The organism is Collinsella sp. CLA-AP-H1 (assembly GCF_040092945.1).
Classification (GTDB): Bacteria; Actinomycetota; Coriobacteriia; order Coriobacteriales; family Coriobacteriaceae; genus Collinsella.
In genome coordinates this window covers 1-85,531 of the sequence record NZ_JBBNKO010000009.1, presented here as the reverse complement: position 1 = coordinate 85,531, position 85,531 = coordinate 1, and the positions used below count along the sequence as shown (strand labels likewise).

Below are 85,531 nucleotides of genomic sequence, written 5' to 3'. Positions count from 1 at the left end.
CGGGAAGGAGGAGGGCGCCTAGGCGCCGAAAGCGGCACATCCGCGTTGGCGAATCCGGCGTATCCGCGTTGGCGCGATTGGCGAAAATGCGTTGGTGGAAATGGTGAAAATTATATTGACGCTAACAAGGGGAAGGACTGCACGACCCTGTAGCGGCGCTTGATCTCGCGGTTGGCGCGCTCCTGGACGTTGTTGGTTCGGAGCTTGGCCCAGTGCGCCCTGGGGAAGGCCGTGAACGCCAGCGCGGAGTCCTCGGCCTGCTCGAAGACCTCGCCGGCCCTGGCGGACACCGACGCCACCCAGGGCGCCGCCTCGGCCCACACGCAGCGCGCGAGGTCGGGGTCGTCCTGGTAGACCGCGGCGTGCACGAGGTCCCTGACGGCCGCCTTGGAGTCCTCGGGCCTGCCCGAGCAGGCGCTCTGGAGGTTGCGCTGCAGATGCGTCACGCAGCGCTGCCAGGCGCAGCCCTGGAACAGGCGCGAGACGGCGGCCACGAGCCCGGCGTGGCTGTCGGAGACCACGAGGCGAACTCCGGCCAGCCCGCGCTCGCGCAGCCCGCCGAGGAACGCCGCCCAGGAGTCCTCGCTCTCGGTGTCTACCACGTCGCAGCCCAGGAAGTGCTTGCGCCCGTCGGCGCCCAGCCCGATCGCGGTCACGACGCCCTGCGAGACGACCGACGAGCCGACCCTGCAGCTCATGTAGGTGGCGTCGAGCCACAGGTAGCAGCACGGCGTGGCCGACAGGTCGCGGCGGCGGAACTCCGCCACCTCGGCGTCGAGGTCGGAGCAGAGGCTCGAGACCTCCGAGCTCGACAGCGAGGATATGCCCAGCCTGGACGCCACGCGCTCGACCTTGCGGGTGGACACGCCGCACACGTACATCTCCTGCACGAGGGCGGCCACCGAGGTGTCGACGCGCGACCATCGCGCGAGCATGCCCTCGGGGTAGTAGGTGCCGTGCCTGAGCTTGGGTATCTCGAGCTCCACGTCGCCCACGGCGGTCTTGAGCGACCTGGGGCGGTAGCCGTTGCGGCTGTTCTCCCTGCCGTCGCTGCGCTCGTTGCGGCCCGCGCCGCACATCTGCTGGGCCTCGGAGTCCATCAGCGCGTTCATCACGCCGCCCAGCACCCTGCACGCGAACTCGCGCGCGTCGCCGCACTCCTGCCAAAGCCTCGCCGCCTCGAGGGCCTCGTCGCGGCCGAGGCGCAGTACACTCTCTTCTTGGGGCATCGCCTTTCCTTCCATTCGTCACCTTCATTACTCCAACGACGAATTCTAGGCGGTGTCCCCTCCCTTTCAAGAAAGGGAAGAGGCGGGTCATGCCCCGCCTCTTACACCACATCTCTGCGCGCTACCCGGAGCGGCCTGGAATTCATCCGTAGAGGTCTTCATTGGCTGCGCCAGGAGTGTCCCTAACTGCCGGAGGGGGTGTCTGCCGTGGCAGACACCCCCTCCGGATGTGGGAAGTTTGCGCTGCAGGTTACTTGTCGGTGCCCAGCTTGTGCGGCTTGAGAGCGAGCGCATTGACGAGTGCGTCGGTGGCAGACTTGACGGCTGCCGGCTGCGGATCGTTGACGTGATCCTCGGGGTGTACGGGCAGGTCCTTCTTGACGGCATCGTGGATCAAGTTGAGGTACTCAGTCACGCCGGTGGTCGATAGGTGCGTGCCATCGCCATCGAACAGGTCGTTGCGGTTGGCACTGTATCCGTACCAATCGATAACGCGTACGTTCTTGTAGCGCGTAGCGGCGTTGGCGATGGCTTGGTTGGTAGAGCCAACCCACGGCTGCGGGCTGCGCGTGTTCACAAACACCACAATACGCTTATCTCCTGCATCGGCCATGATGGCGTCGATCTGGTCGTCGGTTACCAAGCCGTTGGTGCCCAGAGCAAAGACCACGATCTTGCCGGCAAGGTTCTGCTGGATATAGCCCTCAAATGTCGCGCGGCCCGCATCGAACTGGCGGCCCTTTTCGGCATCGATATGGCTGTGCGGGAACACGCCGTCAAAGGTGTCCACGGCACGCAGCGACACGGAGTCGCCGATCATAAGCAGATCGTAGGAGCCATCGGGGAAGCCGTCGTTGTCCTTGTCGGTGTCGTCGGCCGCCTGCTGGTCGGTGGGCGCGGTGTTCTTGGTTTCCTTGTTCAGAACTTCGGCGCCCTCGCCGCTCAGCGCAGACGTCTCGGGCACAAAGATCAGGCCGCCCAGTGCAACGACCAACACGACAGCGCAGGCTGCGCAGACAGGGACGTGCGCGCGTGCCCAGTTGGCGGGCGCGGTGGTGCCGTCGCGGAACTCGGATACGGTGCGCCCAAAGGCGCCCTTTCTAAACGGCGTCTCGATAAAGCGATAGCAGCACTCTGCCACGGCGACCACCAACAGCACCTGCAAAATGTACTGCCACCACGGTGTATCGTTGATGTTGGCGACCGGGTTCATGAGCAACAGCAGCGGATAGTGCCACAGGTAGATGCTGTATGAGCGCTTGCCAACCCACACGAGCGGCTCGGCGGACAGCGCGCGGGCAACCATTCCCTGGGGCTGCACGCAGGCCGCGATGACCATGAGCGTGAGGATCGAGCACAGCAGCGTGCCGCCGCGATACTGGAACGCGGTGTAGCCGTTGGTGAGCGCGACCATGGCGGCAAGGCCAACCAGACCCGCGATGCCCAACACATCGATGGATGCGGGCGAGGACCAAAAGCGCGCGAGGGCGCTCGGCTGAGCCGGGGTGGTCTCGGCTGCTTCGTCGGCCTTCTCGCCAGGCTTGCCCTCGGCGTTCTTGCCGTGCTTGGCGGCCCCGACCAAGCGGTCGAGCCCCAAACGACGAGCGAGACGCACCGGCGCCAGGTCGCGATCGGGGATAAAGGCCATCCAGGCACCCAGCAGCAGCGAGAACACACGGGTGTCGGTGCCGTAGTACACGCGGCTGGGGTCGGCGGCGGGGTTATAGAGCACCATCATGGCGATGGCGGAGACAGCAGCCAAGCCCAGAACCACGCGGCGCGTGTTGGGCTTGCTCATGTGCATGGATACCATAGCGAGCAGCAGCGGGGGCCAAACCAGGTAGAACTGTTCCTCGATGGCGAGCGACCAAAAGTGCGTAAGCGGCGAGGGATCGCCCAGGGCGTTGAAGTACGAGACGTTTTGGGCAATCTGCCACCAGTTGTTGAAGAACAGCAGCGACGGCAGGATATCGGGGCGCATCTTGGTGAGCATCACGTGGTTAAAGAGAGTGCACAGCGCGCAGGTTACCACTACGACGGTCACCACGGCGGGGACCAGGCGACGGATGCGGCGGATCCAGAAGCTTTTGAGGTCGATGCGGCCGGTCTTAGCGACTTCGTTGAGTAGCAGGCGCGTGATCAGATAGCCCGAAAGCACAAAGAAGATCGTGACGCCAAGCAGGCCACCCTGCGCCCACGTGAGGTTAAGGTGATAGAGCACCACTGCGACAACGGCAAGCGTACGCAGGCCGTCAAGGGCAGGGATGTAGCGGGATTTGGGCCGAGCAGGCGTCTGCTCCGCGGCGGGAGTGCTGGCGCGGCCCGCGTTGTTGGCAGAAGCGCGATGGGGGCTCGCGGTGCGTCGCGGTTCGTTGGCACGGCGTTCGCCCTTCACGCGTTCGTGCGGCGCTGGCTCGTTGCCCGTGCGGCGTCGACCGCGCGAGCCCGATTGCGAGAGTTGTTCCATAAAACATCATCCAATGACGAGAATAATCAGCACGCCTTCATTGTAGCTGCCTGCTCCTGTGAATGCTTGCTGCTGGCGCAAGCTCAAGCGCGCGTTCACATCAAAGTGAACTAAAGTTATAGAGGTGCGAGAGCACACGATTGACGGCCGACAGCGGGTGCAAAGCCCGCGGACGAGGAGGTTTCCATGGCAGATCGCGGCATCGTTGCGGTGTTCGGCAGCATGAACATGGACCTTTCGGTGGCGTGCGAGCGCATACCGCGTGCGGGCGAGACCGTCGGCGGCAGCGGGTTTATCACCAACGCCGGCGGCAAGGGCGCCAATCAGGCCGTAGCTGCCGCGCGTATGGGCGCGTGCACGCACATGATCGGCGCGGTCGGTCGCGATGCGTTCGGCGCGTCGCTCGTGGCGGGGCTCCAAGGCGCCGGCGTGGACTGTGACTTTGTAGTGCATCGCGATGACGTGGAGACGGGAACGGCGACCATCATTCGCTGCGAGGGCGACAACCGCATCATACTGTCACCGGGCGCCAACCATGCGCTTGCGGGCGCGGACGTTGCCTGCGCGCTGAGGCGTCTGGTGGCCCATGAGCTCGACGGCGGCGCCAGCGAGATTGCCCCGGCTGCCGGAAGCGTCTTTATCGCCCAGGGCGAATGCGACCTTGCGGCGACGGCCGAGGCGCTTGTTTGCGCTCACGAGCTGGGGTTCTATACGGTCTTTAATCCAGCGCCCGCCTGCGAGCTGCCTGCGGAGGTCTGGCCTGCGGTCGACCTGGTCTGTCCCAACGAGACCGAGTGCCAGGTGCTGACGGGCATTCTGCCCACGGATGACGCGAGTTGCGTCACCGCGCTCAATGCGCTGCTCGACAAGGGTGCCGGGGCTGCGGTCATCACGTTGGGCGGTGCCGGCTCGGTTTCGCTCGGCGATGGCGGTGAGCTGCTGCGCATGCCGGCACTTTCGAGTACGGTAGTCGATACCACGGCCGCCGGCGATACGTTTATCGGCGCGTTGGCGGCGGCTCACCTAGAGGGCTTGCCGCTCTTTGAGTGCATGGCCGCGGGTGCTCGCGCCTCGGCAGTGACGGTGTCGCGCCTGGGCGCTCAGCAATCGATTCCCATGCGCACCGAAGTTGAACATTGGTTTGGTTAAACGATAAAGACGGAGAAGCGGAGTAGAACAATGGCAATCAAGAAGCTGATCCTTGATCTGGATATGGGTGTGGACGATGCGATGGCGCTGGCCTATGCCATCGCGAGCCCCGAGGTGGAGCTCGTGGGCATCACCACGTGCTTTGGTAACGTGCGCGTCGAGCAATCGGCGCACAATTGCCTGGCGGTGCTCGATCTGCTGGGTCGTCCCGAGGTGCCGGTGTACCTGGGCGCCGACCGTCCTCTGCAGGCGACTGAGCCCTATACGCCGCCGGCGTCCACCGCGCTCATTCACGGCAAGAACGGCATCGGCGGCGCGAGCGTGCCCGCGTCGCCCTACGAGCCGCTGGGGGCGACCTCGGCCGACGGCAACGCTGCGGTCGATTATCTGATCGATGCCGCGCGCACCTATGGTCCCGATCTGGTCTACGTAGCGACTGGCCCGCTCTCCAACCTGGCGCTCGCCCTGGAGCGCGATGCGGCGGCGATGATGTCCATCGGCCGCGTGGTCGTGATGGGCGGCGCCCTTACCGTGCCCGGCAACGTGAGCGCGGGCGCCGAGGCCAATATGGCGAGCGACCCCGAGGCAGCCGACGCGGTGCTGCGCTCGGGCCGTAAGCTCACCATGGTGGGTCTGGACGTGACGCATCGCGTGGTGCTCACACGCCGCGACATTGCCGGCTGGACGGGCTCGGGCACCATGGCGGGCTGCGCATTTGCGAGCATGGTCGAGCACTACATTGGCTCGTACGAGATGAACGCACCCTACCTGGGTGGTTGTGCGCTGCACGATCCGCTGGCCGTTGCCGTGGCGATCGACCCCACGCTCGTAGGTGCGCTCGGCTGCAACCTGCGTGTTGATCTGCTGGGCGAGTACCGCGGTCGCACCATCTGCGATGAGCGCCGCCTGTCCGATCCGGACAAGAGCGCGCTTGTGGCACTGACCGTGGATGCTCCGCGCTTCCTGTCCGAGTTCAAGACGCGTATGGCCCGTGTCCTTGGCTAAGTTGTCTTTTTGGGACGGGGCTTTTTTGACTGGTATGATTGGTACGACCATTCGAACCAGCTAAAAGAGCCCCGTCCCAATTTGACTATCGAGAGGATCTGCCATGGAGCGCATCGCCAGCTTTTCCGTTGATCATCTGCTGCTTGAGCCCGGCGTGTATGTGAGCCGCATCGACCGCGATCCGGCGACCGGTGCTGCCGTCACCACGTTTGACCTGCGCCTGACCACGCCCAACAAGGAGCCGGTCATGAACACCGCCGAGTGCCACACCATCGAGCACCTGGGTGCAACGTTCTTGCGCAATCATGCCGAGTGGTCGGGCCGCATTGTCTACTTTGGCCCCATGGGCTGCCGCACGGGCTTTTACCTCGTTGTGTTTGGCGAGGTGACGAGTGAGGAGATCCTGCCGCTCGTGCGTGAGCTGTTCGAGTTTGTCGCCGACTTTGAGGGCGATGTCCCCGGTGCCGCTCCCGAGGAGTGCGGCAACTACCTGGACCAGAACCTTCCCATGGCTAACTGGCTCGCGCGCCGTTACCTCGACCGCGACCTGGCCGATATCGACGAGAAACACCTGCACTATCAGCAGGCATAAGGGCTTTATCGCCCAAAACGCGCGCATTGGGCGCCTTCGCTTGTGCGGGGGTGCCTTTTTGCTGAGTGGTCGGGACGAGTGTTTAAAATCGCTTATGTTTGTTCTATAATGTTCATACTGTCACATAAACGAACAGGAGCGAACATGCATATCTACTCTGTCAACGATCCCGAGTTCAAGTCCTATGGCAACGTTTGGGATAACGTTCCGTCCGAGCTTACGTCGCCCGTGCTCGAGGCGCTCTCTGCCACGCCCATTCCCGAGGGCAGCAAGTACGTTGCAAGTGCGCCGGAGCTCGAGGACGTCAAGGATGCCGACAAGCTTGGCTTTCTCATGTTTGGTGGCCGTCCCTTCCAGCTCGGCTGGTGCAACGGCCACAATACACGACTCAACTGCCTGGAGTATCACCGCGCGAGCGAATTCAACCTGGGCGCTCGCGACTTTATCCTGCTCGTGGCGCATCGCTGGGAGATCGAGGACGGCAAGCTCGACACCGCGTGCGTCAAGGCGTTTCGCGTGCCGGCGGGTACGGTCGTCGAAGTCTACAACACCACGCTCCACTACACGCCGTGCATGGTCGACGACGGTGGCTTCCAGGTGATGGTGGCGCTGCCCGCCGGCACCAACGGCCCGCGCCCCGAGGTCGCGGCCGACATGCCTGCGGCCGGCGACAGCTACTGCTACTGGAAGGCCGACAAGTGGGTCCTCTGCCATGCTGACAGCCCCAAGGCAGCCGAAGGCGGCTACGTAGGCCTCATCGGCAAAAATCTCGACATCACCGTGGACTAGCGCATCGCCCCAAACCACCACAAAGGTGCCTGTCTCCTTTGCGGTGGTTTGGGGCGGGCGGATATCGGGAAGTGCCAGACGGGGGAGGCTGCCGGGCGCCTTGCCGTCTGCGGATTTTGAGACATGTGGCCCGCTTTTTGAGCCTGCCTGTCGGTACACTAAAAGCACTATGGGTACCCGCGCACGACATATTGGCAACGCGGCCGCTCGATCCGCACCCGTGGCGGATCCCAGGGGCGGCAGGCTCTTCGCCATGCCGCGATTCCTTGTTGGCACAACACATCAGGTGTACCGTCACCGCGTCTTCGCTATCGCCGGCGCCATCACCGCGCTGTTCCTCATGCTTTTGGCAGTCTTGCCGGCACTGTTCGCCTTCGACCCCAAACTTTCTAACGCCGTGCCAGCCTATGGCGAGGTGTCCGAAGAGGTCGTGGATGCGCTCGTCCATTCGAGCTCTCTCCCGCTGCTTGTCGCTGCAATTGTATTTTCAATTTGGGGCGTATCGGTCTATCTGCGCTGTTTGGACTATGTGCTGCGCCGCCGCCTTGTTGCCATTGCCACCACCTGCGCCCTGTGGATGATCGAAGTCATTCTCAAGTACAAGTCGTTCACGCCGTTCTATGCCACCGTGCTGTGGTACCTGTACTACGTGCCCATGACGCTCATTCCGCTGCTCTACCAGTTGTGTGGTCTGCGCCTTGTGGGCCTGGAGCAACACCGCCTGGGTCGCCGCTACTGCGCTGCGCTGTGGATTATGGCTATCCTGCTTATCGGATTTGTGCTCACCAACGATTTTCACCAGCAGGTCTTCCACTTTGACCGTACAAGCGACACCTGGAGTAACGATTACACGTACGGCTGGGGTTATTTCGCCGTCCTCGTGTGGACGGCCTTTAACTTTGTGGCCTTTTTTATCCTGGTGGGCCGGTCCTCGTCCTTTCGCATCCAACGTTTCTCGGGCACGGCGGCGCTCGTGCTGCTGGGCGGCGCGTTCTTTGCCATCTCATATGCGTTGCGCGTGCCCTGGGCATGGAGGCTCAACTTCTCGCTCGTCTATTGCGTCTTGTGCGTGGTGGCGATGGAAATCTGTCTCGATTGCGGTGTCGTTCCGTCATATCACGACATCGCCGGCATTTTCGACACCTTGCCGCTTGACCTCAAAGTTCTAACGCGCGACCTGCAGGAAGTCTATGCCACGCCAGTGTCAAAGCCAATGCCGGTAGGCGTGCGCGAGGAGTTGCGGACCCAGGCGCACAGCCGCGCCCATGCCTTTGCCGTGGCGTCCGATCCCGATGTGATGTACCGTGCCTTTCCACTGCTGGGCGGATCGGCCCTGCTTGCCCAAGACGTGTCGGATCTCAACGAGCTTAACCGTGAACTGGCACATCGTCGTATGGAGCTGCAGCGTCAAAATGAGCTGCTCGCCGCCGACTACGACCTTAAGACGCACCTGGCAGACCAAGAGGCCGAGACCTTGCTGGTCCAAGACGTGGACCAGGCGCTTGCCCGCGCGCTCGAAGGGATGTACGACCTGCTGAGCTCGCTGCCGCCGTTGACCGATGAATCGTCTTCGCACGAGCGTTACCGCATGCTGCAGCGCGCCAAGATGCTCGTCGCCTATTGCAAGCGCAAGGGGTCGCTCACGTTGGCACAGCACGGGGAGAGCGGTTTTGATCGCGACCGCATTCAGCTCATTGCCAACGAGCTCGCAAGCGACCTGCGCACCATCGATATCGATTGCGCCTCGATTATCGCCATACGGCGCCCGTTGCACGCCAGTACGGTAAGCGCCCTGTACGACTGCGTGTATGACTTTGCGTTTTTTGCCTACACCACCGACCATCCGGCGCTTATGTATCACTTGGGCGACCATGACCGATGCAGTGTCGAGCTACGCGCCACGCTTTTTTCCAACGATGATGCAGATCTTTCGCAGACGCCCGCTGCGCAAGAGCTCGATAGCGCTCTGCAAGGGCGCAACGTGGCATGCCGCCTTGAGGGCGAGCCCGGCCAGCTGCGCATGATCGTCTTGATGCCGAGGGCGGGTGAGTGACGATGCAGATTTCGCTCATTCTTCCCCAAATCGTTGCGCTCGATGTTGTCTTTGCCCTGGCTGCGTGTCTGCAGACGATCCACGTCCCGCTCATCGCATCGCGCCGCTCGTCCTATAACCGTAAGGTGATTTGTGCCTACGAGGCGAGCCTTGTGCTTCACCTAGTTATTTCGGCGCTCATCTTGTTCGCGTCGTCTGGCTCATATCTGGTGGCGCCGCTTGACGTTTGCGCCAGGGCAATGGGCGGAGCGTTGTGGCTCAATGCCGTGATCTTTGCCTACGGCGTGGTGCTTATGGTGCGCTATCGTCGCCCCGTCATGCTGGTCGAGCTGCTGCTTGTTGTCACCGTTACACCGCCGGTGGTTTTTGCCATGGGCTCGGCGTGGACCGTTGTCCTTATCGCAGAGGGAGCGTTCTTCCTGTTCCGTTCCATCGCGGCGCTCTTGATGGATGTCCGCAACCGCCAGGAGGATATCACCATGTTCTCGACGATCGAGACCATCAACGTGATTCCCGTGGGCATCCTGTATCTGGACCCGAGGGGCCGTCCGCTGCTCATGAACCGTTGCATGCGCAAAAACCTGGTGGAGCTTCATATGCCCACCGACCTAGGCGATATGAGCGGTACATGGAACGACCTGCGCAAACTCAGCATGCAAATGCCCGAAAGCAGCAGGAACCGTGTGCGGATTAATCTGGACCGCTTTGGTGAGGCGCGCGTTGTGGTCGAGGTTTCTCCCGCCGAGATTCGCTTGTTCGTGCACGATGACGTTATGGTTTCGGGCCGCCTCTTCGAGCGCATTATCGGTCTGGATGTAACAGAGTATGCGCATGCCCATGATCGCCTAGCGCAAGCCAACCACCTGCTTGAGCTTGCGGGCCAAGAGCTCCAAGCCCAGATCGAAGAAGTCAAAAAAGTTGCTGACAATGCGGCCTATCTGCGTATGCGCGCTCGCGTGCACGACGTGATCGGGCAGCGCCTGTCCATCCTCCATCGTTATCTGGAGGAGGGGCGCCTGGACGATGAGTCACTCGAGCAGATCGACCCGCTGCTGCGCTCAATCGCTGCCGATCTGCGCAGCGGAGGCGACACCGAACCGGCAGAGCAACTGGGCGATATCGTCCATGCCTTTGGCCTGGTGAGCGTGCAGATCGATGTGGAGGGCGAGCTGCCAAACGACGCGCGTGTCGCCGCAGCATTTTTGCAGATTATCCGCGAAGCCTCGACCAATGCCACCAAGCATGCACAGGCGCATCGGGTCCATGTGCGCCTGTGGCAGGAGGGGACGGAAGACGGCGCTGTCGCGCGGATGGTCGTTTCTAACGACGGCGCGCCTGCACCCGTATCGTATCGCGAGGGAACGGGTATCCCAGGTATGAGGCATGTCGCACAGAATCTGGGCGGCAGCCTGGAAGTCCACACCGCCCCGCCCTTCACGCTTACGGTGTCCATCCCGCTCGCCTCCAGCGCCACGGTCCAAAGGAGAAGTTCATGATTCGCGTGTTAATCGTCGAAGACCAGGCTATCTTGCGCGAGAGCCTCGCGCGCTCCGTCGGCGACCAGCCCGATATGACCGTTGTTTCCGCCATTGCCGATGCTTCCGAGGCCTTGGGTGTCGCGCTCAAGGGGCGCCCGGACATGATACTGATGGACGTATGCACCGAGCATGATTCCAACGGCATCGTGGCGGCGGCGCGCATTAAAGAACAACTGCCCGAGTGCCGCGTCATTATCATGACGGGTATGCCCGAAATCACCTTTGTGGACCAGGCGCGCGAGGCGGGCGTCGACAGCTTTGTGTACAAGAACGTCGGTATCGACGAGCTATTCGCCGTGATGCGCTCCACGCTGGCGGGTTACTACACGTTTCCCAAGCCGCCCGAGAGCATCTTCTCGGGCACGGCGGCCCTCGACGATGTCGAGCTGTCGATCTTGCGCCTTGCCTGCGAGGGTAAAAGCCGCCGCGAGATCGCGGCCGAGCTGTTTATGAGCGAGGGCACCATCAAACGCCGCATCTCGGAGATTCTCAATAAGACCGGCTACGACAACATCATGCGCTTGGCCGTGCGCGCAGTAACGGAGGGCAGCATCGTTCCCAACATGGAGCGCTAGCGCTCGTTACGCATCGGCATAAAGCGGCGGGGCCGCAGGATCAACTCCTGCGGCCCCGTCTGGCATGTGCGCGGATGTGTCCGCCAATCCGCGGCTATCGGTGTCTGCCGTTACGCGATGGTTGCGCTGTAGGAGGCGACGTCCTCGTAGGAATCGGTCAGGTAGGCATCGATGCCGATGGTCGTGTTGACGAGGTCGTCAAGGCTATCGAGTGTGCCGTTCGAGAAGGTGAACTCTTCGGTGGCGTTGGTGCCGGGCATCAGGTGAGCCGAGAACCAGGCTTCCTTCATGGTGCCGTTGACGTTGGTCTTGCCGGTGGGGGCGTAGAAGGTCAGGTCCTTGTCGCTCTTGTTGGTGATGTTGACGACAAAGCCGATGTCGCCCCAGTCGTCCTTGAACTTCTCGGTGATGGTGATGGTGCACAGATCGTCATCGGCGACGGTGACGGCGGGGGAGATTTCGACGCTCTGGACATCTTCGTCTTCGACGGCCTCATCGATCTCTTCTTCCTTCTCGGCCGCCTCGCGATCCTTCTTCACCGTACCGGACAGGTCCTTGTCGGACTTGGTAAAGACAAGATTGCCGTCATCTTCTTCGAGGATGAGTTTGCCGTCCTTGAGCTTCATGTCATGCGACTCGTCTTCGGCGGTGATGGTTACGGTGGTGACGTCCTTTGCCTCCCATTTAAGGTCCATGACTTCAAGGAACAGGTCGAGGGCACCTGTACCGTCCTCATCGAGAATCAGAACACAGTGGACACCCCAATCCTCGAGCATCTTCATGTACTCATCGGTCAGCTCTTCGCCATCCACGGTTCCACCCGAGAGTTCCCAGCTGCCAACGAAGTTGGCCTTGGGGTCTTTGCCGCCGCCGCTGCAGCCCGTCAGGGCAAAGGCGAGCGCCAGGACGCATGTCAGGAATGCGAGTACGGACTTTTTGAACGTTGTCTTCATGGTGTCCTCCTTTATCGAACGAAACCCATAGAAGCAAATGCGGGGGTGGCGGATCCCCCGCCAATTACCAGATAGAGGGGCTAGGGCCTGGGCGTTCCGCAGTTGCTGCAGAACTTGCCGCCGTTTTCACTGCCGCAGTTGGGGCAGAACCACTTGGCCGGTGCCGGGGCGGGTGCGGGACTGCCACACTCGGGGCAGAACTTGCCGGTGTTGGTGGCGCCGCAGCTGCAGGTCCATGCGCCAGCCGCAGGCGCGGCGGCAGGAGCCGGGGCGGGTGCCGTAGCCGGCTGCGGGGCGGCCTGCTGCTGTGCCTGGCCGGCGGCGAACAGCTGGCTGGCGTTCATGCCGCCCATGCCACCTGCCATGCCCATGCCCATAAAGCCTGCCATCGCGCCGTTGGGGTTGGCGGCTGCCGCGCGCATTGCGTCGCTCTGGGCGCTGGCGATGTTGGCTGCCGCCATGGTGGGATCGCGCATAACCGCGGCTTTCTGCAGGTCCTTGATCATCTGCTCGTCTTCTTGCGAGGCGGCGATGGAGTTGACGCCAAAGCTCACGATCTCGACACCACGCAGGTCGCGCCAGTCGGCAGAGAGGACCTCGTTGAGCGCGCGGGCGAGCTCGGTGGTGTGGCCGGGGATGGCGCTGTAGCGGATGCCCATCTCCGAGATCTTGGCAAAGGCGGGCTGCAGGGCGGTGAGCAGCTCGGACTTAAGCTGGCTGTCGATCTTGTCGCGCGTGTAACTATCGGTCACGTTGCCGCATACGTTGGTGTAGAACAGCAGCGGGTTGGTGATGCGGTACGAATATTCGCCGTTGCAGCGCACGGAGATGTCGACGTCCAGGCCAATGTTGTTATCGACCACGCGGAAGGGCACGGGCGAGGCGGTGCCGTACTTGTTGCCGATGATCTCCTTGGTGTTGATGAAGTAGACACGCTGGTCCTTGCCCGCGTCGCCGCCAAAGGTAAAGCGGCTGCCGATATTGGCGAAGGTCTCCTTGATGGAATCGCCCAGGTTGCCGCTAAAGACGCTCGGCTCGCTGCCGGTATCGAAGACGAACTCACCGGGCTCCAGCGCGACTTCGATGATCTTGCCGTTTTGCACCACGAGCATGCCCTGGCCGTCGTTGACGGCGATGACCGAGCCGTTGGAGATGACGTTGTCCTCGCCGCGCGTGTTGGAGCTGCGGCCACCGGTGCGTTTGCTGCCCTTGCAGGCCAAGACGTCAGCAGGCATCGATTCGCAGTAGATAAATTCCTTCCACTGGTCGGCCATGACGCCGCCGGCAGCTCCCAATCCAGCTTTCAAGAGTCCCATGGTGATCTTCCTTTCTCGTCAAAGGCCGGGTGGTATTGGTTGGATTGCTTAGTCGTCCTTGTCGTCTTTCATGACAACGGTGGTCTCGGTGTGGCTGATGGTGTCGTGCTTCTCGGTCAGGTCGAGCTCGCCACAGTAGCAATCGGCGTGGGTGGCCTCGTTGGCCGTCTTGAGCTGGCCCACCAGCAGCACGTCTGCGATGACCACGATGATCAGCGGCGCGACGATGTTGATGAGGATGCCCTCGATATCAAAGGTGAGGTAATCCGGATCGAAGGCGTATTCCCCCATAAAGAGAATCTGGGAGAGGACAAATCCGATCACAAAGAACAGCACCGAGGCGATAGCGAGCTTGGGCTTGGAGCAAGGAAGCTCGCCGACCAAGCGGCCGGTCTGGCCGTTCATGGCAAACAGGTAGCTCTTGCCGTTCCACGAGGTGGAGAGCATCCAGACGGGGAACAGGGCGTAGTCGCTGTCTTCCCAGGTGTAGTCGAGCTGCTTGCTTTCGACCGTAGCATCGTCGTATTCGTCGACGACGGTCTCGCGCAGGGCCGAGATCGTGCTTTCTTCCATACGGCGCTCGGCGCGCGCCTTGCAGGTCTCGCAGTCCTCGTCGTAACGGTTGGCGATGTAGCCGGGCATATAGGCGACCGAGAACGGACGCAGCGCGTCGTAGTCAAACGGCTCGATGGCATCCATGTGGCCGTCAGGCATCTTGGATGATCCGTCGACGGGCACGCGCTTAAACGAGATATTGCCCTTGCGATAGGCATCGTAGTGGTCGGTGGTCGTGACGGTGCGGTCGGATTCCTCGGTCACGGTCTCGTTGGTCGCGTCGAAGTGCACTTCGCCGTCAACGCGGGCGCCGTAGAGCCAAAACGGTACGTAGACACCTTGGACCTCGTCGATGTGGTTGCCGGTGACAAAGCTCTTGGGCAGCAAGATCTTGCCCTTGTAGTGTTCCTTGAGTGCGGCTGTGACGTCGTCGCGCCCGAGCTTAAACGGAATCACCAGGTCGGGCGAGAAGTCGCCCGAGAGCTGGCCGGGCGCCACGGCGGAGTTGCCGCAGTACGGGCAGGTGGTGACGGCGACGGTGCCGTCGGACACGAGCTCGGCGCCGCACGACGAGCAGATGTAGCCGGCGTTTTGGGCGAGCTCCTGCACCGCGTCGTCGGCGACGGGCTTTGGCGTTGCGGCTGCGGCATCGGCTTTGGCGTCTGCCTTGTCCTGGCGCTCGCGATAGAGGGCCTCGACTTCTTCGACTTCAAAGCGCGAGTCACAGTAGTCGCAGACGAGCTTTTGCTCGGCGCTTGCAAAATGCAAGGGGCCACCGCAGGCAGGGCACTGATAGTTAACGCTCTCGAAGGCCATGATCGGTCCTTTCCGTGCCGGGGGCTATGCGCCGATGGCGCCGCCGCAGTATTCGCAGCGCCCACTGGCATCGGGAATGGTGGTGGCTCCGCAGAAGGGGCAGGTCACCGCGGTCTTGGGGGCCTTGGCGGCCACGACGCTGTCGCGTGTCTTCTGACGCAGCTGCACCAGCGCATCGCGGACTTCGGTTGCCTGGCGCTTGGCCTCGCGATATTCGATGGAGCCGCGCTGATCGATGGTGGAGTCGTTCACGCGCAGGTTGATCTCGGTGAAGTACGGCGTGTTGACGTGGATGGTCAGATTAAAGTCGTAATCCAGGTCGTAGCGCGGCGGGTTGTAGCTCTCGCGCTCGCCGTCCTTGGTCTCGCGATAGATCTCGGTGCGATGCTCGTCGATATCCATATCGCAGCCGAGTACCTGCGAGAACTCGATGATGTCGGGATTGGCGTCGCGCCAGCGGCTCTGCGAAGTGATGATCAGCAGGCCCGCGTCCTCATCGAGCATAATATTGGTGCGCCCGGCAGAAAGCGTGCGCGTGGGGTTGAACGAAGACAGGCGTTCGGCGTTGGCCTCGCGGTAGGCGAGTTGCTCACGGATTTCGTCCGCGGTGCTGGAGCGATAGCCGTGAAAGTAGGGGGAGAGCTTGCCGGCGCACTCTTTGCACAGGTAGCCTTCATTGATTTTTGTCTTACCTAGAAGTCCCAGCTCGGTACCGCAAATCGCGCACTCTTTCTTCTCGAACATCTTGTCAAAGAAGCCCATGGCTGCCTCCCATCAACTGGTAGCGTGTGTCACTTTTGATGATGGGGGAGTGCGCGATCCTTCGCGATACCCAGACGGCTCAAGGAGTCTCCACAACTGGGACACATGGCCCATTTTTCATCCGACACATAGGGACACTCCTTGCTGCGGGTAGTCATTGGGCACTCATTGGGGACGTACTTAAATGAGTGGCAGTTGGGGACACTCCTGGCCGAGCTAGAGGCCGCGCGTGTCCCTTCTGGTCCATGAGGCTCAAAACCGCGGTGTGACGTGAACGGCTGGGGTCAAATTTGCAGCATTTCGAGCTCGGCTTCGATATTGAGACTGGTTCTTTATTATAATAGTTTTCCAGACAATTGAGCTGCTGGGGGTTAACCATGAGGGACATGGGAGACACAGCCGCATATCTGCGTCGGGGCATTCGGGAGATTATATGCCTGGCGCTGTTCTTCTTCACGTTTTTGGCGTGCGAGTATCTTTTTGATGCGCGCATGGCCGAGTTCGTGTCTCCGGACGAGGTTGTTATTTATGAGAGCCTTGTTATCGGCGCGAGCGTGATTGGCTTTTTTGTGCGTCCTATTCTGTACTATCGCCGTCCCCATGCCATTGACGCGACGAGTGACGTTACGGGCGTTTTGCTGGTGGCGGCATTGCTGCTGTTGATTATGGCGGTTCAGGTTGAGGTGGTAATTGCCGGCGGTTTGGTGGCGTGCTGCGCGCTGGGCTACTGCGGATCGACTGCCCACGCAAACTTTGCGCGGCGCTTTGCACGGACGCCCTGCTTGGCGCGTGCGGCTGCACTTTCCTACGCCATGGGCGTTCTGGTGCAGGTGCTCAACCACATGGTGATGCCTGCCGGCATTCCTCAGCAGGCTGTTCTGGTCGTCTGCGCGATCGCGCAGGTGGCGTTGCTCCACGGTGCCCGACGCGCCAAGCTGCGCGACGAGTCCAATCCCAACTTTGAACCCAGTGCTGCCGGGCTTTCGGTAGATGCTCTGGAATATGGCGCCAAGTGGCATGACGATCCCGAGGCAAAGGCGGCATTCCGTCGCGCCGTAGTTCGCCTGACCGTGGCGACGGCGTATCTTTCCGGCGTATTCGCCGCTCTCAACGCGGGCTTCACGACCCTGCATGCTGTCGGAGCCGTCGATTTGGGCGATTGGCCGCGCCTGCTGCTTGTCGTGAGCTCGTTGGTCGCTGGCGCACTATTTGACCTGCACGGCCGCTCGTATATGAATATCGGCATGACATGTGCCGCCATACTGTCCACGCTTTCGTTCTTTGTGCTCATCGTCGATGGCAATGGCGGCAACGAGCTTGCTGCCACGATCATCTTTTATCTGGGCTCGGGCTTTTTCGTGGTGTTCTTTACCACAAAATATGCCGCCGTCTCGCTCTATGCGCGCTGGTCATATTTTTGGCCGTGCATGGGTCGCGTCGTCAACAACGTGTGCTCGATGTTCGTGACGGCGCCGGCAGTGGCGATTATCTCGAGTCAAAATGTGCTGGCTGCGGTCGGTGCGGCGCTCGTGATGTTTGTGGGCATTGCGATTACGCTGCTGGGGCAGTTGGGGCAACGAGCCGATGATGCCGCGATGCGGGACGGACTGCCGCTTGCCACCGACGATCTTGGTGGGGATCTTGCGCCCACATGCTCCGACCCCGAGCCCGTGGAGACAGCGGAGCTCACGTCCGATGAACGCCTCGATGCCTTCGTCGCCACCTTTGGGCTTACAGAGCGCGAGCGCGATATTCTTGAGGTCTTGGTCGTTTCGGACCAGAGCGTTCAGGACATCGCCACAACGCTCTTTCTTTCGCGCTTCACGCTCTATCGCCACATTTCTTCGATCAACAAAAAGGCCGGTACCGCCTCGCGTGTGGCCCTTATCAACTTCTTCTGGTCCTGGACACCCAAGGACTAGCTAATCTCCCAATAAGTTGCGGTGGAATAGTCCCTAAGTTAAAGTCACGGGGCTTTAAACAGGAACTATTTCACCGCAACTGCTGGGGGGATAGACTGCGGCGGCGGCAGAGGCAACGGCAGCGGCGTTGGCAGCTGTGGTAGTGGCAACGGCAGCTGGCAGGGTGTTTTCCGTCTACTTGCTACAGCAGCTCGCCGTGGCGGGCAATGTAGCGGCGCTTCGCCAGCTGGGTGAGCGCGATATAGGCGGTAACGATGCCAATGAGCAGCCCAAAAAAGCTCGTGGGCAGCGGCATGAGGCCGAGCGCATCGGCGATGGGGCTTGCCGGCAGCCAGGTGACGAGCGCCAGGCCCAGCACGGTAAGAACGCACAATGCGGGCGCGGCGTGGTCGCGCGGGCTCGGCAGATGCGGGGAGCGCAACATGTGGACCACGAGTGTCTGCGACCACATGGACTCGACAAACCAGCCGCTCTGGAAGAGCGCAGCAAAGGTCGCCATACCCGCGACGTCGCCCGCGGCGGCAAGCTCGGACCAGCTTGCGTCCACGGCGGCGGGGCACACGACAAAGAAGAGCGCGGCGAAGGTCACGATGTCAAACAGCGAGCTCACGGGGCCCAGCTCGAGCATAAAGCCCTTGATGGACGCGGCGTCCCAGGCACGCGGGCGGGCAGTCCAGGCGTCATCGACGGTGTCCCACGGCAGTGCGATGCACACGATCTCGTAGACCAGCGATAGCAGTACCAGCTGCAGGGCGCTCATGGGCAAAAACGGCAAGAACAGGCTCGCGACGGTCACGGACAGCACATTGCCAAAGTTGGAGCTCACCGTGGTCTTGAGGTACTTGAGCAGGTTGCCGTAAGTGCGGCGGCCTTCGATGATGCCGCGCTCGAGCACGCCCAGGTCCTTCTGAAGCAAGATGATATCGGCGGATTCCTTGGCAATATCGACGGCCGAATCGACCGAGATGCCGCAATCGCTCGCACGCATGGCGGCGGCGTCGTTGATGCCGTCGCCCATAAAGCCCACGGTGTGGCCGAGCATCTCGCGCATGACACGTACCAGGCGCGCCTTCTGCAGCGGCGAGAGCTTGGCGAAGAGGTGGGTTTTCTCGGCGCGCTCGGCAAGTTCGGCGTCATCGAGCGCATCGATCTCGGAGCCGAGCAAGACGTTGCTCGCATCGATACCAATCTGCTCGCAGACGGTGGCGGCGACGCGGTCGTTGTCGCCGGTTAGGACCTTGACCGCCACGCCCTTGGCCTCGAGGGTGGCGACGGCGCCCGCGGCACTTGCTTTGGGCGGATCGAGGAAGGCCAAAAAGCCCATCAGCACCATGTCGCACTCGTCGGCGATGCCAAACTCGCCCACGCAGCGCGGATTGGTCTTCTGCGCCACGGCAATTACGCGTAGGCCCTCGGCGTTAAGTCCGGCGATCTGCTTGCGAATCTGGGCGAGCTTCTCGTCGGTGAGCGGCTGAGCGATGCCATCGATCTCGACAAAGGAGCAGATCTCGAGCATTTCCTCGGCGGCGCCCTTGGTAAGCATCTGGGTTTTGCCTTGGGCGTCGGCGACAACTACGCTCAGGCGACGGCGCGAGAAATCGAAGGGAACCTCGTCGACCTTGGTGTAGCGGTCGCGCAGGCTCTGGCCCAGCATGGAATCGGGTGCGACGGTCGAGGGTGTCACATCGGCACGGTCGATTACGGCCAGGTCGATAAGATTTTTGAGGCCGGTCTGGAAAAAGCTGTTCAAAAACGCATGGCGCAGCACGCGCGCGTCCTCGTTGCCATCGGTGTTGAGGTAGCGCTCGAGCACGATGCGGTCTTCGGTGAGGGTGCCGGTCTTGTCGCAGCACAGGACGTCCATCGCTCCGAGGTTTTGAATCGCCGGCAGCTCCTTGACGATAACCTGGCGACGGGCGAGGTCCTTGGCGCCCTGCGACAGGCTCGTGGTCACGATGACGGGAAGCATCTGCGGCGTGATGCCCACGGCCACGCTCGTGGCGAACAGCAGCGCGTCGATGACGTTGCCCTTGGTGGCGGCGTTGATGGCAAAGACGGCCGGCGCCATAACGAGCATCAGGCGCACCAGCAGCATGGAGACGCTCGAGACGCCGCGGTCAAACGCGCTCTTTTCGCCGCGCCCGTTGAGCATCTTGGCGATGCCGCCCAGGTAGGTGTCCGAGCCGGTGGCAACGACAAGCGCCATGGCGGCGCCGTTTTGCACGGAGGTGCCGGTAAAGACGATGTTCTTGCAGGCAGAGAGTGGCAGTGCGGAGCCGTCGGCGCCCTCGACGACGGTGACGGCGGTGGTCTTCTCGACGGCCTCGCTCTCGCCGGTGAGTGCGGACTCGATCACAAACAGGTCGCGCGCGGTGATGATGCGGGCATCTGCCGGCACCATATCGCCGGCAGAGAGACGGATTACATCGCCGGGGACGAGCTCGTCGAAGGGGATCTCGATGCGCTCGCCGTCGCGCAGGGCGGTGCAAGTGTTGGAGACCAGGTCCTTGAGGGCCTCGGCCGCATTGCCGCTGCAGGCTTCCTGGATAAACTTCATGCCGCCCGATACCAGCAGCATGGTGCCGATGACGATGACCGTGGAGGGGTCGCGCTGCGGTTCGGGCACGGCGAGCACGTCGATGTAGAGCGAGACCAGTGCGAGCGCGGCGAGGATGCCGGCGAAGGGATCGATGAACGCGTCGGCGATGCGGCGGGCGAGCGTTTTGGTCGTTGCCTCGATGGTGTTGGGGCCGACGGCGTTCAGGCGCTCAGTTGCCTGCTCGACGGTGAGGCCGTTTGCCGTGGCGTCAAGCAGTACGAGGGCGTCCTCGGCACTATGGGTGGCGGCGAATATGGTGTTCTTGGACAGGCCGGTATGAGCGGCAGGGCGCGCCGTGCGGCGGCGCTTGGAGATGGCTTCGAGTACCGTGACGGTTTTGAGCATCAGCATAGGGTCCTCCTTGTTGAGGGGAGTTAGCGTACGTGTCGTATTTGCTTCAAAAACCTAGATGTCGCTCACGTCAAGCTCTTGAGCCCACAAAGGGTGCAGCGCGCCTTTGCGGTGGTTTTGGCGATCTGCCGGTGGCGTTTATGCGTGTGCGGAGTCCTCGCGGCGTGCCGAGGGCGACATGCAGGTTTTTCGACTAGGACTGCCTTCCATGGCACACCTCCTAAAGGCTGAGCGCAGCGCGCTTTGGGTATCTCGTACCCCTTTTTAATCCGCCCGTATTCTTGATGAGGGGGTTTGACATGTCAACCCCATTGTTCGGAAAACCATTCCCCCTGACAAAGCCCTTACAGAATGCCGTGGCCCCAAAGCACGCCCGCATCTACGCTTCGCCTGCGCTAAACTGGAAGGCACGTACGCGATTACGAGAGGAGCCCGCATGGAGGCTTACAAGCAAGAGTTCATCAAGTTTATGGTCGAGTCCGACGTCCTTAAGTTCGGCAGCTTTACGCTCAAGAGCGGCCGTCAGTCCCCGTTCTTTATGAACGCCGGCGCTTACGTGACGGGCTATCAGCTCAAGAAGCTGGGCGAGTATTACGCCCAGGCCATCCACGATAACTTTGGCGACGACTTTGATGTGCTGTTTGGACCGGCCTACAAGGGTATTCCGCTGGCCGTCGTGACCGCAATTGCCTACCACGAGCTGTACGGCAAGGAGGTCAAGTACTGCTGCGACCGCAAGGAGGCCAAGGACCACGGTGCCGATAAGGGCAACCTGCTGGGTTATGAGCCCAAGGACGGCGACCGTGTGGTCATGGTCGAGGACGTTACCACCAGCGGCAAGTCCATCGACGAGACCTATCCCAAGGTCAAGGCTGCTGCCGATGTCGAGATCAAGGGCCTGATCGTGTCCCTCAACCGCATGGAGGTCGGCAAGGGCGGTGTGACCACCGCGCAGAAGGAGATCGAGGCCAAGTACGGTTTCCCCGTCGCGAGCATCGTCTCCATGGCTGAGGTCGTCGAGACCCTCTACAACCACGAGATCGACGGCAAGGTTGTCATCGACGACGAGCTCAAGACCGCCATCGACGCCTACTACGAGCAGTACGGAGCACGTTAGTTACGGCGTTTTACCAAACGCCGTAACTGCTCGACGCTGCGCGGGCCGCATTTGGACAATCTGACGTTCAACTTCAAGGGCGCGACCAGAAGGTCAGCGCCCTTTCGTTTCACGTCACCTTGTCTCAAATGCGACCCGCTCGCTGTCCGTTCTCTACCTGCGGCGTCGTCTTGCTCCGAATGCGGCTCGCTCGCTTTAATTTGCCTGGGTTGCGATGCCTATCTAATCGGCTCGGCGTCTTCCCTGAGAATCGAAAGATACTCTTCATACCCGTACTGCCGGTATCTCTGTCTTGACTCGTCGAGCGGACGGAGGATACCCAATTCTTCAAATGATTTGACGAGCGAGCTCGCGGTACTCCTGCCGATATCGAGTTGGGCAGCGATGAATGCGGTGTCGACGATGGGGTGCTCTTCAAGAATGCCCAACAGCCTTTGCCCGTTTGCAGCAGTCCTTCCGAGATTTTCGGTAATGGTTGCTGTGGAACGGTTATGGAGGTCAACAAGGTTTTTTAAAGACCCTACCGAGTCCTTCGCACTCTCGAGAAGACTGTTGCAGAAAAACTCTATCCATTCCTCGTAAGTGCCTCTCTCCCTTACGGATGTGAGTTGCCGGTAGTACTCGCTTCGGTTTTTCTTGAACTGGAACGATGGATAGAACAAGCAAGAATGAAGAACGCAATCATTGATGAGCATAAGTGTAATGAGAAGCCTGCCCAGGCGACCGTTTCCGTCTAGGAATGGATGGGCAGTTTCAAATTGGTAATGGACGAGCGCCGCCCGCACAATCGGATCCATTTCGACTTGAGGCTCATTGATAAAGCGTTCGAGGTCCTGGAGCGTGTTACTCAAATCTTCAATGTTTGGAGGGACAAACGATGCGGTTGCAATGGTGCAGCCTGAGGGGCCAATCCAGTTTTGTGAGGAGCGCAGCTCGCCTGGATTCTTCTCCGTTCCGCGCACTCCGTCCAGCAGGACCGCATGAACTTGCCTAAGAAGTCTCGTGCACAAGGGCATCTTTTTGAGCAGTTCTACGCCGCGGTCGACAGCACGGACGTAATTCACGACGTCTGCGACATCTTTATGATGGAGTTGTGTTTGCGATGGACTAAGTAGGTCGTCAAACGTGCACTGGGTTCCCTCAATTTGCGAAGAAAGGAGTGCTTCTTTGCGCACGTACATTGTCAGATACATATCGGCGTTGGGAACAAAGTAGAGCATGCCTTCAAGCTCTCCAAGCTTTCGTGAGCATGCGGAAAGCGTGCGATAGGTTTCCTCGGTGAGGTTTAGCTGCCTCAATGATTGCAAGGGCGTTGGAAAAAACGAATAGTAAGCCAATTTCCCCGATAGATTATTGCGGAGCGTTCCCTGGCCGTTCTCCTCGATTTGCATCGCGCCCTCCATATCTTTAGTGCCGGAAACTCGTTATTAGGCCAATCATATCAATTCTAATAACGAGTTTAATGATTAAATAGTTATTAGAATTGATGTAAACAATCTAATGATGAGAAGTCGTTATTACTTGACCATGGAGCTCGGCTTGGTACAAGGGGGGTTATCCAAAATGAGAGCGGATAATCTCCCGTTTTTGGCTCGGTGACGGCCTCAAAGTGGGAGATTATCCACGCTCGTTAGTTAAGCGTCCGAAAATCCACACTCGCCAAACCTACCAAAAAGGGACAGGTTTATTTTGGCACGTTTCGGTCGGTATCAGGAAGTGTCAGGGACGGGGCGGCGGCAGGACTCGAGAGCGAAAAGAAGTATCGGGTTTGGCGTGCCCGCTTCTGCCCGTCCCGCGCGTGGGCGATACTCGGCTTATCGAACCGCGATGCAAAGGAGATGCTCATCCCACGAGCACTACCGAGAAGGGCTTGCGATTCGAGTCCCCACCTTAGCATTTGAACCATTTGGTACTATAATTACCGTAGGCATACGCACAACGTTGCGCTTAATCAAGAGGAGAAAACGTATGGGTCTGTTTGATATGTTCAAGAAGAAGGCTGAGCCCGCGGCTGTCGCTGCTCCGGCCTCCATCTCTGCTTCTGCTGGCGCCGACGTGCTGTGCTCGCCCGTCAAGGGCAAGGTCATCAAGATGGCTGACGTGCCCGATCCCGTCTTTGGTGGCGAGGTTCTGGGCAAGGGCTGTGCTGTGTGGCCCGAGGACGATCTGGTCTACGCTCCCTGCGACGGTAAGGTGACCGTCACCATGGGTCACGCCGTGGGTCTGCAGTCCGATAGCGGCATCGAGGTTCTGGTGCACGTTGGTGTCGATACCGTCAACATGAACGGTGACGGCTTCGAGGGCTTCGTCAAGGCCGACGACGTCGTGAAGGCTGGCCAGCCCATACTCAAGATCGACCGCGCCAAGATCGCCGCTGCCGGTTACAAGGACTGCGTCGTCGTGGCCGTGTCCAACACCGCCGAGTTTGCCGATGTCGAGCTCACCGTCGAGGCAGAGTCCGCCGTCGCCGCCGGTGACGCCATCGTTAAGGTCGTTCGCAAGTAAACTGCGGCGTTCAAAGGATGTGCAAGGGTGGTCGGGTTTTCCGGCCACCTTTTTTATTGCACCGTGGGGAAGCGTTTTATTGCGCGTTGGGCGGGCTTGCAAACCGTTCGGACGCTAAAACGAACCGACCGCGCCTTCGCGTTGCCGAGGGTGTTCATAAGTGGATAGTATGGGCTTACTTATTACAACGTGCGCCGCGTCTGGGAAGCACGGTGCCGCTTATTGGGAGGAACAACATGAAAAAAAAGCTGCTGCTTGCGCCCCTCATGGCCGTCTTGGTTGCATGCGTGGTCTTGCTTTCCGGTTGCGGAGGCCCTTCGATTGAGGAACTCATTACCGAGGATCTTACGACTCAGTTTGACGAGGTCAAGAACGGTGGCGACGACTTCCTCTCTGGTCTGGAGGAGGCTTCGGGCGACGAGTTCGAGCAGCTGGGTATCGATCCCAAGGAGTATGCCAAGACCTATCTCGAGGGCTTTGACTACAAGATCGGCGACGTGACGGTCGACGAGGACAAGGGTGTCGCGACCGCCGAGGTCTCCATCACCTGCAAGTCCATGAACAAGATCGTCGAGGACTTCTCTACCCAGTATCAGAAGAAGGTCGCCGCGCTTGACACGGTTCCTTCCGATGACGAGCTGTACAAGATGGCCGGTCAGGTTATGGTCGATGTGACCAAGGCCACCGAGCCCAGGAAGACCACGGTTATCTTCAAGTACACCTGCAACGACGACGGCGAGTGGTCTGCCGACGACTCCGTCAACTCCGAGATGATGGATGCAATGCTGAGCTAGGGGGTTACGCGGTTCTACGAACCGCGTAACCAGTTGACGCTGCGCGCCGCCCAGGACGACAATTTGTCATTCAAAAGGCGAGGCATGACCAGAAGGTCTATGTCTTGCCTTTTTCATGCCAACTTGTTCGTCCTGTCATTGGGGACGTTCTTAAATGACCAGGCGGCAGTTGGGGACATTCCTTGTGCCAGCGTTGCATCGAGTGCTTGGGAAACCGCGACCCGGTTTTTGGCCGAATAGTGGGTCGCATTTTCCGGATGGGGTGGGTTACGGAAAGTGCGACCCGGAATATTACTCTGAAACGGGATGCGGTTTCCCTGATGCGCCTCAAACGGAAAGCGCATCCCATTCCGGAGCTCCAAAACGGGATGCGCTTTCCGCGCGGAAGAATTGCCGCAGCTGCGTTAAGCAGTGTCGCTCGTTACTCGCCCAGCACCAGCGCCGCGAGCTCTGCCTGGGTGTCCACCACGTAGTCGGCGCCGGTGGCTTCCAGCTCTGCGCGGCCGCGGAAACCCCAGCTGACGCCCGCACTCTTAAGGCCGGCGTTGTGGCCGGTCAGGATATCGACATTGGAATCGCCTACGTAGAGCGTGGTCGCCGGGTCGGCGCCTAGCTCTTCCATCACATGCAGCGTGACGGGTGCTTCGGGCTTGGGCGGAAACGCATCGACACGGCCCTGCACCAGCGCAAAGCGCTCGGAACCAAAATACTTTTCGATAAGCGGAGCCGCCGAGACGTGGTCCTTGTTAGTGAGCACGGCAAGCTGAACGCCCGCGGCGCGTAGGCGGTCGAGCATCTCGATCGTGCCGGCATAGGGGGCGGTGTGGTCCTCCTTGTGCTCGCCGTAGTAAGCCCTAAACTCGGCAAGCGTTTGCTCAAACATACGACTGTCGCCCGCATACTCGGCGGGCATAAAGCGTTCAACCAGCTTGAGCATGCCGTTTCCCACCTTGTAGCGGTACTCGTCTACGGCAAACGTAGGCCAGCCGTGCATCTCGCAGGTATGGTTGCCGGCGGCCGCCAGGTCCTCGAGCGTGTTGAGGATGGTGCCGTCCAGGTCAAAGATCACATGGGAAAAAGCTGCTGCCATGAAAGCTCCCGTCATTGGGTTTCAAAACGCACCCCATAATACTGGGCATGCTTGCCGGGCATGTTTGGAATCTGAATATCTTTAATAGCCCTGAGCCTTTGTCGTTAGCAAATCCTCGGCAGCTGCTCTCCCACGAGCATGTCGAGGATGCGGGTCGAGCCCCAGCCGGTGCGTACGCGCACGGCGGGACGGGCGCCCTTGGCAAGTGGCAGCACGCGACCGATGACGGCGGCATTCTCGCCGTAGCGGGCGGCGCGCATGGCGGCCAGCGCGGCATCGGCCTGCTCGGCCGGCACGACGGCGACCATCTTGCCCTCGTTTGCCACCTGCAACACATCGTAGCCGAGCATCTCGCAGGCTGCCTGCACGTCGGGGCGCGCGGGCACGGCATCCTCGTCGACCTCCATGGCAACATTGCTGGCCTGGGCAAACTCGTTGAGTGTGGACGCCAAGCCACCGCGCGTGGGGTCGCGGAAGCAGCGTGTGTCGGGTGCTGCGGAAAGCACATCGGCAATCAGGTGGTTGAGCGGCGCGGCGTCGCTTTCGATGGTGCTCGAAAACGCCAGACCCTCGCGTTGGCTCATGATAGCGATGCCGTGGTCGCCCAGTGTACCCGAGACCAGGATGACATCGCCGGGCTGGCAGTTTGCGCCGCTGAGCGCCACGCCCGCAGGCACCTCGCCCACGCCGGCGGTATTGATATAGACGCCGTCGGCCCCGCCGCGCTCGACCACCTTGGTGTCGCCCGTGATTATGGACACGCCCGCCTCGTGCGCCGTCTCGGCCATCGTCTGCACAATCTGGCGGAGCCTATCCATGGGATAGCCCTCTTCAAGGATAAAGCCGCACGACAGGTAGCGCACGTTGGCACCCGAGGTCGCGACGTCGTTGACGGTTCCGCACACGGCGAGGCGGCCGATGTTGCCACCGGGGAAGAACTGCGGCGAGACTACAAAGCTGTCGGTCGACATGGCGATGCGCCCGCTCGCGGGCAGCGCGGCGACGCCGGCGTCGTTGCCTTCGAGCAGCTCGGGCGACCCAAAGGCATCCAAAAAGACCTCATCGATGATGCGCTTCATCATCTGTCCGCCGGAGCCGTGGCCCAGCAGGACGGTGCTATCGGTAACGCTATGGGACATATCGAAAACTCCAATCGTGGGTGGAATTATATGGGTGAGGCGCAGCGTCGACTGGTCCGCCGTTCGTTAGAACGGCGGAACCTATTAGCCTCGGTAGCGGAAATATGCTGCGCAGCTGCCCTCGGAGCTCACCATGCAGGGGCCGACGGGATGCTCGGGCGTACAAGCGTGGCCGAACAGGGGGCAGTCGCTCGGCGTAATGGCCCCGCGCAGCACGTCGCCGCAGCGGCACCCGCGTGGCTCGACCGTCGGCTCGATGGACACGTCAAAGCGCATGCTGGCATCAAAGTGCGAAAACTCGGGACGAATGGCGAGTCCCGAAGCCGCAATCAGCCCCAGCCCGCGCCATGTGGTATCGCACGGCTCAAACACCTGCTCGACCAGCTGGCGCGCCACGGGATTGCCGTCTGCGTTGACGCCACGGCGGTAGGCGTTGTCAATCGCTGGCCTGTCCTCGACAACCATCTGGACCAGCACGCAGATGCCCTGCAGGATATCGACCGGTTCAAATCCCGTGACCACGCCCGGGGTATTGAATTCGTCGACCAAAAAGCTAAAGGGCGCCAAGCCCGTGATGGTGGCGACGTGGCCCGGCAGGATAAAGCCGTCGATGGTGGTCTCGGGGTCGTTGGCGATGGCGCGCAACGCCGGCGGCGTGGTCTTGTGGGCGCAATAGACCGAGAAGTTTAAAAGCCCGCGCGCCTCGGCCTCCAAGATGGCGGCGGCGATGGTGGGCGTCGTAGTCTCAAAGCCCACGCCCATAAAAATGACCGGGCGATCAGGGTTTTGCTCGGCAATGTCGAGCGCGTCGAGCGGGGAGTACACAATGCGAATATCGCGCCCCGCCGCCTTTTGCGCAGCGAGCGAGGTGGATGATCCGGGCACGCGCATCATGTCGCCAAAGGTGGTGATGATGGCGCCGTCTATGTTGGCGAGCGCGATTGCGTGGTCGATGTCGCGGTTGGCGGTGACGCAGACGGGGCAGCCCGGGCCGCTCAGCAGCTCGAGCCCTGCCGGCATAATGGAGCGAAAGCCATAGCGCCCGATGCTCACGGTATGCGTGCCGCAGACTTCCATAAGGTTGATGGTGCGGTCGCCGACAAGCTCATGAATGCGCTCGATGAGCTCGCGAGCCAGCTTGGGATCGCGGAATGCCGAGAAATCGATACCGGAGCGAGCCGGCTGCTCGGGCGCCACTAGTAAGCCTCCGCCGGGTTGGTGGCCAGCTGGTCTTCTTCGACCAGCTCGGACATGGCATTAACAAGCTCGAGCGTTTCCTGTGCTTCCTGCTCGTCGACAATCTGGATGCCAAAGCCGGCGTGTACGAGAATATAGTCGCCAACCTGCGCCGTCGGCACGAGTCTCAGCGAAACAGGGCGCTCGATGCCCATCATGTCGACGGTGGCCTTGAGGTCATCGTCGCGTTTGACTACTTTACCGGGAACGGCAAGGCACATAATGTTCCTCTTTTATACGCTTTGCGCTGGATGGGCGCTGGATAATCCATCGTTTGATGGTAGCGCTCGCGGGGGCTGCGGGCAAACGCGCTACACCTGTGAGACGGCGGCTTGCGGGTTGGCCAAACAGCTTATTGCGGTGCGACTTGTGCGAGGCGAGTGCGTGCGACTGCCGCCTGACCGTAGGCGATGCAGCCGTCGTTAACGGGCACGGTTTGGGGAATCAAGACAGTGAGACCCATGCTTTTGAGCTCGCGGGTGAGGAGCTGGAGCAAAAGTCGGTTCATGAACACGCCGCCCGAGAGCGCGACGGTATCGATGCCTTCGCGCGCGCAGATTTCGCGTGCGATTCGTGCCGAAGAGCGCGCGATGGCGATATGGAAGTCGAGCGCGAGCCTGTAGGCCGCAGTGCCGGCCCTGATTCCCTCCAAAAGCGCCTCAATAAGCGATCTGGAGTTTAGAACATGGCAGGCGTCCGGACGGGATGATTCGGTTACGGAAAAGCCGGCTATATTGCCGGCGGGGCAGGCACTTTCACTGCTGAGCGCGCGCCAGGCGGCGGCTTCGAGTTCTATGGCGGGTTCGCCCTCGTAGGTTGCCTTGTCGCAGATGTCCAGAATTGCTGCCGCGGCATCAAAGAGACGCCCCATGCTGCTGGTACGCGGGCTGTTGATGCCGCGCTCGATCATGGTGGCTGTCACGCTGCGCGTTTGCTCGTTGAGGCTGTCCAAAAGCCGAGCGGCACCTGGGTGCTCGAGCAGGCCGAGCTCACTGAGCAGGGCAAAGGCGTTGCGGCGGGCGTCGCGCACGGAGGCCGCCCCACCGGGGAGCGCCCAGGTGCGCAAATGCGCGGCGCGTTCAAAGCCGCCAAGGCTGGCAACAAGAAACTCGCCGCCCCAAATGGTCCCATCGGTGCCGGCGCCGGTGCCGTCAAAGGCGATGCCAAGGACGCGCGCGTCGGTTGTAAGCTGGCCCGCGGCGATGGCCTCGGCCATTACGCTCGCGATATGCGCATGATGGTGCTGCACCTCGACGAGCGGCAGATTGCATTTTCGCGCCTGCTCGCGCGCCCACTGGCCCGATAGATAGCTGGGGTGTACATCGCAGGCCAAGGCGGCGGGCGCCAAATCAAAGAGATCTTCCAAGCGCGTGCGCGCGGCGTTCCAGGCATCGAAGGTCCCGCCGTTTTCAACATCGCCGATATGCTGCGACACAAAACAGGGCGCCTCGCCGTTCGTCCCTTCACGTGTGAGCGCAATCGTGGCCTTTTGTTGTGGCCCGCAGGCGAGCACGCAGGACGGAGCGCCGTCGAGCGCCGGCAACGGCAGCGGCTGGGGTGCATATCCCCGAGCGCGGCGCACGGGCATAACGGCGCCGTCGACCACGCGCACCACGGAATCGTCATAGCGCGAGAGAATCGCGCGGTCGTTACCGAGCAACGCGTCGGCGATGCCGGCGGCAACGAGGTGTTCCCAGGCAGGGTCGTCGTCGGTCTCGATGGGTTCTTCGCTCAGGTTTCCGCTGGTCATGACGAGCGCGTGCATACCGCAGGCTTCTGCCGCGGCAAGCAACAGATGTTGAAGCGGCGTATAGGGGAGCATGACGCCGAGCTCAGGAAGGTCGTGTGCGACAGATGGCGCGAGGGCGAGGATGTCGGGGGAGCCGCCGTTGCCCTCGCCAACAGTGCGCCGGCGCAGCAGCACGATGGGGCGGATACTGCCAGCGAGCAGATCGCGTTCAGCATCGTCGATATGACACAGGCGCTCGGTATCAGCAAGACTGCGCACCATGACGGCAAGTGGTTTGTTGCTGCGGCGTTTGCGACGGCGCAACTCGGCCACCGCTTGCTCGTTGGCAGCGTCACAGGCTAGATGGAATCCGCCCAGGCCCTTGATGGCGACGATGCCACCGCTGGCCAGCAGCTCAACGCAGCGCTCGATGATAGCGTCGCTGGCCTCGCGTGTGGTGCCGACGGCCGGTGTCGCGGACGAATTCCCGCACGCATCGCCGTTTACAGCCTCGCGCCACGTAATATGCGGCCCGCAATCAAAGCAGGCATCGGGCTGCGCGTGAAAACGCCGGTCGAGTGGGTCGGCATACTCCGCGGCACACCTGGGACACATGGGAAAACAATCCATCGACGTGGCCGCTCGGTCATAAGGCAACGATCGGATGATGGTAAAGCGTGGCCCGCAGTTAGTGCAGTTGATAAAGGGGTAGTGATAGCGTCGGTCGGCGGGATCGAACAATTCGCGCAAGCAATCGTTGCAGGTGGCGATATCGGGCGAGACGAGCGTCGTGTGCGCGGTCTGGTCCTGCGATGCTACGATGCGAAAGCCCTGTTCGTTGGCGGCATCCCAACCGTTGGCTGCCAAGTCCACAACCTCGACATGCTCTACGCGGGCTGCCGCAGGCGCATGCTCAGAAAGCGCGGCAACAAAAGCATCGAGCGCATCGGCCGGAGCGTGCGCCTCGATATGCACGCCGTCGCCCGCATTGAGCACCCATCCACAAATGCCATGTGCCATGGCCTCGCGATACACAAACGGTCGCATGCCAACGCCCTGCACAATGCCCGTCACATGAATATGCACATGCCGCATGCGACACCCCTCATCAAAACCGACCAAAAAGGGACAGGTTTATTTTGGTAGGTAAAACTTCTAAACCTGCCAAAACAAACCTGTCCCTATTTGGCAGGTGCGCTGCGGGAAATCCCGCTACAGCCCCAGGCTCTGCTTGGTGGCGGCGCAGGTGAGCTCGCCGTGCTTAACGCCGCGCAGGCCCAGCAGACGGTCGGCTAGTTCGTAGACGCGCTCGCCGCGACCCTTGAGCGCCAGAATCTCCAAGCAGTTGTGGTGATCCAGATGCACGTGCATGGTCGATACGATCTCGTCGGTGTAGTCGTGCTGCACTTCGTCCAGACGGCGCGTCAGGTCGCCGGTGTGATGGTCGTAGATCATGGTGAGCGACCCGATAACGTGCTCATCGGGCGTGCGCATCTGCTCTTTGGCGATCGAGGCGCGAATCAAATCGCGCACGGCCTCGGAGCGGTTGGCCACGTCGCCGCGGCGCGCGATCTGCTCGTCAAAACGGCGCAGCAGGTCGTCGGGTGCGGTAACCGAAAAACGGACCAGCTCGGAGCCGGAGCCACTACAGTGGCAGCCTGCGTCACCGTCCGCCCCGTGCGGATGCTCGTGCTCGTACCCGCAGCAGTGCTCGTGTTCGGCCACCTTACACCAGCTTCACGGAGCCGACGGAGTTGTGGTCGGCCTCGATGGCTTCCTCGTAGCCCTCGAGCGCGTCATGCGCCTCGTGGAGCGCGGCCATGGCGGCCTCGAGCTTGGCGCCGATGCGCTCCATGTCAAAATTCTCGGTCGCATGCAGCAGCTGATGGCTCCACTCGTGAGCGAGCTCGATGGTGTCGTCGACCTGCTTGACGCTCATGGCAAGCTGGCTCATGTTCATTCCAACATCATGCATGGGAAATCTCCTTTTGTATGGGGCAGTTCAGTGGTTCAAATTTTACTACGCCCGCTCTGCGCGCAGCTGCATAAGAAAACGGGTGCGAGTCTGTGTGACCCGCACCCGTTCACTGGGGGCTGTTTGTGACTACCATACTATCCGTGGTCGCACACGGTGCACCCAGAAGTCCGGCGAGCGGCGTAAAAGCGCTCATGGACGGCAGGCAGACGGCAACATGTAACAAGCGTATTACAGATGCTTTTCCAGCAGCGCCTGCAGCCTCGCCTTGGGCAGAGCGCCAACCGAGCGGTCAATCTCCTCGCCGTTCTTAAACACAATCAGCGTGGGGATGCTCATGACGCCATACTTCATGGCCAGGTCCTGGTTGTCGTCGACGTTGCACTTGGCAACGGCGAGCTTGCCCGCCAGCTCATCGGCAACCTCGTCAACGATGGGCGAGAGGGATCGACAGGGCCCGCACCACGGTGCCCAAAAATCGACCAGCACGGGCAGGCTGTCGTTAACGATGGAATCGAAGTTCTCGGGGGTAATCTGATTAATGTCAGCCATGGTGACCTCCATAATGCGACGCGGCTCGGCCGCGTAAAACTCAGTACGACCGTGCTTATACCCAGCCGCCCGCAAAGCAACCACTCGCGGGCAGCTCTTTTATATAATGGTGGGCACGCAAACGATTGGAGAGCGCATGTCCACGTCACAAAGCCAGAAAAAAGAAGCCATCGCCCAGGCGGCCGAGCAGGAGCTCACATCGCTTGCGGTCCGTGGCGTGCGTATCGCGGGCAACGCGTGCTCGCCGATCGTGCTGGTCAAAGGCGATTTGGACGAGGCCGAGCGTTCGGGTGGCGAGCTTGCCGCCGGCCCGGATGGCGCGGCGTTGCGCAAGGCGCTTGGGGCCATCGGCTACGCGCCCGAGGATTTTTGCGTGCTGGCAAGCGTCGCCGGCGTGGGTGACGGAGTGGTCACGGTGGGCGAGACTCTGCCGTGCGAGCTGTTCCGCGAGGCGCTCGAGGCCTTGGACCCCGAGGCGGTCCTGCTGCTGGACGATCGCGCGGCCGATACCATGCGCGAGACCTACGCCGATATGCTCGTGGCGATCGATGACTTCGACACCGCCATGCTCAAGCCCGGCCTGGTCGCCCATGTGCAGGGCCGCCGCGTGCTCGCGCTCGACGGCTTTGAGGCGGCACTCACCGACAAGGCCGCTAAGCAGCGCATGTGGGCCTACATCAAGCAGCTGACTCCGGCGGCCGCTCCGCTGTAGCGGATTGGCACCGGCGAGCGATTGCCTGGCGGGCAAGGCACGCCTCGAGATCGGCGCCGCACTTCTACATCACAGCGCGCAGCTCAAACCGATCGCCGTTAATGCGGAACTGGCAGTTGCCGTTCATGCGTTCGACGGCAAGCTTAATGCTCTTGGTTCCAAAGCCGTGTCCGGTGTGCCCGGCTACGGGCATGCCGTCGACCATGCGCGGCGCGCGGTCAAACGTGTTGGAAACTAACAGCAGCAGCTGGCCGTCCTCTAATCGCAGGTCAAAGTCGACGAATCGCTTTCCTTGGGGTGCGGCGCTTGCGGCGGTGATAGCGTTTTCCAAGGCATTTGAGAGCACGCTAAACAGGTCGGCGTCACCTACGTGGATGGTTTCGGGTACGGCGGCGCGCAGGTTGGCGGTAATGCCGTTTCTATTGATATCCGAGTTAAATGACGAAAGCGCGATGTTTACGGTCTCGTTGGCGCAGAAGCGGCGTACGGCGGTGCGGTCGCCGGCTTCGCAGAGTTCGTCGATGCGATCGAGCGCCTCGTCGGTGTGACCCTCCTCAATTAAAGCGGCCAGGCCGCGTAGGAAGTGGCGCATGTCGTGGCGCAGAATCGACAGCTCGCGCCCAGATTGACGCCAAGCCTCGAGCTCTTTGATGGCGGCGCTGTCGCGGGTTTCGAGCATCCAGCGCTCTCGCTCGGCGGTTTCCTTTTCTTCGTATTCGCGCAGGTAAACGGCAAGAAACATAAGATAGAAGGCACAGAGCGCAAATGCCAAAAACTCAACCGTCACCACCGAGCCCGAGTGGAACAGCGTGGTGTAGACGTTGGTGGCATAGTCAAAGACGTAATAGACGAGCGGCAGGATTAAAAGGATGCCCAGCTCGGTGGTGCTTTTAATCGCCAAGCGTGGACCGATGTCGCCGGCCCAATGCAACAGGACGGCAAAGACGGCGAGTGTGGTCGCGATGCGCGCCAGATAGTACGCGATCTGCGAATCGGTTGCGGCAAATGCGGCGATGCCCATCCAATTGCTGAACTGGCAGCTCAGATAGGCACTCGTAATGCCGAGCACGGCAAGCAGCGGGCTCAGGCGGTAGCGCGCGCACAAATAGATGACGAGCGGCAGATGCACGACGAGCGGATATACCTGGCGGGCGAAAAGCTCGCCGCCGACGGCATTGGCGATCGAAAAGGCAGCGCCGGTTGCGACTCCGACCCCCACCAACTCGAGTGCATGGCGTCGATTGATTTCGATACCGCACAGCGCCGCCGAGGCAAAGACGCCAAAGAGCAACGTCGTGGCGTGGTGGATTGCCCAAAGGATCATTTCGACCGAGGAGACCATCAGTGTCTTCCACCCTCAAAGCGCACCGCAAAGTAGGCGTCTTGGAATCCCTGCTTGCAGCTGCGCGAAAGCGGGATGCACGCGCCCGAGCGCATGACGATGTCCGTGCGGTCAAAGTGATCGATATTGCGCAGGTTGACCTGGTAGCTGCGGTGGCATTTAAAGAAGACCGCGTTTTGCTCCAAGCGGTCCTCGACGCTGCGGAACGACTCGAGTGCCTCGATATCGCGTCCGTCGCGCAGGTGGAAGACCACGTGCTTGTTGCGCGCCTCGGCATATTCGATGTCGGACAGGCGCAGGGCGTGGTAGCCAAAGGAAGTTTTGATCACGAGCTCGTCGGTTGCCGCCGGGCGCATGCTCGAAAGCTCGTCGAGTAACTGCGCCAGGCGTTCGTAAGTCACAGGCTTGAGCAGATAGTCGAAGGCACGGACCTCGTAGGATTCCAGCGCGAACTCGGGCGACGAGGTGAGGAACACCAGGCGCACGGCGGTGTCGGCCTGGCGCAATTCGCGTGCGGTGTCCATGCCGTTGACGAGCGGCATGATCATGTCGAGCAGAATGATGTCGGCGCGCGATGCGGCATGGCGGGCCAGCAGGTCCTCGCCGCGCGTGACGAGCGCAACATCGACCGCCGTGCCCGTCTCGGTCGACCAACGGTCGATCATCCGGTGCAGTCTATCTAGAAAAGCGACATCATCGTCGCAGGCAATAATCTTGAGCATTCGGCCCCCTTAAGTAGTTCGATTTTGCCACATCGGGCACGCGCCGCTTGCGGGGGTGCGGACCGTTTGCGCCCCACGGCGTGCAACTCGCGCCAAGCGGTATTGCGGTGGCGAAAGATGCCTCCTGCGCCATCGAGAGCTCAGCTATCCTCAGCTTGCCAGTTCGAAAATGGACTTGCTACATGATTGAATCTTTATTTCAACTTTACACCTAGGTTTACAGCTGTCTTGTCAGCTGTAAACCTAGGTGTCATACTAAAGCCCCAAGATTCGCCAAAAGAGAGGGGCCTTGATGGCACAGAGCGCGAACATGGATGCGTCGGAGCTTGCACGCGATATCGCGGCCGGCCTGGCATCGGCAACGACGGCAACGGAGCGTGCGGCACTGGTGCCCGCAGAGCTCGTCGAGGCCATTCATCAACTAAAAACCCAACGTGACGCGGTGATCCTGGCGCACTATTACGTGGCGCCCGAGGTTCAAGCCGTTGCCGATTACGTCGGCGATAGCTTCTACCTGGCAAAGCTCGCCAAAAGCCTGCCGCAGCAGACCATCGTGTTGTGCGGCGTGGAGTTTATGGGCGAGAGCGCCAAGCTGCTCAATCCCACTAAGACCGTGCTGCTACCCGAGCCGGGCGCGGACTGTCCCATGGCGCACATGGTCAAGCGCGAGACGGTCGACGCGGCGCGCGCCGAGTACGGCGACGACCTGGCTGTCGTCTGCTACGTCAACTCCACGGTCGAGATCAAGAGCTGGAGCGACGTGTGCGTCACCAGCTCCAACGCCGTTAAGATCGTGTCCGAGCTGCCGCAGCAGCATATCCTGTTCATTCCCGACCAAAACCTGGGCCGCTTCGTAGCCGAGCAGGTGCCGCAAAAGCACGTCATCCTCAACAACGGCTACTGCCCGCGTCATCACATCATCACCGTCGAGCAGATCGTCGGCGCGCAGGAGGCGCACCCCGACGCGCTCGTGCTGGCGCACCCCGAGTGCAAGGCCGACGTCCTGGCCGAGGCCGACTACATCGGCTCTACTGCCGGCATCATCAAGTATGCCGAGGAGTCCGACGCGAGCGAGTTCATTATCGTGACGGTCCGCGGCGTGCTCTACGAGCTCGAGCGCCGCTGCCAGGGCACCGGCAAGAAGTTCTACTTCCCCGCGGTGCAGCCCACCTGCGTCAACATGGATCTCATCACGCTCGAGAAGCTCGTGCGCTGCCTGGAGACGGGCGAGGGCGAGGTGCGGATCGGCGTCTCGGACGAGGCTGCCGACCAGGCAAAACTTACGCTCGACCGTATGCTCGAGTACGCAGCACGTTAGAACGATGTGACATGAGGGGCAGTCCCTTATGCCACATTACAAGGGAGAGGATTCCTGTGGAAATCAAACAATACCCCGATATGGAGTGCGACGTCGTCATTGCCGGCTGCGGCGTGGCGGGTCTGTACGCGGCCCTCAATCTGCCGACGAGCACGCGCGTGATCATGCTCTCCAAGGGCGCGGTCGATGAGTGCGATTCGATGCTCGCGCAGGGCGGCATTTGCGTGCTGCCCGAAGGCTCGGACTACGATGCCTTCTTTGAGGACACCATGCACGCCGGCCACTACGAGAACCGCCGCGAGAGCGTCGACATCATGATTCGCTCGAGCCGCTCGGTCATCAACGACCTGCTAGCGATGGGCGTGGATTTTGAGCGCAAGGCCGACGGCAGCCTCAATTTTACCCGCGAGGGCGCGCACAGCCGTCCGCGCATTGCCTTCCATGCCGACATTACGGGCAAGGAGATCACGACCAAGCTGCTCCAGGCCGTTCGCAAGCTGGACAACGTGCAGATTTTGGAGCACGTGGCCATGACCGACATCCTGACGGGCGAGCGTGACGGCGCCACGGTGTGTGCCGGTGTCGTCGCCGTTCCCGTGGACGAGGACAACTCGGTTCGTCCCGCCGACGAGCTGACAAATGCCGCCGAGGGCGTGCATGCCGGCGAGCCGTTTAAGATCCATGCCCGCCACACGCTGTGGGCAACGGGCGGCATCGGCGGCGTATACGACCATTCGACCAACTACCCGCAGCTCACGGGCGATGCCTGCTACATTGCTCAGGAGCATGGCATTAAGATGGAGCACCTGGACTACGTGCAGATCCATCCCACGGGTCTGTTCTCGCCGCAGCCGGGTCGCACGTTCCTGATCAGCGAGAGCTGCCGCGGCGAGGGCGCGATTTTGCTCAACGCCGCCGGCGAGCGTTTTACCGACGAGCTTCAGCCGCGCGACGTGGTCGCCGCCGCTATTCGCGAGCAGATGAAGCAGGACGGCACCGAGCACGAGTGGCTGAGCTTTGCCCCCGTCGAGCGCGATGTGGTGACCGGGCACTTTGCCAATATCCGCGCGCGCTGCCTTGAGGACGGTCGCGACATCCTGGACGAGCCCATCCCCGTCACGCCCACGCAGCACTACTTTATGGGCGGCGTGTGGGTCGACAAGGACGGCCGCACCTCGATGCCCGAGCTCTACGCCGCGGGCGAGACGGCTTGCAACGGCGTTCACGGCAAGAACCGCCTTGCATCAAACAGCCTGCTCGAGGCGCTGGTCTGGGGTCGTCGCGCCGCGTGGTATATGCGTACCGGCGAGTCACTGGCCGTGGAGCAGGCAGGCGATCCCGCGCTCGATGGCCGTCATCGCGCCCTGAGTGCCGACACCCTGGCAATCGATGATTTGGCCCGTGCCGCCGGCACGCAGGCCGTGGAGGAGTAGACCATGAATCCCATTACCATGAAGCTCGTCGTCGATGATCTGATTCTGCAGGCTCTGCGCGAGGACATTACGTTTGAGGACGTGAGCACGGCGAGCGTGTGCCCCACGGCGCGCCCCGCCACGGTGGAGCTCATCGCCAAGGCCGACGGCATCATTGCGGGACTGGATGTGTTCGCTCGCACCTTTGAGCTGCTGGATTCGCAGAGCTCGGTGCTGTTTGATGTTGCCGATGGCGACGAGGTGCACGCCGGCGACCATGTGGGTCAGGTGCGCGGCGATGCGCGCGTGCTGCTTTCGGGTGAGCGCGTGGCACTCAACTACCTGCAGCGCATGAGCGGCATCGCTACCTACACGCACAGCATGGCCGCGGCGCTCGAGGGCACCAAGACCGTGCTCGTCGACACGCGCAAGACCACGCCGGGTATGCGTGTGTTTGAAAAGGCGGCGGTTGAGATTGGCGGCGGTAGCAACCACCGCTACAACCTGTCGACGGCCGTCATGCTCAAGGACAACCACATCGATGCCGCCGGTGGCGTGGCGCGCGCGATCGAGATGGCGCGCGCCCATGCATCGTTTACCACGACGGTCGAGATCGAGTGCGAGAACCTGGACATGGTGCGCGAGGCCATGGAGGCCGGCGCCGACATCATCATGTTCGACAACATGACCCACGACGATATGGCTGCCGCGATTGAGCTTATCGCCGGCCGTGCCAAGACCGAGTGTTCGGGCAACGTGGATGCCAGCAATATCCGCGCGCTTGCCGACCTGGGCGTTGACTTTATTAGCTCGGGCGCCCTGACGCACTCCGCGCCGATCCTCGACCTCTCGCTTAAGCACCTGCGTCTGCTGGACGGTAAATAATGAACGCCCGCGAGCGTCGCCGTGCCATCATGGCCGTGCTCGAGGGGGCCAAGGGGCCCGTATCGGGCAGCGCGCTTGCCCGCGAGGTGGGTGTGAGCCGCCAGATCGTGGTGCAGGACATCGCCCTGCTGCGCGCCGATGGGCACGATATCGTGGCGACCAACCGCGGCTACGTGCTGCAGGAGGCCCCCAGCAGCCCCGCCGTGCCTACGCGCTTGGTCAAGGTTCGCCACAGCGTGGAGCAGGCAGGCGATGAGCTCACGAGTATCGTCGACGCCGGCGGCGCCGTGCTCAACGTGATTGTCAATCACCGCGTGTACGGTAAGATTACGGCCGACCTGGACATCCGCAATCGTCGCGATGTCGAGCGCTATCTGCGCGATATCGAGAGCGGCAAGAGCTTTCCGCTGCTGACGGTGACCAGCGGCTACCACTTCCATCGCATTGCGGCGGAGGACGAACAGACCCTCGACGAGATCGAGGCGATGCTCAAGGAAAAAGGCTACCTAGCAGACCTGATGCCCTACGAAGACGATTTGTCCTAGTCGACGCCGCATCTATAAGTTGCGGTGAAATAGTTCCTAAAATCGGCATCCAAGACATAAAACAGGAACTATTCCACCGCAACTGCCAAGGGTCCCGCTCCAAATTAGCTGCCCACATATGCAAAAGGAGGCCTCCGCGGCGATGCGGAAGCCTCCTTTTTTGTGCACGGTGTACTTTTGAGTGTGCAAGTGGGGGAGTTGTTACTCCTCGACGATCTCGGTGATCGCGCCAGCGGGGCAAGCGTCCTGGCAAGCGCCACAGGCGACGCAGGAGTCCTCGTCAGCGACGGTAGCGACGTCCTGGAGCTCCAGAACGCCAGCGGGGCAGGAGTCGACGCAAACGCCACAAGCGATGCACTCGTCGGCATCAATTACGGGATGAGCCATGGTAGTTTCCTCTCTGTTGACCGACGCTACAGGCGATGCGCGCCGGTTTGATTCGGGCAAAAACATACCACGGGAGCGACCGTTTGCAATACCCTCTGGCCGGCATCTTCATACCGTTCGCCGAGTATGCCACGGCTTACTAAAAAACATGCAGGTGAGGCCGATGAGCTGCGTAAATGTTAGCTAAAGGTGACTTGAAATATAGGGCGATTGAGCGTGCTTGCGGAAACCGCATCCCATTATTTTGTCGAAAAACGGGTTGCAGTTTCCGGTTAGGCCCGCTAGCGGAAAATGCGAGCCGGTATCAGCTCTCAAAACGGGATACGGTTTCCGGTTGAGCCTTCAGACGGAAACTGCGACCCGGAATCCACGCTCAAACCGGGATGAGCTTTCCGCAAGACGGCCCCCAGGCACCCCCGGACGCAAACCTCAGCCATCTCTACATAGATCTCGATAGATTTGCCGAGAACTCAAACAGTGCGTCTACCTGCGCATTTAAGAACCTAAACTCTCAGCAATAAGAAATCTTATATGAATTGACTTAGATTTTGTATATTCCGGCCCATAAGGGGATACACTACATCCTGAAAGACAAGCCGAAGCGCCGCGCGACAGATCGTCGAGGCGGCGCGAACGCAAAAGAGAGAGGGAATTTCTAATGAGTAAGATTCTTGGTATCGACCTTGGTACTACTAACTCCGCTATGGCCGTCCTCGAGGGCGGTTCTCCGACCATTATCGTGAACGCCGAGGGCGACCGCACCACCCCGTCCGTCGTGGGCTTCCGTGCCGACGGCGACCGCGTCGTGGGTAAGGCCGCTAAGAACCAGGCTGTCACCAACCCCAAGAACACCGTGTTCTCCATCAAGCGCTTCATGGGCCGCAAGTACTCCGAGTGCACCTCCGAGATCAAGACCGTGCCGTATGAGGTCAAGGAGGGCCAGGGTGGCCGTGCCGTCGTCGACATCGAGGGCAAGGACTACACCGCCGAGCAGGTGAGCGCCATGGTGCTCGCCAAGATGAAGGCCGACGCCGAGAAGTATCTGGGCGAGACCGTCACCGACGCCGTCATCACCGTCCCGGCCTACTTCAACGACGCCCAGCGTCAGGCCACCAAGGATGCCGGTAAGATCGCCGGCCTCAACGTCAAGCGTATCGTCAACGAGCCGACCGCTGCTGCCCTGGCCTATGGTCTGGACAAGCAGGGCACCGACCAGCGCATCTTGGTCTTCGACCTGGGCGGCGGCACCTTCGACGTCTCCATCCTCGACCTCGCAGACGGCGTGTTTGAGGTTCTGTCCACCTCGGGCGACAACCACCTGGGCGGCGACGACTGGGATCAGCGCGTCATCGACTGGATGGCCGACAAGTTCCAGCAGGAGAACGGCGTCGATCTGCGTCAGGACCCCATGGCCCTGCAGCGTCTGAAGGAGGCCGCCGAGAACGCCAAGAAGGAGCTCTCCGCTGCCCAGCAGACCACCATCAACCTGCCGTTCATTACCATGAACCAGTCCGGCCCGCTGCACCTCAACTACACGCTGACCCGCGCCGAGTTCGAGAAGATTACCCGCGACCTGCTCGAGCGCTGCAAGCAGCCTGTCACCAATGCCCTGCGCGACGCCAAGCTTAAGCTCTCCGATCTGACCGAGGTCATCCTCGTCGGCGGCTCCACCCGTATGCCCGCCGTTCAGGAGCTCGTCAAGACCATGACCGGCAAGCAGCCCAACATGTCCGTGAACCCCGACGAGGTCGTTGCCGACGGCGCTGCCGTCCAGGGCGGCGTGCTCACCGGCGACGTCGAGGGCATCCTGCTGCTCGACGTTACCCCGCTGTCGCTGGGCGTCGAGACCATGGGCGGCATCATGACCAAGATGATCGACCGCAACACCACGATCCCGACCTCCAAGACCGAGGTCTACTCCACCGCTGCCGACAACCAGACCAGCGTCGAGATCAACGTGCTCCAGGGCGAGCGCGAGCTTGCCCGCGACAACAAGTCGCTCGGTAAGTTCCAGCTGACCGGTATCCCGGCTGCCCGCCGCGGCGTGCCGCAGATCGAGGTCACCTTCGACATCGACGCCAACGGTATCGTCAAGGTCTCCGCTAAGGACAAGGGCACCGGCAAGGAGCAGCAGATCACCATCTCCGGCTCCACTGCTCTGTCCGACGACGAAGTCGATCGTATGGTCAAGGACGCCGAGGCTCATGCCGAGGAGGACAAGAAGCAGAAGGAAGAGGTCGAGGTCCGCAACCAGACCGACAGCCTGTGCTACTCCACCGAGCAGACCCTCAACGAGCTGGGCGACAAGGTTTCCGCCGACGTGAAGTCCAAGGCCGAGGCCGCTATCGCCGACGCCAAGAAGGCGCTCGAGGGCTCTGATGTCGAGGCCATCAAGGCCGCCGGCGAGTCCCTGCAGTCTGTGGCCTACGAGCTGGCTCAGGTTGTCTACGCCGACGCTCAGCAGCAGACCGACGGTGCCGCCGGTGCCCAGCCTGCCGACGATGACGTCGTCGACGCCGACTACGAGGTTGTGGACGACGAGGACAAGTAATCATGTCCGCCCGTAAAGCTCGCACGGAGGCGGCTGCCGTTGGTGCCGCCCCCGTTGACTCTGAGGAGAAGGACGTGAAGATTCCCGTAGAGGCCGTCGACGATACCGAGGCCAACGAGGCCGAGGCCGCCGAGGCTGCCGAGAACCAGGTAGAGGATTCCAACAAGGAGGCGACGATGACCGAGGACGAGATGGTGGAAGCCGCTATCCGCGCCGGTGAGGAAGCCGCCGACAACGACTTTAAGCTTAAGTTCGAGCAGGCTCAGAAGGAGCTTACCGACGTGCGCAACGAGCTTGATGCTGCGGCAGAGGCTCAGAAGGCCGCCGAGGACAAGGCAAAGGACGCCACCGAGCGCACCGCCCGTCTGCAGGCCGACTGGGAGAACTTCCGTCGCCGCACCGCAAACGAGCGTATCGCCGAGCGCGAGCGCGCGACCGAGAAGCTTGTCACCGCGCTGTTGCCGGTGATCGACGATATCGAGCGCGCGATTGACCATGCCCGCAGCCAAGAGCTTTCCGACGACTTTAAGCAGTTCGTCGATGGCGTTGACGCGGTTCATGCCAAGCTGCTCGATGTGTTTGCGCACGAGGGCGTTGAGCCCATCGACCCCAAGGGCGAGGCGTTCGATCCGCTCGAGCACCAGGCTGTGGGTCGCGTCGAGGACGCATCGCAGTACGACGAGACCGTCAACGATGTGTACCAGAAGGGCTACCGCATGGCGGACCGTATCCTGCGTTCCGCGATGGTGACGGTGACCTACGGTGGCGAGAAGCGCCCCGCACCGGAGCCCGAAGCGGCGCCCGAGGATGCTGCGGCCGATACGGCCGAGAGCACCGAGGAGTAATTGAGAAGGGCCCCGGGGCAACACCCGGGGCCCTTTCTGGCCTAGTGCCATATGAAAACATGGGCCGTCGTCTGCATGGGCGGCGGACGTAACAGGAGAGGAGCTACGATGGCTGCAGGCAAAACCTTCTATGACATCCTGGGCGTATCCAAGAGCGCCTCCGACAAAGAGATCAAGAGCGCGTTTCGCAAGCTCGCGCAAAAATATCACCCCGATGCCGGCGGCGACGAGGCCAAGTTCAAGGAGATCAGCGAGGCCTACGAGACGCTTTCGGACGAGAAGAAGCGCAAAGAGTACGACCAGATGCTCATGTTTGGCGGCATGCCGGGCGCAGGCGGCGCGTATGGCGGAGGCTACGGTGCCGGCGCAGGTGCCAGCGGCTGGGGCGACATCTTCGACAGCATCTTTAGCGGCAACGGCGCCTGGGGCAGCGATTGGGGCTCGGGCTTTGCCGGGGCTGCGGGCGCTGCCGGTGCCGGCGCGGGTCGCAGCCGTGCTCGCAAGGGCGGCGACCTGTCGCTGACCGTCGATGTGACGGCCGAGGACGCGTTTCGCGGCGTGACGCACAAGGTCACCTATCGCATTCCCTCGACAGGCGAGCAGCAGACCATTACGGTCTCGGTGCCCGCGGGCGCGGTCGACGGCGGCAAGCTACGCTACAAGCGTCGCGGCGAGTATGGCGTTGCCGGCGGCGAGCGCGGCGACCTGGTCGTGACCACGCATGTGGAGGAGCACCCGCTGTTTAAGCGCAAGGGTGCCGATGTGACCATGGAGGTGCCGATCTCGGTCTACGAGGCGGCGCTCGGCTGCACGGTTGATGTGCCCACGCCCGGCGGCGCGACGGTTCGTCTGAAGGTGCCCGCTGGCACCCAGACGGGCAAGAAGTTCCGCTTTAAGGAGATGGGTGCGCCCGACGTTAAGCACCGTGGCCGCACAGGCGCGCTGCTCGTCGAAATCAAGGTACAGGTCCCCACGAACCTGTCCGATGACGAGCGCGATGCCATGACCAAGCTGCGCGAGGCCGACACGCGCGATTATCGCGAGAAGGTCAACCGTTACAAGGCGACGTACTAGGGCGGTCGTGGCGCACACCCGCGCCCGCGGGCTTATGATGGACGATAACGAGACGGAAAGGGGTCAGGTAGCATGGCCGAGGACAATAGGAATAAACCGCTGTACATGATCAGCGTGGCGGCCGAGTTGACCGGCATGCATCCGCAGACTCTGCGCGTCTACGAGTCCAAGGGCCTGGTGAACCCCCAGCGCTCGGGCGGCAACACGCGCCTGTATTCGCGCGCCGATATCGAGCGCCTGGAGCTCATCAACCAGCTGACCGACGAGGGCATCAACCTTGCCGGCGTGGTGCGCATCCTCGATATGAAGGAGCGTGCCGAGGAGCGCGAGCGCGAGAACGAGAAGCTCCGCGCCCGCGTACGCCAGCTCGAAGATGAGCTGCACGAGTACAAGATGCAGAAGAAGATTACCGCCCTGGCCCCGCGCGACGGCTCAGTCAACCCCGAGCAAGTCATGCGCAAGCTTTTGGGCGCGGGAACCGATCTTTAGTTACGGCGGCTCTACGACGCAAATCCTAACAATATGAGAGTGGATAATCTCCCACTTTTGGTCCGCTTGAGGGCTAGAAACGGGAGGTTATCCACTCCCATTTTTGGCTGGCACTTGGGGACGTTCCTTCTGTGCCGGCACTTTGGGACACTCCTTGTCAGGAGAGTGATGCAAGGTGCTCGTCCTATGCTTTACCGAGATAAAGTGAACGTGTAGATTCGCAACCCACTCGTAACCGTTCTATGGCACGATATTGAACGAATGTATGCTATGCGCCCAAATCTCTTGGGCAGAGTGGGAGACAGTATGGTCAAGCTGTACGAGGACGGCATCTACCTGCGCGGCGGCAGCGAGGTTGTGCCTGCGGCCGAGGCTGCCGAGCGCGGTATTAAGCAGACGCCCGAGGATGCCAAGCGCGGCACCATCGCGTATTCGATCCTTCAAGCACACAACACGTCCGGCGACCCCGAGGCGCTCAAGATTCGCTTCGACGCCATGGCGAGCCACGACATCACCTTTGTCGGCATCATCCAGACGGCGCGCGCCTCGGGCATGGAGCAGTTTCCGCTGCCTTACGTGCTTACCAACTGCCATAACTCGCTGTGTGCCGTGGGCGGCACCATCAACGAGGACGACCACGTCTTTGGTCTCTCGGCTGCCAAGAAGTACGGCGGCATCTTCGTCCCGCCGCACATCGCCGTCATCCACTCCTTTATGCGTGAGAATTTCGCCGGCTGTGGCAAGATGATCCTGGGCTCCGACTCGCACACCCGCTACGGCGCTCTGGGCACCATGGCCGTGGGCGAGGGCGGTGGCGAGCTGGCAAAGCAGCTGCTGCGCGACACCTACGATGTCGCCTATCCCGGCGTCGTTGCCATCTACCTCACGGGCGCCCCGCGCCCCGGCGTTGGCCCGCACGACGTGGCGCTCGCCATCATCCGTGCCGTCTTTGCCAAGGGTTACGTTAAGAACAAGGTTATGGAGTTCGTGGGCCCCGGTATCGCGAGCATGACGACCGACTACCGCAACGGCGTCGACGTCATGACCACCGAGACCACCTGCCTGTCGAGCATCTGGGCCACCGACGAGGACACGCACGCGTTTTTGACCATGCACGGTCGCGGCGAGGACTACCGCGAGCTCAAGCCCGCCGATGTTGCCTACTACGACGGCTGCGTCGAGGTCGATCTGTCGAGCATCAAGCCCATGATCGCGCTGCCGTTCCATCCTTCCAACGGCTTTGAGATCGATGAGCTCAACGAGAACCTCGAGGACATCCTGCACGAGGTTGAGCTCGAGGCTGCCAAGATCGGCGAGGGCAAGACGCACTTTAGCCTGCTCGACAAGATCGTCGACGGCAAGCTGCACGTGCAGCAGGGCGTTATCGCCGGCTGCTCGGGCGGCAACTACGACTCCGTGGTGCAGGCGGCCCGCGTGCTCAAGGGCGCCAACACCGGCTGCGGCGAGTTCTCGCTGTCGGTCTATCCCACGAGCCAGCCCGTGGCACTTGAGCTTACACGCCGCGGCTATATCTACGACCTTATGGAGGCTGGCGCGATTGTGCGCACGGCATTCTGCGGCCCGTGCTTCGGCGCCGGCGACACGCCCGCCAACAACGGCCTGTCCATCCGCCACACAACGCGCAACTTCCCCAATCGCGAGGGTTCCAAACCGGGCAACGGTCAGCTGAGCGCCGTGGCCCTGATGGACGCTCGCTCCATTGCGGCGACGGCTGCCAACGGCGGCGTCCTGACGCCGGCGACCGACCTGCCCGAGGAGACTTGGGACGAGGGCTGCGAGTACGCCTTTGACGACGCGCCGTACAAGAAGCGCGTGTACTGGGGCTTTGGCAAGGCTGAGCCGGCCGACGAGCTGGTCGAGGGCCCCAACATCAAGCCGTGGCCCGCGATGGAGCCTCTCGGCGACGACATCCTGCTCAAGGTGTGCTCCAAGATCATGGACCCGGTCACTACGACCGACGAGCTCATTCCCTCGGGCGAGACGAGCTCCTTCCGCTCCAACCCGCTGGGTCTGGCCGAGTTTACGCTCAGCCGTCGCGACCCTGCCTACGTGGGCCGCTCCAAGGAGGTCGACGCGGTGGAAAAGCGCCGCGTTGCCGGCGAGGCAGCGGGCGACCTGGTGGCACTCGATGCCGAGCTTGCCAGCGTGTTTGAGGCGCTGACCGGCGCGGGTGTCGCGGCCGATGCCAAGGCGACTGAGTACGGCTCCATGCTCTATGCCAAGAAGCCCGGTGACGGTTCTGCCCGCGAGCAGGCCGCGAGCTGCCAGCGCGTAATTGGCGGCCTGGCCAACATCGTCCACGAGTACGCCACCAAGCGCTATCGCTCCAACGTGATGAACTGGGGCATGGTGCCCTTCCAGATGGAGGCCGAGCCCAGCTTTGAGGTGGGCGACTACGTCTTTGTGCCGGGTATCCGCGCCGCGCTCGATGGCGACCTGAAGGGCATCGCCGCCTACGTGGTGCGCGCCGATGGTGCGGTCGAGCAGATTGAGCTCTACATTGCCGATATGACGGCAGAGGAGCGTGCCATCGTCAAGGCTGGCTGCCTGATCAACTACAACAAGTTCAAGGCCGCTGCCGAGTAACCCTGCTGTACGCCCCGGCCACACCTTTCCCTCGTGCTCACGCGCTTCGCGAGGGTCGCCCGAGGGAAAGGTGTGGCCGGGGCTACCGCGACGTTTTCGTTGGGTCTTGAGGGACGCTAATAAATAGACTTGCTTGATGCCGCCTCTGTTAATGGGGCGGCTTCTTTTTGTCGAAAACCACCACGAAGGGGCAGGCGCCTTTGTGGTGGTCCGCGGTTTGTCTCGTTCTGTAACAGGTAGACCCTTATTTGCCGAGTAGTTATTACAGATTTAGATAAACGGGAACTGCTGAACATTTCGTCTCGATCTGTAACATCTGAGGTCCAAAACGGCAGCTAGATGTTACAGATCGAGATGGTGAACGCCGGGGCCGAAGATCATCACAAAGGCTCCTGTCCCCTTTGTGGTGGTGGGGGCGAGCTCGATGTTGCCGTGCTCGTTGAACGACATTCTAATGAGCGTCTCTACAGAATTTCATCCGGGCTGGCGGGTTTGGTTGTTTTGGGGATGCCGAGTTTGGATGACGCGAAATCGTCAACATTGTCCTTAATTCCGTCTTTGGTGTAGACAGTGACCATATAGGTGCTGTGTCCGAATTCGCCCTTGTCGCGTGTTGCCCAGGCATCCCAGTAGGCGGCCCCGTTTCGCCCTTTGATTTTTCCGACACGGCGGAGTTCTGTTCGCTTTAATTTCTGGTTGCTATAGATGGTTCGACCGGTCTCCTCGGTGAGCCCGCACTGTCCAAGCATCTTGTCGAGGACTTGGTTCATGTGGCGCTCATCGGTGTTTGGTGCGTAGTCGTAGGCGAGGGTGATGGAGTCGAGTGGCTGGTCGTCGATTAGATAGTTTAGCGCCTGAGGTTCAAGGCAGAAATAGGGGGAGCATCCGTCGACCTTGCCGAGCAACGGTAACTTGGACTGCCAACTTCCGGTGGGAATTGCATATTCGTAGAACACGCCACGGCAGACAAAGGAGAGCGAGGTGGCACGCGAGCCGGCGTCGATCATCCCGCAAAGATCGAAGGGCGAGGCGATACCAAAAGAAAAGGGCGTGATGACGATAAGGAAGAGCATCACGATGGGTATGGCGAGAATGGCGATGAGGTTACGACCGGTGGAATGAGACGGCTTCACATGCGCTCCTCGAGACAAAGATCTGTTGAGGATAGGCAGAAATGGATATGTTCAGAGAACAATTCAAGTTTAATCTCATGGCGCGAGATGGTCGACCGTTAGCGTCGAAAACCACCACAAAGGTGCCTGTCCCCTTTGTGGTGGTGAGGAGCGCGCGGCTTCTTTTGGTAATAGTGTTAGCTGGCGGTATCATTAGTGCAGGTGGCGAAGGTTTGCATTGTGGGGTGTTTTGCCGTGAGCCGTTCTGCCCGTATTGGATTGATTGTCTTGGCGCTTGCGATCGCTGTGGTTGGCGCGGGCGCTGTCGGTATGGCATTTCTACCTGCTGCGGTGACGGAGCCGGTGGTCAAGCCTGTGACTCAATCTGTCGAACTTCTGACCGGCGACGACAAGCCCGAGACCATTACCGTTGATTTTGATGAGCAGCCGGCTGTGCTGGGTATTAGCAATTATCCGAGTATTCAGCTTGGGGCCATGCGCTATACCACGGATACAAGCCTGATCGATAGGGCGTCCGAGCTACTCAAGGGCAAAACATTTAAGCGTTGGTACGGATATGCGTCCTATCGGGCAAAAGCGAACGACATGGTTGGCGGATGCCACTCTTCCATCGAGCTGGACACTGCAAACGGCGCAAAGTTATGTGATGTCTCGTACGATCCGGGTTACGAGGGCAATGAGGGTCCGGGTATTTACATCATGGCCGGCGATGCAGCCTATGTCATGGAGGGCGACCAGGCCGAGCTCAACGATTTTATGGGTCAGTGTATCCAAGATGCCTATGAACAGACCTGCTTGCCCGACCCGCAGACTGCACGCGATAGTGGGTCTGCCCGTATATGGCTCTTCGAGGATGAGATGCCCTGGAGCGGCGAATCGGGAAGCACGGGTTCGGCAAGTAAATAGAGACTGCAACCACCACAAAGGTACCCGTCCCCTTTGTAGTAGTTCTCGGTTTGTCTCGATCTGTAACATCTTGGCCGCTAAAAGTGGGCCTGGTGTTACAGATTTAGATTTTCGATTCGGGTGTCTTCTGTTTGTCTCAATCTGTAACAGATAGGGCCCTATTTGCCGAGTAGTTGTTACAGATTTAGATAAACGGGCGCCGCTGAGCATTTCATCTCGATCTGTAACATCTAGGATCAAAAATGGCTGCTAGATGTTACAGATCGAGACGGTAGTGCGCCTGGGCAGCGGCGGGCTGACATCTCAGTACCCTATCCATCAATCACTCAGAAAATCTTATATATAGAGACTTAGATTTGTGTATAAGATTGTACAAAGCTGGCAACAATACTTCTCGAACAACGTGAAGCCGCCCCGTAGGGCGGCCACCCCAAGAGAGGTGATTCCATGAGAATCGATAAGCTAGCAATGACGTCGCGCGAGGCGCTGCAGACCGCCATGAGCACGGCTGCCGACGCGCAGGCCGGCGCGGTGGAGCCGATTCACCTGCTGTCCGCCCTGCTCGGTGCCGGCGAGCGCAATATCTCCGTGATCATCGAGCGCATCGGTGCCGACCCGGCTCAGCTTGCACGCTCCACGCAGGATGCCATTGACCACGCGCCCAAGGTTTCCGGCGAGGGTCAGCAGATGGGTCTTTCCAACGAGCTCGTCCGCGTTATCGAGAAGGCCGAGAAGAAGGCCACCAAGATGGGCGACAGCTTTGTGGTGACCGAGCATTTGCTGATGGCGCTTGCCGAGGACAAGGGCGAGGCCGGTCGTGTACTGCGCGACGCCGGCGTCACCAAGGAGCGCATCGAGCAGGTCTACGAGGAGCTGCGCGGCGATGACCGCGTGACGTCTGCCGAGGACAAGACCCAGTTTGAGGCGCTGGAGCAGTACGGTCGCAATATCTGCGACCTTGCCCGCGCCGGCAAGCTCGACCCGGTCATCGGCCGTACCGACGAGATCCGCCGTACCATTCAGGTCCTGTCCCGCCGCACCAAGAATAACCCCGTGCTTATCGGTGAGCCGGGCGTCGGCAAGACGGCCATCGTCGAGGGCATCGCTCAGCGTATCGTGGCCGGCGACGTGCCGAGCACCCTGCGCGACCGCGACCTCATCGAGCTCGACATGAGCGCGCTGGTCGCCGGCGCCAAGTACCGCGGCGAGTTCGAGGACCGCTTGAAGGCTGTACTCAAGGAAGTCCAAAAGTCCGAAGGCAAGGTCATCCTGTTCATCGATGAGCTCCATACCATCGTGGGCGCGGGTGCCACCGAGGGCTCCATGGACGCCGGCAACATCCTCAAACCGGCGCTCGCCCGTGGCGACCTGCACGCGATCGGCGCGACCACGCTCGACGAATACCGCAAGTACATCGAGAAGGACGCGGCGCTCGCCCGTCGTTTCCAGACCGTGATGGTCAGCGAGCCTACCGTCGAGGACACCATCTCGATCCTGCGTGGCCTGAAGGAGAAGTACGAGATCTTCCACGGCGTGCATATCACCGATAGCGCGCTCGTGGCAGCTGCCGACCTCTCCGATCGCTACATCGCCGACCGCTTCCTGCCCGACAAGGCCATCGACCTGGTCGATGAGGCGGCAAGCCGCCTGCGCATGGAGCTCGACAGCATGCCGGTCGAGATCGATGCCACCACGCGTCAGCTCACCCAGCTGCAGATCGAGGAGCAGGCGCTCATGAAAGAGACCGACGACGCCTCCAAGGAGCGTCTGGAGGCCCTGCGCCAAGAGATTGCCGAGGTCCAGGAAAAGCTCAATGTGCAAAAGGCCGGCTGGCTCAACCAAAAGAACGCCATCGACCACGTGCAGGAGCTCAAGGGGCAGCTCGACGAGGCCAAGAGCGAGGAGGAGCGTGCGACGCGCAACGGCGACCTGGGCCGTGCGTCCGAGCTGCGCTACTCCGTGATTCCGGGCCTGCAGCAGCAGATTCAGGATTCCGAGGCCGCGCTCGAGGCACAAAAGCAGCAGGACGGCGAGGGCCTCAACGAACAGGTGACCTCCGATGAGATCGCCGAGGTCGTGAGCGCCTGGACCGGCGTGCCCGTCTCCAAGATGATGCAGGGCGAGCTCGACAAGCTGAAGGGCTTGGAGGGCGAGCTGCATAAGCGCGTCATCGGCCAGGACGAGGCCGTCTCCGCCGTCGCCGCGGCCGTGCGCCGCAGCCGTGCGGGTCTCTCCGATCCAGACAAGCCCATCGGCAGCTTCTTCTTCCTGGGCCCCACCGGCGTGGGCAAGACCGAGCTCGCCAAGGCGCTGGCCGAGTGCCTGTTCGACGACGAGCGCGCGCTCGTGCGTATCGACATGTCCGAGTACATGGAGAAATTCAGCGTCCAGCGTCTGATCGGTGCGCCGCCGGGATACGTGGGCTACGACGAGGGCGGCCAGCTCACTGAGGCCGTTCGCCGTCGTCCGTACTCCGTGATCTTGCTCGACGAGATGGAGAAGGCCCATCCGGATGTCTTCAACGTGCTGCTGCAGGTGCTCGACGACGGCCGCCTGACCGATGGCCAGGGTCGCCAGGTGTCCTTCAAGAACACGATCATCATCATGACGTCTAACGTGGGCTCCAAGGCTATTGCCGAGCTTTCCGGCAAGGACGAGGAGGAGATGCGCCATCAGGTCGACGCGGCCATGGCTCAGACCTTCCGCCCCGAGTTCCTCAACCGTATCGATGATATCGTGGTGTTCCATCCGCTTGGCATGGCGCAGATCGAGAAGATCGTCGATATTCAGCTCGCCGACGTCCGTGCACGTCTGGCCAAGGAGCGCATGACGCTTGCCATCACCCCGGCGGCCAAGCAGATGCTCGCCGTGGGCGGCCTGGATCCGGTCTTTGGTGCCCGTCCGCTCAAGCGTCTGGTGCAGCGTGAGGTTGTCGATGCCATCGCAGCGGCCATCATCGACGGCACGGTGCGCGAGGGCGATCAGGTGACGGTCGATGTCGACAAGGACGGCGGCTTTACCGTCGTGTGCGATAACACGCCGGCGGCCACCTACGAGGTCCCCGACGCCGAGTAGATTTTGGGCCATGCCTTAAAATCTACCAGCCGTCTCTAAACGCCAAGGGCGGCGGATCCAATCGGGTCCGCCGCCCTTTTTCGTGCGACAATCGATGATGTTGAGCGGATGCGATGCAAGGAGCTATGCAGATGAAAGACGAGATCAAGACAAGCGCGCCGGCGCCCAGGCCCACGTCCAAACCGGCGCCCAAGCCGCGCGACCCCTACATCCGTGCCGAGAACGAGGACGATGACGGTTACGACCCCTACAGCGACCGACGCCCCGAGCGTGAGCCGATGTTCGAAGCCGATCCGTGGCGCTGAGTGCCATCCCAAAAAGTTTCCAATAAGTTGCGGTGAAATAGGGACTGTTTTGCGGTTTGAACAGCAAAAACAGTCCCTATTTCACCGCAACTGCGTTAGGGATTTTTCTACAGGGGGAGGGTAGTCATAAAAGCCCCGTCCCAAATTGACTGCTCGGGGAGTCGCATTCGAGCTCGGTTGTCCTCTTAGCCACTCGATATCCTTCGGAGCAATAACGGTGATAAAACTTGCTTAAGTGCTAATCAAACTACACACAATCTTGCTCTCTAGCTAATCAAGAATCAGTATAATTTTGATTAGCTAGAGAGCAAGATTGGAGAATCATGGCATTCAACGACTTGATCGCCCAGAAAATAAAGGACTTTGAACAGCAGGGGGTTCCGCAGGTCTTTGAGCGAGACCTTGATCTGGGAAACCCACAGGAGCCAAAGCGCGACAACATCGTAAATGTGGTTGTGGGGGCCCGCCGTTGTGGAAAGACGTATCGCCTGTATCAGGAGATGCAGCGGCTTCAGGGCCGGGGCGTCGAGCTTGACCGGATGCTTTACTTTAATTTTGAGGACGAGCGCTTGCGCCCGTATGAGTCATCGCTGCTGGCGGACGTGCTCGACACGTTCTATGCGCTGTATCCTGCTGCTCGAACCGAGGGCGCTTACATTTTCTTTGACGAGATCCAGGAAATTCCCGAATGGGGTGCGTTTCTGCGGCGTGTAGTCGATACGGAGAAAGCGACCGTCTATGTGACGGGATCTTCTTCTAAGATGCTGTCCTCAGAGCTTAAGAGCGAGTTCAGGGGTCGTTCTCTTATACGGGAGCTTTTTCCGTTGAGTTTTTCGGAATACGTTCGGTATAAGACGGGGAGCGTTTTCGAGCCAGATGCGACCTTTTCCCCAAGCGATGCAGCGCTGCTTCGACATCATCTGATCGGATATCTTGAACGAGGGGGATTCATCGCGACGCTTGAGCAGACGCCCGCAGACGCGATTCAGCTGCTACAGGAATATGCTTCGCGAACGGTCGCTATGGACGTCATTGAGCGTTACGACGTCAAGAACCCTCGCCTGGCATCGCTGTTCCTAACGCGGTGTATGGCATCTTCGGGACGAGAGCTGTCGGTGAACAAAGTGTACAACGAGTTCAAGAGCAGGCAGATACCCGTCAGTCGTAATTCGCTCAGCGACTTACTTGAGTATTATGAGGACGCCTACCTGCTGTTCTCCGTGCCGGAGTTCACGCGTTCACTGGCAAATAACATGCGGTCTGCGTCTAAGGTCTACGCTGTCGACCCTGCGATGTTTGGAGCATTCTCTCCCGCATCGGCATTGGACCAGGGCCAGAGGCTCGAGACCGCAGTGTTCAATGCGCTAAGAAGAAGGACTCCCGCGGTGAGGACCGGCTCGGTCTGCCGCCTGCTGATCAAAGAGAAGAGCAAAAGCCATGAGGTGGACTTTGTGGCTGGGGACGCACTTCTCATGCGGGCTTATAGCCTGATTCAGGTGAGTGTGGATATGGCAAGTGAGAAAACGCGCGAGCGCGAAATTGCCGCGCTTGATGCCTCGATGGCCCAGTTCGATCTTGGCGAGTCGGCAATCGTTACCATGGATGAGCAGGCCGATATTCCATGCGAACACGGTGTGGTACACGTTGTGCCCGCATGGAAGTGGCTCCTTGCCTAATCATCTACGGATCGTGGGGCCAGGACCTCCTGGTCCCTTCATCACGGTTGGGGAGCACCATGATGCGCCCGGCTAGTCCTGGGCTTTGATGCTCGGCAGGAGAATCTGGGCTAGGTAGTCGGTCTCGAGTTTGGTCGCGGCGTCAGCCTTGCCGTCTTTGCCGACCAGCACGTTCTTGATCTGGCTATAGGTGTAGCGGTTGCCGGTCGTAAGCTCGACAAGCTCAATGGCCGTGTCCATGGGGTAGGTCGACACGGGGTCTTGCGTGCGTCCGTTGATGGTCTGGGGCACCACGTACGGATAGACGGGGCCGCTGGCGTAGACGGTGTAGCCGTTGCCTAGGCCGACCGTGCCCAAAACCGTATCGCCGTCGTCGGGCGTAAAGGTCTCGCCATCGCGCACCGCGACGAGCGTCACGAGCGGTGTGTTGGTGTCGCCGTCCAGATAAATGCACAGCGTGTTGCCGTTCTGCCAGGTTGCGACCTTGCCATACCACTCAACCGGAATATCGAGCTGATACAGGTTCGTCGCCTTGTGCCGAGCGTCGGCATCGCGGGCGGACTGAGCCTCGCTTGCGCTTACGGCGTTGGCGGCGGCATCGCGGCGCGTAATTGCCGCCTGCTGGAGTATCTTTGCCGCGGCGGCAGAGCTCGCGCCGCCTTCTTCGGCGTACTTGGCGGCGGCATCGATCTGGTCGTCGGTCACCGTGTCGGCTGAGGGCACCTTAAGCTTAAAGGTGGCTTGAGCGCGCAGATCCTGCCCGTCATTCTTGACCGTAACCTGGGCCTTGGTGGTCGGGACGGTGTAGATGGTGCCGTCGGCCGCGATGGGGGAGGCGGCGATGGAGAACGTGTAATCGCCGGGCAGCAGCTTAATGCCGCGACCGTGCTCGTCAACGTAGAGCGTTTCGCTCACGGAAGAACCGTCAGAATCCTGACCGCTCACCTGCACGGGAATCTTGGAGCCAGTTGAGCAGTCGAGCCCCGCGGCATGTACGCCAATTTGCACCGACATCATGGTATGGGCGTTTGCGGCAACCACGGCGGCCTGCTCTTGCCGGTATCCATTCCAAGCGGCATAGCCTGCGCCGCCGGCGACAAGCGCGACGGCTACGACGCCTGCCACCATCAGGTTGCGGCGCTTGGGCGACATCTTACGGTGACGAACCTCGGCTTCGCGTGCCGAAGGAACGGACGGTAGGGGAATATCGCCCATGGCGATGGTCTCGTCCACGGCAGGCGCAGAGCCTAAGCCAGGGAGCTCGCGGGTCAGCGAATCTTCGGCCGGCAAGTTGTCGAGCAAGATGGTTTCCTCGCTCGTGTCGGATCCGGGCTGGTCGTCGGCCTCGCTTTCGGTGTCTTCGTGATCTGCCTCATCCTCGGCAGGCTCAACGTCGCCTGTATCCTGATCATCGGGCTGCGCCTCGATTTCCGGCTCATCCTGCACATCAACGCTCGAATCGTCAAACGCAACATCGTCAAGCGAAATCCGGTCTAGGCTCTCCAGGGCCTCGGCACACGCTTCTGCATCTTGGACCGCGTCCTCTTGGCCCGTCGTCTCATCTTTCATATATCCCCCAAGCTCAATATCGGGACAACACTGTACCCAAAAACAGGACCCTATAGAGCCGCCTCATGATTTGAAATCCGATTTTATATATGCGCATGTTTTTGAATAGATGAATAGAGACGCAACGACAAAAGCCCCCGAAAAGCGAGCGAAACGCTTTCCGGGGGCTCTGCGAGGCATTGGATGAAAAACCTGGCGGGCGGGCCTATGCCCAGGCGCCAACAGCGACCAACATGTTACTCGGCGTGAGCGTAATCGACCTTGGCGCGACGAGCGGTGGCCTTCTCCCAATCGCTGGTGCCCTCAAAGACATCCTGCTTGTAGGGATTGCGGCCGAGCTTCTTGGCGCGGTAGGCGATGTAGATGATCGCGGCGACGTTGGCGACCAGCGCGGCAATCGAGACCGCGGTGGCGGCGCCGGGGTCGAGCGTGGAGTGGGTCACAAAGATGGACTCCTCCTGGAAGTAGGGGAACACCTGGGCAAACATGCACCAAATGGCCAGCGTAAAGGCGCGGTTCTGGATCCAGCCGCCCTTGTTCCAGATAAAGGCGGCGACGGTGGGCGCCAGCAGCAGTGCAAAGCCGCAGAACCAGGAGTGGGTGGGCAGGCAGTTGTAGGTGTAGCAGAAGTTCCAGATATCGTAGGCGATGATGTAGACCCAGGTCATATCGGGCCACAGCATGTCGGTCTGATCCTCGGAGGCGTAGACGCTCCACCAACCGGTCATGCAGAAGATGTTGATGATACCGGCGATGCCGTTGAACACGTTGTTTCAGCCGGCCAGCTGCGTGGCACCTTCGGAGGTGACCCAGGTGGACTCGCCCAGGACAAAGAAGTGATAGGCGCTCTCGAAGTCGGACACGACGGCGATCATGATGTTGATGGCGACGATCACAAACGGCCATGCGCGGAACCAATGCGCCTTGCCGATCTTTCCCCACTGGTACTTAATGGCAATGAAGCCCCAGCAACCGGCGAGCGCCGCGTATACCTTGGCGTAGTGGAACCAGCTGTTCTGGTACACATGGGTGGGGTTGGTGAGCGCCCACTCGGCACCCTGCGAAACGCCCACGGCGATGGCGACGCAGTAGATGGTCATGGCCAGCGGAGCCACGCCAAAGATGATTGCCGCGCCGAGCTTGGTGCGGCGGCCGACCTCGTTGAGCACGATCAGGCCGATAAAGACCATGGCCCAGCCGGCCCAGTGGATAAGGGTATCGCTACCCCAAACATCGAACAGCATGCTGCTCTCCTTTCACACGCCCGCGGCCCCTCTTCTGATCGCGGGCAGTTTGGCCAAATGTCGTCAGTTCTGGGGCATGCGCTCCGGATACTTGGCGGTGTAGCCCTCGATGTGGAGCGTCGAGGCGATGATTTCCTTGACCGTCTCGTCGGGCACATCGGGGTGCGTGCGGATATACATCAACAACCCCATGATGAGGGTGTAGAACGTCTCGTAGACATGGTCGATGCGTAGCTCATGATGGGCGACAAAATCCACTACGGTGGTGTCGCAGATATACTGCGCCACGCGCTGGACCACGTTGTGCAAAAAGCCGCCGTAGAGCGCGCCGCTGCTCGAGGTAAGCGTGCTCGGCAGCTCGTGGCCGCTGGCGACCAGGCGCTTAAAGAGCGGGGCGACGGTGTCGAGCGCGCCCTCGATATCACCGACGGTGCGGTCGGCGTTCCACTGCTCGAGTTCGGAGATAAAGCCGTCGATCGCCTCGTCCATAACAGCGGTGACGGCGGCGTCCATGTCGGCGAAGTAGTGGTAGAACAATGAACGCGTACAGCCGGCTCGCTTGGTCACGGCCGATACCGATAGGTGGGATACGCCCAGCTCGGAGCTTACGGTGCGCACGGCATCGAGGATCTCGCGACGGCGTTCGTCGCCCGTCAGGCGCTTTGCCGCGCTATCGGATGCGGGGACGGCATCGACTACAGAGGTACCTGCTGTGTTGTTGCCCATGTTTTGCCGCCTTTCATCCTCTTTTGCCTGACCGTTCGCCTAACAGTCTTGAATATTGTTGACGGTTCGTCAATACTATTTTTGACACAATGTCAACAATGGCGGGTGAACGGCATGGGGCATGCCCGGCCTGCAAAAAAGAGGGGCGCTGCGGCCTCGTCGGGCTGCGGCAAGAGAAGGGACAACCATGATTCTCAACGGACCGGGGATTAGCTACACCGAGCCCGACATCGGTTCGGAGTTCGTGCCGCCGCTGCCGGAGCATCCGCGCGAGGCCATCGTCAAGCTGTGCGAGCACTGCACCAACCGCCTGCTGCATCGCGACGAGCTGCTGGGCTACGAGTACTGGTCGTTTGCCGAGGCCGCGACCGACGAGCAGGCCGAAGTGCTCTGCAAGATGAAGATGCGCCGTCCCTATACGCTGTCCGAGATGGTCAAGCTCACCGGCATGCCCGAAGCCGATATCGAGAAGATGCTCGACGATATGAGCTACACGGGCCTGCTCGAGTACAACTGGGAAAACCCCGAGCGCGCCAAGCAATGGGTGTTGCCCATGCTGGTGCCGGGTTCCGCCGAGTTCCTCAACATGCGCGTGAGCCAGCTCGAGGAGCACCCGGTCTATGCCAAGTTCTTTGAGCAGGCGTCCAAGGGACCGCTGTCCAAGGCCACGCCGATGGTGCCGCCCGGAGGCGCCGGTATCGGCATGCATGTCATTCCGGTCGAGAAGGCTATCGACGCCGCGAGCACCTCGGTGCCGATCGAGCATATCGAGCATTGGCTCGACAAATACGATGGCAAATATGCCGCTAGCACCTGCAGCTGCCGCGCGAGCCGTCGCGTGATGGGTGAGGGCTGCGCCGACGACCCCGCCGACTGGTGCATTGCCGTGGGCGATATGGCCGACTATGTGGTTGAGACCGACCGCGGCCATTACGTGACGCGCGACGAGGTCTACGACATCCTGCGCCAGGCCGAGGACAACGGCTTTGTGCACCAGATCACCAACATCGACGGCGAGAACAAGATCTTCGCCATCTGCAACTGCAACGTCAACGTGTGCTACGCCCTGCGCACCTCGCAGCTGTTCAACACGCCCAACCTGTCGCGCTCGGCCTATGTCGCCAAGGTCGAGAAGGACAAGTGCGTGGCCTGCGGTCGCTGCGTTGAGGTGTGTCCGGCCGGCGCCGCCAAGCTGGGCCAGAAGCTCTGCAGCAAAAAGGTGGGCGGACAGGTGCCCGAGTATCCGCGCCAGGAGCTGCCCGATGCCACCAAGTGGGACCACACCAAGTGGTCGCCCAACTACCGCAACGACAACCGCATCGAGACGCATGAGTCCGGCACCGCTCCCTGCAAGACGGCCTGCCCCGCGCACGTTGCCGTTCAGGGCTATTTGAAGCTCGCGGCTCAGGGTCGCTATGACGAGGCCCTAGCACTCATTAAGCGCGAGAACCCGCTGCCCGCTATCTGCGGCCGTGTGTGCAACCGCCGCTGTGAGGATGCCTGCACCCGCGGTCGTGTGGACGCCGCCGTGGCCATCGACGAGGTCAAGAAGTTCATCGCCCAGCGCGATCTGGATGCCGCGACCCGCTACGTCCCGCCCGTGGTTACGCCGACGCGCGCTGGCGGCTTTGATCAGAAGATCGCCATCATCGGTGCCGGTCCGGCCGGCCTGTCCTGCGCTTTCTACCTGGCCGAGAAGGGCTACAAGCCCGTCGTGTTCGAGAAGAACGAGCGCCCGGGTGGCATGCTCACCTATGGCATTCCCAGCTTTAAGCTGCAGAAGGATGTTATCGAGGCCGAGGTCGAGATCATTCGCCTGATGGGTGCCGAGTTCCGCTATGGCGTGGAGGTCGGTCGTGATGTGACACTCGACGAGCTGCGCGAGCAGGGCTTTAAGGCCTTCTACGTTGCCATTGGCTGCCAGGGCGGCCGCCTTGCCGGTATTCCGGGTGAGGATGCCGAGGACGTGACCGTGGCCGTCGACTTTTTGCTCGAGGTCAACAGTGGCAAGATCGACGCGTTGCCCGGCCGCACCATTGTGGTGGGCGGCGGCAACGTGGCTATCGATGTCGCGCGCAACGCCTGCCGTCTGGGTTCCGAGCACGTTGAGATGTTCTGCCTGGAGAGCGAGGCTCAGATGCCCGCCAGCGAGGAGGAGCGTCGCGAGGCCGTTGAGGACGGCGCTCACATCAGCTGCGGCTGGGGCCCCAAGGAGATTCACCTGGACGAGGCCGGTCGTGTGTGCGGTATCACCTTCAAGCGCTGCACGCGTGTCTTTGACGACGAGGGCCGTTTTGCGCCCGAGTACGACGAGAACGATCTGCGCCGTGTCGACGCCGACCGTGTCGTCATGTCGATTGGCCAGTCCATTGTGTGGGGCGACTTGCTGGCTGGCTCCAAGGTGGAGCTCGGCCGTGGCCAGGGCGCCCTTGCCGATCCCCAGACTTACCAGACCGCCGAACCCGACATCTTTGTGGGCGGTGACGTCTACACTGGTCCCAGCTTTGCCATCGATGCCATCGCCGCCGGTCACGAGGCCGCCGTGTCCATCCATCGCTTTGCGCAGCCGGGCTCCACGCTCACCATCGGCCGCAACCAGCGCCGCTACACCGCGCTCGACCGCAACGACGTTGTGCTCGAGAGCTACGACAACGCGAGCCGCGAGGTTGCCCACGTGGACCGCGAACGCGAGAAGGCTGCGCCGTTTAGCGAGTATGTTGAGACCTTTACCGAGGAGCAGGTGCGCGCCGAGACCGCCCGCTGCCTGGGCTGCGGCGCCTCGATCGTCGACCCCAACAAGTGTATCGGCTGCGGTCTGTGCACTACCAAGTGCGCGTTCGACGCCATCCATCTGGATCGCGACCGCCCCGAGTGCTCCACGATGGTCAAATACGAGCAAAAGCTCCCAAGCCTCGGCAAGTATGCTTTGAAGCGCGTCATCAAGATTAAGTTCGGTCGCAAGTAAGTAGTCATAACGGGAACGGCGGAAGGAAATAAATGCACGAGCTCGGAATCGTCTATCACATCATTCGTGATGTTGAGAATGTGGCGCGCGCCAATGGCGTGAGTCGCGTTTCGAGCGTCACGCTGCTGCTGGGCGAGGTCTCGGGCGTCGTTCCCGACTTGCTGCTCGACGCCTGGCGCTGGGCGGCAGATAAAAAGTCCATTACCGAGGGTGCGGAGCTTCTTGTGGAGCCTGTCGAGGCCGTGACGCATTGCGAGGCGTGCGGCCGCGACTATGCGACCGTCGAGCACGGCAAGACCTGCCCTCATTGCGGCAGCGGCGAAACATACCTGCTGCAGGGCCAGGAGGTCATGATCAAGCAGATCGAGACCCCCGACGAGGACCCGGCAGGCGCTGCCCCCGATGGCCCTTCCGACGCTCCCGACGCCGTCGACGCCGCCAACCCCCTCCACATCGTCTAGTCCTTAGTCGTTGGGGACGTTCTTACATGACTAGTCAAACAAGAACGTTCCCAACGACTACTTGCGCTAGAACATAAGTCACGAAAATAGTCAAGCCATGTCTGTTTAAACAAAATAGCAGCAGTACAAGTACATTCGCACTTGCTTAAAATCATTATTAATGAACAGCCTGCTTGTATCTGTAAAGTACATGGCTTGATGAGCAACGCTTTGGCGGGTAATGAGTCGAAAAGCAGCAACGTAACCAATTTGTAACAAACTTAGACGTTTAAACAAATAATCCAACCTTTTGCGAATTTAGCTAGAATTCCACAATCCAAACAGGTATACTCCTTTCATGTCGTGTAGGAAATACGTAGACAAAAAGGAGGTTATGTGATGGTAAGTATTGTTCTTGCTAGCCACGGGGACTTGGCAGCTGGAATCAAGCAGACGGGCTCGATGGTCTTTGGCGATCAGCCGTCTGTTGCCGTGGTCTCGCTCGAGCCGAGCATGGGCCCCGACGACTTCCGTGCCAAGGTCGAGGAAGCAGTCGCTTCCTTCGAGGACCAGGAGCAGGTGCTCTTCCTCGTTGATCTGTGGGGCGGCACGCCGTTCAACCAGATCAGCGGGCTCATCGAGGGCCACGATTCCTGGGCTATCGTCACCGGTGTCAACCTGCCTATGCTCATCGAGGCATATTCGCAGCGCTTTGACGCAAAGAACACTGCACATACGATCGCAAAACATCTCGTGACTGAGGCTAAGGCTGGCGTGCGCGTCAAGCCCGAGTCTCTGGAGCCCGAGGAGAAGAAGCCGGCTGCAGCCGCCGCTGCTCCTGCAGGCGCCATCCCTCCGGGAACGGTCATCGGCGATGGGCACATCAAGATCGCCCACGTCCGTATCGACACCCGTCTGCTTCATGGTCAGGTGGCCACCACGTGGACCAAGCAGATCAACCCCAACCGCATCATCGTGGTTTCCGACGGCGTTGCTCACGACGAGCTCCGCAAGACCATGATCGAGCAGGCTGCCCCTCCGGGAGTCCATGCCAACGTCGTGCCCATCAAGAAGATGGCCGAGGTCGTCAAGGACACGCGCTTTGGTGACACCAAGGCCATGCTGCTCTTCGAGAACCCGCAGGATCTGCTCAAGGCCATCGAGGCCGGCGTCGACATCAAGGAAGTCAACATCGGTTCCATGGCTCACTCCAAGGGCAAGGTCGTCGTCACCAACGCCGTCGCTATGGGCGATGACGACGTCAAGACTCTCGAGGCCCTCAAGGCCAAGGGCGTCAAGTTCGAGGTCCGCAAGGTTCCTTCGGATTCCTCCGAGGATCTCGACGCCATGTTGAAGAAAGCTAAGGCCGAACTGGCCGCTCAAGCATAGTAAAGGAGGGTCCGATACATGTCTGCAATCACTATTCTGCTTGTTGCGATTGTCGCGTTGCTTGCCGGTATGGAAGGCATTCTGGATGAGTTCCAGTTCCATCAGCCGCTCGTGGCATGCACGCTTATCGGTCTCGTAACCGGTCACCTTCAGGAGGGCATCCTCCTGGGCGGTTCGCTCCAGATGATGGCCCTTGGCTGGGCTAACGTCGGCGCCGCTGTCGCGCCTGACGCCGCTCTGGCCTCGGTCGCTTCTTCGATCATCATGGTGCTCGCCCTCAACGGTGGCGCCACCGATTCGGCCAAGGCCGTTACCACCGCTATCGCCGTCGCCGTCCCGCTGTCGGTCGCTGGTCTGTTCCTGACCATGATCTGCCGTACCATTGCTACCGCTATCGCTCACGCCATGGACGGTTGCGCCGAGAAGGGCGACTTCTCCGGCATCGAGCGCTGGCAGTATGCTGCCATCCTCATGCAGGGCCTTCGTATCGCCATCCCGGCAGTGCTTCTGTGCGTCATCCCGGCCGAGGCCGTTACCAACGCGCTTAACGCTATGCCCGACTGGCTGTCCGGCGGCATGGCTGTCGGCGGCGGCATGGTCGCTTCCGTCGGTTACGCCATGGTCATCAACATGATGGCCACCAAGGAGACCTGGCCGTTCTTCGTCCTCGGCTTTGTCCTTGCTGCCATCCCTCAGCTCACGCTGATCGCCCTTGGTCTCATCGGCATCTCCCTTGCCCTCATCTACCTTGGCCTTAAGGATCTGGCCAAGCAGGGTGGCGGCATGGGCGGTGGCTCCGGCGACCCGCTCGGCGACATTCTGAACGATTACGAGTAGGAGGGGAGTGATACATATGGCAGAGAACAAGATTCAGCTCACCAAGGCTGACCGCAAGAAGGTTTGCTTCCGTCATCAGTTCCTTCAGGGCTCGTGGAACTACGAGCGTATGCAGAACGGCGGCTGGTGCTTCGCAATGATCCCTGCGATCAAGAAGCTCTACATCAGCAAGGATGACCAGATTGCCGCTCTTAAGCGCCACCTGGAGTTCTATAACACCCACCCCTATGTTTCCGCCCCCGTCATTGGCGTTACCCTCGCTCTCGAGGAGGAGCGCGCCAACGGTGCTCCGATCGATGACGTCGCCATTCAGGGCGTCAAGGTCGGTATGATGGGCCCGCTCGCCGGCGTCGGCGACCCCGTCTTCTGGTTCACCCTTCGCCCGATTCTGGGCGCTCTGGGCGCTTCCCTGGCCATGTCCGGCAGCATCGTCGGTCCGCTGCTGTTCTTCTTCGCGTGGAACATCATCCGTTACGCTTTCCTGTGGTACACGCAGGAGTTTGGCTACAAGGTCGGCTCCTCCATCGCCAAGGACCTCTCCGGTGGTCTGATGGGCAAGGTCACCGAGGGCGCTTCCATCCTGGGTATGTTCATCATCGGCGCCCTGGTCGAGCGCTGGGTGTCCATTTCCTTCACCCCGATCGTCTCCACGGTCAAGCAGTCTGCTGGCGCCTTTATCGACTGGGCTAGCCTGCCCTCCGGTTCCGAGGGTATCAAGGAAGCGCTGACGATGTACAACTCCGTCGGTGCTACCGCCCTTGATCAGATGAAGGTCACCACGCTTCAGGCCAACCTCGATCAGCTCATCCCCGGCCTTGCCGCCGTGTGCCTGACCCTGCTGGTCTGCAAGCTCCTCAAGAAGAAGGTCAGCCCGATCGTCATCATCCTGGCTCTCTTCGCCGTCGGCATCATCGGTCGCTTCTGCGGCTTCATGTAAGCACGCTTCGGCTTAAGACCGAGAATTGCTAGGCAAGGGCTTTTGAGCCATTGAAACGGACCGCACCCGGTGGGTACACTGGATGCGGTCCGATTGTTTTATTTGGAGGGCGAGGCGCGCATGGCGCAATCTCAGAACAGCACGGTCGATCTGGCAACGCCGGCAACCTGCCTGATGGGGCTTACCAGCCACGGTAACGTGATGGTGGGCAATAAGGCGTTCGAGTATTACAACGAGCGCAATCCCGAGGATTATATTCAAATCCCGTGGGACGAGGTCGACTATATTGCCGCCGAGGTTTTACGCGGCACCAAGAAGATCACGCGTTTTGCCATCTTCACCAAGGACAACGGTCACTTTACGTTTTCGACGCGCGACGACAAAGAGACGCTTCGTGCTGTCCGCAAGTACGTCGACGAGGATAAGCTTGTGCGTTCGCCCGACTTTATCGATGTGACGGCCAAGGGCGCCAAGAGCATCCCCTCCGTTATCAAAAACCTCTTCCACAAAGGCAACTAGCTCTTCACAAGTTGCGGTGAAATAGTTCCTAAATACGGCTTTAGATGCTTCAGACAGGAACTATTCCACCGCAACTTCGAAGTCTAGTCATGCGACGTATTGCGATGCAGCAAATCTGCTACACTAGTACAACATGCCTCCGTAGCTCAGGGGATAGAGCACCGCTCTCCTAAAGCGGGTGTCGACGGTTCGAATCCGCCCGGGGGCACCAGAAGATTATGACGGCGTCGCGAGGGCGGCGCCGTTTCTGGTTTGTGGGGGCCGCCGGCGGATTCGGACCGTCGACACCCGCGTCACCAATTTCCCGCGGGGGGAGTTTTCGAATCCGCCCGGGGGCACCAGAGAAATATCGAGCCTGGTACCGCTACGGTGCCGGGCTCTTCTGGTTTAAGGCATGCCGGAGTATTCGCTGCTTCAGATAAAGAAAGCGCCCGCTTGCTGGGGAAGCAAGCGGGCGCCTGTGAGCGAATATGTTTGCGGCGAGAGCCGTGATGGGCGGTGGGGTGGCGACTAGTTGGTCGTACCGGAATCGTCACCCGTGCCCGAGCCAGAGCCCGAACCCGAGCCAGAAAGTGCGACCGTTAGCGTGATCGTGCTGTCGGTGGACTGCTTGCCGGTGGGGGAGACGCCCGTAACGGTGGCATCCTCGTTACCGCTCACGGGATTGCCGTTCTGGTCACAGAAGCCAATGTTATAGAAACCGGCGTTGTTGAGCGCGGTAACAGCGGCGGAAATGCTCTTACCGTACAGGTTGCCCGGGACAGTGGCCTTGCCGGACTTCTTGGCAATGACGACGGTAATCGTGGCGCCGGGCTTCTGCTTGCCGCTGGGGTTCCAGCTGATCACGGTGCCCTCGGTAACCGAGTCGTTCTCCTGGTAGCTAACGTCGACGCCAAAGCCTGCCATATCGAGGGCGTTGCGCGCCTGGGCCTCGGTCATGTCGGTCAGATCGGGGACGGACGTGGTATCCGGGCCGTTCGAGACCTTGTACGAGATGGTCGTGCCCTTCGCGACTTCCTTACCGGCTTCGGTGCTCTGCTCAAAGACCTGGCCCTCATCGGCCTCGTTGGCCTCCTCGGAGGCGTTGCCCTTCAGGCCAACGCTTGCCAGCGCGGCTTCTGCCTGGTCCTTGGTCAGGCCGACAAGCCGGGGAACCTCAACCTTCTCGGAGGGCTTGGGGCCCTTGGAGATTACCAGGTTCACCTTGGTGCCCTTGGCCTTCTTGGTGTTGCCGTTGGGCGTCTGCTCGGCGACCTTGCCCTCGTCGACATCGTCGTTGTAGCTTTGGTCGATGGTGCCGACCTCGAGGCCGGCTTCCTTGATCAGCTCGACGGCAGTCTGCTGGTCCTTGCCCAGCACATCGGGCACGGTGACCTGCTCGCCGCCAAAGAGTCCTGTGGCAAAGGCCACCACGATGCCGATGACGGCAACCGCTGCCACCACGGCGGCGATGATCTTGTTTTTGTTGGATTTGGGCTCTTCGACCTCGTAGGAGCCGGTGGAGCCCGAAACCGAGCTACGGGTGGTATTCTGCCCGCTCACGCCCGAGACGGGACGCACCATGGCGCGCGTCTGATCGGAAAGCTCGCGAGTCTTGGTGGCGCCCAGCTCGCCGGGGGCACCGATGATGCGCGTGGGCTCCGAGACGTTGACGGCACGGCCCGACAGGTAGCTGTTGAGCACCTGACGCAGCTCGTCGGCGGTCTGGAAGCGGTTTGCCGGGTCCTTCTCCATGCACTTGAGGATGATGCGCTCAAGGTCGGCGTCGACACCGGAGTTGATCTGGCTCGGCGGAATAGGCAGCTCGTTGACCTGCTTGAGTGCGACCGAGATAGCGTCGTCACCGTCAAAGGGCACGCGGCCGGTGGCGCATTCATACATCACGACGCCCAGCGAGTAGATATCCGAGGTGGGGCCGAGGTCCTGACCACGGGTCTGCTCGGGGCTGACGTAGTGGGCGGTTCCCAGCACGTTGTTGTCTTGCGTGAGGTGGCTGTTCTTGGCGCGCGCGATGCCAAAGTCCATCACCTTGATGTTGCCGTCGGGCAGCACCATGATGTTCTGCGGCTTAATGTCGCGGTGGATGATCTCGTGCTTGTGGGCGACCGAAAGCGCGGAGCTGATCTGCGAGCCGATCTGGGCGACCTTCTTGGGGTCGAGGGCGCCGTGGCTCTTGATGCCGCTCTTAAGGTCGGTACCGCGCAGGTACTCCATGACGATGTAATAGGTGTCGCCGTCCTTGCCCCAATCGTAGACGCCCACGATATAAGGGGAGGAGAGACCGGCTGCTGCCTGGGCCTCCTGCTTAAAGCGTGCGGCGAAGGTTGCGTCGCCAGCATACTGCGGCAGCATGATCTTGACGGCTACCGTGCGGTCGAGGACCTGGTCCTGTGCACGGTAGACGGTCGCCATGCCGCCTGTCCCCACCTTATCCTTGAGGAGGTATCTTCCCCCGAGGACCCTCTGTTCCATTCCTGCTCCTAACATAACTATTCGCTCAACGATGTGTGTAGTACCTACGATGTGGCCGCTGGGGCCGTGTGGCGCGTTGCCGCTAACTCTTCGGCCGCGGCGCGCCTCGGGTGTCCGATTCGATCATGGGCATCACGCTCCCTGTGCGGCAAGCGCCGCGGTCAGGACGATGCCGGCGATCTTGGCGGCCTTGACGTCATGCTTGTCGAAATCCTCCAAGGCCACCGAGATGGCGACCGTGGGTGAATCGTAAGGTGCAAAGCCAACGAACATCGAGTTGACGTTGGTGCCGCCAGTCTCGGCCGAGCCGGTCTTGCCGGCAACCTTGACGCCGGGGATTTGGGCATCGGTGCCGGTGCCGGACTGGACGACGGCAAGCATGGCCTGCTTGACCTGGTCGGCCGTGGCGGAGCTGACGGCCTGACCCAGCGAGCGGGACTGCGTGGTCTTGACCACGGTTCCGTCCGGGGCGAGTACCTGGGCTACAAAGTACGGGTCCATGACCACGCCGCTGTTAGCGATGGCGGCGGCAATCACGGCGTTTTGCATGACGGTGGTCTGCGGGCCGGGCGTGTGGTCCATGCCGACAGGCTGGCCGGCGCCGGCCCAGGCGGTCTCCCACTCGGTCATGAGCGACGGGTCGGCCATGATGGAGGCCGCGGAGGTCAGGTCCTGGCCGAGCTTTTGGCCGTAGCCAAAGGCGTTGGCAAACTGCACGAGCGTGTTTGCGCCAACTTCGTTTGCCACCTGGCCAAAGACGACGTTGGAGGACACGGCAAAGGCCTGCTGCAGGCTGATGGTGCCGTAGCTCTCGTTGGCATCGTTGGTGACCGGTGCGTTGCCGATATCCATGGAGCCGGGCGCCTGGTAGGTGCTAGTCAGGCTGGCGGTACCGGTCTCGAGTGCCGCGGAAAGCGTAACGACCTTAAACGTGGAGCCCGGCGTGTACAGCGCGTCCATGGCGCGATTGTACATGGAGCCGTCCTCGCCGCCGCCCGTCTGCAGCAGGGCATCGATGTTGGTGTTGTCGTAGGTGGGCGAGCTGGCACATGCGAGCACCGCGCCGGTACGCGGGTCGATGACCACTACAGCGCCCTTAAAGCCCTTGAGCGCCTGCTCAGCAGCCGTCTGGATGCGCGAGTCGATGGTGAGCTTGGCGGTGTTGCCCGGCTGGGTCTGGCCCGCGAGCGACGCGATGGCGTTGTTCCAGCTAGAGTAGTCCTTAGAACCGGTGAGCGTGTCGTTCATGACGCTCTCGATGGCGGTGGTGCCATACTGCTGGCTCACGTAGCCAACCACGTGCGCTGCCAGGTTACCGTTGGGGTAGGAGCGTACGTAGGTGCCGTCCTCCTGCTGCAGCGACTCGGCCAGCGTCACGCCGTCGGACGTGATGATGGAGCCGCGCTGGATGTACTTGGAGCGGGCGATGGTGTGGTTGTTGGTCGGCATGTCCTGATAGTCCTTGGCCTTAATGACCTGGACATAGGTGAGGTTGCCGATAAGGATGGCGAACAGCGCCGTAAAGGCGAGCACCGCACGGGTTAGACGGTTGGCGAGCGCCACGCGACCGAGCACACCGGATTCAGGCGTGTCGAGCAGGCGACGGCGCATGCGCGAGCCGACGGAATGGCTGCCGCTGCCGTAGGAAGACGAGGTGGCAAAGCGCGAGCCCGTCGGGGCGGCGGCAGATGCGACCTGATCATCGGTGATGGCGGCCATGGTGCCGGTGCCGGTAAGCTCGGCCTCGCGTCCGGTCGCCTCGTCACCGGCACGTAGCAGGAGTGCGACGATGATAAAGCTTGCCAGCAGCGAGGAGCCGCCCTGGCTCATAAAGGGCAGGGTGACGCCGGTCAGCGGGATCAGGCGGGTTACGCCGCCAACGATCAAGAAGGCCTGGAAGCTGATGGCTGCCGTAAGACCGGTGGCGCTAAAGGCGGCAAGGTCGGACTTTGCGCGGGCAGCTGTGGTCAGGCCACGCACGGCAAAGAGCATAAACAGGATGAGCACGGCGCCGCCGCCCAAAAGGCCCATCTCCTCGCCGATAGCCGAGAAGATAAAGTCGGACTCGACGACAGGGATGTTGTTGGCCATGCCGTTGCCGATGCCAACGCCGACCAGACCGCCATCGGCAAGCGAGAAGAGCGACTGGACGATCTGGTAGCCCTGACCCTGGGCGTCCTTAAACGGATCGACCCAAACCTGGAAACGCACCTGAACGTGCGACAGGAACTTGTAGGCGCCCACGGCTCCAACGGCCAAGAGCGCAAGACCGATAACGACATACGAGAATCGTCCCGTGGCAACGTAGAGCATCAGCAAGAAGATGGTGTAGAACAGCACGGCCGAACCCAGGTCGCGTTCGAAGACGACGACGAGCAGGCACACACCCCACACGGCAAACAGCGGCAGCAGCAGTCGCAGGCGAGGGATCTTAAAGCCCAGGATCTTGCGGTTGGAGATGGAGAGCAACTCGCGGTTCTCGGCCAAGTAGCCGGCCAGGAACAGGACGATAAAGACCTTGGCGAACTCGCCAGGCTGGATAGTAAAGCCCGCGATGCGAATCCACAGCTTGGAGCCCGAGATCGTGGTGCCGATAAAGATAGGCAGCATCAGCAGAATGATGCCGATAATGCCAAAGGTGTACTTGTAGCGCATGACCACGTCGAGGTTTTTGACTAGTGCAAGCGTTCCCACCATCAGGGCCACCGAGACAAACAGGATGATGAGCTGTGAGATGGCGAGAGCGGGGGCGAGACGCGTCACGAACGTGATGCCGATGCCCGAAAGTATAAATACGATGGGCAGGATGGCGGGGTCGGCACCGGGCGCCAAGATGCGCACGGCAATGTGGGCCGCGGCAAAGGCGGCAAAGAGACCGATCGGTACGGCGAGCGTCTCAAAGGAGATGGCAGCGCCCGCGGTGAGGACGTACATCGCATACAGCAGGATGACGGGGAACGCCGAGGCGATGAGCAAGAGCAGCTCGGTGTTGCGGCGACTCATAAGCGGCACTCCCTTTCTAATTCTTATCGGAGGCTTCGGCCTCGGCGGACTGTTCGGCGGTTTTCTCGGAATCTGATTCGGAGGTCGATCCCTGATTGGTGTTGTCGCGAATCGTTTGCGCGTCGATCACCTGGCGGGTCTGCTCCTCGTCGATCTGGTGGCGGTACTTGGATATCGTGTCCTGCGCATCGTCGACACTTGTTTGCGGAATACCCGCCTTGAGGCGGTTTTGCGTGTCTTCGGGCAGGTCGGATAGCTTGATGCTGGTTTCGCTTTCGAGCCAGTGGAGCTTGAGTCCGAGCGGCTTGCCGGGCAGGCCGCGCCAGACGGCGACATTGCCCTGGTAGGTACCCAGGTAGTACGAGCCGGTGACACCCGTGTAGGCCCAGATGCCAGCTGCCAGCACAAAGACGAGGGCCAGGATGGCGGCGATAGTAATGTTGCGGCGACGCACGCGCTGCGCCTCGCGCATAACGCCATCGTCAACCAGGTCAACGACTACTACGGTCACGTTGTCGTGGCCGCCGGCGGCAAGCGCCGCGTCCACTAGGTTGTCGACGCAGATTTGCGCGGTTGAGGACTGCGTGGCGATGTTCTCGATATCGCTATCGGGAATCATGCTCGAAAGGCCGTCGGAGCACAGGATCAGACGGTCGCCTTCCTCGATATGCAGAGTGAAGTGGTCGGCATACATAGCGGGGTCCGAGCCCAGCGCGCGGGTGATGACCGAACGGTTGGGGTGGACGCGAGCCTCATCTGCCGTGATCTCGCCGGCGTCCACGAGCTCCTCCACGTAGGAGTGGTCGCGGGTCACGCGGATGAGCGTGCCCTCGTGGAGCAGGTAGGCGCGAGAGTCACCCACGTGGGCGATGGCGAGCGTGTCGTTTTCGATATAGGCGCAAGTGGCTGTGCAGCCCATGCCGGGCTTGCCCAGGCCATTCAAGGCAGCCTCGATTACGGCGGCGTTGGCGGCCTCGACAGCTGCCGCCAGGCGTGCGGCGTCGGCAGACTGAGGAGCTGTCTTGGCGATGGTCTCGACAGCGATAGAAGAGGCCACCTCGCCGGCAGCGTGACCACCCATGCCGTCGCATACGCAAAAGAGCGGCGACTGCACCAGGTAGGAATCCTCGTTGTGCGGGCGCACGCAGCCAACGTCAGAGCGGGCGCCCCACATGAGTTGCGTGGTGGTGCCGGCATCATAGGCCGAGTCGGTCTCGATGCGTTCCTCGGTCAGGGGCTCAAAGCTCATGGTCGAGCCGGGGTCTTTGAGCTTGGCCTCAACGGCGGCAACGTCGATCTCGGCAGTGTCACCGGGAGAGACGGTGTCGGTCTCGGTGTTTGATTCGGAATTGTCGGTGTCCGGGGAGTCGGGCTCCTCGGACACGCGGGCGGTCGACTCGTCGTCTTGCGGGCTGACGTCTATAGGCTCGGGCGTCGCAAAGTGCGACGGCGCGGGCGTGTTTTGCGACTGGGCGGCGGGCTCGGCCACGGCATCGGACTCGCTTGCGGGCGCAGGCTGCGGGGTCTTGGGTGCAGGGCCGTCCTCGGGGGATGTCCCCGCCTCGGGCGCCGGCGTAGACGCGGGCGCAACCTCGGATGCCGGGGCTATGGGAAACGCCGGCGCGGCGGGCTCGGGTGCCGCAAACACCGCAGCGCTCTCGTTGATTGCCGCGGCGACGGGCTCTGCAAAGTGAGCCGGCGCTGGGGTTGTTTCGGGCGCTGTGGGCTGTTCCGCAGCATGTGCGCCGATGGGCGCCGCTACGGCATCCTCTTCGTCCTCGTTATCGGCGAGATCCGAAATATCATGCGTTACATGCGAAAGAGGCAGGGAGAACACGGTGTCCTCGGGCTCCACGGGTGCGGAGCCCGCCGGAGCGGCGTGGGCCGGCGCAGCTGTGGCGGCGGCCGGTGCCTCGGTCATAGTTGCGGACTTGTTCTCCTCGTCGATCATCGACGGTTCACCTTCATGACCACGTCGCCAATCTGGACTTCGTCGCCCTCACGCAGCGTCGCGGGCTCCACGAGCTGGCGGCCGTTGACGAGCGTGCCGTTAAGCGAGTTGAGGTCCTCGATGATGAGCGCCGGGCCCTGCAGCGAAAAGCGCGCATGCGAGGCCGAGACGAACGGTTCGTTGATGCAGATGTCCGAAGATGGCGAGCGACCGACGATGACGGGGCCGAGCATGTCTACGTGGATGCCGCGGATACCGCGCGGACCCTTGTCCACATCAATCGTCCAGATAGCCGAGTCGCGGCGCTGCCCGCGCACAAGTCCCACGCCGGTCTTCATGACGGCGAACAGGAAGATATAGAGCAGGGCGACCAAGACGATGCGGCCTGCAAAAAGGACGATATCGATGTTCATAAGCGACTATCCCCTAAATTCAAAGGTACTCAGGCCAAACGTCAGCAGATCGCCGTTGCGCAGTGGGCAGCGCGTAATGCGGCGGTTGTTGACGAGCGTGCCGTTGGTGGAATTGAGGTCCTCGATCGACCAATCCGAGCCCGTAAAGGTGAGCTGGGCGTGGCGGCGCGACACGTTGGGGTCGCGCAGGGCAATGTCGGAAACTGAGCGCTCGCGACCGATGGTCACCTGTGCGGAGGTGATGCTATGGCTCTCGCCGCTCACGACGTCGACGAGCTGGGCGAGCGGGCGCTGCGGGGCGCGAGTGCTCGCCATGTTGGAGGCGATGCCGGCTGCGGCGCCTAGGCCCACGGCGGCACCGGTCGCGGCGGCTCCGCCCATGCCGGCAAGCGCGTCGCGCGAGACGGTCTGCGGCACCGGGATGGGTGCTGCGGCGGGGTCGGGGACGCTAGGCGCGAAGGGGTCTGCCACGGCAAGCGGGTCGGGAGCGGCGGCGCGAGGCGTCGGCTGTTGCTGGGGCATGGCGGCGGGGCGCTGCTGCTGCGGGGCAGCAAACTGCTGCTGGCCGGCGCGCGGGGCGCTGGCGGCACGGCTTGCCGCGGAGTTGTTCTGGCCCAGGCCGTTTTGATAGGCGCGCTCTTCTTCGTACAGGCGGCCGAGCGTGGGGGCATCGACGTTCTCGGCAAAGACCGAGAACTTGCCGGCGCGCAGCTGCGGATCGATCATAAAGCGCACGAGGGGCTCGCCGACAAAGACATAGCGGCGCTTTTCGGCCTGCGCCTTCACAAACTCGCGGACCTCGCGCGAAAGCTCGGGGTAGAACGGGGCGAGCATGGGATCGTCGTCGGCGGCGATAAGGATGGTATAGAGTGCCGGCGCCGTGTTGACGCCGTTAATCACCAGAGTCTGATCCTCCATGTCGCGAGCGGCCTGCTTAGCAAGCTTCTTAAAGGAGAACGGGGCACGGGTGGCACCGAAGATGCCGGCCACGTGGTCCTCGAAGATGTTCAGGAAGTTCACGAAAGATCACTCTCCGTATAGGTTCTTTGGTATCCGAGCAAATATAGGCATATCCCAACGATTATAGAGGATAGGGTTCCCGCAACCGCCGCCTTGGCGACGACCGCGGCTGCAAGGCTGGCAATTTCCATATGGTGTGCAAGACAGGACGCCGCTGCGCAGCCGATGCCGGTGACAGCGATGGCGGCGATTGCGGCAAGGTTTGAGCCCTGATCGGCACGCTTGGCATGGGCATTGAGCAGCGCAGATGACGCCGCGGCAGTTGCCGCGACCAGCACAAAGGCAGCCCAAAGGAGCGGGTCTCCCAGCGCTGCGGCAACGTTACCGAGCCCCAGCACGCCTCCGGCTGAAAGCGCGACCGTGGCCAGACGGGCAAAAAGCGCGCCCATGCCCGTTGCCGCGGCGGCGCTTGCCGGGCCGAGCCAAAATGACGCGACGCCGGCGGCGATCCCAGCTGCCAGGAAGGTATTGCCGGTCAGACAGCCAAGCGCGAGTGCACAGGTGAGCGCGGCGCTCGCGGCAGCCTCGGTGCGACCCCAGGCGATCCACCAACCGGACATGGCGGCGGCAAAGATCACCGCGACGGGCAGCATCGACAGGATGCCCTGTGCCTGCATGGTGGCGTTGGCCATGAGCACCAAAAAGCCCACAGCCGAGATGGCCGAGCCAATCTGGGGGGCCAGGCCAGCCGCCGCGCCGATCGCGATGGCCGCAATGACCAGGCCGGGAAGCGCCGCGACCCCGGCCGTTTGCATCAGCAAAAAGCTAAAGGTGCCGCACGTTAGCGCCGAGATAGCGCGCATGGTGTAGTCGCGCGCATGGCTCCAGCGCGTGCCCGCCCAGCCGAGTGCGGGGTCGACCTCGATGGCGTCGTCCTCGCAGTGCGACGGCTCGATATCGTCGAGCTCCTGCTCGTCATCCGAAAGCTCGCCAACCATTTGCTCCAGGCTGCGACGGCCTTCGCGCACGCTGCCCAGACCGGCAAGGAGCTGGTCGCAAAATGCCTCGATGCTGTTGGGGCGGTCCTGCGGCATGGGGGAGAGCGCGCTCATGAGCGCGGCCTCGGCTCCCGGGGGAAAGTGTGGTATCAGCTCGCTGGGATAGGTGGCGCCGCCGATGATGCGGTCGAGCGAGTCGGCGGGCGTGGCCGCCATAAAGGGGGCGCTGCCGCACAGGCCCTCGTAGATCACACAGGCGAGAGCAAAGACATCGGCGCGCTCATCGACCGTGCCGGTCTCGATATCGAGCTGCTCGGGCGGCATGTAGCCGATGGTGCCGCCGCGCGAGCCGCCAAAGCCACCGGCGGACGACAGTCGCGCCATGCCAAAGTCGGTGAGCTTTACATTGCCCGAGTGGTCGATGAGCACGTTGGCGGGCTTAATGTCCAGGTGGAGTACGCCATTACTATGGGCGAAGGTGAGCGCCTGGCCCAGGGCATCGGCAATGGCCGCGGCCTCGTCAAAGGTAAGTGAGTGGCCGTCCACGCGGTGCAAAAACTCGGCCAGCGACATGCCATCGACATATTCCATAACTAGGTAGGCATAGGCTGTGTCGTGCGTAAAGTCGATGACCTGCACGATATTGGGATGTTGAAGCATGGCGGCGGTGTGCGCCTCGCGCAGGACATCCATGATGTCGCTGGCGGGCATGCCGGCGCCGTTGATAAGGGGGATGCGCTTAATGGCGACGCGGCGGCGCAGGTGCGTGTCGCGGCAGATCTCGATGGAGCCAAAACCGCCGGTCGCAAGTGTCTCGAGCGGCTGGTACCGCTTGAGCAGCTCGCGAGAGCTGGTGCCCTCCAAAGGAACGTCCGGCGAGAACCGGGCGGTATGTTGCGAGAAAAGCGGCATGGCCAACCCTCGTGCGTTTAAAGTTCGTTTGCGAGCGGCGGGCGCGGAGCCGAGCCGTTCGCGGTGGCATAGATGCTGCTAGTGTAGCACGCTCGGGTGCATGGGGAGGATAGCGGGATGCGAGGCTGCCTGTCTGACTTGGCCTTAGCGCTTCTTCTTGTTCTTCTTCTGCTTGCGCTGCTTGCCCTTGGTCTCCTGGGGCTTGTCGCCCTGTTTGGCTTCGGCAGCGGCCTTTTCTGCCTTCATCTTCTTGCGTTTGGTCTCGATGCGGAGTTTTTTGTTGATGCGTGCCTTGAGGAAGGGGCCGAACTGCTCGGCATCGCCACGCACAAAGGTGTCCTTGGGGATCGTCACGCCCTGGTCGGCGAACATGGCCACAAAGATGCGCTCGCCGTCGAGTACGTGGTCGAGCTTCTCAAACGGGAAGAACTGCGACTTGCCGCTCTTGCCCCAGACCATCAGGCCGTCCTCGTTGGCGGCGACGCGGCGGTAGCGGCCGCCCATGGACTCGTCTGCCTCGACGGCATCGATAAAGTCGCGGGCGAGCGTGTGGTGAAGGTTCTTGCTCCACCAGGCCAAAAAGGCGCCGAACACGATCAGGACGACGCCGAACTTGATCCAGTTGCCGCCGGCCACCAGCATGCCGATGCCGATGAGCGCGGCAATTGCCGCGGCGACATACAGCGAGCCACGGCGCCTGGGCGAGGCGACCAGACGGGCGAAGTCGGTGACCAGGTCGTTTTCGTACTGGTACTCGTTGAGGTACAGGATGCCGTCGTCGGCTGCGGCCTGCTTCTCGAGCGCGACCTCGACCTGGTCGGCTGCTTCGGAGGGAACGAGGTTGCTCTCTGCGTCTGCCATGCTCTTTGGACTCCTATCGCGGCGGGCTCGCCGTACGGGTTATTATGAATGCAGTATGCCGTGCGACCGCTTGGCCGTCGCGGCAACAAGACTCAGTATACCCGGGGGAGCACCCATGGAATCGTTGTACCGAAAGTATCGCCCGCTCACCTTCGACTCTGTGGTGGGCCAGCAGCATATCGTCTCGACGCTCGAGCACGCCATCACCGAGGGGCGCCTGTCCCACGCCTACCTGTTCTGCGGACCGCGCGGCACGGGCAAGACCACCATGGCGCGCATTCTGGCCAAGGCACTGCTGTGCCGCAATGCCGAGGCGGCGCGCGCCGAGGGTGCAAGCGGCTGCATGCCCGACGGCACTTGCGAGGAGTGCGAGCTCATCGCCGAGGGCAACCACCCGGATGTTTACGAGCTCGATGCTGCAAGCCGTACCGGCGTGGACAACGTGCGCGAGGAGATCATCAACTCCGTCAACTTTGCCCCGGTGCGCGGCAAGTACAAGATCTATATCATCGACGAGGTCCACATGCTCACGACGGCGGCGTTCAACGCGCTGCTCAAGACGCTTGAGGAGCCGCCGGCACACGTGATCTTTGTGCTGTGCACCACCGACCCGCAAAAGATTCTGGAGACCATCCTCTCGCGCTGCCAGCGTTTCGATTTCCATCGCATCGGCAACGAGGATATCGAGTATCGCCTGGCATACGTGTGCGAGCAGGAGGGCTTCGATTACGACGACGAGGCGCTGGCTATCGTGGCGCGCCATGCCAAGGGCGGCATGCGCGACGCGCTGTCCACGCTGGAGCAGCTGAGCGTCTTTGGCAACGGTTCTGTGCATGCGGACGACGCCCGCTCGCTTTTAGGCGAGGTTTCGGACCAGATTCTGGGCGAGTTTTCCCGTGCCATTGCCGATCGCGATGTTGCCGAGCTGTATGGGCTTATTCGCGCGCAGGTCGAGGAAGGTAACGATCTGCTGGAGCTGACGCGCGACCTGGTGGCGCACGTGCGCGACGTGTATGTTGCCTGCGTTGCCGGTGCCCGTGCCGAGTTGTTTGAGGGCGGCTCCGAGCAGGCCGAGGCGCTTGCTGCCGAGGCCGCTGCCTTTGGCGAGCATCCTGCCGACCGCCTGGCTCGTGTGCTGACAGTGCTCGACGATGCCGCACTGGAGATGAGGGGCGCGAGCGACGTGCGCCTGGTGCTCGAGATTGCCTGCACGCGTCTGGCGCGTCCCGAGGCTGATTTAACGATTGAGGCATTGGCCGAGCGCGTGGCACGCCTGGAGGCCATGGTTGCCAACGCCGCCGTGCCGGCGAGCGTGGCTGCTGCTCAGGCCGCCGCGCCTGCAGCATCCGTACCCGCTGCTGCCCAACAGCCGACGCTCATTTCGGGCGCCCGCGCTGCCGCCCCGGCGGCATCCGCTGCCCCCGCTGCTACGTCCGCGCGCCAGGGCGGTATGCCTTGGGACCGTGGTGCTGCTGTTCCGGCTGCCCAGCCTTCGCCCCGTTCTGCGTCCGTGTCAGCTTCCAAGCCTGCAGCGCCTGCGCCTCAGCCCGTTGCGGCCCCCGCGCCTGCCACCGCTCCGGCACCTAAGCCCCAGCCCAACAATGCCGCCCAGGTTGCCGCCGCCGGTGCTGCCGAGACGCCCGCGGTCGAGGATGCCGGAGAGCTGCAGCGCAAATGGGCCGAGGTCGTCGAGCGTGTCAAGGCGCGTCAGGCTTCCTACGCAGGGCTTTTGCTCAACGCCCGCGCCACGGCCGACGACGGCTCCAAGCTTACGGTCTCGTTCCCCGCGGGTTCGACTTTTGCCATTAAGATGCTCGGTCGCGCCGATACGCAGTCGGTGGTCCTGCCGACGGTCTGCGCGGTTTTCGGTCGTCGCACCGTCGACTATGTCCTGGATGGGGGTGGCACGCCGGCTCCTCAACATGAGGAGCATTCTCCATCTGCACGGGCTGCGGTATCTGCGGACCCGCAACCCGTGTCCTCGGTGCCCCCTGCATCCTCGAGCGCCAGCGCGACGCAGCCAAAAGCGGCGCCGGTAGCGGCACCGACCCCGTCGGCGCCTGAACCCGCTGCGCCCAAACCGGCTGCTCCGATCCCCGCGCCCAAGTCCGCTGCCGCGCCTGCGCCCAAGTCATCCGACCTGGCCAAGGCCCCTTGGCTGCGCTCCGACAACCCTGCCGGTGCTCCTGCCACGGGCAAGCTCCCGACCGAGCCCGCGCCCCGAGCGCCCGAGCGCGCGTCCGTCCCCATGGCTCAGCCGCCTGCGCAGGCTGCGCCATGGGAATCCGAGCAGGTGCCCTACGACGATGCTATGGTCGGTGGTTTTGCTGCCGATGCCGGCGGGGACGATCTGCCCCCGTTCGACGTGCCGGGTGCGGCGTCCGCGCCCAAGGCCGCTGCTGTGGCACCCGCAGCCTCTGCAAACGACGACGTCCCCGCCGCTCCCTGGGAATCCAATCCCGGTGCTGGCAGCCCCTTCGGCCATCAGGGCGCAGCCCCGAGCATCCCGCAGACCGAGGACGAGGCCAAGGCCCTCATCCGCAGCGTCTTTGGCCAGGCCACCATCTTCAAGCCGGTGGAGTAGCTGCGCAGGCGGGTATACTGCTCAAGAAGAGGACCCCTTGTCCGGGCGCATCTGTATTTCGGACATGTGTAGTGTGGTGCCGCGTATGTCGCATTTGAGCAGACAGGTGCGTGACGGTCGGCCTAGGATGCTGAGGTCGATACGATACGTCGCATGGCTGTCCGTGTACTCGACTTGCTCGGCGTTAATGGTTGCTCCGATTGCCAAATAAACGCCTAGCTCGGCATCGACAATCTTGAAGTCCTTTATCTTGACCTTGAACTCTTGGTAGAGGGACGGGCTGTTGTAGTAAATGGTTCGGGTTCCATCGGTGCACTCATCGGTCGCTTCCCATTTGACGGTGGGCTGGTCCGAGTTGGCTATCAGCAGTTCTGCTCCAAAGGCTATAGTATGGGTGATGACAACCAGCAATGCCCAGCCGACAAAGAGATAGAGAACCACATATGCGACGGGGTGTTTTGAGCGGATGTTTTGGAGCGCGTCGGGGGCATTCATGGGGCACCTCCAAATTGCTGTCTATGGCAATCAAATTATACCCTGCCGCCATGTGCGCCGCCTCGAGTAGTGGCTCGGCATTTAGCCATTTAGTGGTACGCATTAAATGTCGGATTCCGGCTCTACAAGATTTAGCTTTCAATATTATGCAGATGCGAATTATTCAACTTTGCATAATTTTTGGGTGCGGCTTGCACTCCAGGACATGTATATCGACTGAGGTAGCGTGACCGCCCCGCTCGCTAGCCGCGCGCCGTGGTACGATTTTTAAGTTTGAAAGTCCCGCCGTGCTCCGGCTGCCCTTGCAGCTCGGCGTGCGGCCGCACGTAAAGGAGCCATCATGGCCGGTATGAACATGCAGCAGATGATGAAGCAGGCTCGCAAGATGCAGGAGCAGCTTGCCGCCGCGCAGGAGAACCTCAAGTCCCAGACCGTCGACGCCTCTGCCGGCGGCGGCATGGTCAAGGTGACCGTTAACGGCGAGATGGAGCTCGTCAACCTCACCATCGATCCCGATGCCCTCGATCCCGAGGACGTCGATATGCTGCAGGATATGATCATGGCTGCCGTTAACGAGGCCGTCCGCGGCGTCAACGAGCTCGCCAACAAGCAGATGGGCGCCATCACCGGCGGCCTCAACATCCCGGGCATGCCGTTCTAAGACACGCATATATATGAGTGCAAATCACAGTCTGCAAAAACTGCTCGATGAGCTGGGCCGTCTGCCGGGCATTGGTCCCAAGTCGGCCCAGCGCATCGCCTATTACCTGTTGGAGGCCGACGCCGAGGAGGCGCGCCGCCTGGCCGAGGCCATCCTGGAGGTCAAGCAGGAGGTCCACTTTTGCAGCCGCTGCTTTAACTACGCCACGGCCGACGAGTGCTCCATCTGCCAGGACCCGATGCGCGATACCACTCGCATTTGCGTGGTGGGCGAGCCGCGCGATGTCCAGGCGATTGAGCGCACGGGCAGCTACCACGGCCTCTACCACGTATTGGGCGGCGTGATCAGCCCCATGGACAAGATTGGCCCTGAGCAGCTGCACATCCGCGAGCTGCTGGCGCGTCTGGGCCACGAGGATATCCATGAGGTCATCATCGCCACCAACCCCAACATCGAGGGCGAGACCACGGCGAGCTATCTGGCCCGTACCATCAAGCCGTTGGGCGTCGAGGTGTCGCGTCTGGCAAGCGGCCTTCCCGTGGGCGGCGACTTGGAGTATGCCGACGAGCTTACGCTTGGCCGCGCCATAGAGGCCCGTCGCGCGATTTAGGTGGCGAACCTGCTCCTGCTGTATGTTTTCCTCGCGACTCACGGGGTGGTCATAATTTCCCCGTGCGACTGTGAGTTTGTTGTGCAACAAAGATGCTTCGTATCCGCTTATCGCATGGATGCTTCCGCTCGCATCCTTAATTTGCCCATTCGTTGCGCAACCTTTTGGGTTCGCTGATACACTCAAATATGGATTTGAATGAATGCGCCGCTTCTGAGCGGCGTGTTTTTCTTGGAGGAGAACGCATGCGGCCCGGTGGCACTCAGACAAAGCGCGGCGCCGCGGTGCGCATGCGACGCCGACTGGGCTTGGCGCCGCGGGCGTACGCACTGCTATCGTGCTCGCTGGTGCTGGTCATAGCTGGCGTTTCTGCCTATGGCATGACCGTGCCGTCCATGATGCAGGCGCATGCCGCACGCGAACCGCGTGTGGGGCATGAGGTCAAAAGTGATCTGGGTACCACGACTGGATATGCTTGGGCAAGTGTGGTCGCGCATATTGTGTTTGGCACCGACGATGCGGACGGCGCCGAGGCCCCGGACAACGAAGTCACGCTTGCCAATGGCAAAACCATCGTGCTCACCAACACCAAGATCATCGATCGGTTGTCCAACAATAGCGTGGCGGCAACGGTGAATAAAGTCGAGCAGCAGAAGGAGCAGGACGCCCAGCAGTCCGGAAAGCCCGGTAGCTCGGATACTTCTGGCTCCGGCTCGGATTCATCGAGTTCGGGCGGCGGCTCTGGGTCGGGTTCCTCTACCGGAGGGTCTGGAAACGGCGGCTCGACGGGCGGCAACACTGACAACGATGCAAACTCCGGTGGCCTTTCCGCTGCTGAAGAAGAGAGCATTCACAGTTGGCTTGTGACCAAGTACAACATGCTCGACAGCTATGTTTCTCGTGCCAATGACGTGGTTTCGACCTATAACTCTACGGGAGATCCCAGACCGTGCGACAGCCTGGCGAATGACATGTTTGCCATCCGTGCTGAGTTCGGTCGACAAAGGTTCTCGACCGAATCTAAGTGGTATCAGCAGTATGCCAATCTGTGGGGCTGTTACACCAACCTATGTCAATGGGTCGGCCATTACGGCGATGATGACGTCGCGCTCGGTAACTTCAACAATAACGTGGCGGCGCTTGCCCTATGATGACCGATCTTGCATCCACCACACCACAATCGCTCGGTCGCGATCCCATGGTCGGCCTGCGCCTGGCGCGTGTCGACGGGTTTGAGCCGGCCATTGCGCTCGGTCAGGACGAACTGCCTGCCTATCTGCGTCGTTTTACGATGCTGTTTGCCGACGATGCCACCATGCGCCGTGGCGGTATCGGCCGCGTGACGCGTGCCGTCAACGCCCAAGGCGAGGCCGTAGCACTCAAGCAGCTCATCTTGCCGACGCGCGATGAGTTTGACGACGATGCAACTCACGAGGCGCTGGTCGCCAAGTTCGAGGCGGCGTTTCGCGAGGAATACGAATGCCATCGCGCCCTTTCGGGCCTTAAGGGCTTTCCCCGCCTCTATGGCTGGGGCGAGGTCGACGGTGTGCCTGCAATTGTCATGGAATGGGTCGAGGGCGAGACGCTTGCCCGCTTGCGTTCGCGACTTGCCGTGGACGATGCCGGACGCCTGTCGCCGCTTGTGGCGGCGCGTCTGGGTCGCGACCTGTTCGATCTGCTCTGCCGTATGAGCCTGGTGGGCGAGGGCTTTGTCCATCGCGATATCTCGCCCGCTAATATTATGGTGCGCACGGCGCGTCTACCGCTTGACCGGCAGCTTGCCGAGGGCACCTTTGACCTGTGCCTGATCGACTTTGGCTCGTCGCTGGCGCTTGAGCCTGCGTCGGCCGTGGCCGGTACCGGCGGCAAGGCGTCGTTTACGGAGCGTTATGCCACGCTGCGTCGCGCGACGGTTGCCTACGCCCCGCCCGAGATGCTCACTGACGATATTCCCGACCTACGCGCTTTGCGTATGTCGCCGGCGATTGACGTCTATGCCGCGGCAAGCACGGTTTACGAGCTCATTGCCGGCGTCGCGCCATACGAAGCCGCGCCGAGCACTTCGGGCACCTCGGGTTCGCGCAAAAAGACGCGCGACATCGCCAGCCCCTACCGTCTTAAGATGGACACGCGGCCCGACTATCCCATTGGTGCCCATGCGCCCGGTTGCGATTTGACTCAGCTACTTCGTCGTGAGCCCGATGTGGCGCTCGCCGCGGCCGAGCAGGCCCAGCAGCTAGGGCTTGAGCCGGATTCCGAAGAGCTACGTGATGCGCTGGCGTTTGTCGATGCCCAGCTGTTCGACGTGGTGATGGCCTGTCTGTCCAGCCATCAAAAAGATCGTCCCGAGCCGGCGGCGGTCGAGGCGGCGCTCTCGGCGTTTTGTGACCACTATGCGCAAAATGTCGGTCGTTCGCTCCGCGGCGAGCCGCTCACGCCGTGCCCCATGGATGCGTCTGGCCGCGCGGTTCGTCGCGCGCTGATGATCGGTGCGGCGGTCGTTTGCAGCGTGGTTTGGGCTGTGGTCGTGGTTTCGGCCGCGCTGCTGGCGTCGGGCGCTCGCGTGACGGCGACTTTGGGATCGCTCGTGTGGTCTGGGTCGCTACCGGGTATTATTGCCGCACTGGCTTTGGCGCTGCCAGGCATAGCCGGCGTTGCCGCGGGGGCACTTGCGCGCAATCGGCGCTCGGGGTTCCTGCAGGGTGTGCTTGCGCTTTCTGCCTGCGAGGTTCCGGTGCTGGTTGTGGCTGCATGTAGCGTATTTTCCCAACGCGCCGTGATGGGCGGCCTTGTTGCCGCTCTGGTTGCAACCTATACGCTTACGTGGTTTTTGCTTGCGATGGGCTTTGCCTTTGAACTTCCCGTTTCGGCACCGCGACGCACAAAAGCCCAGATGGCGACTCCGCTTGCCGGTGGAGCCGCAGCTGCCCGTACTTTTGGCGGACCTGTCGAAGTATCGTCCGATTCTATTTCTACGACCAAGGAGGCCTAGGTCATGGCATCTCAAGTTGAGCTCACCCCATGCGGGGCCATGTTTGACATCTTTAAGCGCGCGGCGCATCTGAGCCATATCGAGCTGTGCGGCTTGGTGCTTTCGTCCCGTCCGCTCGCCGACGGCCGCAGCCCGCAGAGCCGAGCCGCCGATCGCTCTTGGGTTTCCCGCTTTATCGTTCGCGCGCCGGTCGGCACGCTTCAGCAGCGCTACTTTGCCGAATACGGTACCTCGGCTGCGCGTATTATGTCGCAACTGGCCCTGCGCCAGCGCAATCCCATGGACTCCACGGCTGTGATCAATATGGTGTGCGGTCCTGCAGGTGAACCGATGGTACGCGCGCTCGAAGAGTGCCACCAGGACACGAATCTCTATCGCAACGCGCTCGATCGCCTGTCCCAGGCGGCGGAACTCATGCCCGCCGAGCGCGCCGAGGCCGTGCTGGTGCTGTTTGTCGCCGTCGGTTGTTCGGCGGATGTGCGGTCCTCGGTGAACTATGCCATCGACTACGCGCACGCGACCTGTGGCGGAGGCACATCCACGCCGCGTTCGCTTGGCATGTCGATGACCGCGGGCGAACGCGAACCCGCCCCGGCGCACCCCTTGGGCTTGCTGCGCGTACAAAACAGTTTTGTCGTGAGCGCCCCGCGCTGGATTCAGCCGAGTGAGCAGGGTGTTGAGATTGGCGCGCTGGCCACTGGCGAGGGCGATATTACCGACGTCGGCGACGATGTCTCGGCCCGCCATGCCCATATCTGGTGCGATGCTCAAAATATCTGGCACGTCGAGGACTTGTCGTCCACCAACGGAACCGTGGTGGTAAACGGGGCCACGCGCGTCTGCATTCAGGTCGAGCCCGGCCGTTCCGCCCAACTCAATCCCGGCGACGAGCTCAAGCTCGGCGAATCCACTACCTATGCCATCCTGCTCGGCGCCCTCTAGCCGGCAGTTAGGGACGTTCCTTTTAATATGAGCAGGACATTGTCAAGAGGCAAAATCGGGCCCGGCCCCAACGATATGGGGTCAGGCCCTCTCCCTATATCAACCCGTCCGCGGCGACCTCGGCGTGTCTTCCCGACGCTCGTCTTTGCAGTTTAATATCCGCCCGCGGCGATCTCTCGCTGGGCAATCCGTTGCTACGGCTGAGGCTTCTACGTCGAACCGACAGTCTGTGCACGCGTGTGGCGCCCTGGGCGCTCGC

Annotated in this window: 67 protein-coding genes, 1 tRNA gene and 1 pseudogene; 38 read left to right on the top strand and 31 right to left on the bottom strand. The window is 61.5% G+C overall.

What is annotated here, in order from left to right; genetic code table 11:
• Positions 1–110: 110 nt before the first annotated feature.
• Together AAAV44_RS06510 and AAAV44_RS06505 are read right to left on the bottom strand one after the other, a co-directional pair.
• Positions 111–1,229, bottom strand: coding sequence for an IS256 family transposase (locus tag AAAV44_RS06510; protein ID WP_349115078.1), 1,119 nt, complete (start codon positions 1,227–1,229; stop codon positions 111–113).
• A 250-nt stretch (positions 1,230–1,479) separates the two neighbouring features.
• The gene (locus tag AAAV44_RS06505; RefSeq protein ID WP_349115076.1) at positions 1,480–3,696 is read right to left on the bottom strand and encodes an acyltransferase family protein; all 2,217 of its coding nucleotides are present in this window, start codon (positions 3,694–3,696) and stop codon (positions 1,480–1,482) included.
• Positions 3,697–3,882: 186 nt separating this feature from the next.
• Between AAAV44_RS06505 and AAAV44_RS06500 the strand changes: the two genes are divergently transcribed.
• From AAAV44_RS06500 to AAAV44_RS06470, 7 genes are all read left to right on the top strand, one after another.
• On the top strand, positions 3,883–4,845 hold the full coding sequence (locus AAAV44_RS06500; protein WP_349115075.1) for a ribokinase: 963 nt from the start codon (positions 3,883–3,885) through the stop codon (positions 4,843–4,845).
• Positions 4,846–4,875: 30 nt separating this feature from the next.
• Positions 4,876–5,850 (top strand): nucleoside hydrolase, encoded by a 975-nt coding sequence (locus AAAV44_RS06495; protein WP_349115073.1) that lies wholly within the window; start codon positions 4,876–4,878, stop codon positions 5,848–5,850.
• Between the two features lie 103 nt (positions 5,851–5,953).
• Positions 5,954–6,442, top strand: a complete 489-nt coding sequence (locus AAAV44_RS06490; RefSeq protein ID WP_195521906.1) for an S-ribosylhomocysteine lyase — start codon at positions 5,954–5,956, stop codon at positions 6,440–6,442.
• A 144-nt stretch (positions 6,443–6,586) separates the two neighbouring features.
• On the top strand, positions 6,587–7,231 hold the full coding sequence (locus AAAV44_RS06485; protein WP_349115071.1) for a DUF4867 family protein: 645 nt from the start codon (positions 6,587–6,589) through the stop codon (positions 7,229–7,231).
• A gap of 253 nt (positions 7,232–7,484) precedes the next feature.
• Positions 7,485–9,284, top strand: a complete 1,800-nt coding sequence (locus tag AAAV44_RS06480) for a histidine kinase N-terminal 7TM domain-containing protein (RefSeq protein ID WP_349115070.1) — start codon at positions 7,485–7,487, stop codon at positions 9,282–9,284.
• A gap of 2 nt (positions 9,285–9,286) precedes the next feature.
• Complete coding sequence (locus tag AAAV44_RS06475; RefSeq protein WP_349115079.1) at positions 9,287–10,780, top strand: ATP-binding protein; 1,494 nt, start codon at positions 9,287–9,289, stop codon at positions 10,778–10,780.
• Entirely contained in the window at positions 10,777–11,397 is a 621-nt protein-coding gene (locus AAAV44_RS06470) for a response regulator transcription factor (RefSeq protein ID WP_349115068.1), read from the top strand. Before AAAV44_RS06475 ends, AAAV44_RS06470 begins: the two co-directional genes overlap by 4 nt.
• Positions 11,398–11,507: 110 nt before the next feature.
• Here the strand turns inward: AAAV44_RS06470 and AAAV44_RS06465 are convergent, their stop codons facing one another.
• The 4 genes from AAAV44_RS06465 to AAAV44_RS06450 form a co-directional block, all read right to left on the bottom strand.
• Positions 11,508–12,350 carry a hypothetical protein gene (locus AAAV44_RS06465; RefSeq protein WP_349115066.1) on the bottom strand — a complete coding sequence of 281 codons (843 nt, stop codon included), beginning with the start codon at positions 12,348–12,350 and terminating at the stop codon, positions 11,508–11,510.
• An 80-nt stretch (positions 12,351–12,430) separates the two neighbouring features.
• Entirely contained in the window at positions 12,431–13,666 is a 1,236-nt protein-coding gene (locus AAAV44_RS06460) for an SPFH domain-containing protein (protein ID WP_349115065.1), read from the bottom strand.
• 48 nt (positions 13,667–13,714) lie between these two features.
• Entirely contained in the window at positions 13,715–15,037 is a 1,323-nt protein-coding gene (locus tag AAAV44_RS06455) for a hypothetical protein (RefSeq protein ID WP_349115064.1), read from the bottom strand.
• Positions 15,038–15,061: 24 nt separating this feature from the next.
• Entirely contained in the window at positions 15,062–15,799 is a 738-nt protein-coding gene (locus tag AAAV44_RS06450) for a DUF4428 domain-containing protein (protein ID WP_349115063.1), read from the bottom strand.
• Positions 15,800–16,176: 377 nt separating this feature from the next.
• Here AAAV44_RS06450 and AAAV44_RS06445 point away from each other — a divergent pair, with 377 nt between their 5' ends.
• Positions 16,177–17,721 carry a helix-turn-helix domain-containing protein gene (locus AAAV44_RS06445; protein ID WP_349115062.1) on the top strand — a complete coding sequence of 515 codons (1,545 nt, stop codon included), beginning with the start codon at positions 16,177–16,179 and terminating at the stop codon, positions 17,719–17,721.
• 181 nt (positions 17,722–17,902) lie between these two features.
• Here the strand turns inward: AAAV44_RS06445 and mgtA are convergent, their stop codons facing one another.
• Positions 17,903–20,671: a magnesium-translocating P-type ATPase gene (gene mgtA / locus AAAV44_RS06440; protein ID WP_349115061.1), complete on the bottom strand. Its 2,769-nt coding sequence runs from the start codon at positions 20,669–20,671 to the stop codon at positions 17,903–17,905.
• Positions 20,672–21,107: 436 nt separating this feature from the next.
• Between mgtA and pyrE the strand changes: the two genes are divergently transcribed.
• Positions 21,108–21,788, top strand: a complete 681-nt coding sequence (gene pyrE / locus AAAV44_RS06435; protein ID WP_148332521.1) for an orotate phosphoribosyltransferase — start codon at positions 21,108–21,110, stop codon at positions 21,786–21,788.
• A 218-nt stretch (positions 21,789–22,006) separates the two neighbouring features.
• Here pyrE and AAAV44_RS06430 read toward each other — a convergent pair whose 3' ends face one another.
• Positions 22,007–23,179, bottom strand: coding sequence for a Fic/DOC family N-terminal domain-containing protein (locus tag AAAV44_RS06430; protein ID WP_349115060.1), 1,173 nt, complete (start codon positions 23,177–23,179; stop codon positions 22,007–22,009).
• Positions 23,180–23,756: 577 nt separating this feature from the next.
• Here AAAV44_RS06430 and AAAV44_RS06425 point away from each other — a divergent pair.
• Both AAAV44_RS06425 and AAAV44_RS06420 read left to right on the top strand, forming a co-directional pair.
• The gene (locus AAAV44_RS06425; RefSeq protein ID WP_349115059.1) at positions 23,757–24,293 is read left to right on the top strand and encodes a PTS glucose transporter subunit IIA; all 537 of its coding nucleotides are present in this window, start codon (positions 23,757–23,759) and stop codon (positions 24,291–24,293) included.
• A 236-nt stretch (positions 24,294–24,529) separates the two neighbouring features.
• Positions 24,530–25,087, top strand: a complete 558-nt coding sequence (locus AAAV44_RS06420; protein WP_349115058.1) for a hypothetical protein — start codon at positions 24,530–24,532, stop codon at positions 25,085–25,087.
• A 421-nt stretch (positions 25,088–25,508) separates the two neighbouring features.
• On the opposite strand, the gene AAAV44_RS06415 is transcribed toward AAAV44_RS06420, so the two are convergent.
• The 8 genes from AAAV44_RS06415 to trxA all read right to left on the bottom strand — a co-directional run bounded on the left by AAAV44_RS06415 (position 25,509) and on the right by trxA (position 32,808).
• Positions 25,509–26,177: an HAD-IA family hydrolase gene (locus AAAV44_RS06415; protein WP_349115056.1), complete on the bottom strand. Its 669-nt coding sequence runs from the start codon at positions 26,175–26,177 to the stop codon at positions 25,509–25,511.
• A gap of 104 nt (positions 26,178–26,281) precedes the next feature.
• Complete coding sequence (gene hypE, locus AAAV44_RS06410; RefSeq protein ID WP_349115055.1) at positions 26,282–27,316, bottom strand: hydrogenase expression/formation protein HypE; 1,035 nt, start codon at positions 27,314–27,316, stop codon at positions 26,282–26,284.
• A gap of 84 nt (positions 27,317–27,400) precedes the next feature.
• On the bottom strand, positions 27,401–28,513 hold the full coding sequence (hypD, locus tag AAAV44_RS06405) for a hydrogenase formation protein HypD (protein WP_349115054.1): 1,113 nt from the start codon (positions 28,511–28,513) through the stop codon (positions 27,401–27,403).
• Positions 28,513–28,773 (bottom strand): HypC/HybG/HupF family hydrogenase formation chaperone, encoded by a 261-nt coding sequence (locus AAAV44_RS06400; protein ID WP_006235228.1) that lies wholly within the window; start codon positions 28,771–28,773, stop codon positions 28,513–28,515. The genes hypD and AAAV44_RS06400 overlap by 1 nt, the downstream gene beginning before the upstream one ends.
• 131 nt (positions 28,774–28,904) lie before the next feature.
• A complete protein-coding gene (hypF, locus tag AAAV44_RS06395; RefSeq protein ID WP_349115053.1) occupies positions 28,905–31,376 on the bottom strand; it encodes a carbamoyltransferase HypF in 2,472 nt (823 codons plus the stop codon).
• A 117-nt stretch (positions 31,377–31,493) separates the two neighbouring features.
• Complete coding sequence (gene nikR, locus AAAV44_RS06390) at positions 31,494–32,006, bottom strand: nickel-responsive transcriptional regulator NikR (RefSeq protein ID WP_198019884.1); 513 nt, start codon at positions 32,004–32,006, stop codon at positions 31,494–31,496.
• 1 nt (position 32,007) lies between these two features.
• Positions 32,008–32,256: a hypothetical protein gene (locus AAAV44_RS06385; protein ID WP_006235225.1), complete on the bottom strand. Its 249-nt coding sequence runs from the start codon at positions 32,254–32,256 to the stop codon at positions 32,008–32,010.
• Between the two features lie 231 nt (positions 32,257–32,487).
• Positions 32,488–32,808, bottom strand: coding sequence for a thioredoxin (trxA, locus tag AAAV44_RS06380; protein WP_022093990.1), 321 nt, complete (start codon positions 32,806–32,808; stop codon positions 32,488–32,490).
• Positions 32,809–32,944: 136 nt separating this feature from the next.
• Here trxA and AAAV44_RS06375 point away from each other — a divergent pair, with 136 nt between their 5' ends.
• Positions 32,945–33,520, top strand: a complete 576-nt coding sequence (locus AAAV44_RS06375; protein ID WP_349115052.1) for a hypothetical protein — start codon at positions 32,945–32,947, stop codon at positions 33,518–33,520.
• A 64-nt stretch (positions 33,521–33,584) separates the two neighbouring features.
• On the opposite strand, the gene AAAV44_RS06370 is transcribed toward AAAV44_RS06375, so the two are convergent.
• Together AAAV44_RS06370 and AAAV44_RS06365 are read right to left on the bottom strand one after the other, a co-directional pair.
• Complete coding sequence (locus tag AAAV44_RS06370; RefSeq protein ID WP_349115051.1) at positions 33,585–34,862, bottom strand: GHKL domain-containing protein; 1,278 nt, start codon at positions 34,860–34,862, stop codon at positions 33,585–33,587.
• Complete coding sequence (locus tag AAAV44_RS06365; protein ID WP_022093993.1) at positions 34,862–35,584, bottom strand: LytTR family DNA-binding domain-containing protein; 723 nt, start codon at positions 35,582–35,584, stop codon at positions 34,862–34,864. The genes AAAV44_RS06370 and AAAV44_RS06365 overlap by 1 nt, the downstream gene beginning before the upstream one ends.
• 292 nt (positions 35,585–35,876) lie before the next feature.
• On the opposite strand from AAAV44_RS06365, the gene nadA reads away from it, so the two are divergent.
• Genes nadA through AAAV44_RS06345 form a run of 4 tightly spaced genes read left to right on the top strand, consistent with a single transcriptional unit; the run spans position 35,877 to position 39,744 of the window.
• Complete coding sequence (gene nadA, locus AAAV44_RS06360) at positions 35,877–36,902, top strand: quinolinate synthase NadA (RefSeq protein ID WP_349115050.1); 1,026 nt, start codon at positions 35,877–35,879, stop codon at positions 36,900–36,902.
• A gap of 56 nt (positions 36,903–36,958) precedes the next feature.
• Positions 36,959–38,335: an FAD-binding protein gene (locus AAAV44_RS06355; RefSeq protein WP_349115049.1), complete on the top strand. Its 1,377-nt coding sequence runs from the start codon at positions 36,959–36,961 to the stop codon at positions 38,333–38,335.
• Between the two features lie 3 nt (positions 38,336–38,338).
• A complete protein-coding gene (nadC, locus tag AAAV44_RS06350) occupies positions 38,339–39,199 on the top strand; it encodes a carboxylating nicotinate-nucleotide diphosphorylase (RefSeq protein ID WP_349115048.1) in 861 nt (286 codons plus the stop codon).
• Complete coding sequence (locus tag AAAV44_RS06345) at positions 39,199–39,744, top strand: transcription repressor NadR (RefSeq protein WP_006235217.1); 546 nt, start codon at positions 39,199–39,201, stop codon at positions 39,742–39,744. The genes nadC and AAAV44_RS06345 overlap by 1 nt, the downstream gene beginning before the upstream one ends.
• A 201-nt stretch (positions 39,745–39,945) precedes the next feature.
• Here the strand turns inward: AAAV44_RS06345 and AAAV44_RS06340 are convergent, their stop codons facing one another.
• Positions 39,946–40,131, bottom strand: a complete 186-nt coding sequence (locus AAAV44_RS06340) for a 4Fe-4S binding protein (RefSeq protein ID WP_006235216.1) — start codon at positions 40,129–40,131, stop codon at positions 39,946–39,948.
• Between the two features lie 658 nt (positions 40,132–40,789).
• On the opposite strand from AAAV44_RS06340, the gene dnaK reads away from it, so the two are divergent.
• The 5 genes from dnaK to AAAV44_RS06315 all read left to right on the top strand — a co-directional run bounded on the left by dnaK (position 40,790) and on the right by AAAV44_RS06315 (position 47,697).
• The gene (gene dnaK / locus AAAV44_RS06335) at positions 40,790–42,682 is read left to right on the top strand and encodes a molecular chaperone DnaK (RefSeq protein WP_349105313.1); all 1,893 of its coding nucleotides are present in this window, start codon (positions 40,790–40,792) and stop codon (positions 42,680–42,682) included.
• 2 nt (positions 42,683–42,684) lie between these two features.
• Positions 42,685–43,527, top strand: a complete 843-nt coding sequence (locus tag AAAV44_RS06330) for a nucleotide exchange factor GrpE (protein WP_349115047.1) — start codon at positions 42,685–42,687, stop codon at positions 43,525–43,527.
• A gap of 108 nt (positions 43,528–43,635) precedes the next feature.
• Entirely contained in the window at positions 43,636–44,601 is a 966-nt protein-coding gene (locus AAAV44_RS06325; RefSeq protein ID WP_035136622.1) for a DnaJ C-terminal domain-containing protein, read from the top strand.
• 72 nt (positions 44,602–44,673) lie between these two features.
• Positions 44,674–45,090 (top strand): helix-turn-helix transcriptional regulator, encoded by a 417-nt coding sequence (locus AAAV44_RS06320; protein WP_117746523.1) that lies wholly within the window; start codon positions 44,674–44,676, stop codon positions 45,088–45,090.
• A gap of 306 nt (positions 45,091–45,396) precedes the next feature.
• Entirely contained in the window at positions 45,397–47,697 is a 2,301-nt protein-coding gene (locus tag AAAV44_RS06315; protein WP_349115045.1) for a hydratase, read from the top strand.
• A 464-nt stretch (positions 47,698–48,161) separates the two neighbouring features.
• On the opposite strand, the gene AAAV44_RS06310 is transcribed toward AAAV44_RS06315, so the two are convergent.
• Positions 48,162–48,830, bottom strand: a complete 669-nt coding sequence (locus AAAV44_RS06310) for a hypothetical protein (protein ID WP_349115044.1) — start codon at positions 48,828–48,830, stop codon at positions 48,162–48,164.
• A 219-nt stretch (positions 48,831–49,049) separates the two neighbouring features.
• Between AAAV44_RS06310 and AAAV44_RS06305 the strand changes: the two genes are divergently transcribed.
• The 4 genes from AAAV44_RS06305 to AAAV44_RS06290 all read left to right on the top strand — a co-directional run bounded on the left by AAAV44_RS06305 (position 49,050) and on the right by AAAV44_RS06290 (position 54,792).
• Positions 49,050–49,736, top strand: coding sequence for a hypothetical protein (locus AAAV44_RS06305; protein ID WP_349115043.1), 687 nt, complete (start codon positions 49,050–49,052; stop codon positions 49,734–49,736).
• 447 nt (positions 49,737–50,183) lie between these two features.
• Complete coding sequence (gene clpB / locus AAAV44_RS06300) at positions 50,184–52,811, top strand: ATP-dependent chaperone ClpB (RefSeq protein ID WP_138375308.1); 2,628 nt, start codon at positions 50,184–50,186, stop codon at positions 52,809–52,811.
• A gap of 131 nt (positions 52,812–52,942) precedes the next feature.
• The gene (locus tag AAAV44_RS06295; protein ID WP_195535670.1) at positions 52,943–53,116 is read left to right on the top strand and encodes a hypothetical protein; all 174 of its coding nucleotides are present in this window, start codon (positions 52,943–52,945) and stop codon (positions 53,114–53,116) included.
• Between the two features lie 323 nt (positions 53,117–53,439).
• Positions 53,440–54,792 (top strand): ATP-binding protein, encoded by a 1,353-nt coding sequence (locus AAAV44_RS06290; RefSeq protein ID WP_349115042.1) that lies wholly within the window; start codon positions 53,440–53,442, stop codon positions 54,790–54,792.
• 72 nt (positions 54,793–54,864) lie between these two features.
• Here AAAV44_RS06290 and AAAV44_RS06285 read toward each other — a convergent pair whose 3' ends face one another.
• The 3 genes and pseudogenes from AAAV44_RS06285 to AAAV44_RS06275 all read right to left on the bottom strand — a co-directional run bounded on the left by AAAV44_RS06285 (position 54,865) and on the right by AAAV44_RS06275 (position 58,331).
• On the bottom strand, positions 54,865–56,361 hold the full coding sequence (locus tag AAAV44_RS06285) for a hypothetical protein (protein ID WP_349115041.1): 1,497 nt from the start codon (positions 56,359–56,361) through the stop codon (positions 54,865–54,867).
• A 236-nt stretch (positions 56,362–56,597) separates the two neighbouring features.
• Positions 56,598–57,605: pseudogene (locus AAAV44_RS06280) on the bottom strand (DUF5692 family protein).
• A gap of 63 nt (positions 57,606–57,668) precedes the next feature.
• Positions 57,669–58,331, bottom strand: a complete 663-nt coding sequence (locus AAAV44_RS06275) for a TetR/AcrR family transcriptional regulator (protein WP_349115039.1) — start codon at positions 58,329–58,331, stop codon at positions 57,669–57,671.
• Between the two features lie 187 nt (positions 58,332–58,518).
• Here AAAV44_RS06275 and AAAV44_RS06270 point away from each other — a divergent pair, with 187 nt between their 5' ends.
• From AAAV44_RS06270 to AAAV44_RS06240, 7 genes are all read left to right on the top strand, one after another.
• Positions 58,519–61,296 (top strand): FAD-dependent oxidoreductase, encoded by a 2,778-nt coding sequence (locus tag AAAV44_RS06270; RefSeq protein ID WP_349115038.1) that lies wholly within the window; start codon positions 58,519–58,521, stop codon positions 61,294–61,296.
• Positions 61,297–61,328: 32 nt separating this feature from the next.
• Entirely contained in the window at positions 61,329–61,757 is a 429-nt protein-coding gene (locus AAAV44_RS06265; RefSeq protein WP_349115037.1) for a hydrogenase maturation nickel metallochaperone HypA, read from the top strand.
• Positions 61,758–62,135: 378 nt separating this feature from the next.
• Positions 62,136–63,125, top strand: a complete 990-nt coding sequence (locus tag AAAV44_RS06260) for a PTS sugar transporter subunit IIB (protein WP_349115036.1) — start codon at positions 62,136–62,138, stop codon at positions 63,123–63,125.
• A gap of 18 nt (positions 63,126–63,143) precedes the next feature.
• Entirely contained in the window at positions 63,144–63,962 is an 819-nt protein-coding gene (locus tag AAAV44_RS06255) for a PTS mannose/fructose/sorbose transporter subunit IIC (RefSeq protein WP_006235195.1), read from the top strand.
• Positions 63,963–63,978: 16 nt separating this feature from the next.
• Complete coding sequence (locus AAAV44_RS06250; protein ID WP_349115034.1) at positions 63,979–64,899, top strand: PTS system mannose/fructose/sorbose family transporter subunit IID; 921 nt, start codon at positions 63,979–63,981, stop codon at positions 64,897–64,899.
• A gap of 120 nt (positions 64,900–65,019) precedes the next feature.
• On the top strand, positions 65,020–65,418 hold the full coding sequence (locus AAAV44_RS06245; RefSeq protein ID WP_006235193.1) for a DUF956 family protein: 399 nt from the start codon (positions 65,020–65,022) through the stop codon (positions 65,416–65,418).
• A gap of 135 nt (positions 65,419–65,553) precedes the next feature.
• Positions 65,554–65,629: transfer RNA gene (locus tag AAAV44_RS06240), tRNA-Arg, on the top strand.
• A 299-nt stretch (positions 65,630–65,928) separates the two neighbouring features.
• On the opposite strand, the gene pknB is transcribed toward AAAV44_RS06240, so the two are convergent.
• From pknB to AAAV44_RS06205, 7 genes are all read right to left on the bottom strand, one after another.
• The gene (pknB, locus tag AAAV44_RS06235) at positions 65,929–67,890 is read right to left on the bottom strand and encodes a Stk1 family PASTA domain-containing Ser/Thr kinase (RefSeq protein WP_349115033.1); all 1,962 of its coding nucleotides are present in this window, start codon (positions 67,888–67,890) and stop codon (positions 65,929–65,931) included.
• A 132-nt stretch (positions 67,891–68,022) separates the two neighbouring features.
• Entirely contained in the window at positions 68,023–70,893 is a 2,871-nt protein-coding gene (locus tag AAAV44_RS06230; protein WP_349115032.1) for an FtsW/RodA/SpoVE family cell cycle protein, read from the bottom strand.
• 16 nt (positions 70,894–70,909) lie between these two features.
• Positions 70,910–72,844 carry a Stp1/IreP family PP2C-type Ser/Thr phosphatase gene (locus tag AAAV44_RS06225; protein WP_349115031.1) on the bottom strand — a complete coding sequence of 645 codons (1,935 nt, stop codon included), beginning with the start codon at positions 72,842–72,844 and terminating at the stop codon, positions 70,910–70,912.
• Positions 72,841–73,257 carry an FHA domain-containing protein gene (locus tag AAAV44_RS06220; RefSeq protein WP_006235180.1) on the bottom strand — a complete coding sequence of 139 codons (417 nt, stop codon included), beginning with the start codon at positions 73,255–73,257 and terminating at the stop codon, positions 72,841–72,843. The genes AAAV44_RS06225 and AAAV44_RS06220 overlap by 4 nt, the downstream gene beginning before the upstream one ends.
• Positions 73,258–73,263: 6 nt before the next feature.
• The gene (locus AAAV44_RS06215) at positions 73,264–74,277 is read right to left on the bottom strand and encodes an FhaA domain-containing protein (protein ID WP_035136732.1); all 1,014 of its coding nucleotides are present in this window, start codon (positions 74,275–74,277) and stop codon (positions 73,264–73,266) included.
• Complete coding sequence (locus AAAV44_RS06210) at positions 74,274–76,127, bottom strand: serine/threonine-protein kinase (protein WP_349115030.1); 1,854 nt, start codon at positions 76,125–76,127, stop codon at positions 74,274–74,276. Before AAAV44_RS06210 ends, AAAV44_RS06215 begins: the two co-directional genes overlap by 4 nt.
• Before the next feature lie 144 nt (positions 76,128–76,271).
• Entirely contained in the window at positions 76,272–76,988 is a 717-nt protein-coding gene (locus AAAV44_RS06205) for a hypothetical protein (protein ID WP_175406103.1), read from the bottom strand.
• 115 nt (positions 76,989–77,103) lie between these two features.
• Here AAAV44_RS06205 and dnaX point away from each other — a divergent pair, with 115 nt between their 5' ends.
• On the top strand, positions 77,104–79,572 hold the full coding sequence (dnaX, locus tag AAAV44_RS06200; protein WP_349115029.1) for a DNA polymerase III subunit gamma/tau: 2,469 nt from the start codon (positions 77,104–77,106) through the stop codon (positions 79,570–79,572).
• Between the two features lie 21 nt (positions 79,573–79,593).
• On the opposite strand, the gene AAAV44_RS06195 is transcribed toward dnaX, so the two are convergent.
• Positions 79,594–80,067, bottom strand: a complete 474-nt coding sequence (locus AAAV44_RS06195) for a hypothetical protein (protein WP_349115028.1) — start codon at positions 80,065–80,067, stop codon at positions 79,594–79,596.
• A 340-nt stretch (positions 80,068–80,407) separates the two neighbouring features.
• On the opposite strand from AAAV44_RS06195, the gene AAAV44_RS06190 reads away from it, so the two are divergent.
• The 5 genes from AAAV44_RS06190 (at position 80,408) to AAAV44_RS06170 (ending at position 85,272) form a co-directional block, all read left to right on the top strand.
• Positions 80,408–80,728 carry a YbaB/EbfC family nucleoid-associated protein gene (locus AAAV44_RS06190; protein WP_006235174.1) on the top strand — a complete coding sequence of 107 codons (321 nt, stop codon included), beginning with the start codon at positions 80,408–80,410 and terminating at the stop codon, positions 80,726–80,728.
• A 13-nt stretch (positions 80,729–80,741) separates the two neighbouring features.
• Complete coding sequence (gene recR / locus AAAV44_RS06185; protein ID WP_006235173.1) at positions 80,742–81,338, top strand: recombination mediator RecR; 597 nt, start codon at positions 80,742–80,744, stop codon at positions 81,336–81,338.
• A gap of 245 nt (positions 81,339–81,583) precedes the next feature.
• Positions 81,584–82,489, top strand: a complete 906-nt coding sequence (locus AAAV44_RS06180; RefSeq protein WP_349115027.1) for a hypothetical protein — start codon at positions 81,584–81,586, stop codon at positions 82,487–82,489.
• Complete coding sequence (locus AAAV44_RS06175) at positions 82,486–84,330, top strand: hypothetical protein (protein ID WP_349115026.1); 1,845 nt, start codon at positions 82,486–82,488, stop codon at positions 84,328–84,330. Before AAAV44_RS06180 ends, AAAV44_RS06175 begins: the two co-directional genes overlap by 4 nt.
• 3 nt (positions 84,331–84,333) lie before the next feature.
• Complete coding sequence (locus AAAV44_RS06170) at positions 84,334–85,272, top strand: FHA domain-containing protein (RefSeq protein WP_349115024.1); 939 nt, start codon at positions 84,334–84,336, stop codon at positions 85,270–85,272.
• Positions 85,273–85,531 lie beyond the last annotated feature (259 nt).

What these genes read in the sequence shown, in the direction of transcription:
- dnaX (WP_349115029.1), top strand. Translation starts at nt 77,104, where the DNA reads ATGGAATCGTTGTACCGAAAGTATCGCCCGCTCACCTTCGACTCTGTG.
- hypE (WP_349115055.1), bottom strand. Translation starts at nt 27,316, where the DNA reads ATGTCCCATAGCGTTACCGATAGCACCGTCCTGCTGGGCCACGGCTCC.
- AAAV44_RS06415 (WP_349115056.1), bottom strand. Translation starts at nt 26,177, where the DNA reads ATGGCAGCAGCTTTTTCCCATGTGATCTTTGACCTGGACGGCACCATC.
- AAAV44_RS06385 (WP_006235225.1), bottom strand. Translation starts at nt 32,256, where the DNA reads ATGCATGATGTTGGAATGAACATGAGCCAGCTTGCCATGAGCGTCAAG.
- AAAV44_RS06430 (WP_349115060.1), bottom strand. Translation starts at nt 23,179, where the DNA reads ATGCAAATCGAGGAGAACGGCCAGGGAACGCTCCGCAATAATCTATCG.
- AAAV44_RS06295 (WP_195535670.1), top strand. Translation starts at nt 52,943, where the DNA reads ATGAAAGACGAGATCAAGACAAGCGCGCCGGCGCCCAGGCCCACGTCC.
- nadC (WP_349115048.1), top strand. Translation starts at nt 38,339, where the DNA reads ATGAATCCCATTACCATGAAGCTCGTCGTCGATGATCTGATTCTGCAG.
- AAAV44_RS06330 (WP_349115047.1), top strand. Translation starts at nt 42,685, where the DNA reads ATGTCCGCCCGTAAAGCTCGCACGGAGGCGGCTGCCGTTGGTGCCGCC.
- recR (WP_006235173.1), top strand. Translation starts at nt 80,742, where the DNA reads ATGAGTGCAAATCACAGTCTGCAAAAACTGCTCGATGAGCTGGGCCGT.
- AAAV44_RS06425 (WP_349115059.1), top strand. Translation starts at nt 23,757, where the DNA reads ATGGGTCTGTTTGATATGTTCAAGAAGAAGGCTGAGCCCGCGGCTGTC.
- AAAV44_RS06190 (WP_006235174.1), top strand. Translation starts at nt 80,408, where the DNA reads ATGGCCGGTATGAACATGCAGCAGATGATGAAGCAGGCTCGCAAGATG.
- AAAV44_RS06245 (WP_006235193.1), top strand. Translation starts at nt 65,020, where the DNA reads ATGGCGCAATCTCAGAACAGCACGGTCGATCTGGCAACGCCGGCAACC.
- AAAV44_RS06460 (WP_349115065.1), bottom strand. Translation starts at nt 13,666, where the DNA reads ATGGGACTCTTGAAAGCTGGATTGGGAGCTGCCGGCGGCGTCATGGCC.
- pyrE (WP_148332521.1), top strand. Translation starts at nt 21,108, where the DNA reads ATGGAGGCTTACAAGCAAGAGTTCATCAAGTTTATGGTCGAGTCCGAC.
- AAAV44_RS06445 (WP_349115062.1), top strand. Translation starts at nt 16,177, where the DNA reads ATGAGGGACATGGGAGACACAGCCGCATATCTGCGTCGGGGCATTCGG.
- AAAV44_RS06275 (WP_349115039.1), bottom strand. Translation starts at nt 58,331, where the DNA reads ATGGGCAACAACACAGCAGGTACCTCTGTAGTCGATGCCGTCCCCGCA.
- AAAV44_RS06175 (WP_349115026.1), top strand. Translation starts at nt 82,486, where the DNA reads ATGATGACCGATCTTGCATCCACCACACCACAATCGCTCGGTCGCGAT.
- AAAV44_RS06170 (WP_349115024.1), top strand. Translation starts at nt 84,334, where the DNA reads ATGGCATCTCAAGTTGAGCTCACCCCATGCGGGGCCATGTTTGACATC.
- AAAV44_RS06400 (WP_006235228.1), bottom strand. Translation starts at nt 28,773, where the DNA reads ATGTGCCTTGCCGTTCCCGGTAAAGTAGTCAAACGCGACGATGACCTC.
- mgtA (WP_349115061.1), bottom strand. Translation starts at nt 20,671, where the DNA reads ATGCTGATGCTCAAAACCGTCACGGTACTCGAAGCCATCTCCAAGCGC.
- AAAV44_RS06455 (WP_349115064.1), bottom strand. Translation starts at nt 15,037, where the DNA reads ATGGCCTTCGAGAGCGTTAACTATCAGTGCCCTGCCTGCGGTGGCCCC.
- AAAV44_RS06195 (WP_349115028.1), bottom strand. Translation starts at nt 80,067, where the DNA reads ATGAATGCCCCCGACGCGCTCCAAAACATCCGCTCAAAACACCCCGTC.
- clpB (WP_138375308.1), top strand. Translation starts at nt 50,184, where the DNA reads ATGAGAATCGATAAGCTAGCAATGACGTCGCGCGAGGCGCTGCAGACC.
- pknB (WP_349115033.1), bottom strand. Translation starts at nt 67,890, where the DNA reads ATGGAACAGAGGGTCCTCGGGGGAAGATACCTCCTCAAGGATAAGGTG.
- AAAV44_RS06505 (WP_349115076.1), bottom strand. Translation starts at nt 3,696, where the DNA reads ATGGAACAACTCTCGCAATCGGGCTCGCGCGGTCGACGCCGCACGGGC.
- AAAV44_RS06225 (WP_349115031.1), bottom strand. Translation starts at nt 72,844, where the DNA reads ATGATCGACGAGGAGAACAAGTCCGCAACTATGACCGAGGCACCGGCC.
- AAAV44_RS06375 (WP_349115052.1), top strand. Translation starts at nt 32,945, where the DNA reads ATGTCCACGTCACAAAGCCAGAAAAAAGAAGCCATCGCCCAGGCGGCC.
- AAAV44_RS06475 (WP_349115079.1), top strand. Translation starts at nt 9,287, where the DNA reads ATGCAGATTTCGCTCATTCTTCCCCAAATCGTTGCGCTCGATGTTGTC.
- AAAV44_RS06450 (WP_349115063.1), bottom strand. Translation starts at nt 15,799, where the DNA reads ATGGGCTTCTTTGACAAGATGTTCGAGAAGAAAGAGTGCGCGATTTGC.
- AAAV44_RS06345 (WP_006235217.1), top strand. Translation starts at nt 39,199, where the DNA reads ATGAACGCCCGCGAGCGTCGCCGTGCCATCATGGCCGTGCTCGAGGGG.
- AAAV44_RS06220 (WP_006235180.1), bottom strand. Translation starts at nt 73,257, where the DNA reads ATGAACATCGATATCGTCCTTTTTGCAGGCCGCATCGTCTTGGTCGCC.
- AAAV44_RS06510 (WP_349115078.1), bottom strand. Translation starts at nt 1,229, where the DNA reads ATGCCCCAAGAAGAGAGTGTACTGCGCCTCGGCCGCGACGAGGCCCTC.
- AAAV44_RS06265 (WP_349115037.1), top strand. Translation starts at nt 61,329, where the DNA reads ATGCACGAGCTCGGAATCGTCTATCACATCATTCGTGATGTTGAGAAT.
- AAAV44_RS06260 (WP_349115036.1), top strand. Translation starts at nt 62,136, where the DNA reads ATGGTAAGTATTGTTCTTGCTAGCCACGGGGACTTGGCAGCTGGAATC.
- AAAV44_RS06370 (WP_349115051.1), bottom strand. Translation starts at nt 34,862, where the DNA reads ATGGTCTCCTCGGTCGAAATGATCCTTTGGGCAATCCACCACGCCACG.
- AAAV44_RS06365 (WP_022093993.1), bottom strand. Translation starts at nt 35,584, where the DNA reads ATGCTCAAGATTATTGCCTGCGACGATGATGTCGCTTTTCTAGATAGA.
- AAAV44_RS06285 (WP_349115041.1), bottom strand. Translation starts at nt 56,361, where the DNA reads ATGAAAGATGAGACGACGGGCCAAGAGGACGCGGTCCAAGATGCAGAA.
- AAAV44_RS06420 (WP_349115058.1), top strand. Translation starts at nt 24,530, where the DNA reads ATGAAAAAAAAGCTGCTGCTTGCGCCCCTCATGGCCGTCTTGGTTGCA.
- AAAV44_RS06485 (WP_349115071.1), top strand. Translation starts at nt 6,587, where the DNA reads ATGCATATCTACTCTGTCAACGATCCCGAGTTCAAGTCCTATGGCAAC.
- nadA (WP_349115050.1), top strand. Translation starts at nt 35,877, where the DNA reads ATGGCACAGAGCGCGAACATGGATGCGTCGGAGCTTGCACGCGATATC.
- AAAV44_RS06315 (WP_349115045.1), top strand. Translation starts at nt 45,397, where the DNA reads ATGGTCAAGCTGTACGAGGACGGCATCTACCTGCGCGGCGGCAGCGAG.
- AAAV44_RS06490 (WP_195521906.1), top strand. Translation starts at nt 5,954, where the DNA reads ATGGAGCGCATCGCCAGCTTTTCCGTTGATCATCTGCTGCTTGAGCCC.
- AAAV44_RS06500 (WP_349115075.1), top strand. Translation starts at nt 3,883, where the DNA reads ATGGCAGATCGCGGCATCGTTGCGGTGTTCGGCAGCATGAACATGGAC.
- trxA (WP_022093990.1), bottom strand. Translation starts at nt 32,808, where the DNA reads ATGGCTGACATTAATCAGATTACCCCCGAGAACTTCGATTCCATCGTT.
- AAAV44_RS06255 (WP_006235195.1), top strand. Translation starts at nt 63,144, where the DNA reads ATGTCTGCAATCACTATTCTGCTTGTTGCGATTGTCGCGTTGCTTGCC.
- AAAV44_RS06480 (WP_349115070.1), top strand. Translation starts at nt 7,485, where the DNA reads ATGCCGCGATTCCTTGTTGGCACAACACATCAGGTGTACCGTCACCGC.
- AAAV44_RS06270 (WP_349115038.1), top strand. Translation starts at nt 58,519, where the DNA reads ATGATTCTCAACGGACCGGGGATTAGCTACACCGAGCCCGACATCGGT.
- AAAV44_RS06340 (WP_006235216.1), bottom strand. Translation starts at nt 40,131, where the DNA reads ATGGCTCATCCCGTAATTGATGCCGACGAGTGCATCGCTTGTGGCGTT.
- AAAV44_RS06250 (WP_349115034.1), top strand. Translation starts at nt 63,979, where the DNA reads ATGGCAGAGAACAAGATTCAGCTCACCAAGGCTGACCGCAAGAAGGTT.
- AAAV44_RS06230 (WP_349115032.1), bottom strand. Translation starts at nt 70,893, where the DNA reads ATGAGTCGCCGCAACACCGAGCTGCTCTTGCTCATCGCCTCGGCGTTC.
- AAAV44_RS06290 (WP_349115042.1), top strand. Translation starts at nt 53,440, where the DNA reads ATGGCATTCAACGACTTGATCGCCCAGAAAATAAAGGACTTTGAACAG.
- hypF (WP_349115053.1), bottom strand. Translation starts at nt 31,376, where the DNA reads ATGCGGCATGTGCATATTCATGTGACGGGCATTGTGCAGGGCGTTGGC.
- AAAV44_RS06495 (WP_349115073.1), top strand. Translation starts at nt 4,876, where the DNA reads ATGGCAATCAAGAAGCTGATCCTTGATCTGGATATGGGTGTGGACGAT.
- dnaK (WP_349105313.1), top strand. Translation starts at nt 40,790, where the DNA reads ATGAGTAAGATTCTTGGTATCGACCTTGGTACTACTAACTCCGCTATG.
- AAAV44_RS06205 (WP_175406103.1), bottom strand. Translation starts at nt 76,988, where the DNA reads ATGGCAGACGCAGAGAGCAACCTCGTTCCCTCCGAAGCAGCCGACCAG.
- AAAV44_RS06320 (WP_117746523.1), top strand. Translation starts at nt 44,674, where the DNA reads ATGGCCGAGGACAATAGGAATAAACCGCTGTACATGATCAGCGTGGCG.
- AAAV44_RS06210 (WP_349115030.1), bottom strand. Translation starts at nt 76,127, where the DNA reads ATGCCGCTTTTCTCGCAACATACCGCCCGGTTCTCGCCGGACGTTCCT.
- AAAV44_RS06465 (WP_349115066.1), bottom strand. Translation starts at nt 12,350, where the DNA reads ATGAAGACAACGTTCAAAAAGTCCGTACTCGCATTCCTGACATGCGTC.
- AAAV44_RS06180 (WP_349115027.1), top strand. Translation starts at nt 81,584, where the DNA reads ATGCGGCCCGGTGGCACTCAGACAAAGCGCGGCGCCGCGGTGCGCATG.
- AAAV44_RS06325 (WP_035136622.1), top strand. Translation starts at nt 43,636, where the DNA reads ATGGCTGCAGGCAAAACCTTCTATGACATCCTGGGCGTATCCAAGAGC.
- AAAV44_RS06470 (WP_349115068.1), top strand. Translation starts at nt 10,777, where the DNA reads ATGATTCGCGTGTTAATCGTCGAAGACCAGGCTATCTTGCGCGAGAGC.